This is a genomic window from Sphingobacterium sp. N143 (assembly GCF_030325625.1).
Lineage (GTDB): Bacteria > Bacteroidota > Bacteroidia > Sphingobacteriales > Sphingobacteriaceae > Sphingobacterium.
This window is the reverse complement of record NZ_JACAIS010000011.1, coordinates 57,672-173,014: the sequence shown is the minus strand read 5'-3', so window position 1 is coordinate 173,014 and position 115,343 is coordinate 57,672. Positions and strand designations below refer to the sequence as shown.

99 protein-coding genes (2 of these 99 cut by a window edge) are annotated in these 115,343 nt (G+C 44.7%); 39 read left to right on the top strand and 60 right to left on the bottom strand.

The annotated features are described in order from the left end of the window. Positions 1-114 carry the final stretch of a potassium channel family protein gene (locus HX021_RS19665; RefSeq protein WP_286592291.1) on the top strand. The gene continues 564 nt to the left of window position 1, outside the view, so the window shows 114 of its 678 coding nt (coding positions 565-678); its start codon lies beyond the left edge, outside the window; the stop codon is at positions 112-114. A 32-nt stretch (positions 115-146) separates the two neighbouring features. Here the strand turns inward: HX021_RS19665 and HX021_RS19660 are convergent, their stop codons facing one another. From HX021_RS19660 to HX021_RS19630, 7 genes are all read right to left on the bottom strand, one after another. Beyond that, positions 147-1,439: a TIGR00341 family protein gene (locus tag HX021_RS19660; protein ID WP_286592290.1), complete on the bottom strand. Its 1,293-nt coding sequence runs from the start codon at positions 1,437-1,439 to the stop codon at positions 147-149. Positions 1,440-1,580: 141 nt separating this feature from the next. Next, a complete protein-coding gene (locus HX021_RS19655) occupies positions 1,581-1,865 on the bottom strand; it encodes a DUF1330 domain-containing protein (protein ID WP_286592289.1) in 285 nt (94 codons plus the stop codon). Positions 1,866-1,882: 17 nt separating this feature from the next. After that, a complete protein-coding gene (locus HX021_RS19650; RefSeq protein WP_286592288.1) occupies positions 1,883-2,293 on the bottom strand; it encodes a DinB family protein in 411 nt (136 codons plus the stop codon). 84 nt (positions 2,294-2,377) lie between these two features. Beyond that, positions 2,378-3,097 (bottom strand): helix-turn-helix domain-containing protein, encoded by a 720-nt coding sequence (locus HX021_RS19645; protein WP_286592287.1) that lies wholly within the window; start codon positions 3,095-3,097, stop codon positions 2,378-2,380. 436 nt (positions 3,098-3,533) lie between these two features. Next, a complete protein-coding gene (locus HX021_RS19640) occupies positions 3,534-3,857 on the bottom strand; it encodes a hypothetical protein (protein ID WP_286592286.1) in 324 nt (107 codons plus the stop codon). Between the two features lie 70 nt (positions 3,858-3,927). Then, positions 3,928-4,365: a hypothetical protein gene (locus HX021_RS19635; protein WP_286592285.1), complete on the bottom strand. Its 438-nt coding sequence runs from the start codon at positions 4,363-4,365 to the stop codon at positions 3,928-3,930. A 276-nt stretch (positions 4,366-4,641) separates the two neighbouring features. Then, complete coding sequence (locus HX021_RS19630; RefSeq protein WP_286592284.1) at positions 4,642-4,773, bottom strand: hypothetical protein; 132 nt, start codon at positions 4,771-4,773, stop codon at positions 4,642-4,644. 103 nt (positions 4,774-4,876) lie between these two features. On the opposite strand from HX021_RS19630, the gene HX021_RS19625 reads away from it, so the two are divergent. The 5 genes from HX021_RS19625 to HX021_RS19605 all read left to right on the top strand — a co-directional run bounded on the left by HX021_RS19625 (position 4,877) and on the right by HX021_RS19605 (position 14,088). Continuing rightward, positions 4,877-6,325 (top strand): phytoene desaturase family protein, encoded by a 1,449-nt coding sequence (locus tag HX021_RS19625; protein ID WP_286592283.1) that lies wholly within the window; start codon positions 4,877-4,879, stop codon positions 6,323-6,325. Between the two features lie 374 nt (positions 6,326-6,699). Then, entirely contained in the window at positions 6,700-9,735 is a 3,036-nt protein-coding gene (locus HX021_RS19620) for a SusC/RagA family TonB-linked outer membrane protein (RefSeq protein ID WP_353621071.1), read from the top strand. A 7-nt stretch (positions 9,736-9,742) separates the two neighbouring features. Continuing rightward, on the top strand, positions 9,743-11,074 hold the full coding sequence (locus HX021_RS19615; RefSeq protein WP_286592282.1) for a RagB/SusD family nutrient uptake outer membrane protein: 1,332 nt from the start codon (positions 9,743-9,745) through the stop codon (positions 11,072-11,074). Positions 11,075-11,085: 11 nt separating this feature from the next. Beyond that, on the top strand, positions 11,086-12,417 hold the full coding sequence (locus HX021_RS19610) for a hypothetical protein (protein ID WP_286592281.1): 1,332 nt from the start codon (positions 11,086-11,088) through the stop codon (positions 12,415-12,417). A 27-nt stretch (positions 12,418-12,444) separates the two neighbouring features. Further along, positions 12,445-14,088: a hypothetical protein gene (locus HX021_RS19605; protein WP_286592280.1), complete on the top strand. Its 1,644-nt coding sequence runs from the start codon at positions 12,445-12,447 to the stop codon at positions 14,086-14,088. Between the two features lie 93 nt (positions 14,089-14,181). Here HX021_RS19605 and HX021_RS19600 read toward each other — a convergent pair whose 3' ends face one another. Further along, positions 14,182-15,507, bottom strand: coding sequence for a mechanosensitive ion channel family protein (locus HX021_RS19600; RefSeq protein WP_286592279.1), 1,326 nt, complete (start codon positions 15,505-15,507; stop codon positions 14,182-14,184). A gap of 142 nt (positions 15,508-15,649) precedes the next feature. Here HX021_RS19600 and HX021_RS19595 point away from each other — a divergent pair, with 142 nt between their 5' ends. The 10 genes from HX021_RS19595 to nagA all read left to right on the top strand — a co-directional run bounded on the left by HX021_RS19595 (position 15,650) and on the right by nagA (position 30,709). Next, positions 15,650-15,781: a hypothetical protein gene (locus HX021_RS19595; RefSeq protein WP_286592278.1), complete on the top strand. Its 132-nt coding sequence runs from the start codon at positions 15,650-15,652 to the stop codon at positions 15,779-15,781. Positions 15,782-15,952: 171 nt separating this feature from the next. Continuing rightward, on the top strand, positions 15,953-17,776 hold the full coding sequence (locus HX021_RS19590) for a glycoside hydrolase family 2 protein (RefSeq protein WP_286592277.1): 1,824 nt from the start codon (positions 15,953-15,955) through the stop codon (positions 17,774-17,776). A 67-nt stretch (positions 17,777-17,843) separates the two neighbouring features. After that, positions 17,844-18,899, top strand: a complete 1,056-nt coding sequence (locus HX021_RS19585) for an alpha/beta fold hydrolase (RefSeq protein ID WP_286592276.1) — start codon at positions 17,844-17,846, stop codon at positions 18,897-18,899. 419 nt (positions 18,900-19,318) lie between these two features. Continuing rightward, positions 19,319-22,396, top strand: a complete 3,078-nt coding sequence (locus HX021_RS19580; protein ID WP_286592275.1) for a SusC/RagA family TonB-linked outer membrane protein — start codon at positions 19,319-19,321, stop codon at positions 22,394-22,396. A 12-nt stretch (positions 22,397-22,408) separates the two neighbouring features. Continuing rightward, the gene (locus HX021_RS19575; RefSeq protein WP_286592274.1) at positions 22,409-23,956 is read left to right on the top strand and encodes a SusD/RagB family nutrient-binding outer membrane lipoprotein; all 1,548 of its coding nucleotides are present in this window, start codon (positions 22,409-22,411) and stop codon (positions 23,954-23,956) included. A gap of 15 nt (positions 23,957-23,971) precedes the next feature. After that, the gene (locus HX021_RS19570; RefSeq protein WP_286592273.1) at positions 23,972-25,981 is read left to right on the top strand and encodes an alpha/beta hydrolase family protein; all 2,010 of its coding nucleotides are present in this window, start codon (positions 23,972-23,974) and stop codon (positions 25,979-25,981) included. 5 nt (positions 25,982-25,986) lie between these two features. Beyond that, positions 25,987-27,420, top strand: coding sequence for a Gfo/Idh/MocA family protein (locus HX021_RS19565; RefSeq protein WP_286592271.1), 1,434 nt, complete (start codon positions 25,987-25,989; stop codon positions 27,418-27,420). Positions 27,421-27,442: 22 nt separating this feature from the next. Then, complete coding sequence (locus HX021_RS19560) at positions 27,443-28,177, top strand: glucosamine-6-phosphate deaminase (RefSeq protein WP_286592270.1); 735 nt, start codon at positions 27,443-27,445, stop codon at positions 28,175-28,177. 9 nt (positions 28,178-28,186) lie between these two features. Then, positions 28,187-29,500: a sugar MFS transporter gene (locus tag HX021_RS19555; RefSeq protein WP_502959017.1), complete on the top strand. Its 1,314-nt coding sequence runs from the start codon at positions 28,187-28,189 to the stop codon at positions 29,498-29,500. An 18-nt stretch (positions 29,501-29,518) separates the two neighbouring features. After that, positions 29,519-30,709 (top strand): N-acetylglucosamine-6-phosphate deacetylase, encoded by a 1,191-nt coding sequence (gene nagA, locus HX021_RS19550; protein WP_286592268.1) that lies wholly within the window; start codon positions 29,519-29,521, stop codon positions 30,707-30,709. On the opposite strand, the gene HX021_RS19545 is transcribed toward nagA, so the two are convergent. Next, positions 30,710-31,726: a LacI family DNA-binding transcriptional regulator gene (locus HX021_RS19545; RefSeq protein WP_286592267.1), complete on the bottom strand. Its 1,017-nt coding sequence runs from the start codon at positions 31,724-31,726 to the stop codon at positions 30,710-30,712. Positions 31,727-31,905: 179 nt separating this feature from the next. Between HX021_RS19545 and HX021_RS19540 the strand changes: the two genes are divergently transcribed. Continuing rightward, positions 31,906-33,039, top strand: a complete 1,134-nt coding sequence (locus tag HX021_RS19540; RefSeq protein ID WP_286592266.1) for a cysteine desulfurase family protein — start codon at positions 31,906-31,908, stop codon at positions 33,037-33,039. A 104-nt stretch (positions 33,040-33,143) separates the two neighbouring features. On the opposite strand, the gene moaCB is transcribed toward HX021_RS19540, so the two are convergent. The 9 genes from moaCB to HX021_RS21755 are packed head-to-tail and all read right to left on the bottom strand — an operon-like array spanning position 33,144 to position 41,046. Beyond that, entirely contained in the window at positions 33,144-34,055 is a 912-nt protein-coding gene (gene moaCB, locus HX021_RS19535) for a bifunctional molybdenum cofactor biosynthesis protein MoaC/MoaB (RefSeq protein ID WP_286592265.1), read from the bottom strand. Between the two features lies 1 nt (position 34,056). Then, complete coding sequence (locus HX021_RS19530) at positions 34,057-34,497, bottom strand: molybdenum cofactor biosynthesis protein MoaE (protein ID WP_286592264.1); 441 nt, start codon at positions 34,495-34,497, stop codon at positions 34,057-34,059. Positions 34,498-34,509: 12 nt separating this feature from the next. Beyond that, positions 34,510-35,613, bottom strand: a complete 1,104-nt coding sequence (locus tag HX021_RS19525; protein WP_286592263.1) for a HesA/MoeB/ThiF family protein — start codon at positions 35,611-35,613, stop codon at positions 34,510-34,512. Between the two features lie 3 nt (positions 35,614-35,616). Then, positions 35,617-35,844, bottom strand: a complete 228-nt coding sequence (locus HX021_RS19520) for a MoaD/ThiS family protein (RefSeq protein WP_286592262.1) — start codon at positions 35,842-35,844, stop codon at positions 35,617-35,619. Between the two features lie 19 nt (positions 35,845-35,863). Further along, the gene (locus HX021_RS19515) at positions 35,864-36,433 is read right to left on the bottom strand and encodes a molybdopterin-binding protein (RefSeq protein ID WP_286592261.1); all 570 of its coding nucleotides are present in this window, start codon (positions 36,431-36,433) and stop codon (positions 35,864-35,866) included. A gap of 22 nt (positions 36,434-36,455) precedes the next feature. Beyond that, complete coding sequence (locus HX021_RS19510; RefSeq protein ID WP_286592260.1) at positions 36,456-37,190, bottom strand: sulfite exporter TauE/SafE family protein; 735 nt, start codon at positions 37,188-37,190, stop codon at positions 36,456-36,458. 21 nt (positions 37,191-37,211) lie between these two features. Then, positions 37,212-38,981 (bottom strand): NTP transferase domain-containing protein, encoded by a 1,770-nt coding sequence (locus tag HX021_RS19505; protein ID WP_286592259.1) that lies wholly within the window; start codon positions 38,979-38,981, stop codon positions 37,212-37,214. Then, positions 38,978-39,958 carry a GTP 3',8-cyclase MoaA gene (gene moaA, locus HX021_RS19500; RefSeq protein WP_286592258.1) on the bottom strand — a complete coding sequence of 327 codons (981 nt, stop codon included), beginning with the start codon at positions 39,956-39,958 and terminating at the stop codon, positions 38,978-38,980. The genes HX021_RS19505 and moaA overlap by 4 nt, the downstream gene beginning before the upstream one ends. Positions 39,959-39,963: 5 nt before the next feature. Next, complete coding sequence (locus HX021_RS21755; RefSeq protein WP_353621073.1) at positions 39,964-41,046, bottom strand: XdhC family protein; 1,083 nt, start codon at positions 41,044-41,046, stop codon at positions 39,964-39,966. Positions 41,047-41,390: 344 nt separating this feature from the next. Here HX021_RS21755 and HX021_RS19480 point away from each other — a divergent pair, with 344 nt between their 5' ends. The 5 genes from HX021_RS19480 (at position 41,391) to HX021_RS19460 (ending at position 47,712) form a co-directional block, all read left to right on the top strand. Continuing rightward, a complete protein-coding gene (locus tag HX021_RS19480) occupies positions 41,391-41,861 on the top strand; it encodes a (2Fe-2S)-binding protein (protein WP_286592257.1) in 471 nt (156 codons plus the stop codon). A gap of 27 nt (positions 41,862-41,888) precedes the next feature. Then, entirely contained in the window at positions 41,889-44,177 is a 2,289-nt protein-coding gene (locus HX021_RS19475; RefSeq protein WP_286592256.1) for a xanthine dehydrogenase family protein molybdopterin-binding subunit, read from the top strand. A gap of 134 nt (positions 44,178-44,311) precedes the next feature. Beyond that, the gene (locus HX021_RS19470) at positions 44,312-44,779 is read left to right on the top strand and encodes a (2Fe-2S)-binding protein (RefSeq protein WP_286592255.1); all 468 of its coding nucleotides are present in this window, start codon (positions 44,312-44,314) and stop codon (positions 44,777-44,779) included. Between the two features lie 16 nt (positions 44,780-44,795). Beyond that, on the top strand, positions 44,796-45,455 hold the full coding sequence (locus tag HX021_RS19465; RefSeq protein ID WP_286592254.1) for a hypothetical protein: 660 nt from the start codon (positions 44,796-44,798) through the stop codon (positions 45,453-45,455). A gap of 28 nt (positions 45,456-45,483) precedes the next feature. Continuing rightward, positions 45,484-47,712 (top strand): xanthine dehydrogenase family protein molybdopterin-binding subunit, encoded by a 2,229-nt coding sequence (locus HX021_RS19460; protein WP_286592253.1) that lies wholly within the window; start codon positions 45,484-45,486, stop codon positions 47,710-47,712. A gap of 3 nt (positions 47,713-47,715) precedes the next feature. Here the strand turns inward: HX021_RS19460 and HX021_RS19455 are convergent, their stop codons facing one another. The 6 genes from HX021_RS19455 to HX021_RS19430 all read right to left on the bottom strand — a co-directional run bounded on the left by HX021_RS19455 (position 47,716) and on the right by HX021_RS19430 (position 53,581). Further along, positions 47,716-48,657, bottom strand: a complete 942-nt coding sequence (locus HX021_RS19455) for a Sec-independent protein translocase family protein (RefSeq protein WP_286592252.1) — start codon at positions 48,655-48,657, stop codon at positions 47,716-47,718. A gap of 11 nt (positions 48,658-48,668) precedes the next feature. Continuing rightward, the gene (locus HX021_RS19450) at positions 48,669-49,346 is read right to left on the bottom strand and encodes a hypothetical protein (RefSeq protein ID WP_286592251.1); all 678 of its coding nucleotides are present in this window, start codon (positions 49,344-49,346) and stop codon (positions 48,669-48,671) included. Positions 49,347-49,420: 74 nt separating this feature from the next. Then, the gene (locus tag HX021_RS19445; protein WP_286592250.1) at positions 49,421-50,545 is read right to left on the bottom strand and encodes a helix-turn-helix domain-containing protein; all 1,125 of its coding nucleotides are present in this window, start codon (positions 50,543-50,545) and stop codon (positions 49,421-49,423) included. Between the two features lie 71 nt (positions 50,546-50,616). Further along, on the bottom strand, positions 50,617-52,548 hold the full coding sequence (locus tag HX021_RS19440) for a serine hydrolase domain-containing protein (RefSeq protein ID WP_286592249.1): 1,932 nt from the start codon (positions 52,546-52,548) through the stop codon (positions 50,617-50,619). Positions 52,549-52,728: 180 nt separating this feature from the next. Further along, entirely contained in the window at positions 52,729-53,025 is a 297-nt protein-coding gene (locus tag HX021_RS19435) for a GNAT family N-acetyltransferase (RefSeq protein ID WP_286592248.1), read from the bottom strand. 109 nt (positions 53,026-53,134) lie between these two features. Continuing rightward, positions 53,135-53,581, bottom strand: a complete 447-nt coding sequence (locus tag HX021_RS19430) for a carboxymuconolactone decarboxylase family protein (protein ID WP_286592247.1) — start codon at positions 53,579-53,581, stop codon at positions 53,135-53,137. Positions 53,582-53,658: 77 nt separating this feature from the next. Between HX021_RS19430 and HX021_RS19425 the strand changes: the two genes are divergently transcribed. Further along, complete coding sequence (locus HX021_RS19425; protein WP_286592246.1) at positions 53,659-55,125, top strand: aminotransferase-like domain-containing protein; 1,467 nt, start codon at positions 53,659-53,661, stop codon at positions 55,123-55,125. Between the two features lie 24 nt (positions 55,126-55,149). Here the strand turns inward: HX021_RS19425 and HX021_RS19420 are convergent, their stop codons facing one another. Beyond that, positions 55,150-56,736, bottom strand: coding sequence for a discoidin domain-containing protein (locus HX021_RS19420; protein WP_286592244.1), 1,587 nt, complete (start codon positions 56,734-56,736; stop codon positions 55,150-55,152). Between the two features lie 457 nt (positions 56,737-57,193). Between HX021_RS19420 and HX021_RS19415 the strand changes: the two genes are divergently transcribed. Then, positions 57,194-57,778 (top strand): YdeI/OmpD-associated family protein, encoded by a 585-nt coding sequence (locus HX021_RS19415; RefSeq protein WP_286592243.1) that lies wholly within the window; start codon positions 57,194-57,196, stop codon positions 57,776-57,778. A gap of 164 nt (positions 57,779-57,942) precedes the next feature. After that, positions 57,943-58,392: a hypothetical protein gene (locus tag HX021_RS19410; protein WP_286592242.1), complete on the top strand. Its 450-nt coding sequence runs from the start codon at positions 57,943-57,945 to the stop codon at positions 58,390-58,392. A gap of 345 nt (positions 58,393-58,737) precedes the next feature. On the opposite strand, the gene HX021_RS19405 is transcribed toward HX021_RS19410, so the two are convergent. The 11 genes from HX021_RS19405 to mnmE all read right to left on the bottom strand — a co-directional run bounded on the left by HX021_RS19405 (position 58,738) and on the right by mnmE (position 77,143). Further along, a complete protein-coding gene (locus HX021_RS19405) occupies positions 58,738-60,285 on the bottom strand; it encodes a reverse transcriptase domain-containing protein (protein ID WP_286592240.1) in 1,548 nt (515 codons plus the stop codon). 347 nt (positions 60,286-60,632) lie between these two features. After that, the gene (locus tag HX021_RS19400; protein WP_286592239.1) at positions 60,633-63,824 is read right to left on the bottom strand and encodes a DEAD/DEAH box helicase family protein; all 3,192 of its coding nucleotides are present in this window, start codon (positions 63,822-63,824) and stop codon (positions 60,633-60,635) included. A gap of 11 nt (positions 63,825-63,835) precedes the next feature. Beyond that, positions 63,836-65,779 (bottom strand): GmrSD restriction endonuclease domain-containing protein, encoded by a 1,944-nt coding sequence (locus tag HX021_RS19395; protein WP_286592238.1) that lies wholly within the window; start codon positions 65,777-65,779, stop codon positions 63,836-63,838. Then, positions 65,779-67,128 carry a DUF262 domain-containing protein gene (locus HX021_RS19390; protein WP_286592237.1) on the bottom strand — a complete coding sequence of 450 codons (1,350 nt, stop codon included), beginning with the start codon at positions 67,126-67,128 and terminating at the stop codon, positions 65,779-65,781. The genes HX021_RS19395 and HX021_RS19390 overlap by 1 nt, the downstream gene beginning before the upstream one ends. Positions 67,129-67,142: 14 nt before the next feature. Continuing rightward, on the bottom strand, positions 67,143-70,097 hold the full coding sequence (locus HX021_RS19385; protein ID WP_286592236.1) for a DNA methyltransferase: 2,955 nt from the start codon (positions 70,095-70,097) through the stop codon (positions 67,143-67,145). Between the two features lie 46 nt (positions 70,098-70,143). Beyond that, entirely contained in the window at positions 70,144-71,154 is a 1,011-nt protein-coding gene (locus tag HX021_RS19380; protein WP_286592235.1) for a PDDEXK nuclease domain-containing protein, read from the bottom strand. Between the two features lie 3 nt (positions 71,155-71,157). Next, on the bottom strand, positions 71,158-74,007 hold the full coding sequence (locus HX021_RS19375; RefSeq protein WP_286592234.1) for an SNF2-related protein: 2,850 nt from the start codon (positions 74,005-74,007) through the stop codon (positions 71,158-71,160). Next, positions 73,991-74,212 (bottom strand): helix-turn-helix transcriptional regulator, encoded by a 222-nt coding sequence (locus tag HX021_RS19370; protein ID WP_286592233.1) that lies wholly within the window; start codon positions 74,210-74,212, stop codon positions 73,991-73,993. Before HX021_RS19370 ends, HX021_RS19375 begins: the two co-directional genes overlap by 17 nt. A 616-nt stretch (positions 74,213-74,828) precedes the next feature. Continuing rightward, positions 74,829-75,179 (bottom strand): DUF3024 domain-containing protein, encoded by a 351-nt coding sequence (locus HX021_RS19365; RefSeq protein WP_286592232.1) that lies wholly within the window; start codon positions 75,177-75,179, stop codon positions 74,829-74,831. Between the two features lie 2 nt (positions 75,180-75,181). After that, the gene (locus HX021_RS19360; RefSeq protein WP_286592231.1) at positions 75,182-75,655 is read right to left on the bottom strand and encodes a metallophosphoesterase family protein; all 474 of its coding nucleotides are present in this window, start codon (positions 75,653-75,655) and stop codon (positions 75,182-75,184) included. A gap of 108 nt (positions 75,656-75,763) precedes the next feature. Then, complete coding sequence (gene mnmE / locus HX021_RS19355) at positions 75,764-77,143, bottom strand: tRNA uridine-5-carboxymethylaminomethyl(34) synthesis GTPase MnmE (RefSeq protein WP_286592230.1); 1,380 nt, start codon at positions 77,141-77,143, stop codon at positions 75,764-75,766. Positions 77,144-77,320: 177 nt separating this feature from the next. Between mnmE and HX021_RS19350 the strand changes: the two genes are divergently transcribed. After that, the gene (locus tag HX021_RS19350) at positions 77,321-77,803 is read left to right on the top strand and encodes a hypothetical protein (RefSeq protein ID WP_286592229.1); all 483 of its coding nucleotides are present in this window, start codon (positions 77,321-77,323) and stop codon (positions 77,801-77,803) included. 145 nt (positions 77,804-77,948) lie between these two features. Here HX021_RS19350 and xpt read toward each other — a convergent pair whose 3' ends face one another. The 3 genes from xpt to HX021_RS19335 all read right to left on the bottom strand — a co-directional run bounded on the left by xpt (position 77,949) and on the right by HX021_RS19335 (position 81,792). After that, positions 77,949-78,527, bottom strand: a complete 579-nt coding sequence (xpt, locus tag HX021_RS19345) for a xanthine phosphoribosyltransferase (RefSeq protein WP_286592228.1) — start codon at positions 78,525-78,527, stop codon at positions 77,949-77,951. A 52-nt stretch (positions 78,528-78,579) separates the two neighbouring features. Beyond that, positions 78,580-80,358 (bottom strand): AMP-dependent synthetase/ligase, encoded by a 1,779-nt coding sequence (locus tag HX021_RS19340; protein WP_286592226.1) that lies wholly within the window; start codon positions 80,356-80,358, stop codon positions 78,580-78,582. 237 nt (positions 80,359-80,595) lie between these two features. Then, positions 80,596-81,792: a proline dehydrogenase family protein gene (locus HX021_RS19335; RefSeq protein ID WP_286592225.1), complete on the bottom strand. Its 1,197-nt coding sequence runs from the start codon at positions 81,790-81,792 to the stop codon at positions 80,596-80,598. Positions 81,793-81,886: 94 nt separating this feature from the next. Here HX021_RS19335 and HX021_RS19330 point away from each other — a divergent pair, with 94 nt between their 5' ends. From HX021_RS19330 to HX021_RS19320, 3 genes are all read left to right on the top strand, one after another. Beyond that, positions 81,887-82,093 carry an RNA-binding S4 domain-containing protein gene (locus HX021_RS19330; RefSeq protein WP_286592224.1) on the top strand — a complete coding sequence of 69 codons (207 nt, stop codon included), beginning with the start codon at positions 81,887-81,889 and terminating at the stop codon, positions 82,091-82,093. 50 nt (positions 82,094-82,143) lie between these two features. After that, the gene (gene aroB / locus HX021_RS19325; protein WP_286592223.1) at positions 82,144-83,211 is read left to right on the top strand and encodes a 3-dehydroquinate synthase; all 1,068 of its coding nucleotides are present in this window, start codon (positions 82,144-82,146) and stop codon (positions 83,209-83,211) included. Between the two features lie 123 nt (positions 83,212-83,334). After that, positions 83,335-84,048, top strand: coding sequence for a ThuA domain-containing protein (locus HX021_RS19320; RefSeq protein ID WP_286592222.1), 714 nt, complete (start codon positions 83,335-83,337; stop codon positions 84,046-84,048). Positions 84,049-84,190: 142 nt separating this feature from the next. On the opposite strand, the gene HX021_RS19315 is transcribed toward HX021_RS19320, so the two are convergent. Both HX021_RS19315 and HX021_RS19310 read right to left on the bottom strand, forming a co-directional pair. Further along, positions 84,191-86,077 carry a TonB-dependent receptor plug domain-containing protein gene (locus HX021_RS19315; protein WP_286592221.1) on the bottom strand — a complete coding sequence of 629 codons (1,887 nt, stop codon included), beginning with the start codon at positions 86,075-86,077 and terminating at the stop codon, positions 84,191-84,193. 220 nt (positions 86,078-86,297) lie between these two features. Then, positions 86,298-87,248, bottom strand: coding sequence for a zinc dependent phospholipase C family protein (locus HX021_RS19310; protein ID WP_286592220.1), 951 nt, complete (start codon positions 87,246-87,248; stop codon positions 86,298-86,300). Between the two features lie 178 nt (positions 87,249-87,426). On the opposite strand from HX021_RS19310, the gene HX021_RS19305 reads away from it, so the two are divergent. From HX021_RS19305 to HX021_RS19295, 3 genes are read left to right on the top strand one after another with little or no spacing between them, the layout of a single operon-like run. Further along, positions 87,427-88,413 (top strand): glycosyltransferase family protein, encoded by a 987-nt coding sequence (locus HX021_RS19305; RefSeq protein ID WP_286592219.1) that lies wholly within the window; start codon positions 87,427-87,429, stop codon positions 88,411-88,413. Between the two features lie 7 nt (positions 88,414-88,420). Further along, positions 88,421-89,155 carry an FKBP-type peptidyl-prolyl cis-trans isomerase gene (locus HX021_RS19300; protein WP_286592218.1) on the top strand — a complete coding sequence of 245 codons (735 nt, stop codon included), beginning with the start codon at positions 88,421-88,423 and terminating at the stop codon, positions 89,153-89,155. Next, positions 89,142-90,047, top strand: a complete 906-nt coding sequence (locus tag HX021_RS19295; RefSeq protein ID WP_286592217.1) for an aldo/keto reductase — start codon at positions 89,142-89,144, stop codon at positions 90,045-90,047. The genes HX021_RS19300 and HX021_RS19295 overlap by 14 nt, the downstream gene beginning before the upstream one ends. Positions 90,048-90,052: 5 nt before the next feature. On the opposite strand, the gene kdsB is transcribed toward HX021_RS19295, so the two are convergent. From kdsB to mazG, 4 genes are all read right to left on the bottom strand, one after another. Then, on the bottom strand, positions 90,053-90,799 hold the full coding sequence (kdsB, locus tag HX021_RS19290; protein ID WP_286592216.1) for a 3-deoxy-manno-octulosonate cytidylyltransferase: 747 nt from the start codon (positions 90,797-90,799) through the stop codon (positions 90,053-90,055). 76 nt (positions 90,800-90,875) lie between these two features. Then, entirely contained in the window at positions 90,876-91,493 is a 618-nt protein-coding gene (locus tag HX021_RS19285) for a deoxynucleoside kinase (protein ID WP_286592215.1), read from the bottom strand. Positions 91,494-91,507: 14 nt separating this feature from the next. Next, positions 91,508-92,506, bottom strand: coding sequence for a tryptophan--tRNA ligase (trpS, locus tag HX021_RS19280; protein ID WP_286592214.1), 999 nt, complete (start codon positions 92,504-92,506; stop codon positions 91,508-91,510). A 77-nt stretch (positions 92,507-92,583) separates the two neighbouring features. Beyond that, positions 92,584-93,396 (bottom strand): nucleoside triphosphate pyrophosphohydrolase, encoded by an 813-nt coding sequence (mazG, locus tag HX021_RS19275; protein ID WP_286592213.1) that lies wholly within the window; start codon positions 93,394-93,396, stop codon positions 92,584-92,586. Between the two features lie 139 nt (positions 93,397-93,535). Here mazG and HX021_RS19270 point away from each other — a divergent pair, with 139 nt between their 5' ends. From HX021_RS19270 to HX021_RS19260, 3 genes are all read left to right on the top strand, one after another. Next, positions 93,536-93,835 carry a hypothetical protein gene (locus HX021_RS19270; protein WP_286592212.1) on the top strand — a complete coding sequence of 100 codons (300 nt, stop codon included), beginning with the start codon at positions 93,536-93,538 and terminating at the stop codon, positions 93,833-93,835. 38 nt (positions 93,836-93,873) lie between these two features. After that, positions 93,874-94,398, top strand: coding sequence for a hypothetical protein (locus HX021_RS19265; protein WP_286592211.1), 525 nt, complete (start codon positions 93,874-93,876; stop codon positions 94,396-94,398). 127 nt (positions 94,399-94,525) lie between these two features. Next, a complete protein-coding gene (locus HX021_RS19260) occupies positions 94,526-95,275 on the top strand; it encodes an SDR family NAD(P)-dependent oxidoreductase (protein WP_286592210.1) in 750 nt (249 codons plus the stop codon). Positions 95,276-95,371: 96 nt separating this feature from the next. On the opposite strand, the gene HX021_RS19255 is transcribed toward HX021_RS19260, so the two are convergent. The 13 genes from HX021_RS19255 to HX021_RS19195 all read right to left on the bottom strand — a co-directional run bounded on the left by HX021_RS19255 (position 95,372) and on the right by HX021_RS19195 (position 108,842). Beyond that, a complete protein-coding gene (locus tag HX021_RS19255) occupies positions 95,372-96,841 on the bottom strand; it encodes a sulfatase family protein (protein WP_286592209.1) in 1,470 nt (489 codons plus the stop codon). 9 nt (positions 96,842-96,850) lie between these two features. Beyond that, on the bottom strand, positions 96,851-98,488 hold the full coding sequence (locus HX021_RS19250) for a sulfatase family protein (RefSeq protein ID WP_286592208.1): 1,638 nt from the start codon (positions 98,486-98,488) through the stop codon (positions 96,851-96,853). Between the two features lie 40 nt (positions 98,489-98,528). Next, positions 98,529-99,113, bottom strand: a complete 585-nt coding sequence (locus HX021_RS19245) for a YdeI/OmpD-associated family protein (RefSeq protein ID WP_286592207.1) — start codon at positions 99,111-99,113, stop codon at positions 98,529-98,531. Between the two features lie 9 nt (positions 99,114-99,122). Then, positions 99,123-99,587, bottom strand: a complete 465-nt coding sequence (locus tag HX021_RS19240) for an SRPBCC domain-containing protein (RefSeq protein WP_286592206.1) — start codon at positions 99,585-99,587, stop codon at positions 99,123-99,125. After that, a complete protein-coding gene (locus HX021_RS19235; RefSeq protein ID WP_286592205.1) occupies positions 99,559-99,801 on the bottom strand; it encodes a helix-turn-helix domain-containing protein in 243 nt (80 codons plus the stop codon). Before HX021_RS19235 ends, HX021_RS19240 begins: the two co-directional genes overlap by 29 nt. A gap of 734 nt (positions 99,802-100,535) precedes the next feature. Further along, positions 100,536-101,099 carry a biliverdin-producing heme oxygenase gene (locus HX021_RS19230; protein WP_286592204.1) on the bottom strand — a complete coding sequence of 188 codons (564 nt, stop codon included), beginning with the start codon at positions 101,097-101,099 and terminating at the stop codon, positions 100,536-100,538. Positions 101,100-101,204: 105 nt separating this feature from the next. Further along, entirely contained in the window at positions 101,205-102,215 is a 1,011-nt protein-coding gene (locus tag HX021_RS19225) for an SGBP N-terminal domain-containing protein (protein ID WP_286592203.1), read from the bottom strand. A gap of 83 nt (positions 102,216-102,298) precedes the next feature. Continuing rightward, positions 102,299-103,102: an SGBP N-terminal domain-containing protein gene (locus tag HX021_RS19220; protein WP_286592202.1), complete on the bottom strand. Its 804-nt coding sequence runs from the start codon at positions 103,100-103,102 to the stop codon at positions 102,299-102,301. 87 nt (positions 103,103-103,189) lie between these two features. Continuing rightward, positions 103,190-103,900, bottom strand: coding sequence for a hypothetical protein (locus tag HX021_RS19215; protein WP_286592201.1), 711 nt, complete (start codon positions 103,898-103,900; stop codon positions 103,190-103,192). A 123-nt stretch (positions 103,901-104,023) separates the two neighbouring features. Further along, on the bottom strand, positions 104,024-104,812 hold the full coding sequence (locus HX021_RS19210) for an HmuY family protein (protein ID WP_286592200.1): 789 nt from the start codon (positions 104,810-104,812) through the stop codon (positions 104,024-104,026). Between the two features lie 243 nt (positions 104,813-105,055). Beyond that, positions 105,056-105,643: a hypothetical protein gene (locus HX021_RS19205; protein ID WP_286592199.1), complete on the bottom strand. Its 588-nt coding sequence runs from the start codon at positions 105,641-105,643 to the stop codon at positions 105,056-105,058. A gap of 22 nt (positions 105,644-105,665) precedes the next feature. Further along, positions 105,666-106,427 (bottom strand): HmuY family protein, encoded by a 762-nt coding sequence (locus HX021_RS19200; protein WP_286592198.1) that lies wholly within the window; start codon positions 106,425-106,427, stop codon positions 105,666-105,668. Positions 106,428-106,463: 36 nt separating this feature from the next. Next, positions 106,464-108,842, bottom strand: a complete 2,379-nt coding sequence (locus tag HX021_RS19195; RefSeq protein ID WP_286592197.1) for a TonB-dependent receptor — start codon at positions 108,840-108,842, stop codon at positions 106,464-106,466. 310 nt (positions 108,843-109,152) lie between these two features. Here HX021_RS19195 and HX021_RS19190 point away from each other — a divergent pair, with 310 nt between their 5' ends. The 4 genes from HX021_RS19190 to HX021_RS19175 all read left to right on the top strand — a co-directional run bounded on the left by HX021_RS19190 (position 109,153) and on the right by HX021_RS19175 (position 112,952). Then, positions 109,153-110,010 carry a heme/hemin ABC transporter substrate-binding protein gene (locus HX021_RS19190; RefSeq protein ID WP_286592196.1) on the top strand — a complete coding sequence of 286 codons (858 nt, stop codon included), beginning with the start codon at positions 109,153-109,155 and terminating at the stop codon, positions 110,008-110,010. A gap of 5 nt (positions 110,011-110,015) precedes the next feature. Beyond that, positions 110,016-111,047, top strand: coding sequence for a FecCD family ABC transporter permease (locus tag HX021_RS19185; RefSeq protein WP_286592195.1), 1,032 nt, complete (start codon positions 110,016-110,018; stop codon positions 111,045-111,047). A gap of 33 nt (positions 111,048-111,080) precedes the next feature. Next, on the top strand, positions 111,081-111,872 hold the full coding sequence (locus HX021_RS19180; protein ID WP_286592194.1) for a heme ABC transporter ATP-binding protein: 792 nt from the start codon (positions 111,081-111,083) through the stop codon (positions 111,870-111,872). A gap of 117 nt (positions 111,873-111,989) precedes the next feature. Further along, positions 111,990-112,952 carry a helix-turn-helix transcriptional regulator gene (locus tag HX021_RS19175; protein ID WP_286592192.1) on the top strand — a complete coding sequence of 321 codons (963 nt, stop codon included), beginning with the start codon at positions 111,990-111,992 and terminating at the stop codon, positions 112,950-112,952. On the opposite strand, the gene pdeM is transcribed toward HX021_RS19175, so the two are convergent. Beyond that, positions 112,953-113,609, bottom strand: a complete 657-nt coding sequence (gene pdeM / locus HX021_RS19170) for a ligase-associated DNA damage response endonuclease PdeM (protein ID WP_286592191.1) — start codon at positions 113,607-113,609, stop codon at positions 112,953-112,955. Beyond that, positions 113,606-115,343 carry the 3' portion of a ligase-associated DNA damage response DEXH box helicase gene (locus tag HX021_RS19165; RefSeq protein ID WP_286592190.1) on the bottom strand. The gene runs 728 nt beyond the window's last position, so only the last 1,738 of its 2,466 coding nucleotides appear in the window; the start codon falls outside the window, past its right edge — the gene reads right to left on this strand; it ends in the stop codon at positions 113,606-113,608. Before HX021_RS19165 ends, pdeM begins: the two co-directional genes overlap by 4 nt.

Sequence of the window (115,343 nt, the reverse complement as noted above, 5' to 3'; positions counted from 1 at the left end):
CGAAGCGTCGTCACCACGGTACTGCACGGCGTACCCCGCCCGGATACCCGCCTGGAAGCAGGGGATATTTTGGTGATCTACGGGTATAACGACCACATCAAGGCCTTTCTGTGATGGCAGGGCCTGCTCCGGGGCAAAGGGAATGCCTACCGCTTGATCACCTCGACACTGTCTTTTGGAAAATGGTTTTTTAGCCAATTATGCAACTTGTCCTCCTGTGTCCGGGGCAGTGGGGCTGTGGCCGAATAGATAAAGGCAATGCGCTTGCTGAGGCTGTCCTTCTTGGCATACTGCTGCTGCACGCCGATGCTATAGGCGCTCAGCTCCGGAAATAGGACGGCAATGTCCTGGTCCAGTGATGGACTGGCCAGCTGGTATTTGGCCAGCTCATTGTTGAGGGCCCGGATGGTCAGGTCTTTTTCACTGACGGCAGCCGTACGTTTGTCGATCTCACTGAGGATGCTGGATTTGAGGTCCAGGCTGTCCTGATGGATCACCAGGTTGGTGTTGTCAATTCCAAAGCTTTCCATGGCCTGCTGCAGGGAAGCAATTTCCTGATTGCTGAATTTTTTGGCCAGGAATGCCAGCTCAAGCTTCTTGGGCTTACTGTTCATCTGCAGCTTTTCATAAATGACGGTATACCCCTTATTGCTGAGTTCCTGCTGCACAAACTGTTTCACTTTGTTGGTATATTTCTTTTCCTGAAGGAGATTGTAGGCAAAATAGATGCTGGGCAATACGAGTGCAAGGGTGATGATGGTAATGCTTTGGGTGATCCTTTTTTCCCGTTGCTGATCGACGTAGTGTGTTTTGGGATAACGCAGGTATTTGACAATAACGAAGGTGGAAATACAGATAAACACACAGTTGATGATGTACAGGAACAAGGCGCCGGCAAAGTAGCTGAGATTGCCGATGGCAAGTCCATATCCTGCCGTACACAGTGGGGGCATCAATGCCGTGGCAATGGCAACACCTGGAATCGGATTGCCCTTGTCGACCCTGGTGATGGCGATGACACCCACCAGCCCGCCAAAGATGGCAATGAGCACATCATAGATGTTGGGCGATGTCCGGGCCAGCAGCTCGGATTGGGCCTCCTTGAAGGGGCTCAACAGAAAATAGAGAAAAGACACCACCAGGCTGATCAGCGTGGCGATCAGCAGGTTTTTGATGGATTTTTTGAGCAGCGGAAAATCAAAGGTGCCCAGCGCAAAACCGGCCCCCACAATAGGTCCCATCAAGGGGGATATCAGCATGGCCCCGATAATCACAGCCGTAGAGTTGACATTGAGCCCAACAGAGGCGACCACAATCGCGCAGGCCAAGATCCAGGCATTGGATCCGCGGAAGGAAATGTTGCTCACGACATTTTCCAGTACGGTTTCCTTTTTCTCTTCTCCCTGATGCAGGTCAAAAAATCGCAGTATTTTGTTCATATGGCTTCACTTGTATATATGCGAATATAATGAACAAAATTAATTTTTGGGATTAAAAATGAGGACAGCCCAAATATTGTAGCTGGAATGCTATAAGTAAAGTAAAGGTAAAAGGAAAAAAATCCCTTTTACCTTTACTAATCAATCGGTAGCCAGTACAAATCGACTATTTTTCACAGATTTAATGCGTATCTTTTTGATCTCTTGATATTTAGATGATTGATAGCACTGTAATGCCGATTCGCGGGTTGGAAAAACGACAATAGCATTTACCTGACTAGCATCACCTTCAACGGTAAGTGCACTGTCGTCTGAAAACAGTACATAAGCACCATATTGCGGTAGCAACTGCGCTACCTCACTTGCATAATGCTCGTATCCCTGTTGGTCAACGATATCATAACTGATAATATAATAAGAAGACATAATATGATAGGATTTAATTAATAAATATATTCAGGAGGTGTTGTTCCTTGGCATCGCAGATAAAGGACAGCTTGCCCTCTATGATGAGTTACATGGTCCAATGTCGCATGAAAGCCTTCCAGTTCACTATTTCGATCAAATGACAGTTCCTGGCAGGTCTCTTCGAGCTGTTGAAAACTTTGTTCCAAATAAGTTTTCACAGCTGCTTTATTACTTTCAAAAAAGGGTTGATCCCAATCGGTCTGTTTTCCTAAAAGATAATTGTCCCTCCACCATTGAATACCATAACCAATATGGTTTAGCAGTTCAGCAAAATTCCAACCAGCTCCGTCTGGTTTAAATGTGAAATGGGATTCGGGCATTGCTTCTACGACAGCGAGCGTATAATTTTTTGCCTTTTTCAATGTTTCCAATAATTGTTTTTTCATGTTGTTTATTTTTGATATAGCCAAAGGTAGCCGTAACAAAAACAAACGATTTTAGAAATCTTGCTATTTTAGTTTTTCCAAAAATTATTGAAACTTCTCCCGGTACTTTACTGGAGAATACCCGAACCGTTCGTTAAAGGTAGCCGAAAAATGCGCCAAACTATTGAAACCAGAAACAAAGGCAATCTCAGTTACCGGCCGAGAAGAAGCTTTGAGCATGATCTCGGCATTTTTCAGGCGGACAGATAATAAAAATGCATGTGGAGAGACACCTACAAAGGTTTTAAAAATACGGCTGAAATGAAAAGTACTTACGAAACAATTACTGGCAATATCCATCAGCGAAATATCCTCAGAAAAATTTGTCATCATATACTGTTTAGCTTGTTCAACAGTGGTCAGATGATTTCTTTTGAAACGATCCGAAAGCGGATTCTGTTCCGTATACGATAAGAAGTCTAAAGTTTGCTCAACAATCTCTAAAATCAACAGGTCTATTTGCAACCGATCAGTCTGTTGAAAGAAAATATGTGACAACAATAAATGATGCAGGTATTCGGTTTCAGGAGTAGTATTGATCTGCAAGGAATGGATATCTTCATTTGAGAGAAATTGATCCCCTTTATATCTCGAATATAGCTCATGGTAGAACGCTCCCGTAAATTCTATGATTGTACACTCGTCTGGGATATCATGTACATGAGTAACCGTATGCTCGTAACCAGGTTTTGTAAGAAGAATACGCCCTGTGTGTGAGTCAAATGAATTCCTGAAAACATTAAAAATAAAATTTCCCTTTCTCACAAAGCTAATCGAGAAAGACTCTACGTACTCAGGCTTAGAGGTTTTACAATCCAAACACCGACATTTAAAATTAAGTACCTGATAAAAGTCTGATTTATATAACGTGGAAATATCTGCTTCCATAGGACTATAATTCTATTTGATTTTCAGTACAGTTTCCTTCTTTATTTTCCTTGGTGCCGGTCAAAAAATTGCAGTATTTTGTTTATAAAGCTTCGCTTGTATATGCGAATATAATGAACAAAATTAATTTTTGGGATTAAAAATGAGGACAGCTCAAATATTGTTGCTGGAATACGATGCTAAAATAAAACACCCGCGAGTATTGGGGACTCCGGGTGTTTCGCCATATTATTAACTTATTTTATGAACTCTAATTTAATGATTTTTTATAATCTTACTATTATGATTGATATTATTTTTGGTACTACTTAGGCTATGGAAGGTAATATTCAACTTCAATCTTGCCTTTTGTAGCTTTAAAATGCTTAAACCGAATGGAAAAGTCCGGATAGTACTCGTCCATCTGTAAAGAATCTACTTTTCCAGGATTTACCTTTGTTTTGACTTCATTGATCATAATTGTGTCATTCGTGGAGCCTTTAATATATAACCATAAAGTTGTAGGGGAACTACTTTTTGTTTTCACCTGAAATGTGGTGTCTTTACTAAAATCAGTTATTACAAATTTACCCCGGTTATTGTAGCTGCAAGATATAAACATCATGCTGATAAATAAAATAAAGAATAATGTTCTCATATTATCTATTGGTTACTTGGAATTAATTTTGTGTATGGCATTATTACATTATCCGTGCAGTAGTTATATTTTAAAAAAACACAATTGTGTTGTAGCTTGATGTTTGAAACAGAGATATCGAACTAATTTTGCCTGATTCTATAGCAAAATTTAGAGAGCGATCATTATCGATCTGAATACCATAATATTTGGCGTTAGATTGTACTGGTATAAAATCCAATGCATCAATATTTGGTTTTAAATACTTTTCCCTATTTGTCAAATAATTTGTTTTTATTTCGTTTAAGCTCCGCTTTATCTTGTTAACACTTTCCTGTTTCCTGTTGAAAATAACATACTTCTCTAGAAATGGAGCAGAAATTGTATCGGATCTTGTTAATTCAATGATAAAAGATTCAATCATTTTTTTTTCGGCAGACTGTTCTTGAGCAAACAGTGAATGCCATTGGCTTAAAAACGTTATTAAAAATAAAAAAAATCCTCTGATAACTGTATTTTTATAATTCATTTTATTTGATATCATCTATATAATATTCCCGCTTAGAAACAGAACTATCAGTATTGTAGCCCGAGAATGGAACATCTAAGTTATCCTCACTATAAGTAATTCCATCCAAAAGGATCATTTTGAATGGAATACTAAAATTTTTATTGGATATATCTAAGTATTTGCTCCATAGGAGAGTTTAGCAAATATTATACCTTAACAATCATCACCTCCCAATAAATCATCGAATATCAGAGTCAAATTGGAGATATCTGCATTTCTCAGCCTGGCCATATATCATCCCAAGAGTTTAAGTGTAATATTTATAGCCTCTGCAGTTGCTTTAGCAGCATCTGTTTGATCAATTTTTATACCACCACCGACCTGTGTGAATGTTACAGGATGTATATTTTTAATACGTGTTGCCATTCGATTATTTTTAGGAAAGCTAAAGTCTACTTGTTTTGTAGATTTTATTTAAGGTTTTGTTATATTTGTTCATCAACTGAAAAGAATGGCTTAATCCCAGTTTATGCAAAAATTCGATGCAATTATCATTGGCTCAGGGCCAAACGGCCTGGCGGCGGCAATTACCCTGCAGCAGCAGGGGCTACGTACGCTGCTGTTTGAGGGCGCCGACACCATAGGTGGGGGCATGCGCACAAAAGAGCTTACGCTGCCGGGCTTCAGGCACGATGTATGTTCGGCGATTCATCCTATGGCCCTGGCTTCGCCTTTTTTCAGGAGCCTGCCGCTGGCGGCATTTGGCCTCTCCTTTATCAAGCCCGACTATGCTGCGGCGCATCCGCTGCATAACGGGGAGACGGGACTGCTCTACCATAGCCTCGCCGAAACGGTGCGTGGGCTGGGGGCTGATGGTGAGGCTTACCGCAGGCTGGTCGAGCAGGTCATCGTCCACTGGGACGAGCTTGCCCCCGATATCATGGGGCCCTTGTCTTTGCCGAAGCATCCCTTGCGCTTGGCCAGGTTTGGCCTCGATGCACTGCAGCCGGCCAGCTGGACGGCAAAGCGCTTTACCACCGCAAAGGCCAAAGCATTGTGGGCCGGCATGGCTGCCCACGGTATTCAGCCCCTGAGCAACTGGACCACTTCTGCGATTGCGATCGTGCTGTCGGCCATTGGCAATAAATACGGCTGGCAGATCCCTGTCGGTGGCTCGCAGTCCATCGCCGATGCCTTGCTGCGCTATTACCAATCTTTGGGCGGCGAAGTGCAGACGGACTATTGGCTGCAGGATATCCGTGAGCTGCCCCCTCATCAGGTGCTGCTCTGTGATATCACGCCCCGGCAGTTGCTGCAGCTCAAGGGTACAGGCCTTACGGCTGGTTACCGCAGGCGGCTCCAGCGCTACAGACAGGGGATGGGGGTGTTTAAAGTCGATTGGGCATTGGCTGAAATGACCCCGTTTAAAGACCTGCGCTGCCAGCAGGCTGCTACCGTCCACCTGGGCAACACGTATGCCGAAATTGCGGAAGGCGAACGGCTGGGGCATCTCGGAAAACGGGTGGAACGGCCCTTTGTCCTGTTTTCACAGCAGTCGGCCTTTGATCCGGGCCGGGCACCCCAAGGCCGGCATACAGGATGGGCCTACTGCCATGTGCCACAGGGAAGTACCGTGGATTATACGGCATTGATCGAAGATCAGGTGGAACGGTTTGCGCCTGGATTTAAAGATACCATCCTGGCCAGACATACGTTCTCCCCGGCTCAGCTGGAACAGTACAACCCCAATTATGTCGGCGGTGATATCAATGGCGGCATCATGGATATCACGCAGTTGTACAGCCGGCCCATTCTGGCGCTGAACCCGTACCGGACTTCCGTGGAAAATATGTATATATGCTCTTCGTCCACGCCACCAGGGGGTGGGGTGCATGGCATGTGTGGCTACCAGGCCGCACGCAAGGCGCTAAAAGAGCATTTTGGCATTGTGGTCAACGGCTGGTCAGCAGGCCAGTGAGGAATAGCATGGCGGGCAGGCGGATGGTGGAAGGGGTTGCCTGAAAAAAAGTCTATAAGTTTAGTAGATTTTATTACAGACTTTACTATATTTACACAACCGTTGGATCAATTGGCGTTGGCAACGATAATAAACAGAGTTTCTCATTAAACAACTAACCGTATGAATACTTTCATTTACCCGTCGTATTCCCTGAAAAGACGAATTTTAATTGACACCTGCTTGAACCCGAAAGCGCGAATGTGTAGCTGAATATAATTTTCTGGTGGATCTTTAATGGGCAGGGGATGTCCTGCCTGAAAAAGAGGATAAAGAAATACAAGTGATCGATTGGCGTTGGCACTTATTCAGTACACGATTTAAACATTTTTTTCATGATAAAATTCAAGCATGCAAAACCGCTGTTGTTTTGTATCCTGCTGGCAATGGCTTTGGCCCCGGTGCAGCTATCGGCGCAGATTGTCAGCGAACCTATTATTAATGCAACCCTGCAGGGTAAAATTGTTGATTCTATTTCCGGTCTGCCCCTGGAGGGGGTTACCGTTCAGCTGGAGGCTGTGACGCACACGGTAAAAACAGATGAAAAGGGCAATTTTCATTTTGTGACCGGCCAGAAGCTGCCACTGACCCTGATGTTATCTTATGTGGGGTACCAGGCTCAGAAACTTGTGGTACAATCTTCCCCGGTCCTAATCCGCTTGCAGCCCTCGTCGGACAACCTGGAGGAGGTGGTCGTGGTCGGCTATACGACCGTGGGAAAGAAAAACCTGATCGGCTCGGTGGAAAAAGTGGCCTTAAAGGAGCTGAGCTCCATTCCGGCAGGGAGCTTTGATGCGCAACTGCAGGGCAAGGTGGCGGGGGTGCAGGTCAGCAGCAACACCGGGGTTCCCGGCGAAGCCTTAAATATCCGGCTGCGTGGCGCCACCTCCATCAATGCCAATAATAATCCGCTCTATGTGATTGATGGTGTGTTTGTAAATGCCGAAAGCTTGCAGACCTTAAATACCGGCGGTAAGGCAAGTTCGCCGATCGCCGACCTGAACCCCTCGGACATCGAATATATCGAGGTGCTCAAAGATGCTGAAGCAACGGCATTGTATGGCTCCCGGGGTGCCAATGGGGTCATATTGATCACGACCAGGCGCGGTAAAAACGGGCAGTCGGCCAAGGTTGATGTCAATATATATGCGGGCCGGGCAAAGGCTGCGAAGCTCTGGGACCTGACCTCGGGGCCGGAGCATGCCGAGCTGGTGAATGAATATAACCGTAATGTCGGCAAGCCCGAACCTTTTGTCCCTGCTGCCCAGGGTGGCCGCGGGCTGCCCGCCGAACAGCTGACTTACGACCGGCTTGCCGAAGCATTCCGCACGGCAGGACTGTATAATGCGGACCTGTCGCTCTATGGCGGTAGCGATAAAACGGCCTACTACTTGGCTGCAGCCTATAACAAACAGGAGTCTATCCTCCGGCCCATTGCCTTTGACCGGGCTAGTTTCAGGTTTAACCTGGACCAAACGGTCAACGAGCGCCTCAAGGTTGGGACCAGCAATGCCATCTCCCGGACCGGACGCAATCAGGGCCGGGCCGGAGATGGGCCCCAGGGTGGGATCCTGCAGGCTGCACTGCATACGCCGACTTACCTTTCGCCTTATAATGACGCCGGTGAGCTGGTCGGCAGGGCCGGGTTTGACAACCTGACCCTCTTATTGGACAATTACGATGTGGGCTCCGTCAGCCTCCGCTATATCGGCAATGTCTATGGCGAATACCAGATCACCCCAAACCTGAAATTTAGGTCTACCTTTAGTGTGGACTACAACCAGTATGACGAACATGAATATTGGAATAAATTCCTGATTGCGGGAAGCCCCAGTGGTTCGGCAACATCGGCAATAAGCCAGGCTACCACCTGGACCAATGAGCAGACATTGACCTACCGCCGGCGCCTTGGTTCCCGCCATTCCTTTGGCCTGCTCCTGGGGAATACCCTGCAGAGTAGCACCTTTTCCCTGACTTCCGCCACGGGCAAAGGATTTGCCTCCAATGATTTTAAAATCATCGGCTCCGCGGCCAATACCACCAGCTTTCAGGATTGGGACAAGTATAATTTGGCTTCTTTCTTTGGCCGTGTGGACTATGGTTTTGACGATAGGTACCTGATCGACTTCTCGCTGCGGGCTGATGGTTCCTCCAAGTTCAGCAAGGGCTACCAATGGGGGTATTTTCCAGCTGTGGGCCTGGCCTGGCGGCTGAGCAAGGAGCCTTTCCTCCAGGATATAGCCTTTATCAGCGACCTCAAGATCAGGAGCAGTTATGGGGTCACGGGCAACCAGAGCGGGATCAGCTCCTTTGCTTCCCGGCAGCTCTGGTCGGGCGTAAATGCGGCATACCGGGGCGTGGCAGGGATGTTCCCCGAGCAACTGGCTGATGAGCGCCTGAGCTGGGAGCAGACGGCGCAGTTCAATATCGGCCTGGATGCCGCACTCTTCAAGAATGCCCTGGCCTTTGGTTTCAATTACTATGATAAACGGACCAGGGATGGCCTGCTGACAGCGGTATTGCCCGGAACGACGGGCTACGACAGTTACCTGAACAATGCCGCTGAGATCAGTAACAAGGGGTTCGAACTGAGCCTCAACTCGACCAATATCCAGCGGGACCACTTTGCCTGGACCAGCTCCTTCAATATAGCCCGCAATGTCAACAACATTGAGCGACTGGGCAAACCCATGAATTTTGGCAGCCGCGACCTGATCCTGTTTAAGGAGGGGAGCCCGATGTATTCTTTCTGGGTGTACAAGCAGTTGTATGTGGACCCACAGACTGGCGACGCAGTCTACGAAGATGTCAATGGGGATGGCAAAATCACGACCGATGACCGCCAGATCCTGGGGAGCATATGGCCTGATTTTTTCGGTGGGCTCGCCAATAATTTTACCTACCGGAACTGGGACCTGAGTACCTTCCTCAGTTTTTCGGTCGGTAATGAAATCTATAACCACAACCGGTTTTTCGGTGAGGCCGGCGGTGCCCGTGATGCCGCCCGCGTTATCTTCAGCTCCAACCTGGACCGTTGGCAGCAGCCCGGCGACCGCACGGATATACCGCGCTCGGACGGTATCAACAACAATAATTACAAAGATGGCGGCGGCCGTTGGCTGGAAGATGGTTCTTACCTGCGGCTCCGCTCACTAAGCCTGGGCTATAACCTCCCGGCTGCGGCACTTGACAGGCTGTCGCTGACCAAACTGCGGGTGTATCTTCAGGCGACAAACCTGTTCACCTGGACCAAATACTCGGGCCTGGACCCCGAATCGGCGGCCAGCAGTTCGGCCAACGAACAGGGGATCGACCTGGGTACACCCCCACAGCCACGGAGTTTTCAATTGGGTGTCAATCTAACCTTGTAAACATAACATGAAAAAATATCTTTATCTTTTCCCTTTCGTTTTCTTGTCGGCCTGCTCCTCCTTTCTGGAGGTAGAGCCACGGACCTCCATATCCGGGGACCAGGTGATCAATGACGAAACGTCAGCCAAGGCAGCATTGAATGGCGTATATGCTGCCCTGCGTTCGTATTATAGCGTCAACTATCAGTCCATTGCCTACCTCTCGGGTGACAATGTCGAATGGACCGGATCGCAGTCGCAGATCCAGGAATTTATCAACCATAAGGTCAATGCTGAAAATGCAACCCTGGCCACGACCTGGAACGGCATCTATAAATCCATTGACCGGGCCAATAATGTGATCCAAGATCTCACGGACTACGACCAGGGCAACATCAGTGATGCGCTGAAGGAAAACCTCCGTGGCCAGGCCTACGCCATCCGGGCATTGAATTACTTTGACCTGCTGCGGGTCTGGGGTGGGGTGCCCATCGTTACTGCACCCACCACCAAGATCGGGGAGAACATGGGGATCCGGCGGAGCAGTGCGGATCAGGTATATGCCCGTGTGCTCGAAGACCTGGATACGGCAGAAGGGCTGCTCGACAACAGCACCGACCGTACGGCCTTGACAAAAAAGTCAGTCCTGGCACTTAAAGCCAGGTACTATCTCTACCGTCAGGATTGGCAGCGGGCCATTCAATATGCCGACCGCCTGCTGTCAGATCCGGATTATGAACTCCTGGATCCATATGATAGTTTTTTTAAAAATGATGTGACAGAAACCCGTGAGTCCATCTTTGAGCTGTTTTACAGTGCCAATGAACCCAATCCCCACCGGGGGCAATGGCAGCCGCAGACCAATGGTGGCACAAGGCAATGGGCGCCCAATGCAGCATTGGTGAAGCTGTTGAGCAGTCCGGAGACGGGCGGAGCACGGGCTGCCCTGATCGCCAGGGACAATCAGGGCCGCTGGTACGGCAACCTCTACTACCGCGATCCGGCGAAGGACCCGACTTACATCGTCCGCATCGCCGAAATTTTATTGATCCGGGCCGAGGCGAGCGCAGAGCTGGGCGATTATACGCAGGCCCTCACGGACCTCAACCGCATTCGTTCAAGGGCGGCATTAAAGGCAAGGCCTTCCTCAACAGATAAGGACCAGATCCTATCATGGATAGCGGATGAACGGCGGCTGGAATTTACATTTGAAGCGCACCGGTGGTTTGACCTGGTCCGCACTGGACGTGCCAAGCAGGTGCTGGGCATACAGGAAGATTTTAGGCTGCTACTGCCGATCCCCTATAGCCAGCTGTTGGCTGACCCGGCGCTGGAACAGAACCCTGGTTATTCACGCTAAAAATATCTCTTATGACAATTATAGAACAACATCCGATGATCCTCAGCTTGAAAAGATATGTACTGCGCCTGAGCATTGTTTTTATCCTTTTGCTGGGCATCCCACTGCAACTGGAATTCTATCGGCAGCTGGCTGCCCTCAGCTGGCCATATTTGCTGAGCGATCTCTTTAACCTGGTTATCTTTTTGCCTCATTTCTTTGGCGATATAAGCAGGTTTGGCGATTGGTTTCTGCTGCTGGCAGTTGCGGCTCCCATTGCAGGCCTGTGGACCTATAAGGACCATGTCGATCCTGAAAGGGAAGCTAGGCGCTATTATTTCCTCCGGGTATTTGCCCGGTTTCGGCTGGCTGCCATCCTGTCCGTGGCGGGATTGACCAAGCTATTTGCCATTTTTGCGCCGGCACTTTCATTGAGCCACCTGAATACGCCATATGGGTATTTTGAAGATTGGAAGCAGCTTTACCTCAGCCTGTCCGCGGCACCGGCCTATGTGGTCTTCTTGGGTGTGGTGGAGCTGCTGGCCAGCTTCCTGCTTGTGTTTAGGCGGACTTCTTTTCTGGGAGTTCTCCTGATCATTCCCTTTTATGGAAATGTGTTTCTGGCCGACCTGGCGTACGGTGGAAGCCATTATCCCGTTTCGGCGTTTGTGGTCCTGCTGACGCTGCCGATTTTCTTTTATGATGCGCGCCGTTTGGCTGATCTGGTGATCCATTTGGACCTCACCTTTCCGCAGCGATGGCGGTTTGACTGGGCCAAAGTGCGGCTGGGGCATTTCCGTTGGGTCTTTAAGCTGCTCTTTGTCCTGATCTTTTTCGTTGTTGCGGGCTTTAAATCCTATGAGGTCAGCAGGACATCTTCGCTGTATTATCCGGAGCAGCCCGGTCTGCCGGGCATTGCAGGCAAGTATATCGTGGACGAATTTGTGGTCAATGGGGATACCATCCCTTTTTCTCCGGACGACAAACGACGCTGGCGGGATGTCGTTTTTGAGCAGTGGAACACCCTGAGCGTGCGGGTAAATGATCAGATTAAGACGGCTGCTCCCGCCAGGTTCTTAGAAAATCACAATCGGGACTACGAGTATACACAGGTGGGTGGGCGATTATATTATCATTACACGACAGCTCCCGGCCAGGTCGTGCTGCTGAAAAATCCAAATCCGGCATATCCTAAGGATAGCCTGCGGCTCCAGCTCTTGCGTCCCGATAGCACGCATATCCGGCTCCATGGAACGAATGCGGCTGGCGATACGCTCGCCATAGCCCTGCAGAAAGTAAATAAAAAGTACCTGCTCCATGAGGTAGGTAAGCGTGGTCGTAACAGGTTGGGCTTTAAATTGTAATGTGGTGTTACCTAAATTGAAAATATCATGCATATAGCTGAAAAAATACAGCCCGGCAGCGTGGAAGCCACAGCTGCTCCGGCAACGAAATGGACGCTGCTTCAAAGGCTTGCCTTTCGCATCAGTTTTATCTTTTTTATCATTCTATCTTTCCCCAATAGTCCCTTGTGGTACAAGCATGTGTTTGCCATAGACTGGTTCAACCTGGATTACAGGGATCTTTATGATATCTGCCGTTTTGGTTCGGGGGTCAGCTGGTTTGGACGCAGCACCTTTGGCAGCCGCCTGGAAGGATACAGCATCTGGGTCAATACCTTCTTTTTCTCGGTCTTTCTCGGGCTCCTGTGGACAGGGCTGGCCAGCTTGCTGAAGAAAGAACAGGGCAATTACAACAGGTTATATTATTGGCTCAATGTCATTGTAAGGTATCGTGCTGGATTGGGGATCATTGGCTTTGGGTTTACCAAGCTGTTTCCGGTGCAGATGCCTTATCCCTCATATGGTATCCTCGATACGGACTATGGTGACCTGACGGCCCAAAAGATCTTTTGGCTATCGTTTGGTATCGTGCCCTGGTATCAGGTATTTGCGGGGGTCCTGGAGGTGTCGGCAGGTGCGCTGCTGCTCTTTAGGCGGACAGTGGCCATAGGAGCGGCTTTACTGGTCGGTGCCCTGGGGGCTATCGTGGTGGTCAACTTTGCCTACGACGGTGGGGTGCATGTGTACAGTTCTTATTTTGTCCTGTTGAGCCTGTTTCTGCTGGTTCCTTATTTTGGACCTTATTATCAGGTTTTTATCCGGGAGCATCCGGCGCGCGTAGCCCTGTTTTTTCCAGCGTTCAAGGGCTGGTTCAATCAGATTAGAATAGGGGTTAAGGCGCTGCTTGTGTTTGTCTTTCTGATCGTTTTTTTCTACCTGCAATATGTCGATTTCAGGTACGACCCCTATAAACAGCCTTCAACAGCTGGGCTACAGCAGCTCCGTGGCCATTATGATGTGACCGAATTTCGCCTCAATGGGCAGCTTAGGCCCTTTAATCCCTATGATAGCCTGCGCTGGCAATCGGCCACCTTCGAAAAATGGTCCACCCTTACCTTTAAGGTCAACCGGCCGCTGAAGCTGGACCTGTCCAACGGTGGCGGTGACCCCAAAAGGGATGTCAACCGCACATTTGAAATCGCCGGCGTTGCTGGCGGGCAGCGCGCCTTCCACTATTATGCGGATACGGTCAACCGGCAGCTATATCTGGAAGATAAATATAAGCTGATCCCCGATCAGCGTAATGTCACGGCAGGGGAAGGTGGCGACGGCGCTGTGCGCAACTATTTGAAGTCAGCAGCGGCAGCTCCGGCCCCATTGCCTGCGGTATCACTGGACGAATGGATGCCGGCACAGGTAAAAGCCTCTTTGGGCGATGAAGCCAATTACGTAGCAGGACCAGCACGGACAGCACGGCGCATCCGGGAGTTTGCCAGAGCGGATGAACTGGCGGCAAAAGAAAGCCGCCAAAGATTTGTGGTATCCTATCAGATTCTTGACGGTGGAAACCGGGTTATCTTAAAGGGTACTGACGAAAATAAGGATTCCATTGATGTGGTATTGGACCGTGTGCGCAGGGATCATAAGATTTCTCCCGGCAAGATTGAGGCCGGGAACTATGGGCAGCCTTGATGCTTTTGAGCATGATGGCCCTTGACCTAAAAATGTCCTATAGCACATAGACATCTAAAAAAAGCCGGAGTTTATTCTCCGGCTTTTAACGTATTATAGGCTTACGCCAGTTCGGATTTTGTCTTTTTCGGCGATAAGAAGGCGCAGGTCATCCGAAGCCGGCAGTTCGAATATCTCCAGGTCGAAGGATTTAATGGCGGCCAGTAAATGGTCGAAAATATCGGCCATGGTATTTTCGAAATAGGCCCACTGGGTGCCTTTGGTGAACATGTACAGTTCGAGGGGCAGCCCGTATTCATTGGGTGCCAGCTGGCGTACCAGCAGGGTCAGGCCCTGATGGATATTGGGGTTGTGCTTGGCATAGGCAAGTATATAGGCCCTGAATAACCCGATGTTGGTCATCCGTCTGCCGTTGACAGGGGATGAAGCATCTGTTGCCCACTGTTTGTTGTATTCGGCAATCTCCTTTTCGCGGGCGCTGATAAAGGGCTCCAGCAACCTGATCTTCTTCAATTCGTTGATTTCGGTTTCATTGAGGTAGCGCACAGAGGACATTTTGATGTTGAGGGCCCTTTTGATACGGCGGCCGCCCGTGTCCTGCATGCCGCGATAGTTTTTAAACGAATCACTGAGCAGGGTATAGGTCGGAATGGTGACAATGGTCTTGTCCCAGTTCTGGATGCTGACATTGTTGAGGTTGATCTGTAGGACATCCCCATCCACACCATATTTGGGCATTTCGATCCAGTCGCCCACACGCACGGAATCGTTGGCCGAGACCTGGATGCTGGCGACAAAACCCAGGATCGTATCTTTAAAGACCAGCATCAGGATGGCCGAGGCCGCACCCAGGGAAACCAAAAAGGACCAAGGTGAATTGCCCGTCAGCAGGGAGATGGCCAATGTGCCCACAACGAATATCAGGAAGATCTGCACGACCTGTAAATAACTGTCTATAGGCTTGTCTTTAAAGGCTTTCGTACTGCGCAGGATATCCCGGCAGGTTTTTAATATGCTGTTGAACAGGCCGTATAAGGTCAGCAGGATGCAGAGGTTGAGGATCTTGCCGACGGCTGATGTCAGTACGGGGAAGCCGATAAATATAAGCGGTAAAACTTGCTGTGCGATTAGCACGAGTATCGTCCGGCTTACCTGGACGTGTACCTTGTTGTGTAAAATAAAATCGTCCCATTCGCTGCTTGTTTTCTTTGCGATTTTACGGAGTGCGGTATAGAAAAATTTCCGCAGCAGATAGTCTACAACAAGAAGCAATAAAAAAGCGATGATTAATAGGCTTCCAGCGGTAAAGATATGGCTGTACTGTGCTGAAAGTCCGATCTTCTTAAAAAGGTCAAAAATGTACTCGTAAGTGGAACTGGAATGTTGTTCACTGAATTTTGGTAAATATAAATTTTTCATATGAACAAACAAATGTAAGAAAAAGAATAGGTTAACGAATGATTTATTTGTAACACATATGTTAATCAGCGGTTTGTGCCGTTTTATTACTTAATGATTAATTTGGGTGTGTCTCCATGCTGATGAGGCGAAAACCTGCCTGATGTCCATAAGGGAGGCTGCTGCCTCTCATGGACGTATTTGCGCCCCTGATGGAAAGGTCGGTCGGGCGATGCTGTCCAGGGCAGGTCGAGCGGCTTCGTTTTCTGTATTATTTGTGCTATGGTGTGCCTAGGTGACTGAAAATTGTTAAATTACAGCCTTAAATCTAAACCATTAAAACAACGATCATTTCAAGCTTTATGCTGCATGAGGCGTAAAGTGGCCCTGATCAAAACCAAACTAAACAATGAAGCTAACAAAATTCCCTTTGGCAACGATGGCAGCACTGGTCGTCGGACTATGGATGGGGCCGGCGAGGTCGCAGTCTACAGCAGATTTCACGCTCCCGACGCCATGGACACAGCAGGCCCTGACCGCCCAGGTACCGCTGCCCGAATACCCACGTCCGCAGATGAAACGCAAAGAATGGCAAAACCTCAATGGACAATGGGATTATATGGGCGGTGCGCAGCTGGCGGATCCACGGACGGCCCTGGTGCCACCTGCTTTTCCGGCATCGGCCGAAAAAATACGGGTGCCCTTTGCGCCCGAATCAGAGCTGTCGGGCATCGGCCGCAGTGGGGAGAAATTTTTATGGTACCGACGTAAACTGCTGATTCCGCAGGCATGGAAGGGTAGCCGCATCTTACTGCATTTTGGTGCCGTGGATCACGATGCCAGTGTATATGTGAACGGAAAAAAGGTCGGCAGCCATAGCGGTGGGTATACCGCGTTTAGCCTTGATATTTCGGATTTTGTGCAGCCAGGCGACAACAGCCTGGTCGTAGGCGCCCACGATCCCAACGATGGCCGAAGGCCTTCAGGAAAGAATGGCGACAAGGGCGATTATACCTTCAGCTCGGGTATTTGGCAGACGGTCTGGATGGAGCCGGTACAGCAAAAGCATGTTACCCAGCTTAAACTGATCCCGGACCTCAAAAACAAGCGGCTGCAGATAACCGCCCTGGCTCAGGGAGAAAATCTTAAGGTGGTCGCCACAGCCCATGATCAGCAAGTGCAGGTTGCCAAAGTGGAGGGAAGGGCAGATGAACCTTTTTTTCTTCCGGTCGACGATCCGCATCTGTGGAGCCCCGACGATCCTTTTTTGTATCAATTGAACCTGGAACTGAAAGACCGGCAGGGGCGTACGGTGGATCAGGTGGACTCTTACTTCGCCATGCGGTCCATCCGTATCGGGCAGGTCGATGGGGTCAACAGGACGCTGTTGAACGACAGGTTTGAGTTTCAGATCGGTGTCCTGGATCAGGGCTACTGGCCCGACGGGATCTTTACGGCACCCACCGAAGAGGCCTTGCTCTACGATATCCAGCTGGCCAAAAAGGCGGGGTTTAATGTCATCCGCAAGCATATCAAGGTGGAGCCGATGCGCTGGTATTATCATTGTGACCGGCTGGGCCTGATGGTCTGGCAGGATATGCCCAACCTATGGTACCCCGATGATGCGGATTCTGTCGCGGTACGCAAGCAGTTCAGGACTGAACTGAAGCAGATGATGGATCAGCTGGTCAGCGTGCCCTCCATCGTGACCTGGGTGCCTTTCAACGAGAACTGGGGGGCTTTTGAGGTGGCGGATATCACGGCATGGACCAAGCAATATGACCCTTCGCGGCTGGTCAATGGCAACTCTGGCTTTAATTATGCACCGGGCTACCGTCCGGCACAGGGGGATCCCGGTAATGGCGACTTTGTCGATATGCACCATTACGGAAAAATGGAGGATAAAGCTTTTCCAAAGCCGGACGCCCATCGGGCGGCATCCTTGGGAGAATTTGGCGGCAAGGGCCTTTTCGTACGGGACCACCTCTGGCCCGTACCCAACAATGCCTACGAAATACTGGTCAATAAGGATATCTTGACGGATACCTATGTGTACCTGCTCAATGAAGTTGAACAGCGGATGTTATACAGAGGCTTAAGTGCTGCTATTTATACCCAAACTTCAGATGTGGAGCATGAAATCAATGGCCTGGTGACCTATGACCGCCAGGTGGAAAAGATGGATCTCAGCAAGGTCAAATGGATAAACAGTGAAATCATCAACAGCAGCAAAAAAATCGGCAGGAAGAAAAAAATAAGCTCCATTTCCAGGGAATATCCGATGGAATAGGGATGATGTCATGGAGGGTTGGATAAAATGATTAATTTAGGTTGCGGATTTTCAATATCAGAATAGCATGAGTTCAATGGCTTCTATTTTCAGTGTGATTTTTGGCGCACTTTTCTTTTTTTCTTCGGCGTATGGCCAAAGTACGGAGATGGATCTCCATAAAAAATATGAGCGGGACAAAGCCAGGTTCCTGGCTTTTGAAAGCAAACATAGGGGCGTTGTTGAGGCGGTCAACCATCGTATTTCCTACCTGAAGTGGGGCGATAGCAAGGATAAGGTATTGATCTGGTTGCCTGGTAGTTTTTTGTCGGCTTATGATTTCTATCCTTTTGCCGAACAATTGGTCAAGGACGGATATACGGTATTGTCGGTGGACCATTACGGCCATGGTTTGACCCACATACCGGAGCGGGATCTGGATTTCTGGGATTTTGCGGATGATCTGGCTGCGGTCATGGACAGCTTACATATCCAAAAGGCTGTGCTCGGTGGATTTTCGAGAGGTGGCTACCTGGCGACGGCATTTTACGACAAGCATCCGCAGCGGGTTAGTGGCCTGGTGCTTGAAGATGGTGGTACAGTAGCTTTCCGGTCTTTATTTGACCAGATGGGGCCCGCTGGACGCCATGATTTCCTCCGGTCGGTAACACCGCCCCCTGAAGTTCAGAAATTGCTTTTTGATCGCTATGGATCCGAATTTGAGATCTATAAAAATATAGATCAGCTTGACGGCTCAGCGGGGCAGTGGCAGATCTTTGGCTTTATTAGGCATGTGGGTGACGACTGGTTGCTATACCATGGCCTGAATGAATATATGAATATGCAGGACAGCCTGCATTATGTGCAGGTGCTCAATAACGCTCCCGATATAAGCAAGTATGCTTCTTCCATGGTGCGGGTAGACCCGCTGAAGACCTACAGCAGCCTGCATGTGCCGATGCTGATCATGGATGCCGTGGGCAAGCAAGATACGTTTGGGTCTGAGGAAGGCAACCGCAAATTGAAAGCGATGCATCCTGACCTCATCCAGCATAAAATAATTGACTGTGCCGACCATAATATCCACTTCGCCTGCCCCCAGGATTTTATGGCCGAACTCCAGCGTTTCCTGGACTCACTTTGACCGGTGTAGGCTTAGTGAAAAGGAAGTGGGATTGCTTGTGTTTTTGTTGTTTAATATTTTGTTTACTAAGTTGTTGTGTTGCTTATATAAATGAAAAGTATATGGTTTGAAAAGTTGTGCTATAACCAATAGTTATGGGGTGTAGGGTGGCTGTTCAACAAGTGGTGGCTTATTTATACTCCAGGGCCACTGCTTGTGCTTTGGCGTAACTTTCAATTAGAGCCTGGTCATTTGGCATCACCAACGACAATACTTTAGAGCTGTTAGGCAGATTGAAATTGGATCCGTTGAGGTAAATTGTCGATAACGTTACCGCTACTTTATTCGTGGATTATGTTGGATTTATAAGGCTGATGGCCTTTCTTTGAGTATAACTCAATTGAAATAAACTAAAATCTAACTCTTTAAATGGATAAATTATGATAACGTATATCCACCGTAGACGATTTTTTTTCCTTACCGTAGTGTTTGCCTTGCTCTGTATGGGCACGGTCTGGGCGCAGGCGACGGATCGAAAAGGAAAAGTGGTCAATGCCGCGGACCAGACAGCTTTGGAAGGTGTCACGGTCACCAACCTAAGCACCCAATTAGCGGCCCGGACAGACCGCAGTGGGAATTTTACCATACAGGCCAAGGCCGGAGATAGGCTTAAATTTTCACTTGTTGGATTTAAGGCCGCCGAACTGACTGTCCCTGCTCAAGGCAACCTTGATGTATCTTTGGCCCAGGACAGCTACAACATTGATGAAGTGGTGGTGACCGCACTGGGAATCAAGCGGGAAACCCGGGGGCTGACCTACGCCACACAGCAGTTGGACGGTAGTGCCGTCAATGATGCCCGCGACAACAGCGGAAATGTGATGTCGAGCCTGACGGGGAAGGTCGCTGGGGCCGTGGTGACCACGGCGGCGACAGGCCCAGGGGCATCGGCAAGGGTCGTGCTGCGGGGAAACAAATCGATTTCGGGCAATAACAACGCCTTGATCGTGGTGGACGGCGTCCCCTACAATAACTCCAGTGCCCAACAGGCGACCGGAACGACTTACAACTACGGCACCAGTGATGGGGCCGCCAATATCAACCCCGACGATATCGAGTCCATCAATGTGCTGAAAGGTCCATCTGCCGCCGCACTCTATGGAAGCAGGGCCGCAAACGGCGCCATCCTCATTACCACCAAACAGGGCAAGGCCGGCCGCTACAGCATCGATTACAACGGGAGTGCCTCCCTGGACCAGGTGAATATGCTGAGCCGCTTCCAAAACAGCTACGGCCGGGGAAATGGTGGCATCACCGGAACAAATGTCGGTGAGAGCTGGGGCCCCCAGGGTCAGACCTATAAAAATAATGTAAAGGATTTCTTTGAGAACGCTGCTACCTTCAATAACAGCATCAGCACCTATGGGGGTACCGAAAAAGTACAGGGCTACGTCTCTTATTCGAACAATAAGATCGGCGGCATCATCCCCGGTAATGACCTGAAAAGAAACAGCTTGAACCTGCGGGTCAATACCGAGCTGATCCCCAAGCTGAAAACGGATGTAAAGCTGAACTATGTGAATCAGCAGATCGACAACCGCCCCAGGCTGGGGGATATGGGCATCCCAATTGAGGCCTATGTGATGCCCAGGGATATGGATAGGAGCGAACTGGAGGACTATGAAACCCTCGACCCAACGACGGGCCAGCCCCAACGTAAGTACTGGTCGGGCTCATCGATCTATGACAACCCCTATTGGAGTACCAACCGTACTTCGGTAAACGAGGTGCGCGACCGGATCACGGCCCTGGGATCGGTGACCTATCAGCTGACCGACTGGCTGAACATAATGGGACGCTATAGTTTTGACAAATACATCGATAAGACCGACGGTTCTTTTTATGCCGGAACGGTATCACTGGGCGACGTGCGCCCCGGAGGTAAATATTTTGAAACGCATGGCCGTTACCAGGAAAGCAATTTTGACTTTTTGCTGAACGGAAACAATCCATTGACCGACGATATCAAGATCAGCTATAATGTGGGTGCAAGTACCTTAAACCGGCAGTACAGCAGCTTTCAGAATATGGCCAATGGCCTGTCTGTACCCAACGAATTTAGCCTGACAATGGCCACCACACCGGAATTTCTATTGATCAATGGCTACAAACGGCGCCTGAATTCGCTGTATGCCAGCACACAGGTGTCCTTCTACAACAATATCTTTTTGGACATGACGGCCCGGAATGACTGGACTTCAACCTTAAAGTCCCCGCACAGTTACTTCTATCCTTCCATCGGGCTGTCGGCGGTATTCAACGAATGGCTGAAGTTGCCGGCATGGGTCGATTATGGAAAAATCAGGGCTTCTTATACGCAGGTGGGGAACGACGCGGACCCTTATCTGCTGCAACAGCTCTATTCCTTTGGGCTTGGAGCCGGAAAAGGATTTATCTCCCGCTCCTCGACCAAAGCGATCCCAGACCTAAAGCCTGAGCTGACCAAATCATTCGAGGCCGGACTGGATATGAAATTCTTCAATAACAGATTGGGCTTTGACCTCACCTTATACAAGAGCAATACCGTCAATCAGCTGCTGTTTCTGGGACTGCCCATGGCCAGTGGATACAGCCGCCAGTATATCAATGCCGGGAATATCGAAAACCGGGGTATCGAGGTTCAGCTGACGGCAACCCCGCTGAAACGGGAGAATTTTGAATGGCAGACGACAGTGAACTTTGCCGCCAATACCAACAAAATCATCGAACTGCATGAAAAGACCAAACGGGCAAATATTACGGAAAACACCAAATATGCAAGCGTAGTGGTCAACGAAGGTGAGAAATATGGTGACCTCTATGGCTACAAATGGAAGCGGGATGCGCAGAGTGGCCAGTTTGTGGTGGATGCGGAAGGGCTGCCGGTAGTGGAAGCCAATCAAAAATTAGGTAACTTTAATCCAAAGGCGCTCCTGGGCTGGTCCAATTCCCTGCGGTACAATAACTGGACACTCAATACGCTGATCGATAGCCGCATCGGTGGTGAGATCGTGTCGGGGACATCGGCATACCTGGCGGCTTTTGGTGTCGCCGACTATACTGAGGAATACCGGGACGGTGGCCTTATCCTGGACGCCGTGGATGCCAGTGGTGCCGCCAATACCAAAGCGATCACCGCACAGCAACTCTGGACGCGGGTGTCGCAGAACGGACGGGATGCCTGGGGGGAATTTTTTACCTACGACATGACCAACGTGCGCTTAAGGGAACTTTCAGTCAGTTACAAATTTAACCTGAAGAGCACGGCCATCATCAAGCATGCCCAGCTGTCACTGGTCGGACGGAACCTGTTGTTCTTCTACCGGGGCAAGTCCAAGCTGGACATCCCGGGCATAGGAAAGATAGACAACCCCATCGATCCCGAAGCAGCATTGGGCGCGGGCAACTTTCAGGGTGTGGAGGTCGGATTGCCTCCTGCTGTCCGCTCATTTGGTTTAAACGTAAAGCTAACCTTCTAATCAGTGAAAAAGATGAGAAAAAACATCCTCTATGGCACCATGCTCGGATTGAGTATGCTGTCTTGTACCAAAGACTTCAAGGATATCAATACCGATCCCAATAATATAACGGAGATCACCCAGCGCGAACTGCCTTTTATGTTTGCCAAGGCGCAGTCTTCGTCGGCAATGAACCGTTCATTTTACCAGACGGTGCAGAATCTGGGTGCCGATCTGTACGCGCAGTATTTTGCGCTGACGACCAACTCGTTCAGTACCGATAGGTACCAGCTGACACCAGACTGGCAGCGGCGTTTCTGGACCGTCATCTATGTGGATACTGCCCCGCAGCTCAAGAGCATCATGGAAAATACCGACCCCAAATCGGGGGAGGCAGCACTGGCCAATATCATGTGGGTATATGCCTTTCACCGCCTGACGGACCATTTTGGGCCAGTCCCTTACTTTGGTGCGGCAGAGGCACAGGATGTCATTCCCTACGATCCGATGGATAAGATCTACGCTGATTTTTTCAGCCGGCTGACCACGGCGGTCGAAAACCTGAAAGCACTGCCTTCGGGAACAGCGATATTTCAGGGCTATGACTTAGTCTATGATGGAAATACCGAAAAATGGATCCACTTTGCCAATGCCCTGCGTCTGCGCCTGGCCCTGCGCATCTCAAAGGTAGATCCCCAAATGGCGAAGACCGAAGCCGAGGCTGCCGTAGCGGCTGGCGTGATGACCGACAACAGTCAGAATGCCTCCATGCTCAAGTCCCTCTCGGGCAACGATACCAATGGCCTATCGCAGGTGGCTGTATGGAATGAATTTTCCATGAGCTCAACGATAGCCTCATACCTCAAAGGCTACGAAGACCCCCGGCTGGGGATCTATTTTCAGCCGAGCTTTACAGGAAAAGCATTCAACAGTGTGCGCAATGGTGCCACTTCGATTGATCTGGGCAATGTGCGGAACCAGTCGGCCTCTAATTCGAATGTGGGGACGTATTGGGTGCGGTATAATGGTGGGGCGATTGAGGGAAATTTTACGCAGAACTTCCATGTGATGTGCGCCGCGGAATCGTTCTTTTTACGTGCTGAAGGTGCATTGAATGGTTGGAATATGGGCGGTACGGCAAAGGAACTCTATGAACAGGGGATACAGACCAGCATGCAGCAATGGGGGGTAAGCGATGACGCTGCGATACGCAATTACATCGCCTCCTCCAAAATGCCTGTGGCTCCAGGTGATTATCATCAGTCTCCGGCAGTATCCAGCACAGCAATCAGATGGGGGACGAGCATGGCCGAACAACGGGAGCAGGTGGGCACCCAGAAATGGCTGGCGATCTATCCCAACGGGATGGAGGCCTGGGCCGAATACCGGCGCACGGGATATCCAAAAATGTATCCCATCATCCAGTCCGACAACTCGGATCTGCCAAAAGGTACTTTTATCAATAGGCTCCCTTATCCACTCACCGAAGCAACCGATAACCTGGACGAACTGACCAAGGGAAGGGCGCTGCTGGGTGGACCGGACAATGCGGCAACAAAACTGTGGTGGGATGCCGATTAAATCTGAGCAGGGAATATGAACTTAAAAAAATGGATAACAGGCTTGATGACGATCATGGGACTACATAACAGCGCACAACAGGGACAGCCAACGGTGCTGCCGATACCTCCGGAAATCGATCCGGTGAAAGTAATGCTGGAAAGCCAGGCCAATGCACTGGTATGTCAGCTGGACAGGGACAGTAAGGCCGATCCGGCAGCGCTCTTAAATTTGGTGCGTCAGGAGCTGAAACTGGACAGTTTCGCTACAGCGGAGCTGGATATGCAGATTGTCTCCTCGGTGGACCGGGGGACTTATACCATCCATAACCTGACCTTTCAGAGTATGCCAGGGCTTTATGTCCCGGCCAACCTCTACGTACCGAAGGGGAAAGGTCCTTTTCCAGCGATCCTCAATAGCCATGGGCATTGGCCACCGGGCAGAAGGAGTGAGGTCATTCAGCGCACGGCCCAGATATTGGCTTCCAATGGCTATGTATGCCTATGCATCGATGCCATGGGGTCCGGAGAGCGGGGCCGTGGTCATGAGCATGAATATCATGGTGCTAATCTCGGCTCGGCACTGCTCGACCTTGGAAAACCTCTGATGGGGGTTCAGCTGTTTGAAAACAGACGCGCCCTGGACCTGCTCTGCTCGCTACCCTATGTCGATAAGGAAAAAATCGGCGCCACAGGAGCCAGCGGTGGCGGCAACCAGACGATGTGGCTGGCGGCAGTGGACCCTCGGGTACGGGCAGCTGTACCCGTGGTGAGCGTGGGGACATTCCGGGCATATATCATGAACAGCAACTGTGTCTGCGAACTGCATCCCAATGGGCTTCTGCACTTTGAAGAGGGGCAGCTCCTGCAGGCCATGGCCCCAAAAGCGATTAAAATCATGACAGCATTAAAGGATGCCAACGCGGCCTTCAATGTGCAGCAGATGCTCAAGTCGTACCGTATCGCGAAGCTGGCCTACCAGCAACAGGGGATAGCCGACAGGATAGACTACGAGCTGTTTGATGAACCCCATAGTTACACGGCGGAAATGAATGCAAGTATGGTCCGCTGGTTTGACCGTGCTTTTGGACGCGATGCTCAGAAAAAAGTTGATGTAAATGTATTCAATCTGTTGGATACAAATCTGTTATCGGTATTCAAATATGGTGTCAAAAAAGAAAAAATACAGACGATACCCCAATTTATAGAACAAGAGTACCGGCAGGCTGAACAGCGGATTGCCTCCGACATGAAAACCAGGACTGATTATCAAAAGGAGCTCCAGCAGCTGCTGTCGGCAGTAGCACCCGACAGCCTGCTGGATATACGGTCGCTGGAACCGGCGGGCGGATGGCAGCGACTGTTATTGGAGACTTCGGCACAGCAGCTGATCCCGGTATTGTTCCGTGCTCCCCGGGAGAAAGGGAAGACCATCCATGTGCTCTTTCCTGCTGCTGGAAAGCAGCAGGTGCCGGAGGAAGAAATCAGCAGGCTGACCGCCAACGGGGCGGGGCTGGCCCTGGTCGATCTGTATGGACTGGGGGAACGAAGCTCGGCCAGTGGAGACCGGATCGATGCTGCACTGCCCCGCTTTCATACGGTATCGCGCTCGCTGATCTGGATCGGAAGGACAATGCTGGGGACCTGGGCCAATGAGATCAGCCTGGTGAATGGGTACCTGCATCAAGCTTATGGGGAAAGCCCCCTTAGGGTAATCGCTGACAGGGAGACCGCCCTTGCGGCACTGATCAGTGGTGGACTGTCCTCCACAGCGCAGGAGCTGGTACTCGAAGGGCTGCCCCTCAGTTACCTGCCACCAGAGGTGGGGGCGCTGGACAGCTACAATATGGCCATCCATGTACCGGGTATCTTGAGCTGGGGCGACATCCCCATGCTGCTGGCCCTAAACGAGGGGCCGGTAAGCTTGCATGCCCTCCGCAACCTCAGTGGTGAAAATTGTACGGCAAGCCAGTTAAGCGGGCTCCAAGATAAAGTAAATGCATATAAAAGAAAATTTAATAACGAAGGATCACTTCAAATCAACTGACCAATATGGGAACGAATAGAAGATCATTTTTAAAATTATCGGGATTGGCGGGCTTCGGCCTCATCACGGGCTGCCAGCAGCAGGGCGCAGACTCCGCCTCTAAGAGCACAGCGCTGGATCATATCCGTGCGGAAGCGGCAAAAAAATATACTTCGGTATTCAATATGTCGGGCTACGCGGCACCAAAAATCCCTACTGTCCGCATTGGATTTATTGGGGTGGGCAATCGGGGGGCTGCTGCAGTGGAGCGTGTGAGCCGCATTGAAGGTGTCGCCATCAATGGTATCTGTGATGTCAGGCCGGAGAAAGCGGCAGCAGCCAAGGAGCGGATCAAAACACCGGACCATGTGGCCAAAATCTATGCCGCGGGACCGGATGACTGGAAAAAGATGTGTGAACAGGAAGAGTATGACCTGATCTATATTGCAACACATTGGAAGCTGCATGCTGAAATGGCCATTTATGCCATGGAGCATGGCAAGCACGTCGCCATGGAGATCCCCGCGGCAACCACGGTAGCGGATTGCTGGCGGCTGGTGCAGACCTCCGAAAAAACAAAAAAACACTGCGTCATGCTGGAGAACTGCTGCTACGACTATTTTGAACTGCTGACACTCAATCTCGCGCGGCAGGGATTCTTTGGTGATATTGTGCATTGTGAGGGGGGCTATCTGCACGATATACTGGATAGCTTCTTTGATGAGACAAAGCGTTATGACTTTTGGCGCCTCAAGGAAAATGCCGCCCGCAACGGCAACCTGTACCCCACCCATGGGCTGGGACCGGTCTGCCAGATCCTCAATGTCAACAGGGGAAATAAGATGGAGTACATGAGTTCCATGGCCTCCAGAGACTTTATGCTCAACAAGAAAGCCAAAGAAATGGCCAAGACGGACCCCCGGTTTGAGGAGTATGTGGATAAACCTTTCCGCGGCAATATGAACATCTCCAATATCCTGACCAACAGCGGAAGTACGATCATGCTGCAGCATGATGTCAGCTCGCCACGGCCTTACTCACGTATCCATATGGTCAGTGGTACCCAGGCTTTTGCACAGAAATATCCGCTTCCCGGAAAGATCGCTGTCGGCCATGATGATTTTATGCCTGCTGATGAGCTGGCCAAGCTGGAAGAACGCTATACCCCGGGCATCGTCAAACGGATAGGGCAGCTGGCCAAGGAGATCGGTGGGCACGGGGGCATGGACTTTATGATGGACTGGCGGCTCATTGACTGCCTGCGCAACGGCCTGCCAATGGATATGGATGTCTATGATGCGGCAAGCTGGAGTGTGATAGGACCCTTGAGTGAATGGTCTGTCGCCAATGGCTCACAGCCTATTGAAATCCCCGACTTTACCTGTGACAACTGGAAAAACAATAAAGTACATGATATCAACCTGACAGCAGGGGGTACCACTGGTGTCTTAAAATCTTAAAAACCATTAAACCAAGTAGATAGTGAACGTAAGAAAATTTGAAACCCGAGAAGAATTAGGCCTTCATGCTGGAACAGCAGGAATAGAAGCCATCAAAGCATGCATTGCCAATCATGGTGAGGCGAATATTATTTTAGCCACCGGACAGAGCCAGTTTGAAACCCTTCAGACCCTGGTGGCGGCCAGTGGGATTGACTGGAGCAAGGTACGGATGTTTCACCTCGATGAATATATCGGTATGCCGATCACACATAAAGCCAGTTTCCGTAAATACCTGACGGAGCGCTTTGTCGATCTGGTGGGCCCTTTGAAGGAAGTGGTGCTGATCAATGGTGAGACAGACCCTCTCGCCGAATGTGAGCGCCTCCATCAGAAGATCGCGGCCCATCCGGTTGATGTCGCATTTGTGGGGATCGGCGAAAATGGACACCTGGCGTTTAACGACCCACCTGCGGACTTCGATGCCCAGCAGGCTTATCTGGTGGTCAACCTGGACCGGCAGTGCCGGCAGCAGCAGCTCGGCGAAGGCTGGTTTGGCTCGTTGGATGAGGTGCCACTTCAGGCGATCAGCATGTCGATACCGCAGATAATGCGGTCTAAAAAGATCATCTGTGCCGTACCCGACGAGCGTAAAGCACTGGCGGTAAAAAATTGCCTCACGCGGCCTGTATCCAACCAGTACCCGGCCAGTATATTACAGAACCATGCCGACTGCACCTGCTTCCTGGATGCGGGATCCGCGTCGCTTTTAACCTAAGAGGCTATGATGACAACTGCGGTACCAGACCGGAAGACTACTTGGGTATCCATCGGGATCATCGGAACGATGTTCTTTATTTTTGGATTTGTCTCCTGGATCAATGCCATTCTGATCCCTTATTTCAAGATAGCCTGTGAGTTGAGCAATTTTCAGTCCTACCTGGTGGCTTTTGCCTTTTACATTTCCTATCTGCTGATGTCCATGCCGTCTTCTTACCTGCTGAAGAAAGTGGGCTACAAAAACGGTATTATGGTGGGATTTTGGATCATGGCTGCCGGCGCTTTCCTCTTTGTGCCGGCAGCCTACAACCGGGCATACGTCATTTTTTTGGTCGGATTGTTCACCTTGGGAACTGGCCTGGCGGTACTCCAGACCGTGGCCAACCTGTATATCACCATGATCGGTGAGAAGGAGCGGGCGGCACAGCGGATCAGCATGATGGGCATATGCAATAAAGGAGCGGGGATCCTTGCCCCCCTGATCTTTTCGTATACGATCTTGCGGCCCCAGGACAATGAGCTCTTCCGGCAGCTGCCACTGATGGATGAAATGACACGTGCGGCGGCATTGGATGATCTGATCTTAAGGGTGGTCTGGCCCTATACCGTGGTGGGGATCCTGCTTTTCCTGATCGGGGGTGCCATTAAATTATCCATACTGCCCGAACTGCCGCAGGAGCAGGAATCAGCTGTCCCCGGACAGGGGAAGAGCAGGCAAAGTATCTGGCAGTTTCCGCACCTGATCCTGGGGGCGCTGGCTATATTCCTGCACGTGGGGACACAGGTCATTGCCATTGATACCATCATTAATTATGCTGGGTCAATGGGACTTTCGCTGCTGGAAGCGAAATCTCTTCCTTCCTATACCTTGACGGCGACCATCATCGGGTACCTGTCGGGAATCATGCTGATTCCGAAACTATGCAGCCAGCGTACCATGCTGAAAATATGTACGCTTCTTGGCTTGACTTTGGCTATATTCGTGTGTACAATGCATGGACAGGTCCACCTGTTTGGGATGGACCTGGATATATCCATCTGGTTTATTGTACTGATAGGCCTGCCAAATGCGCTGATCTGGGCCGGGATCTGGCCGCTGGCGCTCGATGGCCTGGGGCATTTGGCCAAGCAGGGCTCGGCACTGCTGATCATGGGCCTGTGCGGCAATGCCCTGCTGCCCCTGCTGTATGGTGTATTGGCGGATGCCTTTGACGTAAAATCTGCCTATTGGATATTGACTCCCTGCTTTCTGTATTTGGTGTTTTATGCCTTCAGGGGGCACAGACTGCGACAGTGGACCCCGGCACAAAAGAAAAAGTGATTTGCTAACAACAGAGATATGCTAACAATTACGAATGTCCGAATTATAACCCCTTATCGGATCATCGAACAGGGTACAATCGTGATAAACGAAGGAATCATTACCGCGCTTTTGGAGCGGTATGTTGCTGCCGAAGAAAATAGCGGTGAATGGCTCGATGCCCAGGGCCTCTACCTTGCGCCCGGATTTATCGATATCCATGTGCATGGCGGTGGTGGTGCCGATTTTATGGACAATACCACCGCGGCATTTTTGCAAGTGGCAGAGACACATGTCTGCTATGGAACGACGGCCATGTTGCCCACCACCCTGACCAGCGAGCCGGATGAACTGTTGGAGTTGTTTGCCGTCTATGAACAGGCCCTACAGCAGAATACCCGGGGTGCCCGATTTTTGGGATTGCACCTGGAGGGGCCTTACTTTGCCATGAACCAGCGGGGTGCACAGGACCCACGCTATATCCGCAATCCCGACCCCAGGGAGTATGAACCTATCCTCGAACAATATCATAAGCTCATTGCCCGATGGAGCGCGGCCCCGGAACTGCCCGGAGCACTGGACTTTGGCCGTAAGGTGCAGGAATACGGCATCCGGCTGGCCCTGGCACATACGGATGCCGTATATGATGAGGTCCTTCCCGCAGTAGAAAATGGGTACCGGCTGGCGACGCATTTTTATTCGGGCATGTCGGGCATGACCCGACGAAATGCACATCGCTATGCTGGTGTGATAGAAAGCTGCCTGCTGCTGGATCAGATCGAAGTGGAGATCATCGCCGACGGCGTGCATTTGCCGGAGCCTTTTTTAAAGCTGATCCATAAAGTCAAAGGGACTGACAGCATGATCCTGGTCACGGATGCGATGCGTGCTGCAGGGATGCCGGAAGGTAAAAGTATCCTCGGTAGCCTGAAACGTGGGGTGGCGGTCATCGTGGAAGGTGGGGTTGCTAAGCTGCCGGACCGTTCCTCCTTTGCCGGTAGTGTAGCCACGGCAGACAGACTGATCCGTACCATGGTCCAGCAGGGCGGGGTAAGCCTGCCCGAGGCTGTACAGATGATGACCATCAATCCAGCCAGATGGCTGGGGCTGGATCAGCGTATGGGAACAATAGCCGTTGGAATGCATGCCGACATTGTGCTGTTTGACGAAAACGTGGGGATCCACTACACGCTGATTGCCGGGAAGATCTGTTATCAAAAACAGGGATAACTACCTTACCCTGGTCGTGGAATGGCGTACGATCAATCGGCCTGGCAATACGATATCGTGGATTTCGAAATCTTGATTTTTGATGTGGCGGATCAGCAGGGCGCAGCTTCGCCGGCCAATATCCAGTGCCGGTTCTTCCAGGGTCGTGAGGTTGGGTTCTACCACGGTGGAAATGGGGTCGTTGGTAAATCCGATGACCCCGATGTCGTTGCCTACAGTCAATCCCGCATTTTTAATGGTCTGGATCGCCCCCACAGCCTTGCGGTCATTGACCGCAAAGATGGCGTCCGGAGGCTGGGGAAGTGCCAGTAACCTCTGGGTGTCCTCAGCTCCATGGGCCTGCGAAAAACCGGAATGAATGATCAACGATTCGTCGATGCCGATATGATTTGTTTTAAGCGCCTCAAGGTAACCCTGTAGACGCTGTTGGGTGAATTTGAGATTTTCGGGGCCTGCGATATGGGCTATACGGGTGTAGCCTTGCTGAAGCAGGTATTCGGTAGCCTGAAAAGAACCTGCAAAATCATCCTGGACGACTTTGGATGCCTGGATATCATTGGGTACCCGGTCAAAAAAGACGATCGGCAGCCCCCTGGCCATCAGCTGTTCGAAATGGTCGTTGGTATAAGAATCTGAGGAGATCGAGATCAGCAGACCATCCAGGCTACTCGTAGAAAGATTGTCCAATAAACTCTTCTCGCGCGCCAGGTTGTCGTTGGTAACATACAGAATAACATTGTAGTCCCGCTCATAGGCTTCCTGCTGGATACCGGAGATCACCATCGAAAAATAATAATTGGTGATGAAGGGAATGACGACACCGATATTTTTGGTGGATCCGGAGGCCAGGGCTGAAGCATTCTGGTTGGGTTTAAAATTAAGTTCCCTGGCCAGCGCCAATACTTTTTGCCGTGTTTCGGGGTTCACATCATGGGTGTCCCGAAATGCTCTTGAAACTGTGGATACCGAAATATTAAGCATCGCCGCAATATCCTTGATGCCGATCGCATTCTTCATTGTTTTTGATAGGTTTAATAAATACGCTACAAATTACTAAAAACAATTCATATACGGTTGATAGGATAATGCCTTTCTAAACGAATCTTTCATTAACCAACCATTTCCCTTTATTCTAAAATTTTAGAATGTACACCTGTTTTATTAGGTTGTTCCGTCTATAGTGGTTAGCTTTAGGGATGGATTCAAATTTTATCTATCTGGACTATAATGCGACGACACCTGTAGATGAACGTGTCTTGGAAACGATGTTGCCTTTCTTTTCGCAAAGCTACGCCAATCCGAGCGGTTCCCATCTCCAGAGCCTCAGCATAGCGGACAGCGTGGAGCAATATACGGAGGACATGGCCGATCTACTGGGGACCAGGGCCAGCAATATTGTATATACTTCGGGTGCGACGGAAGCGGTCAATTTAGCCATCAAAGGACTCCTGCCGGCAGCAAGGAAACATATCCTGACCGTTGCTAGCGAACATAAGGCGGTACTGCATACCTGTGAGGCGATTGCAGCACTTGGTTATCAGGTCAGTTTTTTGCCTGTAGGCGCTGATGGCATGATCGATCTGGAGCAATTGGCGGCAGCGATCACGAGCGAGACACTATTGGTCTGTGTGATGCTGGTAAATAATGAAACCGGAGTGATCCATCCGATCAGACAGATCGCTGCGGCGGCGCATCGACAGGGAGCTTTGCTGCTCTGCGATGCCACACAGGCCGTGGGTAAGGTCCGTATCGATGTCAGGGACTTGGATGTGGATATGATGGCTTTTTCGGCGCATAAATTCTATGGTCCTAAAGGGATAGGTGGCCTTTATTGTGCTGATGGAGTCCGGAAGAAGCTGTCACCGCTGATCCATGGGGGTGGGCAGCAGGGGAAAGCCCGGAGCGGGACACTCAATGTACCCGGTATTGTCGGGATGGGGAAAGCCCTCAGCCTGGCCATGGCACAGCTCCAGGCCGATGAAACCCGTATTGGTGGGCTCCGGGATCTTTTGGAGGACGGGCTGCTGCAAATCGTGGGCACATTCCGTAACGGTACTGCCCAGCATCGGCTTTATAATACCAGTAATATCTGTTTTCCAGGGGTACTGTCCGAACAGCTTATCCGTGATCTGGGCACAATTTCGGTTTCCAGCGGCTCGGCCTGTTCTGCTGTCACCTCAAGACCTTCACATGTGCTTCAGGCAATGGGGCTTTCAGACAGTGAGGCGCTCTCGTCGTTACGCTTCAGCCTGGGCCGCTCGACTACGGAAGCCGAGATCAGGTCAGTGATTGATCGGATAACTCAATCTGTTTCAAAATTAAGGTATTGAACCCTTAATGTTGTACTTTTACTTCATATAAGTGCAGGTGCTATTAGGTATGGTCCATTTCATCGAGCAGCCTGTATTTTGCTGCCGGATGAAATGGACTATGTTTAATCATGCCTTTTATTTTCACGTACCTGAAAGACATGTAGGACCTGTGGAAACAGAGCTGTGATACTTTCCCTGACAGCACCGGGAGATCCCGGAAGGGTGAGGATCAGTGTGCGGCCGGCAAAGCCTGAAATGCCTCGGGAAAGCATGGCGGTCTTGACCCGTTGTTGCCCATACTGCCGGGAGGTCTCCATAATACCGGGAATGTGTTTGGTAATATAGGGGGCTACGGTTTCGGGGGTGATATCCCGTTCGGAAAGCCCCGTGCCACCGGTAAAGACCAGGAGGTCAATCTCTGCCGAGAGGCATTGCTCCACAGCGCTAGCGATGGCCCGGGCTTCATCTGGGACCACTTCATAACGGATGTCTTTCAGTCCTTGCTTTTCAAGAAGCTCGACCAGCAGCCTGCCCGAAACATCGGATTTGATGCCCTGTGCCACGGAATCGCTGCATACCACCACAGCGGCCTGGAGCTGCTCGACCCAGGGGCGGGACTCACTGCTCTTGCCACCCTGTTTCTCCAGGAGCCGGATACCACCTATTTCAACCTGCTTATCCACAGGCTTCAGCATATCGTAGATCACCAGGGCTGCAACGGAGGCTCCATGCATGGCTTCAACTTCTACACCGGTCTTATAGATCGTGTGCACCTCGACTTCAATAAAAATCTGCAGATCCGATAGGCTATAGCGTACGTTGGCGTATTCTACGGGAAGAGGATGGCAGTCGGGGATCATATCACCTGTTTTCTTGATGGCCAGCAGCGCGGAGGCCCGCGCAAATTCAAACACATCACCCTTGGGGACCTGTCGCTGTTCGACCATCATGATGGTATTTTCATTTGAGACCTTGACTGTAGCCAGGGCAATTGCTTTACGTAATGTAGGGCTTTTAGCTGTTATATCAACCATGTTATCTGTTAATTTTCCATTGATGTGATTCGTCTTCAAATATTTCTTTTCCCCAGATAGGAAGTTCTTTTTTGATCCGCTCAACGAGCTCTTCGCAGGCAGCCATAGCTGCCTTGCGGTGGGCGGCAGAGGTAAATACAAAGAAGCATATTTCGCCAGCGGCAATATAACCTTCACTGTGGTAGACATGCATGCAGCTGAGTTCATATTTGTTAAATACCTCGGCCCTGATGTCGGCCATCTGCTGCAGGGCAATGTCCTGATTGCAGGTATATTCTATGGCCGCAACAGTCTTACCGTCCACTTGGTCGGCACGGATCTGCCCCAGAAAGATGCTATGGGCGCCAATGGCGGTTTTGGTACTGTGCTTGCTGATGGATTCGGCCACCAGACCAGGAGGGATGGGCCCCTGGATAAATATATTGTGTATTGCCTGAGTCATATCTGTGTTGTCTTAATTATGTAAATAGGGCTGCAAGGCGTCCATGCCACCAGCGAGATGAACGATTTGGTACCTGCCCGGGTATTGTTGCTGCAGAAACTGGGCTGCGGCCAGACTTCTTTTTCCCGTCTGGCAGATAAAGATGACGCGTGAGCGGTTTATCTTTTCGACCTGGGCAGCCAGTGTGGCCAGGGGAATAGGAAGATGGTCTACCGGAAGCCTGGGCATCTCTTCGGCATTCCGCAGGTCGATGAGCAGGTGGTCCGGATCCCGCCACTCCTGTATCAGCTGTTGTGGGCTGATCTCTTGTATAGCATTCGGCATGCCACAGAAACTGATATAATCGAAGTCTTTTAATGCTGCCAGGGAACTGGGATAGTTGCCTTCCAGCGGCATAGCTCGTGGGATATCCAGTGTCAAAGTGCTGTTGTCAAGGATATTGATGGTCATCAGGGTATTGCTAAGAAGGGTGCCGATACCTGCCAGCAACTTGATGGCTTCGGTGGCCTGCATGGTACCGATGATGCCGGGCAGCACACCCAGTACGCCTGCGGTATTGCAGTCGGGAGCCTCCAACGGACCCGGAGGATGTGGAAACAGATGCCTGTAAGTCGTTTTTTGTCCCTGGGCATCGGCGACATTGAATACGGCAAGCTGCCCTTCATATTGATAGATGGCCCCAAAAATAAGGGGCTTATCCAAGAGTTTACAAGCATCGCAAAGCAAATAGCGGGCAGCGAAATTGTCGGTGCAGTCCAGCACAAGATCATAGTCTTGTAGGTATTGGGCCGCATTTTTGGCATGGATTTGTTCGACATATGCCTGGATGCTTACCTCGGGATTGAGCCGCCGTAGTTTAGTGGCGGCCACCGTTGCTTTTGCCAAACCGATATCCTCACTGTCGTACAGCAGCTGACGCTGTAGATTGCTAAGCTCTATCCGGTCATGGTCGATGATGCCCAGGCTGCCCACTCCGGCAGCGGCAAGAAATTGCAGGGCCGGACAGCCCAGGCCTCCAGCACCCACGACAAGAACCCGGGCATCCTGTAGCTTTTGCTGACCAGACGCACCAAAACCTTTTAAGGCATAGTGTCTTGAATAACGCTCCGTTGCCATGACTTACCCTCCAGAATAAGGTGGCATCAGGGCAACCTGATCATTTTCCTTCAGCTCGACGGCCGTATGGACCACTGTATTGTTTACTGCGATCAGTAGGTTGCGATTGGCCAGTTCCTGATGCTGAGCTATCAGCACGGCCAATAGGTCTGCTGTGTCTGTGGCGCTGGTCTCAAATTCTTTTTCCAATATGTCGGTCAAAGAGCCGAATGTCTTTACATGAACTTTCATTTTTTGTGGCTTTCTGGTCTTATTTTCTATTTATTTCTGATCGAGTTTTTCCGGATCGTTTACGGGGCTCACCAATGTGCTGATTGTCTATGCGCCGGATTTGAATGCTTTCCAGGTCCTTGACATATCTTCGGCCTGTCGCGATATCTTTGGGCGACAGTAGGGCAAATCCATCTTTTTGCTTGCCCTGGCTCGCTTGGCTGATATTGGTGACAAGCAGCACTTTATCGCCCAGGGGGCTGTTGAATAGCTCATTCCAGGAAAACACCACTTTATAGCCGTCTTTTGCCTTGGCGATGAGGTAATATTCACTCAGTTCCTTGGGCGACCCTTCGCCAAAGCGTACCTCTTTTAATATGTCTTTGAGCAGGACACCTTTGATCTGCTGAAGAGTAGACCGATAGCTGCCGGCATGGTTATAGATACGCAGGCTGTCGAGCTGCTGCTGTGGTAGGTTACGGAGCTGCTCCAGGCCAATGCTGGCCTGTTTTTTTTGATGGACCCAAATGGAAATAGCTGTCTGCTGCTGACCATAAAGCAAGATGCTCAGCAGGGAGAACAATAGGGTGACAAGAGTTGTTTTCATCATGAGTTGTTTTTCATCATACACATTAAGCTGCGGTAAACAATAGCTTATAAGCTGCGACCAAAAGAACAGTTGCAAGTACATATTTCAATGCATCCTGCTTTAGTTTTTTTGATCCCAGGTAGGCGCCCAGCAATCCACCTAAAAATGCGACTATGACATACAGCCACATATGGGCATTGAATGTTATGCCCTGGGTGAGCATACCGCCCAATCCCGACAATGAATTTACGAAAATAAATGCAGCACTGATAGCGGCAGTTTGTTTTTGATCGGTCCACTTGAATAGGATGAGCAAAGGGGACAGGATAATGCCGCCGCCGATACCGATCATGCCGGAGAGCAGTCCGACCACAGCCCCGATGGCTATGGCGCCAGGGCTATTGTACGGCTTGAGCTCCGCCTCGGCAGGGCTTCGGAAAAAGAAGAACCTAAAGATGGGGAACAGCAGCAAAGCGCCCAGAATCCGCTTATAAAGATGATCATCGAGGGTGATGGTGCCCCCGATAAAGGCCATGGGTACCGAGGCTGCAGCAACAATAAGAAAAAGGTTTCTCTTGAAATAATGACCTCTGTAATACTGTATAAAAGAAGTTAATGAAACAAAAAGATTAAGTACTAAAGCGGTTGGTTTCATTTCCTGTGGGGCGATGCCATATAGGGCCATCAGGGCCAGGTAACCGCTTGCGCCACCATGCCCCACAGCGGAATAGAGAAAGGCAAGGATAAATAAAAAAACGTAAAAAAGCTCAAACTGCATGGTCTATTGGGTTAGGTCTGTTTAGGTGAAAAGGTGGATAAAAACTTCATCGCCCGGGGCGCAGCCGCTGGAATCTTCGTTCAGGATCAACAGGCAGTTGGCCTGTGCGTAGGACTGTAGTCGGTACGATTCCTGTGCGTGGAGGGGCGTGACAGCATGCCCATCATAGCTGGCTTTGAGGAAGTGCGTTAGTCCCGGTTTCTTGCTATAGGGGAAGGCGGCCACCGTCTTGATCAACCTGTTGCGTGGGGGAAGCTGCATGATCCGCTCCAGCGCCGGGACCACATATAGGTAAAAGCAGGTCAGGGCAGAAGATGGATTGCCGGGTAGGCCAAATACGAGCTTTTCGTCTTTGGTGCCGAAAAACAGCGGTTTTCCGGGTTTCTGCCGAATGCGGTGAAAGCGCTGGGTCACGCCGCAGCTTTTGGCGACATCCACGACATAATCGTAATCGCCCACACTGACACCACCCACCAGCAGTACAACATCGGTCTGGGCGAGCGCAGCTTCCATGGCCTGCTGCAACTGTGGCTTATCGTCGAGCACATGTTTGACATTGATCTCCCGGATACCCAACTGGCTGAGGGCAGCACGGAGCTGGTAGGAGTTGGACTCATAGACCTCACCAAAGCCGAGGGGGCTGCCCAGGGGGCGCAGTTCATCTCCAGTAAGGATGACCGTAACGCGGGGTGGGGCAAATACATGGACATGTGTACAGCCTACACCGGCAAGGTATCCGATAGCGGCCGGGCTCAGGTAGGTGCCTGGCATCATGGCCATGCTCCCGGCATCTGCTTCTGAACCCTTGGACCGTACATGGTCGCCCGTCCGAAGTTCGCTGTCTTTTATCTTGATGCTGCCATTTTCGGTCAGCTGCACTTTCTCCTGCATCACCACAGTATCGGCACCCAGGGGCAGTGGGGCTCCGGTATAGATGCGCATGGCCGTGCCGATGTCGAGCTGCTTCTGCTGCGTACTTCCGGCCGGGATCTTGTCGGTGACGGGAAGCTCAAGGTCGCGGTCATTGTAGCGGATGGCATAGCCGTCCATGGAGGACTGTGCAAAATTGGGGATCGCCTGTGCTGCAACGACAGCCTCGGACAGTGTGTAGCCCAGGGCCTCGGAAATGGGCAACTGGAGCATATTCGAGGCCGGTGAAAAATAGCTGATGATGCGTTGTGCCTGCTCCACGCTCACCAGCTGATGGGGCAGTCTGAAATATTCTGCTTCGCTGTCGATATCGTATGCCGCGGCCTCGAAAGGAAAGGCCGTACAGTCACTGGGGTATTGGGCGATGATGTTCTTGGCACCTTGGCTGCCTTGCAGTGCGCTAAGTGCGTTGAAATATTTTTTGTCGAATAGAACAGGAGCCCCCAGTGTATGGTCAAAACTGCAGGCAACGATGCCTTTTCCGGAGCTGTCGGCAAGCTGCTGCAGCTGCTGGAAAACCCCGCGGTCCACAAAGGGCTGGTCGCAGAGACAGATGATACAGCGCTCCAGGTCAGGATGCTTGGACAAGAGATCCTGCAGTCCAGTGCGGATGGACGAAGACATCCCGGTTTGCCAGTTGGGATTGATGCTCAACCCGATGTCCAGGTCCTGTACTGTAGCACCAATGGTCTCGTTATGACTGCCCAGAATCAGTTGCACAGGTCCGCCCGAAAAGGCGACTGCTTCGGTACTGATACGTCTAAGTAAGGTTTGGCCTTCAAATTCAAGGAGCTGCTTGGGCTGGCCGAGTCGCGAGGAACTGCCTGCGGCCAAAATGATTATACCTGTTTTTTTTGTCATCCGCCTATCGTTATCATACTTCGATTTTTTAGAAAATCGGTATCTATGTTTTCAAAATTTTCGTTCAGCTGTCCACCCAGGGCCTGGGCCTTGGACCGGATATTTTCATGGATCAGGGGCAGGACGTCGCCACCGGCCCGAAGGCTGGTCAGCAGGTCGGTCTCATGGGCCGAGAATAGGCAATTTTTTAATTTGCCATCTGCGGTGAGCCGTATGCGGTTGCATCCGGCGCAGAAAGGGGCGCTCATGGTACTGATCATGGCTATCCGTCCTTGATGCCCCACAATGCTGAAGGCCTTGGCAGTATCGTTGGGACCGGGCGACTGTGGCTGTACCGCATACTGTGTACGCACGCTGGCCAAAATATCGGCATAGGTAAGCACTTGGTTGCTGGTCCACCGGTTGCCACTAAAGGGCATGAATTCAATAAAACGGACCTCCAGGGGATTGTCTTTGGTGAGTGCCACAAAATCAAGGATCTCGTCGTCATTCACACCCTTCATGACGACCATATTGATTTTGGTAGGAATTGCATGCTGCAGGAGCAGATCAATATTGGCACGAACACGTGCATAGTAATTTCTTCGGGTAATCTGCAAGAAGCGCTCAGGGCGCAAGGTGTCCAGGCTGATATTGATGCTTTTAAATCCGGCGGCAACGATCTGTGGCAACATGTCGTCGATGCGGATACCATTGGTGGTCATATGCAGTTCGACGGGAAGCTGCGCAAGCTTTTCGATGATGGCGGGAGCGTCTTTGCGCACCAGCGGCTCACCACCTGTCAGGCGGATCTTGGTCACCCCCTGTTCGACGAACAGCTGTGCAAGTTGCCCGATTTCATCGGCCTGCATCAGTTGCTGCTGCGGTGTGAACGCATAGTCCTCCTCGGGCATACAATAGAAGCAGCGTAAGTTGCAGTTATCGGTAAGGGATATCCGTAGGTAGTTGTGTATGCGTCCAAATGTATCCTTGAGCATGGTGTTTAGATGATTAAAGGTGTCTGTGCATGTATTTTTGTGGTCAGGAACTTCAGCGGTCCACCGGCTCTTGCTCGTAGGACGGCATTGATCTCAGCAACGATGGAAATCGCAATTTCTTCGGAGGTCTCGGCGCCGATATCCAGGCCCACAGGTCCATGGATGATTTTCTGCTCCGCCTCGCTGAGGCTGATACCTGCCTGCTGCATATCCTCCAACAGACGGGTGAGCTTTGTCCTGGGCCCCAGGGAGCCGATATAAGGTGTGGGTGTACCGATCAGCTGTGTGAGCAGCGAGAGGTCATAGGCGTAATTGTGCGTCATGAGGACAAACACTGTCCATGGATCAATGCTGAGCTTTGTGGTCACTGCCGCCGCCGGACAGGTGATTACCTGATCGGCTTTTGGGAAACGTGTGGCAAGCGCATGGCTTGCCCGGCCGTCAACAACGCTGATCTCCCAGCCCAGTAGATGGGCGGCTTCAACCACGGGTCGGGCATCGTTGCCCGCTCCAGCAATGACGAGATGCGGGGCTGGCGCCAGGTACTCGATGAGGGCCTCTTCAGCAGCCTCCTGTGGTCCAAGAGGAACAAGCATCGACTGCCGCTTGGACCTGGCCTGCCTGATCGGTCCTTCCAGTGCCGATAGCATTGGATCTCCAGGATCCGATGCTGTGGATGATCCATCCGCTGCTACAGCGGTCAGCAGGATGCTGCCACGTTGTTCTTGTAGCCTCCGGGTCGAAAAACAAGTGACCAAAATAGCTTCACAGCGACTTTGAAGCAAGTGTTCCAGCAGGGCAATGGGCTGATCATTGCGCCGGAGATCTATATATTCAAAAAGGATATGGATGATGCCATTGCATCCGAGCTGTACGCCTATCGCCGATTCATCCACCGCATTGGTATCGTAAGTGACAAGGCGGTTTTTACGCTGATGTATCGCCAGCAGGGCTTTCTTGAGGGCATCTCCCTCGAGGCAGCCACCGCTGATAGCCCCTGTCATCTGGCCGTCGTCGGTCACGAGCATGCGCGCACCAGGGCGACGGTAGGAGGAGCCTTCGACCTTGACCACTGTCGCAAGTGCCATCCCTCTATTTTCGGTGGCAGCGACCCTTGCGGCTAAAATGATGTCTTTGATCTCTTTCATGCTGATCGTTGAAGCTGATGGATGAACGCGGATATAATGATTAAAAATGAATGGCTTTTATTACAATGCCGTTGATCAAATTTAATGATTTACCCGCTAAAAAACACGAAAACTGTAATAATGGTAAAAATTTCAGTAAAATGTATAAATAATTCTTTAATTTAAATTACAATTTTGTGGTTGTGAATAGACTGAAATTTAGATAGTAAGTAAATAACAGGGCGCAAAATTGATTTAACCGATGACTAAAATTGCTTGTCTGAGCAAAACTAAAAATAACAATTATGGCAAAATACTCAATTCTGGTAAATGGTAAAAAGCACGAGGTTGACGTGCTGGAGGATATGCCCCTATTATGGGTACTCCGGGATATCATTGGTCTGAGGGGGACCAAATTTGGATGTGGTCAGGCTTTATGCGGGGCATGTACCGTACATCTCAATGATACGGCGATACGCTCCTGTTCATTTCCCATCTCCGCTGTCGGTGAAGGTAAAATTACGACAATTGAGGGGCTTTCTGAGGCTGGGGACCACCCGGTGCAGGAAGCTTGGGAGAAGCATATCGTGCCGCAGTGCGGTTATTGCCAGACAGGGCAGATCATGAATGCCGTGGCGCTGCTGAAGAAAAATGCCAAACCTTCAGAACAGGAGATTGAAGCAGCAATGAAGGGTAACCTCTGCCGCTGTGGTACCTATAACAGAATTAAAGCCGCTATATTGGAAGCTGCCGGGACGCCGGTGACAACCGGTTAAGCGTTCACCTTTAAAAGCATGCAAATCATGAAGATATTAGCTCCTTTTCAGAAAAGAAAGACCGAAACCGTAAATTCCGAAATTTTCAGTGTCTCCAGGAGGGACTTTTTAAAAGTCGGTGGCCTACTGACCGGAGGTCTGGTGCTCGGTGTCAGCTTTTTCAGCTGCGACGACAAAAAGAAGAATGTCGTGACCGTGGCACCCAACATCTATCTGAGTATTGCTTCGGATGGGAAAGTGACCATTATTGCCCATCGGTCGGAAATGGGACAGGGCATCCGGACCTCCCTGCCACTGGTGGTGGCTGACGAGCTGGGTGCCGACTGGAAGAAGGTGGCCATCGTACAGGCTGAGGGCGACAAGAAATATGGCGACCAGAATACCGATGGCTCCTATTCGGTGCGCATGTTTTACAGGCCCATGCGGGAGGCTGGTGCCATCGCACGGCTGCTGCTCATCCGTGCTGCGGCCAAAGAATGGCAGCTTCCGGTGGAGGAGTGTGATACTGAAAATGGACAGGTCATCCATCGTGGATCCAACAAGAAGAAAGATTTTGGCGAGCTGGTGGAAACCGCACAGTCACTGCCCATCCCTAAAGTTGAAGAGATTAAACTCAAGGACCGCAAGCAGTTTAATATGATCGGAAAGGAAACAGCGATCATTGACCTGCACGATATCGTTACTGGAAAAGCCGTGTTTGGGATGGATGCCGTGGTGGAGGGGATGAAAATTGCCGTCGTCAAGCGCTGTCCCGTCGTGGGAGGCATGGTAAAATCCTTTGATGACAGCAAAGCCCGTGCTGTGCCCGGCGTGATCAAGGTACTGGCCATCAAAGGTGCAGGATTACCTGCAACACTGAGCAAGCCATTGAGCGGTGTTGCGGTGATTGCCGAAAATACCTGGGCAGCAATCAAAGGACGGGATCTCCTGGAAGTGGAGTGGGACCTGGGACCGAATGCGGCATACGATTCGGCCAAGCAGATCGAGCAACTCAAGCTGGAGGTGGCCAAGGAAGGGACCATACGGCGTAAACGGGGAGATTTCAATGCTGCCAAGACGAATGCCAAAAAAGTGATTGACCATACTTATGTGGCTCCTTATTTGGCCCATGCGACCATTGAACCTCCCTGCGCACTGGCGATTGTAAAGAATGGCAGCTGTGAAGTGTGGGCATGCACCCAGAACCCACAAGGGGCAAGGGATGTTGTGGCTGAAGCATTAGGCTTTGCAGTGGAGAAGGTAAAAATGAACGTCACCCTGCTGGGGGGTGGATTTGGACGTAAGTCGAAACCGGATTTTATCGTGGAGGCGGCTGTACTTGCCAAAGAAACAGGCCTGCCGGTCAAAGTCCTGTGGACGCGGGAAGATGATATCCGTCATGACTATTATCATGCCATGAGCGTGCAGCGTATTGTGGCGACCATTGATAGCCAGAATAAGCTTAGTGGATGGGCACATCATATTGCCTACCCTTCCATATCGGCAACTGAAGACCTTTCGGTACTGCAGGCCAGTGATGGGGAACTGATGCAGGGGGCTACGGACTTCCCGTACAATGTGCCGGCCATCAATGTAGAGACACATGATGCCCAAGCACATCTACGGATCGGTTGGCTGCGATCTGTGCGCAATATTCCACAGGTTTTTGCCGTGGCTACGATGCTGGACGAAATTGCCGAAGCAAGAGGGGTGGATGCTATTGCCCAGGCGCTGGAGCTGCTGGGAGAAGACCGCAGTATTACCTTCGAGCAGGAGCTGGTGAAGACAACATACCCCAATTATGGGGAAAAAATCGAAGACTATCCCTGGGACACTGGGCGCATGAAAAAAGTAATTGAACGTGTGGCCAAGGAGTCGGGCTGGGGCAAGACGATGCCACAGGGCTCCGGGTTGGGCTTTGCGGCCCATAAGAGCTTCTTGACCTATGTCGCCTGTGTGGTGGAGGTCAAGGTGGATCAGAACCAGCAGGTCAGTATTCCGAATGTATACTATGCGGTAGACTGTGGGCTGGCTGTAAATACAGACCGGATCAAATCACAGTTTGAGGGCGGGGCACAGTTTTCGGCCAGTCTGGCGCTGAAAAGTATGATCACGGTGAAGAATGGCCAGGTAGAACAGGGTAACTTTGATGGCTATCAGATTATCCGGATGCCGGAAGCACCACAGCAGATCCATGTGCATATCATGGACAGCGATACCAAACCTACAGGGGTAGGTGAACCTCCGGTGCCACCGTTTACACCGGCGCTATGTAACGCCATATATGCGGCTACAGGCAAACGGATTCATACGCTGCCGATTGATCTAAAGGCCTAAGGATTCTATGGATTGATCCAGTGCCCACATTGACCAGGTTAGCCTGGTCAATGTGGGCCAACGATAGACGACTCTCCTGGGCAGCAGTGGCTGGGAGAGCCATGATACCTCTAAACCAAGCATAAACAATACTAATGGATACCATTCGAATCAATAAAAAAGAGTATACTGTCGCTGTTGACAAAGAAATGCCTTTACTCTGGTTTTTACGGGACCACATCGGACTGACAGGGACCAAATATGGCTGTGGGGTAGCGCAATGTGGTGCCTGCGTGGTGCACTTGGATGGCGAGGCTGTGCGCTCTTGTGTGACAAAGATGAAGCGGGTGATCGGCAAGGAGGTGGTCACCATCGAGGGCCTGTCCGAGAAAGGGGATCACCCTTTGCAGCTGGCCTGGAAAGATGTTGACGTCCCCCAATGTGGGTATTGCCATGCCGGACAGATCATGTCCGCAGCGGTGCTCCTGCGGGAGCGACCCGATCCTACGGATGAGGATATTGACGATGCTATGACAGGAAATATCTGCCGTTGTGGTACTTATACGCGTATACGTGAAGCGATTCATCAGGCTTCAGCGATGCAAAAAAATGGGAGCCGTTAACAGAAAATCAGACGCAATGAAAAGATTCAGTACAAAGAACAGAGGCCGCTTGGGGCATTACGCCCAGCGGTACAGATTTTCCATCACGATGACCATACTGGCCATTTTGCTGATCGGTATTGTTTCCGCATTTTCCAATGACAGCACCCACAGGGTGGGGACAGCAGCAGCCATCGAAGTGAAAAAGGATAGCCTAAAATCGCTGGCGGCTTTCAAAACGGTATACGCGGTACTGCAGAGCCCCCGCTGCCTGAACTGCCACCCCAGTGGCGATATTCCTTTGCAGGGCGACGACAACAGGCTGCATGCCATGTTCCCGAAGCGTGGTCCCGAAGGGAAAGGCATGTTGACGATGAAGTGTGCCAACTGCCATCAGAGTGAAAATACTGCCGGCCTGAAGACACCGCCAGGAAGTGCGGACTGGCACCTGCCACCCGCCAATATGAAAATGGTGTTTGAGGGCCGTACTGCGCATGAGCTTGCCAAACAGCTGATCGACCCAAAGCAGAATGGAAATAAAGATCTCAAGGCACTCATTGCCCATGCGGATGACGGGTTGGTCAAATGGGGCTGGGATCCCGGTGAGGGGCGTACACTGCCACCGTTCACTCATGCCGAATTCAAGGAAGCCTGGATCACCTGGCTGACGACAGGGGCTTATGCACCAGGGAAATAGTCCGGTGCGGATATTAAAAAGATGACCGATGAATGCAGATAAAATAACACTAGACAGAAGATCTTTTCTCAAGGCCGCTTTATTGGCCGGGGGTGGGATGATGTTGCAATTTAACTGGCCAGAAGTAATGGCCATGGATCTGGAAAACAATGCCGCCGAGGATGCTGTGGCACTGAACAGCTATATCAAGATCCATCTGGACGGAAGGGTGACGCTGTTCAATCCCAATCCTGAGTTTGGACAGAATGTAAAGACCTCGCTGCCCATGATCCTGGCGGAAGAGCTGGATGTGGATTGGGAGCAGGTAGAGGTGGAGCAGGCCGATTTTTTTCCGGAGCGTTTTGAACGGCAGTTTACTGGTGGAAGCCAAGCCATACGGCGGGCCTGGCCGATACTGCGCAAGGCGGGAGCGACAGCACGTCAGATGCTGATACTGGCCGCAGCACAACAGTGGGCGGTTCCGGTAGCGGAAATCAGCACTTCGGAAGGAGTCCTGCATCATCAAAAGAGCAACAGAAAGCTCCGCTATGGGGAGGTTGCTTCGGCGGCGGCTTCGATTGCTGTGCCACAAGAGGTAAAGCTCAAAGATGTCGCAGACTTTAAGATCATTGGATCATCTAAACGTAATGTAGAGATGGATAATATAATCACTGGTAAGCCTTTGTTTACAAGTGATTATAAAAAAGAAGGGATGCTGATCGCAATGATCATCCATCCGCAGGCATTTGGGCAGGAGATTACCGCGATAACGGATACTGCAGTCAGGCAGATGCCCGGGATCAAGGATGTGTTTGTGATCGAAACATTGCCAAAAGATTATAAAAAAAATAGTTTCGATGTCATGAGTTTTGAAAAACTCGCCGTCATTGTTGGAAACTCTACCTGGGAGGTGATGCAGGCCAAGAAGAAACTTGTCCTGGAGCTGCATGCCAATAAGGGTGGTCCCCGAGCTGGGCTATTGGAGAGCACGGCAGGTCACCATGCGGAGATGGAACAGCAGGCGAAGTTGCCGGGACAGGTCAAGCGTCGGGATGGGGATCCGGAAACAGCATTTAAAAATGCGAGCCGCATCATTGAGCGTACTTATACGGCACCGTTTCTGGTGCATAATACCATGGAACCCGTTTCCTGCTTTGCCGATGTCACTGCGGATGCTGCTGAACTGTATGCCCCCATCCAGGCTCCGGAATTTATCACCCGGACCTTATCCGCACGGCTGGGGCTGCCTAAGGAAAAGATCAAGATCAACCTGGCACGAATGGGTGGGGGCTTCGGTCTGCGTGCCTATGGGCACCACCTTGTGGAGGCGGCGGTCATTTCGCAAAAAATCAAAGCGCCTGTCAAGCTGATCTACACCCGGGAGGACGAGGCGACCTATGGTATCTACCGGCCCACTTATAGTGCAACCTTTCGGGCAGCACTGGATGAAAATAACCAATTGACGGGATTTCATGCCAAGGTGGGCGGAATACCCGAATCTCCACTCCATGAAAATCGCTTTCCGGCAGGGGCGATAGACAATTATCTGGCTGAAAGCTGGTCGGTAGGTTCGGCCATTACCATCGGGGCCTTCCGTGCGCCGGGATCTAATTTTATCGCTGGTGCAGAACAGTCCTTTTTGGATGAACTGGCCCTGGAGATGAAAAAAGATCCCATTGACTTTAGGTTGGAACTACTGAAACGGGCCAAAGAGCGGCCTGTAGGTGATAAAAATGATTACGATGCGGACCGCTATGCCGGAGTTATCCGTTTGCTGCGCGATAAGGCACAGCTGGCAAAGAAGCCTGTAGGTACAGGGCGTGGTGTCGCGGCGTATTATTGTCACAATACATATGCAGCAGCACTGGTGGATATCGGTGTCAAGAATAATGAACCCTATGTGCGGCAGGCGATTGCAGCGATGGACTGTGGCATCGTTGTCAATAAAGATGCTGCAGTCAATATGGCTGAAGGGGCCATGGTCGATGGTATAGGAAATGCACTCTATGGGGAGCAGTTTTTTATCGATGGTATCCCCCAGAAGAATAATTTCAATAGCTATCGGATGATCCGGATGAATGAAGCGCCCGAACACCTGGAAGTATATTTTGTGGACAACGAGGAAAATCCTACCGGTATGGGGGAGCCATTGTTTCCGCCCATGTTTGGCGCAGTGGCCAATGCATTATACAGGCAAACTGGAAAACGCTATTACCATCAACCGTATCTGAAGCAATATTTGGCTGAAAATAAACCTGCGACGGGTAAGAGGGCCTAGGATTTAATACCGATCTGCAGGCCTATTGGGATCCAGCCAGTGGATTATGTTGCGCAGAAACTGAGCATTTTGGCCTGCTGAGGGATGATTCATCCCTCTTTTTTTGCTTTTGATCCCCTGGAGCTGTGCCGAGAAGGGGGCGCCATCACCAAAGATGACGATGCGGCCACGGCCGAATCGGAGGTAGGCGCCGTTAACGATACCGCGGCCCGATAGGCTGGGGACGGTTGCCGGCACCGGCCTTTTGATCTGGCTTACATCTGTCGGGAGAAAGATGCTGTAGCTGTCATCCAGTCTGGAAATCACCTGTGCTGCTGCGGGAACGATGAAACCGGTTCCGCCCCAGCAGTGGATACTGTCTATCCTGGCACCAGGCCAGTCGGTGATCTCATTGGGGAGCAGTGTCTTTTTCCGCCTGGAAAACAGTTCGGCCAAACCATCCTTCCGCAGGGCAAACCCATTGATCACGTTGATGTCAAATGCTGCGGCAAGTTCCTGTACCGCAGCACCGCAGGGCATATGGTCGGTGACAAGGAACAGGCTGCCGCCTTGGGATATCCAATGAGTTAGTGCCCTTATTTCAGCTTGTGAAAATGCGGATCGTGCAGGCAGGTTCCAGTCTTCCGGATCGTACATGGCATTGACTGTGATGTAAATGTCGATCTGTTTAAGTCTGTTTGAATCGATCGGACCATCACTGCTGCTGATCTGATAGCCATCATCGCGGAGCAATTTGCCAAAAGCAGCATAGGTGCCCCGTAGGGTGGATCCATTATGATGTGATTCATCAAACAGCAGGACGGAACCATTTCCGACCGGGTATGCCGGATCGGAAATGGCGTAATGAAACTGTTCGTCTGCAACCTGCTGGGCATATCCGTAGCCACAGGAAAGGGGCAACAGACAGCAGCTGTAAAGGAGGAGATGAATGATGTTGTACGGCATAGTTGTAGGGTTTAGTTGACCTTGGTCCACTGGTCATTTTCAAAACATACCAACTGGGCTACCTGTCCATTTTCCAGGGTAAATGTCAGCGGAAATGTGCCGTCTTCATTAAGGAAAAAGGTTTCCGAACGGGGATGAAACACGAAAGTCTTATTGTCCCAGATCTGGGTGAGTGTCAAACCTGCCTGAGTGGATTGGATGTTGATCTTAAAGTTGTCCCTGTCTTTCATTAGATAGGTTCCCTCAAGCCGCTGTAGCTGTGCCTTGGATAATGGAACAATGGTGTTGGGGTTGAAAGCAACACGGTTGGTGGTAATACGTCCCAGCAGCTTGGCCTGATTGAAATGGCCTGAGTTATCTTTCAGGAATTCGATGGGATAGCCTTCTTTTTGGGATTTGAAGTTTGTGGCATTGATGCGCACGAGCTCAAATACTTTTCCGTTCCACAATTGTGTGGCAACCAGGCTGGTATCTTTCTGCTCGAATGCAACAAAAGCAACTTTGTTTGGCATCTGATAGTAGCCCTGCAGCTGCTCCAAAGATGGACTGGATGTAGTTGCGGATGCGCTGTTCTGTTGAGCATACCCCGTACTGCCGTAGAACAGAGCGGCACCTAAAAAGAGGGGCTGTGCGAAGGTCCGGAGCTTGCGGGCCAGTGCCGATTGGGCTAATTGCATTGTCTTGATCATAATTTATTTTTTTGTTACGATACAAGTATAGCGCGTTTTCGGACAACGACGGTCCGGCTGGATACAGCCGGACATCATTGAGCAGAGGAAGCACGGGAATATCGGTCGATATAGGCTTTTGGTGTAATGCCGGTTGATTTTTTAAAGGTGGTATAGAAGGTGGTTTTGGAGTTGAAGCCAGCCCTAGTGGCTATGCCCAGCAGATCGAGATGCCTTGTGTCATCGGACAGTAACAGTACCTTGGCTTCTTCTGTACGCAATTCATTGATAAATTGGTAAAAGCTTTTGTGGAGACCGTTGTTGAGGATATAGGAAAGATCGTGGGAATTGATCCCCAGCTTGGTAGACAATATGGAAAGTGTCAGGCTGGGGTCGAGGTAGAATTTTTTGTCGTTCATTTCTCGCAGGATCACTTGTTTGAGTTCTTCCACTTGCGAGGGGGTAAGCCGCTCATGGGCTATTTTTTGTTGTGGACTTTCTGCAGCATCAATGAGCTGCGGGCTTTCAGTATTATAGATGGATTGCTGAGTCAGCGTAAAATAGGCCAAGAGGATAATCCCCAAAAAATAGCCTGCAGGAATATAGTAGGTTACATGTGGACTGAAGAGATCCAGCAGGCGGATGGCGATCAGGAGCAGGATGGCAATCAGGAGGTATTGTAACCATTGCAGGTTGATTTTTTCGGTAAAGGAGGCAACTTGCTGGATGTTTTTGCGGTGCCGCCGTAACAGCAGGTAGCAGGCTATCCAATAAAGCAGGGTCTGTGCAAAGAAAAAGTACCTGATGGAAAACTGGATCCATGGCGGCAGCTGTGGGGGCTGCTGATGTGGTACATTAAAAAAAATGGGCATCAGGTAGACCAAGGAGAACAGTAGGAAAGCAAAGAAAGGAAAAAAATGCATTGGCCAATCTTTGTTCTTTGCCTGGGGATCCACCAGATAGCGTACCGCCATGTAAAAGCAGGGAAATATTGCCCAGCTGGGTAGTTCTAGCACATGAAGTAAAATGCTGTGCTGGATACCCAAGCCCTCCAGGAAAAGCCGGGTGAATAGGGAGGCCATCAGGTAGAAGAATAGGCTGAGCCAGCGGTCGGCTTTGGTATTTGTCTGGTTGACGCCCAGCAATACCAGCGTGCCCAACAGCCATAAGGCCCCCGCTGAAAAGGCATGGAAAGTAGTAAAGATAGGTATGTTGCTCATCAGATGGTTTACTGCTACAGTGAATGTTGTACTGTCTCGGTTAATTTAAGTAATTTTTTTGAACTTCTTGCTTACATGATCCATATGGGGACGCCGATCCAGCCATGAATGGAAAATAATGCCACGAGGTAAGCCAAAAATAGGTAATTGAGTGCCAGTGGAATGCTGATCCATCGGCTGGGCAAGGCATACCAACGCCGGTATAAGAGGTAGGCTCCAGATGCCACGGTCAGGCCAAAGAGCAGCATACCCGCAAAAATACTAAAGCTTGTCGCATTGAAAGTGTTGAAAAGCTCTTTGGAGGCGGCATCGGTACTACCCAACAGACGAAAGGCATACCAAAAACTGAGCACCCCAACGATAGGGAGGAATGGAAGGCTGAGGTCAATCATTTTTATTTTCCGATATAAAACCAGTGGTATTCCAATGAGGGTATATAGAAAGGACAGGCACACGGCGATGAGACCCAGGTAAATAAAGAGTTTTTGGAGAAATACCGGGGTGTAGGCGGTACGATAGTAGAAGCTGCTTCCGGGGCCCTGTAGAAAGGGCTGTCCATCTTGGTCACGGGCAAGGATATAGGAGGGAAGAATATCATTTTTCTGACGGAAAATACCTTTGCCCATTGGAATCAGTGAGTCGATCTGCCCATCGCCTTTTTTGATCAGGAGTTTGCCCTGTTGGATGGATAGCAGGTGGATGCCACCAAATATCCGTCGGTGGAATTCCCAACGCTCATTTTTGGGATTCATGAATTGATAGTAGCCGAGCATGGGTTCAATTGTAGCCGGGTCAATGGTCACTGTTGGCAATATGGGGGGCTGGATGTCCTGAGTGAGGACATGTTCGATGGCCTCAGACACAGGCCATAGATTGGCGTTGCAGTTGGCTGCAATTGCATAGGCTAGACCTGCTTGCCGATTAAAGAATATCCAGGAAACAAAACCTTCACCCTTACCATTATGTCCCCGCAGGCTTATTTTTTTATTGTTCGGGAATAAATCGTTGCCTAGCGCATAGCCAGTCTGTAGTCCCCTGTGGCTGGCTAATGTGCTATGGATGGTTTCCATTTCGAGCAGTTGGGCCGGACCGGGCAGATCGGGGCTGGGATGGCCATTTAAAAGATAATGCAGGGCCTTGGCCATATCAGAGGCATTGGAGACCAAAGCACTGCCGGCACCATTTCCGCTGGGGATATAGAATGGGAGTGGTCGGTAGACACCATCTTTAAAATCATAACCTTTGGCAAAACCAGTCCTGTTTTGACCGTTTAGGTCGAACAGGCTGCTCTCCATCCCTAATGGTGTAAACAGGCTCTGCCGAATGTAGCTGTCCCAAGGCATACCTGCCGTTTTTTCGATGATATAGCCTAAGACATTATAGGTCGGATTGGAGTAAGACATCATCAGACCTGGCTTCCAACGGGCATGTAGCGCGCTACTTAAAGCTTTTACAGATGCCAGCCCTGTCAGGGGAGTTCCAGTGGTACTGACCATCTTATTCAATGGTACGTCTTCAAAGCCCGCCGTATGCTCTAAAAGATGAACGAGCCTAACGGGATCAGTTGCTTCCCACTGGTTGGTAAAGGGAATTTCGGGGGCTATATCCCGGATGCGGTCGTTGAGGTGCAACTTGCCCGCCATGATTAATTTTTGTACGCCCAAGGCCACAAAAAACTTGGTGACCGAAGCGAAGTGGAAAAGTGTCGTCGTATCGACCTTGATCTTCTGTTCACGATCTGCATAGCCCAGTCCACTGCTGAACAGGATGCTGTCTTGCTTGACCATGACGACCATAAGTCCGGGGATGTGATTTTCCTGTAGGATAGTGTCTAGCCGTTTGCGCAATTGGGGAATAGCTGGGTTGCTGTAAGATGAATGGGGGACAGGAACTTGTACCTGCGGGTTGGAATGCCCAGGTTGTTGGTCTGTTACAGCGTGGGCGAGGTTGCCGTACAGTGCCGCAAAAAAAAGGGCGATACAACATGTTTTTAGTCTGTTCATTTGCTTATCTGTTTTTATTGGTTGTTTTACCAAAGTACAGCATTGGCAGCTTTTGGAAGTTCTGCTCCATCCAAGCGAACTAACTGATCGGAGTGAAATGGAGGAGCTGTAGGTAAAATCCGGAAGATGGCAGGAGAATCAGTATGGATGGTATAGTTGCTATCTTCCGGATAAGGGTGGTTAAGTCTCCCTGTCCAGACCAAAAGCGTTCTGCAGATGCCTTAGCCCCAGTTTGGAGTAATAGGACAAGGCTGAAGGAGCGGAAAGCAACAGCAACATGCAGTCTTTCCCTGCTTCAGCTTTTGTATGCTCCAGAAGCTTGCGGCCTATGCCCTGATTTTGATAGTCGCTCGCGACGGCCAGGTCTGCCAGGTAACACCAATAACCATAGTCTGTCATTGACCTGGCAATGCCAATGAGGCGATTTTGGTGCCATGCGGTCACAATCAAATTGGAATGGATGAACATCTTTTTCATCCTGACTGTGTATCTGCTATGGGCCGCTTTAACTGGGCATCCTGATACAGCTGGCCGACGAGCTCAATATCCGGTAATATGTTTGTTCTATAGCTGATTCCTTCCATGATCATCGAATGAGTTGAGGTTCACGGCCCGTGGTAATGCCCACGCGGTTCCAGGCATTCATGGCAATGGCAGCCATCATGGTGGCTGTCGTATATTCCTGCCCCAGGATCTGTATGGCCCTGTCATAGACAGCATCAGAAACGCCATGTTTGTAGACCGTGGTAATCTCTTCCACCAGAGCCAATAACGCTCGTTCGGCATCAGAGAAAAATGGCGTGTCGTGCCATACTGCCAGAACAAAAATCCGGCGTGGATCTTCTCCAGCTTTGAGTGCCTCATCAATATGTTTGTCGATGCAGTAGGAACAGCCATTGAGCTGTGAGACACGGATTTTAATGAGATGGGCATGTTTGCGGTCCAGCGGACTTTTGGCCAGGTACCTTTCAAAACCAAGGAGTACATCAAATGCGGCGGGGTCGGCGTCTTTTAAAAATTGTCTTTTTTTCATTGTTTTGTTTTTCTTTCAAATTTATCAATAGTTTGGCCTATCTTTAGCTGCCAGATCTAAAAAGCTGTGTAGTCCAGATGCTTCCGTACCAAACACTGATAACAATCGACACTGAACAGAAAACCGCGATTTACGAACAGATTGCCATTCAACTGGTGAATCTGATTGTGTCGGGAAAAATCCCTGCGGGAAGTAAACTGCCAAGCTCACGTGTGCTTGCCGCGCTGTTGAATTTTCATCGGAAGACCATTGTCGCGGCCTATGAGGAGCTTCTGGTCCAGGGTTGGATCAGCTCAAAGAGCAAGAGCGGTTATTATGTAAATACCGACCTGGGCGCATTTTCTATTTCCAAGAAGCTGGTTGCCACATCCAATTATCCGGATAAATCCCCAGTTCAGCTAAAGGAGCAATTTCCGCCTCCGACCACCATATCCAATCGGCAGGCAACGCTTTTTATTGATGATGGGCTGCCCGATGCGAGGATAGCACCTTATAAGAGCCTTCTGAGAGAGCTTAAGACGGTGGCCGAGCGGGAATATCTCCTGAAAGGGACCAACTATGGAACGGTTTATCCATCCTCGCGGCTGAAAGATGCGCTGGTGCCGCATTTGGCCAATTCACGGTTTATCCATCATCGGCCTGCCAACCTGCTGATTACCAATGGTGCACAAATGGGAATTTATCTGATCGGAAAGGCGCTGATCAGCCCCGGGGATGTCTTCCTTGTCGGTTATCCGGGTTATAGCATCGCCAAGTTGTCGCTCGAATCTAATGGGGCCAGGACGATCGATGTACCCGTTGATGCGGAAGGGATCGACGTGGGCCGGATCGAAGAGCTCTGTAGGCAAGAAAAGGTAAAAGGGGTATATGTCATTCCACATCACCATTATCCGACGACAGCGATGCTCTCGCCCGAAAGGAGAAACAGGCTGCTGGATTTGTCCAACCGATATAATTTTGTGATCATTGAAGATGATTATGACTTTGATTTCCATTACAGTGCGGCACCTTACCTACCGATGGCAAGCTATAACCATGGGGGAAGGGTGATTTATGTGGGCAGTCTATCCAAGTGTTTTTCACCATCGGTACGGCTCGGTTTTGTGGTGGGACCAGAAGAGCTTATCCATGCCCTGGGTCACATCAGAAAGTCTATCGATATACGGGGTGATATGCTGATGGAACATGCACTGGCAGCCTTGTTTGAAAATGGTGACATGGATCGCCATCTGAGGAAATCCAATAAACTTTATTGGGAACGACGGGACTATATGTGTCGGCAACTGGACACCCATCTGAGCGAAGTATTGTCTTATCAGGTTCCATCAGGAGGTATGGCCATATGGCTGACCTTCAGCAGGGCATATGCCGTCCGTCAGATTGCACATTCGTTAAGGAAACAAGGAATTTTATTTAACAATATTGTATTTGATGAAGCTGGGCTGAACAGTATCAGGCTGGGGTTTGCCGCACTCAATTTTCAGGAGATCGACAGTTGTATCAAGGGAATACAGACTGCCATCATACAGTATGGCAGCCTGTAAATTTTTCTGCTGTTCAATTAAAAACTAGTTGGCATAGGCGCCAAAGTCTGCCAGATGCGAGTAGAAAAAATCGCCCCATGAGTTGACAGATTCTATTTTAAGGTAACGGGTACCTATGTTGTTATTAAGATCGACATTGATCCAGGATCCGGCAACCTTACTGAGCTGGGCAGACTGTAAGCGTGTCCAACTCGTGCCATCTGTACTGGTATAGATATTGATATCTTTCATCGCCCCATTTAGATTATCACGGTTGCGGAAAGCTAGGCCTTTTATTGTACGTACGGCCCCCATATCGACCGCAAAGAAATGAGGCTGTGGGGTCTGCGCCGATGACCATGGTGTATGCCAGACCGTGCTTCTGTTCATGTCAAGGACATTGCTCGCGGGTGAGTTGGGCTCGTTGCTGTCGCTTGCGATAGTGGACCAGCCGGTGGTTGGTAACAATTTATGGGTAACTACTTTGGACAAGTCGGGTACATTATTGACAAAATTATAGGCATAACCCAAGGTGGAACGGCTGCCATTGACATGCATAAATCCAATACGCATCTCATAATTGCCGCTGAGGTCATAAAAATCTGTCAGAGGACATTCGAACCGAAAGCTGTCCTGACCGATAATTTTTGTGGCCCACTGTACGGCATCATAATCATTGTTGCCGCCAAAAGGTTCTCTGTCGTGCCAGGCAACGATATCATTTACCGGTATGGTCGTGGTAAATCTTCCCGAGACAATGATGCTGTTATTGGTAAAGGTGGAGGATAATGAGCTGATTTCGGCTGTAGCCTTTGTATACCAATCGTTTCTTGTCACTGCACTGAATACCTGACTGTTGTTGAATGTGGCTGCTGTTGTTGCTGTCAGTGAGGTTGTTGAGATTCCATAGGTCGAATTGCCCGAGCCCATTAGGGCTGTGCCCAAGGTAGGTGCCAAGGTTTTATTCATCTTATTGTGGCTCGCATTGAGACCATGCCCCAGCTCGTGGATCATACCACCAATCCATACGGTGGCTTTCCAGCCAATATCTCCACCAATTCCTAGATTTTTTGCATCTAAATTGACATAATCCAGGGCATAGCAACTTGTGCCCGTACCATAGAATGGAGGACCTCCTGGATTGGCAGGGTCGGTATTGTAGGTCGGAATAATAATCAGGTTATGCTCACTCTTCTTTGCTGTAGGGTTTTGCCCAAAATAGGTGTCTACTTCCGCTTTAACAGCAGCACTTCCTCCGGAATAAGGATAGCTTGATTTTCCGAACTTGCCCGTAATATAGTGGATGTTGATCAAGGAGTCATTCGCTAGATCCAGGCCAAAGGATTTACGTCCAAAACCTTCCCGGTCCATATTGTCAGCAAACATTTCCTGGGCGTCAAGAAGAATTTTACTGATCCGTTTCCGAAAATTAGGTATGGAGTCAACATCCGTAGGAACAAAATAGATCACATTCAGTTTATACGGATTGCTGCGCCATTCATTGGTCAGATCACTAGCAGCAGCTTTTAATTTGACGGTTGGACTATTTTCGTCAAGCGAAACAACCGTCTTTTTACAGGAGGAGCCCCCTATAACTAGAGTAGCAAAAAGCAAGTTTAAAAGTTTTCTCATAATGGTTTATATTGTGTATAGTGAATATATAGTATTATTTTTTTTATTGTGTTAATTGTTTTAATCTTTTACCATAATTAGTTTAGTCAATCGATTGATCTGGTACCTTTTGAAAAAGTTTTGTAACATTTATTAATTGAACTGAGAATTGGTTAAATAAAAAATAGCCGAAAGATCGATAGATTGCAATGAAATAGGAAAGGGAATACTCACATAGCGCGAGAGTCGATCGGATGTATTGTATTGACATACAGTTGTCACTGAATTATTTTAACTTTGGTTTATTGTTAAATTATAAACGAAATTATATGGGAAGCCTACGGAGATTAACAACGGTCAGTTTTTATGCATCAGGTCTTGAAGTTGCAAAAATGAGGAACAGTAATTTTTTCACAATGGAGCTTTATTTTAGTGCTCCCGGTTATCTGGAAATTTGGGACGGGCAAAAATAACTCTGATGCAAACAGCTAAAGAAAGACAGGCTATCACTGTCAATATGTTAAGCGATTGGCGGCAATGGTTGGAGTCCAACCATCGATCGGCACAGTCGGTGTGGATTATCTGTCATACAAAAAAATCAAATCTGCCTTTTGTACACTGGAGTGAACTTGTGGATGAGGCGCTCTGTTTTGGCTGGATTGACAGTACGCGTAAAACGATTGATGACAGCTCCTTTAAACAGCTGTTCAGCAGGCGCAAGGCCCACAGTACCTGGTCGAAAATCAACAAAGAAAAAGTACAGCGGCTCATTGACAGCAAACGTATGACTCCGGCGGGGATTGAGACGATTGAGCTAGCGAAACAAAATGGCTATTGGTCAATACTGGACAGTGTGGAAGAACTGATCATTCCGCATGACCTAATGGAAGCTTTTGGACAGTATACGGGGGCAAAGGAGTATTTCTTGAACTTCAGTAAATCGGTCAGAAAGATGCTGCTACGATGGATTGTCCTCGCCAAACGGGTTGAAACTCGAAAAAAACGCATTGACGAGATCGCCAGACTGGCTGCCCAGCAAAAGAAACCTAAGCAGTTTGGATAAGCAAAAGGATCGGCTACGGGTTTGTATTTGCATTCTACAGACAATTGCTTGGCTAACTCCGACAGATCTGATTGACTGATTTATTATAGCAACACAATAATGTAGACTAAACAGGTCGAATGGAGTGGATCACTTTATATCCCAAGAAATTAATAAATTAGAATATGAAACAAAACGTAGGAAAATACGTAATCATTGACTATCATCTGGATTATAAAAATTGTAAGGGAGGCAGGTTTGTCATGGAATCGGAGACAGATATAGAGCTTATAAAAGTATCCGAATCTGTTGTGTGTCTACAATTTAAATGGTCGCGGCGAATTTTGAGGACAGATAATCATAATATTGTTACTTCTCTTGAATCACTCAGCCACATAGAGTTCGGTTTAACTATTAACGAGTTGTTAATCAGTGATATCTATAGCGTGTTGAAAAATCATGAAGAACGTAATCTGACATTTATCAAATCGAATAGTTTTGATATCTTTGACAATTTTCAGCATGTTTACTATTCGTCCTTCCTTGATGAAAATTCAATTCCTATAGAGGAAAGAAAACAAGACATGGCTACATGGTTGGAAACAAAAATTCAGGAATTGGACCTTAATAATTGACTATAGGGCATGAATAACTTCTTTCTCCATGTTGCTTTTGCCATAATACCTTAAGTGACATAATCTTTCTAGGGTTATAAAAAATAAAACTTTATTCGCCTGTTTTATTTACTTGCCGATACAAAATGTGTTATATATTGATTTATAGTTGATTAAATTTTCAAAAGTACAGATTGCATACAAACGATGTTACATGCAAATCTAGTAAAGCATAGATTTTAGAACATTTTGAATCATTTGATATCTTTGTGTGATTCTTTACCCTTGGTAGGGAACCTACAAAGGTCTTGAACGTTGAACCCGCTAATCAACGTTCCTTCTATCTGACGGTAATCAAAAATCGACCTATGCCTTTATCAGCTTATTTAGTACTTTCCAGTGCCTCTTCACTTGTGCCCTTATTTTCCCTTCTTTAAATACATTATCAGCTTTATAAACATAGGACAAAAAATTCCCCCAGTTATAGCGATCCGTAGGAATGAATTTCTCAGGATTATCCTTGTCACGAATATACAGTCTCTTCCGTTTTGCTCCCCAATGACTATAACGTTTATACAATCTATTCTTAAATAATTCTTGAGGTACACCATGGTACATTTTAGATGCATAGTATTTTCCTCTTCTCGTACCTCGTTTCATTTTTCGATAATAGTTCGAAAAACTGGCACTTTTTAAAAGTACGCTCTGGCCGTCAAACTCAAACCCTAAATAAGTCAGTTTCTTGTTATAGTTGATTCCGACAGGAAACTCCTGTCCTAGTATTATAATACCCTCTTTCTTTTGCAGGTGAAATGTTTGCGTCTTTTTTTGTTGGATTTCCAACTTTCGCTCAGAGATTGCATCGTATATACAAGTTCGGATATTGACATACCTCTCTTTAGAACAGACGACAATGATATCATCGCAATAGCGTCGATATAGACCATCTGCACCGATTATGTTCGAAATTCTTTCATCAAACGGTACCATATATATGTTCGACAATAAGGCACTTATAGGAGTACCTTGCGGGATGCCAAAATCTCGTGCGACCTTTTCCCCTTTTTCGTTTAATTTAAATTCACCATCGTCATTGACTTGATACCGCTTGCTTTTTATCAAGTCTTTACTGTTTTTTAAGAACTCATTGCTCGAGCAAAAGGAAACTGCATTTTGGTTTCGTAAGTATTTTATCGCAGACACACGTTTCGGTCTACGAACTATCGGTTTCCCGTCGTTATCTTTCCTTTCTGTAATTATTTGATCTTGGTATCGAGTAAACAAATCAATTAACTCCACATAATTAAAACGAGTTAGACTCTTGTATATATTAAAATGGTCACTATCCAACCTGTCAACCTTGAGAAGTTTGCACCACTCTTCAAGCAACAGCCTGTGATTTAGGTTATCAAAAAAGCTAGACACGTCAAATGTCATAACAACAAATTGATTTTGGTCGTACCTTGTAATATAGTCAAATACTTCTTTGGCGAAGTCAATGGTGCATTTGTTGCTTTTGGAATATTTCCTAGCAGGATCAATCGGTATTTGACGGTAAGCTAATACAGCATCTCGAAATGAAGCCGTCGAAAGGAACCTCTCATATTTATCATCTAATTTCTGTGTATAATAGCTGTAGATCGCCGCATCTAAGTGGCTGGCATAATATAACTCCCGTGGCTTGACGCTAGCAACACGTAATCCCCCATTGAGGACTGTACCTGTATTATCACAATACAGCTTACGAAACCTTCGGACCTTTGAAGTTCTATGGATGAAGGGTAAGAAAGAATGTGTAGATGTTTTAGTTTGAATATACTTTAAAACCCAAGTTCGGTCCGAAATAGTTAATGGAAAACCTATATGAGGATATTTCTTCAATTTAAACCAGTCTTTCTTCTTTTTATCTATCATACAGAAAAGCAATAAAAGTGGGCAGCCCCGGTGGAGCATTCTAACAGAGTTCCACATGCATTTATCGACTCTTCTAGGCAAGCCTAGCTTTGTCGCTCCTCTATCTGGGTAGCTCAATATTATACTTAAATTGCACCATGATAATCAATACCACTAAACAACATAAGCCTAGGATTCCTTCATGGATGTCGGTTCTAGTATTTGGATTAATCCTCCTAGCTAGTAACTTTATTCCAGGAATTCCTTTGATATTAGAAATTACCTAAACTGAAACGTTTTGGGTGCCCCCGCAATTCCAGCAAAAAACAGAAAACGTAGAACTCAACGATCGCTGCCCACTTATTTTTTTATAGCAATATACTGCTTATGTAACAGTTTGCATTCTCTTTTTGAAAAAATACATTCACATTATTAAAATCTTCAATCGACAAGTTATCCTTCCACTGCACCTCTAGGTAAGAAGTGTTGGAAATAATGTAGGAATCCAACTCTATACCACTTTCGATAACCTGTGGTTGTATCTTTTCCTTAATGACTTTATGAAACTGAATCTTTGGATCATTAATCCCTTTAGAATTACGAATACCTTTGGGATCAATAAATTTGATGTGTTGTTTCCCGCCTCTAATGATCCATAATATAAAATCCGGATAGAAATTATTTCCATCTGTAAAAAAACCTATGCCCTTCTTACTTTGGTTGCGCAGCACGTGCACTTCTATTTCCCTCAGTGATTCTTGATTTTTTAAAGTGTAATCTACCAAATCATCTAAAAACTGCTTTTCGGACACGTCTAAAGCTATTGGACTCACCTGTATTTGGTTTTGATAGTTTTTGCCCAGATAAACCAAAGGCTTATACAAATGCAATAGATTGTCGAAGGCACTAGCTTCTGATGCTATTTGAATATGTGAAAAGGCTGGTTCTAAAACCGTTGTTTTCAACTCTTCAATTTTGTTTTGAAACTGAACGACGTCTTCCTCAGTGTTTAACTTAAAGTCGTATTCCAGAACAAAATTCTCATCAGCACCATTTAAAATAATAGCTTCTACGTGATTGGAATGAAATTCATTTTTGTAAAATAGATAAAACTGCTCAATGTATTTTTTTAGTAATGTAACGGCCAATTCTTGCCAAATAGCTACATTTTCGTACCTTGAAAATTCTAAATGATGGGCAGGAATGTACAAATTATACCAAGATACATTTTGCAAGATGCTTTTCAAATCTTCTAACTGAATGCCTAAATTGTAATAACTTTTATCAGCCTTATGATTTTGAACTTCTAAATAAATCGCATTCCAATTGAGTAAAGAAATATGATGAGCATTTAAAAAGCCATTGTTTTTAACCATTGCCGCACCAGATGATTTTTTTTCCAGAACATCAATTTTTGGATACCAATCAAGTTCAACCAATCTGCCATCAAACACTTTCTCGTTGTAAACCAACGCAAGTATTATATTCCGTTTAAAGTTTTCGCTTTCCTTTACGGCAATGAGTTTGAGTTTGTTTTGCGCGACAATTTCTTTTTGAACCGTAGGAATGTTAATGGTAATCCAAGAAGAGTCATTTACCGGCAAACCTTCTTCTTCCAAGAACGATTTGAACTGCTCCATATAGTCGGCTTTTACACCAAAGATTTGTAGCGTCTCTAAATGGCGAAGCAAAGGCTTGATTTGTTTGATCGTTTCTGGTTTTTGATAATCATCTAACCCCGTAGACCGTTTCAGCGAAAATTGGTAACCTTTCAATCGCACGCCACGCCCAAATAGTTGTATAATTTGCGAACCTTCCGATTTCCCTACATTCATTAACCCCATAGACGATACTCGCCAAGAAGACCAACCTTCGGAGAATTTTTTGGAACCAATCAGTAAATTAATCGGAGAAGTGTCTTCATTGATTTTCTTAAATAAAGAGTCGGAAAAATCTTTTTCGCTACCTAAGACATTGTTATTGATGGCCAGCTGATACAAAGTTTTTTCATCGCCAACGTTAATCACACCAAAGTAATCGCTATCGCCTACACGCAAGCCCAGTTCGCCATCAGCACCTTTCAGATTGTCTAGGTACAAATTGGCGCCAAGCGTGGTATTATTGAAAACCAATTCGTTGATTTGCGTAAAAATTGTTTGCGCATCCAGATTTTGATCTAACAAATAGCTGAACGACGTTTCGAAAATTGAAAAGCCCTTTTTATCGACCAATCCGGCTTTGTTATGAACCACCTCATCTATCTGCTGAATAGACGCTGTTGGATTTTTCAAAAAATCAGTTAAGAAATAAATGATTTCCAACACGTCCGAAACTTCTTTGCCGCCTTCTTTTCGTACAGCATTTACTTTACCACCTACAAAAACCCACAAGGGTTTGTGCAAGAGAAAATCTCGTAACGCTGTTTTTTGCTCTTTAAACAATAACTGTTGCTGAAAAAATGAAACCAAATTGGCAGTGAGATACAGTTTTCGGTATCGGTCATCATCATTTTTTAAGTTGAGAATGCGGTAGTCTTTACCGTAACCATCTTCATAGAAATATTTATAAGAGTAGTCAAACAAAATACTCTTGGCATATTCTTGCGTAAACTCCGATTTTTTAGCACCTGAAGCAGCATTGATGGCCTGCCCGAAGGTAGCCGAGTATTCGAAAGCAAATCCGGTTTGGCTGAGTTTGTCGCGATATCTTTTCCAGCTGTCGCCGCTCATTCCACCGTGACCTTCATCGATCAAGACCAAATTGTCCGTCTCGAAACTATCTACAGCGACCGTTTTGTCGCCACTGTTTTCGGACAGCTTGGTAATTTCCAACACTTCTACTTCTCTACCCGAAAACATCTCGGGCGTATTTTTACTGAAACTGTTGGCCTGAATATTTGAGAGTTTAAACTCTGCCAAATGCTGTTTACTCAATCCTTCATTGGGGGTGATGAGCAACACTTTGTTTTGGTGATGCACATTGTAGTGGTTGGCATAATGCAGATACTGCTTAATGTTGATGTGCATCAGCAAGGTTTTGCCCGATCCGGTAGCATTCCAAAAGGCTAGTTTGTTTAAGCTTTCCAATCTAAATTTGGAAGCCGTAAAAGGATCCTTGTCTTTTTTCTTTCCTGTGCCAGTCAGAGTCAGTTTAGAATTAAATTTATCAACGAATTCATTCAGATCTACCAGCAATTTTACCTTATTCTGAAAATACTTGTCGAGATACACTTCCGTGAACAAAAGCGAGAGATACTGAAAATACTTCCAGGTGATGAGTTCTTCCCGGCTTTCGGAAATCTGCTTGGTGTAGCGTACAATATTTTCATCATAAGTCTGCAACATCGTGGGTGTAAGATGTTCAGAACCATACAAATGACCGAGGAGCCTTTGTAGATAAAAAGTATTGCCTTCTTCGGTATAGCCTTCGTTTACAGACAATTTGAGGTCGGTAAAAATTTCTACGCCTTTTTTGCCGATGATTTTTTTGCCAATACTGTCTATACCAAAAAGCGACAGCATATATTTATTGAGTACGAGTTTGTCGTGAAAGTTTGCCATTTAAGTACATTTTAATTTTGAATGAAATCATTTAGCTTATCAACCATTTTCTTATGATGGTCTTCAATACTCATTTCATCCCAAGTATCGGCATCATACTCATTCATCATTATATATTGTTTTATACTGTCATACGCTAATCCAGTTTTGCTGTTCAATTTAGAATAGTAATTCTTTTTTGCAGAAGGCAAATGATGATTCAGTTTTGAGTTCTTCTGATGGCTAATTAAACATAGGTTTCCAAAAGAATGTAATGCCTCTTTATTTTCTAAAGGTCTACCTCCAATAGGGTTTTGCGGAAAATAGTGTTCTACCGAACTGCGAAAAGTGAATTCAAAATCGACCCCCTCATCGCCTACATCCAATTCATTCCAAAGTACGTAATCCAGAAAGTTGAAAACTAAATTATTCTCAATAGATTTATAATTCAACAAAGGGTTGTTATAGTTAATTATGGGATAATCCTCCGTTAGTTCTTCAGATTGGTAAATTAGCTTATTGTATTCTAAATTACTTTCCTTTTCTGTATTCAAAAACCTAAAACAGATTAGTTGCTTGGCGATTTTTTCCAGATAAAGCTGATAATCCTCAAAATCTACTTCTTCGGTGTTCATTAAATGAAATAAAGCAGCATTTAACCAATGTTTATAGATCATAGTTGGTGTTGATACATGAAACATTGAAAGCAACATAACAATGTATTCATTATCCCAATTTTCATCCTTACCAAAAGTATTCACATAGTACCCTTTTTTACCGTCGTTAGATTTAAGTTTCAGTAAACTCCAGCCTTCTTTATCGGCTATAAATTGCCTTTTAATCACATACGAATCCATCAACCATTTTCCTCGTAGAAGATTAAACATAAAGTCTAATACAAATTGCTTAGCTTTTTCTTTGGTTTTGCTTCTGATTGTTTGCTTAAAGAAGTCTATCAACTTTTTGTCATCTAATGAAACGTTACTATTTTCAGTTTGAATTTTAAGGATATGCAACAGGAAATTTTGAAAATTAATAGGCGAAGTAAATCGTTCTGAAATTTCGATTGTATTTTCTTCATTTGAAAACACTTGGTTATTATCTAATATTTCAGCGATCTTCATCTTGAAATGTTCGCCACTAGTATCTTTTTGATCATTAAAATCTAAAAATGCCTCAATAAGCGTTTCGGAATCTTCAATAAGCAAGGTTGACCAATCTTTCCCAAACAGTGCTTTTCTTAGCGTCGGTTCAAAGCCAAACTGTACATAGCGTTCCATATTTTGAACAGCATCCCAAATGATATGAAACAAATCCTGAATTTGCTCATTATCTTCATCTTTTTCATCATACAACGTATCGAGCAACATTGATTTTACAACTTCGTGCTTTTCCAATTGTTCTCCTCTGTTATTCATTATTTCGAAATAATGATTTAAGTCGGTATCGTGAGGAACTTCAACGCGTAAAATGGTAACATAGTTTTCGAGAAATAAAGCAAATTGATTTATACTCAAACTACTCTCAGCAAGCTTTGTCTCCAGTTCTATTTCTATGCTATCATAAGCTTCTTTAATGGTAGAATGATATTCTTTGTGACCGTCAAAATAGCCAGCTTTAGCAAAACCCATTGCATTTTGAGATAATGGCCGGCTTTCAAAATTCAATATCTGCTTATCAAACCACTCAACCTCCTTAAATTTATTTTTTAAAACTGACAACATAATCGATAAAGTAGTAAGTCTCTGTTGGCCATCTATTGCATCATAAACAGTTTCTTCATTTATTTTCTGTGGATAAACCACCAATGTTCCAATATAATAATTTGTTTTTTCGGGTATATAATCAACGATATCCTGGATAAGTTGTAAAATTTCACTTCGTCCCCAGGCGTAGTTACGTTGATAGATAGGAATCCGGTATTTTCCTGAATTGAATAATTCCTTGATATTGAAAGTTTGTACTTGATGGGACATTAATTGATATAATAAAGCGATTTTAATATTTCTTCGAGTTCACTGATCGACCTTTGTCTTCTAAAATTATAATCAACCGGTCTTGCCAAAGCTTCCTGCGGAGAATAATTGTTTTTAAAATCTGCAAAAAGATTATTTTCCAAAACATAATTATCTAAGCTCACAAACTGTATTGCATAATATTCTAAACGCAATCGGTAAGCCCAAGCAAAGATTCTCTCAACAGCTTCATTGATTTGGTTAAATCCAAATTTATCTACGTAAAAAACCAATGCACACTCAAAAAGCGTTCTTACATAAGTATCGCCGGTACGTTCCCAACCACCATAGCTCGTTATTGTATGGAAAATATTCTTTGAGTTTTCATTGAGTTTTAGATGGTCTTGGATATTTTTAATAGACATATCAAAAATATCTTTGTAATATGTGATCATCTCAAAAAATCGTCTTCCGTTTATGATAGGCGCATCCAACTGAAATGGATAAGGCTTCTTGCCCAAATCTATTTGCCGGTGGTAACTTTTATTATATTCATCGGTGAAATGATGCAATATTCTCAAAGAATCGACATATTTAAAATCACCAATTTTTTCTATCGTTACACCTTTGAAAAGATATATCTTATTTTTATCAAATACCTGTGCAGAATCTCCTCGAGACCAAGACCGGATTTTGAATAAATATTCTGCAAATAACTTTGCAAGCTCGTTAGACTGATGCCTTTCCCATACCGTTACACTTTCCAATTTTAGTTTCTCGTCATTTTCAGCATATTCCCTCAAATGATAGGCTTTCAGCAAATCGTGAGGATCCAAATCTTTGCCTCTGGCATTCTGCGAATCGAAAAACTGAAATGCTTCACTGATATGTCCAATCTCAAAATAAATAAGTTCGCAATGATTAAGAAAAAACCTTACAAAGTCTTCATCACACTTTGCTACAGCCCGTTTAGCAACGGTATAATTTCGTTGAATATTATAAGCGGAGGTCTCATTGCTGAAATCAAAATCTACTAGGTTTTTACTAATTGCTTCTATTTCTTTCTTTAAATGTGGATCTTCAATTTTAATAGTTTCACAAATGGATCTGAATAGCAAAATACAACTGATGGTACGTTGCTGCCCATCCACAATATTCAACTCAGGCTTATTAGCATCTTTGTGTACAACCAATGTTCCCAATCTGTAAGCAGACTTTCCCTTAAAGAAATTAACATCTTCAATTAACTGCGAAATATGTTTCTCACTCCATTTGTAAGGACGTTGATACACAGGAATACTCAAATCCTGCATCTGCAACAGTTGGCTTATGGTAAGGGTGTCAATTTGAAGGTCTTTCTTCTTTTCCACAACTTGATTTGCCATTACAATCCAGAAATATTAAACATCTTCTTAAAGAAAGTTTCCTCTATCAGTTTCACTTTAAACGTATCTCCACTTATACGAATATTATCAAAATGATGATCGCCATTAATATAGATTTGATCAAACTCTGAAGAACGAACGCTATCGTAGATTTTACGGAAACGCTGTGCGGTTTCTTCGTTGGTGGTGGTTTCTAGATTTCGCCAGATAACCAAAGTTTTGATGCCTTCTCGGGTTTTGCCTTCTACAAACTTGATGTCGCTCACACGTTGCACACGGCTCACATACATCCCGATGAGGTAGTTAAAGGTTTCTACCAAATCTACCTTGGTTGGCACCAATTCATTGTTCTCGGTCACTTTTAACTGGTAATTGAACGGATTGCGGAACATCTCGATATTGAATAAATGATCCTGCGTTTCTACATCGAGCATATATTTGAGTAAATAGTCTTCTTGTGCCGCTTCGCTAAACTGGAACAAACCATCTTGACTGCTTTTGCCCAATTGGAGATTGTTAAGTGTATCTTCATAGCTTTCTAAAACCTGGTATTTAAACATTTGAGAAATGCCTACGGTATCTTGCGGTTTTCCGTTTTTCCAATTATCAGTATAAATTACTTTTTGGATGCGCGGTTTAGTAACGGTATTGAAATAAGTCCCCATTTCTATCAATATATATTTGCGTTTACCTCCATCTTCACGGTTGAGCTTGATGGTAGCGTGACCGGTGGTGCCGGAACCAGCGAAGTAGTCGAGGACCGTTGATTTCGAGGCATTCACTGTAGTTAGTTTAAGATTATTGATTAACAAGTTAATTGATTTAGGAAAATCAAACAGCTTAACGCCGAGTATATTTATAAGTAACGTATTACCGTAATTGCCTGCATCGTATTCACCAGCATTCCAAACTGTTTTTGAAACGTTTTGTTCGTGAGTAACGAATAAGTCAAGAAGTCCATCTTTTTCAATAATTGTTATTCTATCCAAATTGTCACTTATAGAATCTAATCCGAAATTCCATCGTCTTTCTATACCTTCTTGATCAATTGGATAAATTGCGACTCGACCATCATCCAGTTTTACATTTTTGCTTCCTGGATGAAAACTGTCTTCGGGGACAGAGCCAATTTCCACGATTTGATTGTTTTCTACGATAATAGGATAAAAAGACAATCTTCTTTCGGTTCTTAACGAATTTTCCCCCCATCTTCTCATCTTTCTCGGTTTTTCATTCTCTGTCAAAGTCCTTTGAATCACATTGCTTTCATTCTCTGGCGTCAAAAAGATTGCATATTCGTGAACTCGATTAAAATCCTTTGTAATCGAACCTTTCGGATTGTGAACTACGGTAATACGAGATTGTCTATAATCTGGATAAATCTTAGATGAAAGAATACTCAAATTTGAAACCTCTGTATCATCTATTGCTATTGTTTTTGCCGCTTGATGATGAAGAAGATTTTTGGAAATTTGCATTCTATCGTTTAGAAGTGACAGCCACGACGACTTTTTGTAGTCATTTTTATATAATATTGGTGCAGAATCTGTATTATACGGAGGATCTATATAATTATATGTAATTGCCTCCTTGTATTTTTCCTGCATCAAGTTCAGCGCCTGAAAGTTCTCGGAGTTTATCAATAAGCCATCAGTTTCATCATCTAGATTGTCAAACTCTGCCAAAAGGCGATCTTTGAAATCTTCGGAGAAAAATTTGGTATCAAGCACTAAAAACGGATGTTCAGAAAGATATCTCTTCGCTTCGCTCACAATGACAACGTCGTAGAGTATTTTCCATTCTGCCAATTGCGCTTGATTGGTAAAGATCTCTTCGTAATATTTTTCAGGAATACGATCGAGCGTAATGCAGTAATTGGTACTAATTACAAATTTCTTTTTGAGCCAAAGCTTCTTTTGAAAATCTTCTATCTGCGCCAAAAATGCAATAATCTTGCTAGCTACAGTTTTCAGCGCTTTTATTTTAGATAATTGTGCCGTGAAGTAAATCGGGTTTTCGGTATTGATGTCGTCGATGAACAGGACTTCGTTTTTGATGTAGAAATCAAGCTCGCGATGCAAAAATCCTCCCAAATCTTTGTGTATAAAATAGTCAAAACTGTTACGGCTGATGAAATCGTTGAGATGTTTTTCCAGCAGTGTCCGGTTTTTATTTTTCTCTGTGGGTGCTTTGTCAAAGGCCGAGGTAAATTCAGCCGGGATATTGTTTTGTATCCACTCCAAAGCCTGTTTGGCTAAGTCGTCTTGTTTTACGCTTTTTTTGTGTGTTTCGTAGGTGAAGTTGATATACAATTCACCATCAATCACTTCCAAAGACGATTCTTCGTAAATGGCGAAACGGCGTTCGGCATCGCCTTGCGTTTTGTTGTTATTTTGTTCAGTGCTGGCTTCCTTGAGCTGAAAATATATTTTTTTGCCATCACTGAGTTTGAATGCGTAATTCTTCAAATATTCAGATGTTTTGATGTAATATTGATCGGCATTTGCCCAATGCAGTTTCACCTCCTCACCTTCGTACGGAATGGCATAGACATCTTTTTTGTATCGGCGCAGTGAGATGAAATCGCCGTCTTTGTAATAGCGTTTAAAGAAATTGGCCAAATGCGAAAATACTTCCTGCTCCAGCGTATTGGTATCTATGGCATTGGTGACTTGCTGTTGCAAAGTCAAATATTTTTCTGATGACTCACGTGCTACACCAGCATCATCAAGGTTTTTGCCCATTTTATCCAATTCGGCTTGCAGGCTGATGCTATCTTTGGATTGTATTTGTGCCAGAATATCTTTGATTTCTTTAGGCAGTTTTTTATCGATAAAATCGTTAACCTGATCTCGTTTTTGGTTCATCACACGGTAGATCCCAAAATCGAGATCAGCCTTGTCCATTTCGAATATTTCTTTTAAAACTTCTTGAAGTTTATTATAGTTACTCATTTTTATGATTGTTGATGATTAACTGTTGATGACTTACCACCAATAACTAAGCATTATTTTGATTGTCTAATTTTTCTATTTCCTTCTTTACTTCATCAATCAACTGTTGTTCTGTTGGTAGATAGAGTTGATATTTGCTAGCTATGATAGTGCTATTATCGCTCGGTAAAGATATTTTCACAACAGCATCGTTTTTATCGGTGCAAAGCAAAATTCCGATGGTTGGATTTTCAAAATCTTGTTTCTCGTAACGGTCGTAATAGTTGACATACATTTGCAACTGCCCAAGGTTTTCGTGTGTCAGTTTTGTGGTTTTGATTTCGATCACTACGAAACACTGTAAAAGCCTGTTGTAAAAAACCAAATCAACGAAGAATTCATCACCATCAATGTGAATACGTTTTTGTCTGGCTACGAATGAAAATCCATTTCCTAATTCGAGAATGAATTCCTGCAGGTGTGTAATAATGGCCGTCTCCAAATCTCTTTCATAATAAGCTGTTTCTCTGCGTAAACCCAAAAACTCTAAAATCATCGGATCTTTGATGATTTCCTTTGCGTTCGTTGGTGCTTTTGCTTGTCGTGCTACTGCCAAAACCGATTGTACATCGTTACTCATCAGCAAACGCTCGAACAACTGGCTATTGATTTGCCTTTCTAACTGCCTGGCCGACCAATTATTTTTTTCGGCTTCCGCAATGTAAAAATCACGTTTGTCTGCATTGTCCACACTTAGCAATAATTTATAGTGCGTCCAACTGAATTGCGACCGCAGTGTGGACGCAATTGGGAACATTCTGTAAAATTGACGGTAACGTTCCAATTGACGTACGGAAAAGCCACTACCAAACTGGGGTTGGAACTCATCTGAAATTGATTTAATCAAAAAAGTACCGTAGGTAGCTCTTTCTTCTCCATGTTGTTCTTCTTCAAATATGAGTTTCCCAATTTGCCAATACATCAGCATACGCTCATTATCTACTTTGCGTACTGCATTGGTACGAGCCGTATTGACAATGGTAAGGATCTGTTGAAAAATGTCTTTCTTAATTTCCATTTTCTATATCAATTCAAAAGAAATGGTAAACAGTTCTTCTTCGGTTATGGTTCTGTTTAACTTTTGTTTGGCTTCGATAATCATTTGGTCACGTTCTTTTTCAATTTCTTCTTCGCGATCAAACATTTCTCTTTTTAGACGACTTACTTTCTTCTTGGCTTTCGCCAAAGTTTCCTGAAAGACCAATGCTTCTGCGGTAGATAAACCTTCCTGCATAGCTTGACGGTCTATTTCTTTTTCTGCTTTTTTGGCTTCTCGTAATTCTAATTCGGTAAAAGCAATTTTGTCGTCAGCCCAATTGTGGAATTTTTTGAATTCGCGTTGCATCAACAAAGCATCCGTATCTTCGAGATGATCCAGTTTTTGCTGCTTGTTTTTTTGATGCACCTGCTCTACATCTTCCGTTTTAAAATTACCTTTTTCTTCTTCTATGCACGGCAATCCGAGAATGAAACGACACATTTCATCATTTAAAATTTCACCGCTGGTAGTATTCCCTGTAAATAATAGAACAGAATGTGATTCGATTTCTGAGGAGACTTCTAAGTTGGTTATTTTAAGAATTCCCTGCTTTGATTTTAGTTTTTCAATATCAGAATACGTTGCCTTATGCTGAGAAAAATTGAATTTTAAATGCGCAGGAGGCGTTTGTTCCTTTTTGCCTTGTTGAATGATTTGTTGTGCGATAGCACTTTGTAAGCGAAAAGGCTTAGCGTCTTCTCGCTTTTTGTTTAGCGTGTATTTTTCACCAGTATTAAGAACAAAAGTAAAATCGTCGTATATAAACTGGGCTTTGTGTTTCATATAAAATCGTAGGAGCTCCCACAACCATTTTTCGTATTTCTCGATAAACACTCTGGTTTCGGAAAGTGTGATACGCAGTTTATCGATTACCGAAGCTTCGAAATGATCGAATAGTTTGGATTGGGTTTGTTTTACTTTTTCATCAATTTGATCCTCAAACTCTTTTTGTAATTTGGCGAAATAGGTTTCAATTTCTTCTTTGGTACGGCATTGTTTGTAGACTTCGATAATTCGTTTTTCGAAATCAACACCGTTTTCAATACTCCCCAACACTTCATCAGATGAGCCAAAAACGCCAGCAAAGAGTTGGAATTTGTTTTCCAGCAATTCAAAAACACGAGCTTCGACTGCATTAGCTGCATTTAAAAAATTGACTACCACTACATCATACTCCTGTCCGTATCTGTGACAACGCCCGATACGCTGCTCTACTCGTTGTGGATTCCAAGGTAAATCGTAGTTTACAATCATGCTACAGAACTGCAAGTTAATCCCTTCGGCAGCGGCTTCGGTAGCAATCATGATGTCGAATTTATCACTTCTAAAAGCATCTACCAACGCCTGGCGGATATCTACAGCTTTAGATCCCGTAATCTTTCCAGCATTTTTATCATCTGCTAACCAATCTTTATAAATTTGATTCGATAGCGGGTCGGCATTATTACCATTAAACAAGACAATTCTACCGTTATATTTTTCTTTGGAAAGACGCTCAAATAAATACTGTTGCGTGCGTGTAGATTCGGTAAAAATAAGTGCTTTTTGTTTTGCACCTAATTCATTTAATTTATCAAAACCTTTATCTAATGCCTGTAAAAGTTTTTCACCCTTTTCATTATGTTGGATGCTGTTGGCCAAGATTAGGAATTCTTCAAGCTGTTTTAATTCTTCTTCAATAGCAATTTTATCATCCAGAGAAATTTCTATTTGTTCGTCATCTTCTTGTGTATCCCCTTCGAATTCATCTAATTCATCATCAAGATTTTCATATTCCTCCAGAAACATTTTATACAAATCATCATCTACTACTTTAGCATTTTCTAATAAGTCTTTTAATCGTTTGATAAGTGCTTCTAAAGTTCTACTGATTGCAAAAGAAGACGATCCCAGCAACTTAAAAATTACTGATTGCATTAAATGCTTTTGAGCAGGTGGAAAAGCATAGGTTATTTCTTGACGTAAATAATCTAATACTTTTTCATATAAATCTTGTTCTTGTGCTGTGGGCGTAAATTGTTGGGTAATGGGAATGCGCTCACGATAATTAATGAATTCTTTCACATCACGACGCAATGTTCTATGAACGATACTATTCAATCTTTCCTTCAAACCTTCGATATCACGTGCTCCTGACTCCAATACATAATTCCGACGAAATGATTTAATGTCTCCAAAAATTTCCTGATCTATAAAAGAAACGAGGCCAAACAATTCGTCTAATCGGTTTTGTAGTGGAGTAGCCGTAAGCAATACTTTTTTATAATCACGTATTGCATTTTGGATGGTTTGGGCAGTAACATTACCGTACTTGTAGGCATTTCGTAGGTAATGTGCCTCATCTATAACCACTAAATCCCAAGATGTTAATTGAATTTCTTCTGCTTTTTTACGTGCAAATTGATAGGAACAAATTTTAATAGTTGCTTCCGCATCAAATGGATTTTTTACACCGTCACGGACTTTTTTATTATAGGAAATATTATCAAGTACTTCAGCCTTTAGATAAAATTTATCAGCTAATTCATTTACCCATTGCTTACGCAGCGATGATGGACATATGATTAAAATTTTTCGTTTACCTTCAGCCCATTTTTGACTCAATAATATGCCTGCTTCGATAGTTTTACCTAAGCCTACTTCGTCTGCTAAAATTGCTCCTTTTGAATAGGGTGATTTAAATGCAAATAATGCCGCTTCAATTTGATGCGGATTTAATTCCACCTTAGCATCCATCAAGGTCGTGCCAAATTTTTCTGGACTTTCTGCCGTAGCCTTTTTAGATAATTCGTAAGCGAAATATTTCGCTTGGTAATTATTGATTACACCCATTATTGCTAGAATTTAATAACTCTTTGATATCGATTTCTAGCAATGCAGAAATTTGCAATAAAGTATCCAAACTCGGTTGAACCTCATTAGTACACCAACGAGAAATTGTCGTTTCATTCTTTTCGAGCATTTGAGCAAGCCACTTGCTGGTCTTGCCCTGTTCTACAAGTACTACTTTCAATCTGTTTATTGGTCTTTTCGGCATAATAATCTGCATTTGGTGTAAAAATACGTACTTTATAGGATGTTTCCTATATGCAATATAAATATGTAATGATGGAATATGAATTGGAAAAATTATGTAGCTGTAAAACTCTTGAAGCAGCGAAAGAGTAAGTCGCCAAAAGACAGTTTTAGATTTATTTCTTCTGCCTTATTTCTAGGTGTTTACGGAACTTATATATACGTCTCGCTGTAACAGATCTTGCAAAAATTTGTTACAACACGAACTGCTTTACAAATTAAGTGTGTAGGAAGGAATTATTTCATGAGCTCGTTACTCTCGGTTTGAATAGTCATCAGACACACTTATCTTTATAACCTCAAAATTATACAAATCAAAACTTAAAAACTCCGATGTCTCGATCAGTAAGAAAAACTAAAATATTCGGCATCACTACAGCTGAAACAGAAAAACAAGACAAAAGGCGATGGAATAGAACATTCAGGAAAGTTTGTAAAAAATTAATCCGTCTAGAGAAAGACCCTCCAATCAAAATCCAAGGCGTTACAGACGTTTGGGATGGTGCGAAAGATGGTAAACGATACTACCGTCAGGCCACAAAAAAGGATATGCGGAGGTAGCTTTTTTATAACGTCTATTATCCGAAAAAGCATCCGTAGGCATCATGATCGATTTCATCCAGCAATAGTTGGAGATTTGCACTTTCCGGATTCGGTTCATAGGCTTCCCATTTACCAGATCCACGCATCCAGTAGAGTTTCCATATTTTAGAAGATTTAACAAAGCGAATTTTCGCAAACGGTAACTCTAAAATATTTGTTGGTTCATTCCATTGCGGTCTGATCTCAAATAGTAAGGCAATTTGTCCATCCCAAGAATAACCAAAATCCAATTGCTTACGCACTTCTTCATCTTTCGGTCGCTTAGCATCTACAAAGCTCTTAAACTGAACCTCGACCATAGAAATAGGTTCTTTTTTATCTATCATCCTTACAAATTTAAAATTATTGGTTTATTCTTCATCTCATACCAGTCGTCCAATACGCTAGCATTGATAAAAGATGTTTCTCCCTTCGTAAAACTACCGTAATCCTCGTGTATATGACCAAAAATATGATATTGGGGTTTTACTTGATAGACTCTCAAAAGCAATTCCTCACATCCAGTCCTTTTTCCGTAAACAGTTTCATCCAAAATACCAAAAGGTGGACCGTGTGTAATCAAAACATCTGTATCAACAGGAATCAAATCCCAATGCTTTTTAATTTCCGCTCCACGATTACGGTTAAAAGCCCAATTGTTAAACCACGGTGTAATGGGAGATCCCCAAAATTTGATGCCATTTATCGCTATGCCGGAATCATTTAGATAAATGATTTCTTTAGGAATTATTCTTCTGATTTTGTTTGAATCGGTCTCTTCAAAATAGAAATCATGATTTCCTGCAACAAATACTTTGTACATGCATCGTTTCAAAACTAATGCATTACAAACAATAAAGCATTGAAAATAATTCATCTTCAATGCTTTATAATTATTTACTAATATCTAGTTATATCCAGTAATATGCAACTACTTCCCGATACAGAATTTGGAGAAGATGTTATCCAACAGGTCATCGGTAGAGACAGAGCCCGTAATTTCTCCCAGGTGGTACAAGGCTTGACGGATGTCCATGGCCAAGAAGTCCGAAGTGATGGGATTGTCAATACCGTATAATACACGCTCCAGCGAATCCAATGTTTTCTGAAGGGCTTCTACATGCCGGATATTGGTGACCATCACATCATCAGTATTGAGGTTGCCCAGCTGTACCCGGTGAATCAGCTCTTCTTTCAATTCTTCTACACCAATCTGTTGTTTTGCTGAAATATATAATGGATTTAAGGCGCTGTATGCTGCTTTTTGTGGCTCTGACAGTAGATCAGCTTTGTTGATAATGGTCACAAATGGAATCTGAAGATGTTGGATCTCCAGTAATTGAGACTGCACGTCGTCAACATTGTCCTGTATCGGATCAAATAGATAGATAATCAGGCGGGCCTGTTTCATTTTTTCACGGGTACGCTCTACACCTTTTGCTTCAATGATGTCTGCGGTCTCCCGAATGCCGGCTGTATCAATAAAGCGGAATGTCACACCATGTATATTGATTTCATCCTCAATCGTATCCCGTGTCGTCCCGGCAATATCCGAAACAATGGCACGTTCTTCATTTAAAAATGCGTTCAACAAGGTCGATTTCCCTACATTTGGCTTGCCTGCAATAACGACTGGAACTCCGTTTTTCAGTACATTGCCCTGCTCAAACGACTGAATTAATTTTTGAACGATAGCCTGTATTTTGAGGATCAAAGATTTTAATTGATCACGGTTGGCGAATTCTACATCTTCTTCTGAAAAATCCAGTTCAAGCTCGATGAGTGAAGCAAAATGGATGAGATCCTCCCGAAGGGATTTGAGTTGATTGGAAAAGCCACCACGCATCTGCTGCATCGCTACCTGATGGGATGCTGCGGAATTGGATGCAATCAAATCTGCCACTGCCTCAGCCTGCGAAAGGTCCATGCCGCCGTTGAGAAAAGCCCGCAAAGTGAATTCACCCGGACGGGCAGCACGTGCCCCCCCTTGGATCAATAAATTAATGACTCGCTCAATGATGTATTTGGAATTGTGGGTGGAAATTTCTACAGAATTTTCTCGCGTATACGAATTGGGGGCCACGAATAGGGATACCAACACCTCGTCAATAATCTCTTCACCGTCACGTATGGTTCCGAAATGTATGGTATGAGAAGCCTGCTGGAGTAGATCCTTACCTTTAAATATGGCATTGGTAATGGAAATGGCCTGTTGCCCGGAAACCCGGATAACAGCAATGGCGCCGTTTGATCCGGAGGATGTAGCCAAAGCAACAATCGTATCTTCAGTAATGTAACCTGTATTGGACATGGTGCAAAGATACGTTAAATTGATGGAATGAAAGGGGAAAATAACCGGACAAAAAAATTACGGTTTCGGATTAAACCTTTGTTCAGACATCAATGTCATACCAATAGAAATGCTTGTAAAAAATAAACAAGACATATAGTGTAAAATAGTTGAATTGTAAATTTAAATGATGTGGTTATGAAAAAGATGATATACTTTGTATTAGCAATCGGAAGCCTTGCTCTGATGGCTCCGAAAGAATCTTTGGCTCAACATCGCGGATATGACAGATGGGAGCATAGCAAAGAACGCCGTAAATACGAGGAAAAAAGGGCTAAGGAATATCGGAAGTATGTAGAGAAACGTGAAAAGGAAGACCGGAAGTATCATAAAGAAGTAGCCAAGTTGTATCGAAAAGGCCACCGACATGGTCCACCATCATGGGCTAGGGCACATAGATATGATAGTAGGCATCATGTTTACTTCAGGGATTACAACACCTTCTATGATCCATATAGAAATGGCTACGTGTATAGGAGAGACGGAAGATGGAGTTTTTCTGCCAGTGTGCCTTCATTTATGTTGAATGTCAATTTAGGTGCTGCTAATATCCGTGTGGTCAAGGATGTACCGATCAGTAGACATCCGGAAGATTTTTACAACGATTATCGTTGGGATTAAAGATACTTTATCTTGTTGTTTGAACGTAAAAGCCCCAGTCAGCATGACGGGGCTTTTACATTTTGGGGCCTCAGCCCGAGATGAGCTGACCCTTAACTATAAGTTCGATGTAGAGGACAAGTTATCCATGCTTTGCATCCTCTGTTTACACATTGTCTTCGAAGCTTACTTTGTCAACCTCCAGCGATTTTATGCGGGCAAGAGATTCTATCCGCATGGCTGGTAGTGCTCTTAGCCTTTTACCTCCTTCTTGAAAAGACTTTTCAATAATAAATCCCATACCCATCAGGGACGCTCCTGACTGTCTGACCAGGTCCAAAATGCCGAAAGCAGCATTTCCATTGGCCAAGAAATCATCAATAAAGAGAATGTTGTCATCAGGAGATAGAAATTCTTTGCTGACACAAATATCGTAGGTCCTGTTTTTTGTAAAGGAATGAACTTCACTGACATACATGTCTCCCATGGTTTTGGGTTTGGCTTTTTTAACAAATACCACAGGTAGTTCTAATAGGTATCCCAGCATAATGGCAGGGGCGATGCCGCTCGCTTCAATGGTAATAATTTTGTTGATCGGTAGATCTGCAAAACGGCGGACGAACTCCACAGCAATGGATTTCATTAAGACGGGATCCATCTGGTGATTGATGAAGTTGTCTACTTTGAGTATCCCGCCAGCAAGACTTTTGCCGTCATGAAGGATTCTATCCTTTAATAATTTCATGTGTTAATTTATAATAATTACGATATACATTTCAATTTACTCCGTATGAACTTTAATCATTCTCCATATGATAAAGTGCATTGAATTCCTCTTGATGATGTTCAAGGATCACCTTACGTTTCATCTTGAGTGTGGGGGTCAGCTCACCATTTTCAATGGTAAATTCATTGTTCAGGATAATAGGTTTTTTGATCTGTTCCCAGTTGCCAAAGTGCTGGTTGGCCTGTCGCACTTCCTGATTTACTTTTTTAATGATAACCGGGGTGTTAAGGAAGTCTTCCTTGCTCATACGGGCAAGTTCGGGGGCATCGTTTTTGGCCCAATCCAATAAATGGGCATAATTAGGGACGATGAATGCTGACGCGAATTTCATACCGTCACCAATGACCATAGCCTGCTCGATAAATTTAGATTCGACAAGTTTGGTCTCTATGGGTTGCGGAATAACGTATTTTCCACCTGAAATCTTAAACATTTCTTTTTTACGGTCGATAATTTTGAGGAATTTCTCATCTTCCCATTTACCGATGTCACCAGTATGTAGCCAACCGTCTATAATTGTTTTGTCGGTTTCAGCTTTATTTTTGTAATAGCCCATCATGACATTTGGTCCTTTGACCAATATTTCACCATCATCGGCAAGCTTAATTTCGACAAAACGGACTGGGAGTCCAACTGTGCCGACCCGTATACCTTTGATGTAATGATTGACAGCAATAAGGGGAGACGCTTCTGTCATGCCATAACCTTCATACAACGGAATTCCAGCTGCCAAGAATGCCCGGGTCAATTTACTGTGCAAAGAAGCAGAACCTGAGGCTACTGTCAATAATTTGCCGCCTAGTGCTTCATACCATTTGTCGAGCACAAGCTTCTTCGCTAGCTTTAGCCGCATAGTATAAGCAAAACTTCTTTTTGCAGGATTTGGATCATATTCTTCTGCTACGGCTACGGCCCAATCAAAGACTTTTCTTTTGTATCCTTTAAGATCATGGCCTGTCTTCATGATTTTTTCATAAACTTTTTCAAGGATCCGGGGCACGACCGTCATAATGTGAGGTTGGACTTCTTTGAGATTGTCTCCGATCTTATCAAATGATTCGGCAATATGAATCGTAAAGCCCAAATACATATAAGTATAGAGAACCATGCGTTCGTAGGCGTGACAAGGAGGGAGGAAGGTCAAACCCCGGTCGTAAGCTTTACAGGGAGTAATTTCGGCAGCACCCAATACATTCGAAAAAATATTATCATGGGAGAGCATGACTCCCTTTGGTTTTCCAGTTGTACCCGATGTATAAATTAAGGTGGCAAGATCATTGGATTGGACCTGATCACGTAACTGGCTTAGGGTACCCTCTGGACAGTTGGTTCCCAGCTCTTTGAGTTCGTTCCAGCTTCGTGTTGCCTCCTGGTCTGCCATACAGAAAATGTATTTTAAAGTATAGATTGATTCGGTCAGATGCATCAATCGCTCATAAAGGCTTTTATTGCTTACGATACATACCCTGATCTCGGCATCATTGAAGATATACTGGTAGTCTGCGTCTGTAATATTAGGATAAATAGCGACAACAACAGCACCAATCTGCTGAATGGCAAAATCAACAATATGCCATTCTACACTGCTCCCTGCGATGAGGCCAACTTTTTCATTGGGCTTTACGCCGAGTTCGACCAATCCTTTGGAAAGGTCATCTACTTGTTTGAGAAAATCTGCTGTTTTGATATAATTCCACTTGCCGTCTATCTTATGTGCAAAAATGTCGAGATTGGGATATTTGCTGACCTGATGACGAGCAAGGTCAAATAATCTAAGTTTGTCTTCCATTTCAAATAATAGTTTTAGTTCCATTGGAACCCCCTTTCCTATGAACTGCATTTTAAGGGGAAAAGTTTGCAAACATAAATAATTGTTTCAAGAATCTGGAATGATTTTGCAATTAGCTTATTGCAATTGAATATAAGGTAGCACGATCGTGCCAACCCATTGCTTAGGGAAGGTCTCCCTTGTGGAAGGCTTCAAGGAGGAACGTTTCTTGAGGGGCAGATGGAAAAAAGCTAGTCGTTATCGACGACTAGCTTTTCTTCTTTGTTTTTCTTTGATCAAGAGGCCTAACTCTCGACCTGTTGCTCCGGCAACAGAGGTATTTTCCTGTGCTCTTCTGAACAGGTAAGGCATAACCGCTTTAACAGGTCCATAAGGCATGTATTTAGCTACATTATAACCATGTGCCGCCAAGTTGAAGCTCAAATTGTCAGACATGCCCAATAACTGTGCGAAAAAGATACGATCTGTGGATCTGTCGATACCGCGTTTGTCAATCTCTTTAGCCAATAACATGCTGCTATCTTCATTGTGTGTACCTGCCATTAATCCGAAGTGGTCCAGGTGATCCAATATAAACTCGATGGCTTCATTGTAATCTCTGTCTGAGGCAGCTTTGTTGGGCTGGATCGGATCTGCATAACCTTTCTGTTCGGCACGGGCCCGCTCGATCTCCATATAGGCACCGCGAACAATCTTAGCACCCATATAAAACCCTCTTACTTTGGCATATTCGAAATCTGCTTTTAATGATGCCAATTTATCGCTGCGGTATAACTGATAGGTATTATAGACAATAAGTTTTTCCATATTGTATTTTTCCATCATTTCGCGCGCAATGTCGTCTATAGCATCTTGGATCCAGGAATGTTCGGCATCAACCAATACTTTTACACCAGCCTGATGGCAGGCTTTACAGATACGGTCTGTACGGTCCAACATGCGCTGATATTCTGCCTGCTCCGCTTCTGTCAAGCTTTCTTTGGCATTGACTTTTTCAAACAATTCAAAACGGCCTAGTCCTGTAGGTTTAAATACAGAAAAAGGGATGTACTTGTTTTTACTGGCAGCAATGACAGTACGCAACACCTCTTCACAGCAAGCATCAAATGCTTTTTCGGTCTCTTCACCCTCTACTGAATAGTCTAAAATAGTTCCAACGCCATTTTCTCCTAACTCATTGATCGCTGTTTCACAGCCTTCGATGGTCTCTCCGCCACAAAAATGTTTGAAGATTGTCTTACGGATGATACCTTGGATCGGTAGTCCAATGTTCAGCGCAAAGTTGGTCATGGATGGACCTACTTTTGTCAAAAAGTTATTCGCTATTATTTTGAATAACCAATACGCTCTTTCCAAATCCTTATCACTTTTACTTTTAAAAGCGATCTCTGTATTATCAAAGGATAATGTTCTGGGCTCAGAATTCTCAATCATAATCTTTATTTGCAATAGGCAAATGTAGCAATTTAGTAAGCATTAAAACGATGATTATTCTTGTATTCCCCAGTTAAACCACTATTTTTGTGAAATGCAAGAATTTAAAATAGAGGGCGAGTATATACAGCTTATCCAGTTACTTAAAGCTTTAAATTGGGTTGAGCATGGTGCTATGGCTCAATGGGTTGTGGAAGAAGGGTATGTGAAGTATAATGGGCAGGTGGATTATCGGAAAAGATTGAAATTGAGACCTGGTGATGTGGTTGAATTTGATGGTATGGAAATAAAATTGGTGTAATATTAAACAATATTGGTAAATAGAAAACTTAAACCTTAAAGAATCGTAGAATGGAAGTCATAGAAAGTTTGGGCTATCGGGTATATTTTGATGATACATTGGCCTCGTTAGAGACATTTTTAGCAGAACGGCATTACTCAAAAATCATTGTGCTGGTAGATACCAATACCTTAGACAATTGCTTGCCATTGTTTCAACAAGCCCTGCCCAATTTATCCAATTATGATATTATAGAAGTTGATCCTGGTGAGGAGAATAAAAATATAGATTTTTGTATCGGTGTATGGCAAAATATGCTCGATTTTGGAGCTGACCGCCACTCCCTGCTCATTAACCTGGGGGGAGGTGTCGTTACCGATATGGGGGGATTTGCAGCGTCCACCTTTAAACGAGGGATGGATTTTATCCAGATCCCGACAACATTGCTTTCACAGGTGGATGCTTCTGTCGGTGGGAAGACGGGGATAGATATGGGCAGTGTCAAGAATATCATCGGAACATTTGCCCAGCCGCAGGCGGTATTTATTTCGAGCCAGTTTTTAAAGACCCTGGAGCCCCGCCAGCTTGCATCGGGATTTGCGGAAGTTATTAAACATGGACTGATTTTCGACCGTGCATATTACGATCAGGTAAAGGCCCTGTCAATTGATCAGATTGATAATAGCTTGGTTAAGCATTCAGTTTCGATCAAAAACAGCGTTATTCTCGAAGACCCTAAAGAAAAAGGCCTGCGGAAGATCTTGAATTTTGGACATACTATCGGGCATGCCATTGAAGGCTACTCACTCTTAAATGACCGTAATTCTTTATTGCATGGTGAAGCCATTGCTATTGGAATGATCTGCGAGGGCTATCTCTCGCACAAATTGAACGGACTTTCGTTGGAGGAGCTAGAAGATCTGATCCATACTTTTAGACAGCATTTTGGTGATTATAGGTTCGATTCGGCTATCGATACGACCCTGTTGGACCTGATGCGAAATGATAAGAAAAATCTATCCAATCAGATCGGTTTTGCCTTACTGAATAAAATCGGTAGCTGCCAATATGATATTTTTGTATCTGAAGAGGATATTATCGAGAGCCTCGATTTCTATCGAGAGCTGATTGGATCATAAAATTTTCAGGAATGGGCCGTATATGGGGAGAATATACGGCCCATTCCTGATCAGAGGAGTTTTGCCTGTAGTTGCAATTGATTTTGCTCCTCAACTTAAACTGAAATTATAACCATTTATATCATGAATAGAATCTTCATTTTTTTATTTTTCCTTTTTGGAACCGTTGTCCATGCACATGCGCAAAGGCAAGTATTGATCTTTAGTAAGACACAAGGATTTAGGCATAAAAGTATCGAAAAAGGGGTGCAGGTGCTTACGCAACTGTTGGACAAGGTGAAAATCAAGGCTGACCATTCGGAAGACGCTACATTATTTACCGATCAGGGCCTAAAAAAATATGATGCGATTATATTCTTAAGTACCACGGGGGATATTTTGGATTCTGCGCAAGAAGGTGCCTTTATGCGCTATATCCAATCAGGGAAAGGTTTTGCCGGTATTCATGCTGCAACGGATACGGAGTTTGACTGGCCTTGGTACAATGGTCTGGTGGGTGCTTATTTTACTTCACATCCCGCTGTGCAAAAAGCTAAAATCGATGTATTAGACCGGGAGCATCCAGCAACAAAACATCTGGACCCGATCTGGTGGCATAAGGATGAATGGTATAATTTCAAAGATGTGAAAGATGGATTGCATGTGCTGATGAATTTGGATGAAAAGAGCTATAAAGGCGGAAAAATGGGCGACAAGCACCCCATATCATGGGTACAGAACTATGATGGTGGTAAAGTCTTTTACACTGGACTTGGACATACTGAAGAGTCTTATGATGAGCCTGAATTTCAAAAACACCTGATCGAAGGTATACTATCTGTGATCCCCCAAAAATAAAAACTGTAATCCAAGTCATACTTCCCCAAAAGACTTGATCCTTTGGGGAAGTATATATGGCATGATAAGATCAACCGCACTAGAGTTTCGTCCGAATTTCTTATTATTGAACCGACAAACCCTGATGGCAGCTATGAGCTCCCTAATATTTTATACGGTATTTCGCACCTAGGTTAAACCATCTTCCGGGCATCGGCACGGCAGCAGCTTCAATATAGCTCTTGTCAAAGAGGTTTTGTACATCGGCAAATATATTGAAATCGTTCAGCTGATAAGATGCTCTTAGATCGGCAATGAAATAAGATTTGTAACTGATGCGTTCGTTGAAACGATTGGCCGTGGTGAACATCCAGTTTTTGTGTTGAACGGTAAAATTAAGGATGACCTGATGTCTTAGGCTTTCGATAGCATATTTGGACAGCATACCATTTTCAATTTTTACCGTTGGATGAAGATAATTGTAACTTAGTGTCGTATAATACTTAGTGTCGGCATCTGAATCGCTGAGGTTGTAACGGAAGGAAACGTTTAAGCCATCCATCGTATTTTTCCCAATATTGGACGGCTGCCAAGGAATCACTGTTCCGGTATCTGCCGCGTCCGTTGTTTTTTGCCAATCGATAAAATTATTTATTTTGCGATGAAAGTAACCTGCCTGTGCGATAATGCGGCTGGAGAGATATTTGATGCCACCTTCGATCTGATATGCATTTTCTGAGGTCAGATCTGGATTTCCGATATTGGCAGTCTGGTTGTTGTATAGATCGGTAAAGGAGGGTACCCGTTGGCTCGATCCAGCATTGAAAACAAGTTTCCAATGTTCAGTAATATCATAACCAAGGTCCAAGCCAGGGAATATCTGCCAGCCAAATTTGGAATTGTAGTTGATATATGCACCTGCATTGAGCATTAATTTGTCTATCGATTCGGTTTTAAATTCTAGATAACCACCGTAATTTTCACGATTGTGAAGACCGATACTTGTGCTATTGATCCGTTCGAATCTGCTTTCTAACCCCAAACCAAAAGTACCATAGGTTTGTTCCAGTGCAGCATTGATCTCTGCCCCAAAAACATTGCTATAATGTTTTGCCCGGCCCTTGGTGGTCTCCCTGCCCAAATACCAATATTCGTCCTCATTGTACCGGTTGCTAAGGCGGGGGCTGATCGAAAAACTGGGTGTTACCTGATGCTTGGACTGTAAAGAGGAAAACACTGTTTTGACTTGCTCATAGGCTTCCTTATCTGTGGGAGCAGCGTAATAACCATTTGCGCCGAACTGATTGTTGATATAACCAAAATTTGCCTTTATCTGATTGGCATCATTGGGTTGGTAGCTGCCATCGTAATAGATTTTGTTGTTGTTAGCGGTGGTATTGTAGCGCTGTCCATTGGTATCTTCGTGACCTAAATAGAGGCCATGACTGGTTTTTCCTGCAAGAAACTGCCCTCCAAACTGTAGGCCTTTTCCATAATATTTACCTGAATTTGTCTGTTCGTTATCTTTAAAAGAGGAACCAGCATATACCTGGGTGCTTAGCTGATTGGAATCGACCTTCTTGGTGACGATATTGATTGCTCCTGTCAATGCATTGATGCCAAAAATACGGGATGCTGGCCCCCTAATAATTTCGATCCGTTCAATAGCTTCTAAGGGTACCGGGAGGTTCATATTATGATGTGCACTCTGAGGGTCTGTAATCTTGACACCATTTAATAAGATCGCCGTCTGCTCAAATGATCCCCCGTCGATGCTAATATCAGCTTGAGAGCCGAAAGGTCCTCTTTGCCGGATGTCCACTCCAGGTATATTGGTCAATAACTCATTTATAGAACGATTAGGTAAACGCTGTATGTCTTCTTGTGTCAGAATTTGTATATTCTTGCTCTGTTTTGAAAATGGGATCTGAAGCCTGTTTTGATTAATGATGACTTCATTGAGTGCCGTTGTATCCTTTATTTGGCCATTTGCTCCACCGATAGCAAGAACAATAGCAAGTTTTGTTAGGGTAATCTTCTTGTTCAGCATGATTGTATTCAATTCGTTTGTTTATTCATTGCATGTCTTTTGCCTGGGGTATCCATAGACCTTTGGCTATCCATAGTCGATGAGACAGTAGCAACTGGCAATGATTCGTATGCCAGGATTATACAATGCTGCAGTTTCATAGATTTTGTGTCGCAAAACTAATGGAGTTGACTAGAAATGAAAATAGTCCGGTCATAATAATATATATGGTCCGGTTTGATTACATCCATTCTTCCCGCCCAATGGGTTTCTTGTCCCGGATTTGAATACTATCTTGTTTGGATATGCTTTTGATTTTGGGGCTATGGGTCAGGTCAGGCTGGCCGGCCTCCAGCCAAGCGGAATACCAATAGGACGCTACACGTAGGATCGTTTTACGCATCCTTCTTTCGACCATGCCCTGCATGGCGTCGTGATAGGCCTGGGCGTATCGATCAGAATAGGTCCATATCAATTGATTGTTCCGTTCGATAAATGAATTTTTTTGTGTTGCTTTAAACCGCTTATTGAGGTCAGCCTCGACGGTTAAAACTGAATCGACAAGAAAATTGCTTTCCCGGATAATATGCCATGCTTCCAGCAAGGGGTCTTTAATATAGGTGGCTTTGCCTACATAGAGATTATATGTGTCGGCAAACATCTCAGGGAGCCGGCTTTCCCAGAAAGCGTGTATGCCCAACTGACCCGTCAATTGTCCATTGTAGTTTTTTGTTGTGTGTAAAGGTACATGGGCATCGGCTATATAATGCCCCAGATCTGCAGAATAGCTAATAATACGATTGTAATCTTTAGATTGGAATGCTTTGACAAGCTTTAAATACGTGAAGTTGATCTGCCATGGGATAATGCCATTTTTTAGCAGCTGCTGTTCCCGAAACTTTTCTTTGACCTGTGACCAATGTACAGGGATAGAATCGACCTGCCGGTCTTGCCGGTAGTCTTCGATGTCAATAAAATGCCGGGGACCCTCTGCACTATCAATAAAACAACGCTTGTCGGGATCGACTGCTTTCTCTGTAATCAGATCGATATTCGATTTGTAAAACCTGGCTAAGGAAGATGGGAGCGCAAAAACAGCATAATGATTGATCTTTTTGTGCGCAAAAAATCCCCATGAGCAGCAGATGAATACGGTCATGGCAATAAGTGGTAAAAGGAGCGGGCGCTTCATGATAGTAAATTGGTTATTAATAAATTATTGATAATAAATATACGTAAAAGGAAATTAAAAAGGGGCAGACCATCGATCTTCGGGGTGTTAATTTATATTCTGTTAACATAACTAAACAATAAAATAATATTGATATTCGTTAAAATTCATTAATTTGCCAACGCAAAATGCGATCATTATGAAGATATTGTATGCCGTACAAGGGACAGGTAATGGACATCTTAGTCGTGCCATGGACATTGTGCCCTGTCTGAAAGCTTTGGGAGAAGTGGATGTATTGGTAAGTGGGATTCAGGCAGATCTTTCTCTGCCCTTTGAAGTAAAATATCGTTTTCATGGTTTAAGTTTTATCTTCGGTAAATCGGGTGGGGTAGATCTATGGAAGACGTTTATGAGTTCGACGATCCGCAAATTTACCAATGAGATAAAAAGCCTGCCTATTGAGGGATATGATCTGGTTATCAATGATTTTGAGCCTATCTCGGCCTGGGCCTGTCATTCCAAGGACTTGGAATGTATTGGGTTGAGCCATCAGATCGGTGCTCTGGATCCTGCGAGTCCAAAACCCGAAGAAAGTGATATGTTGGGTAAGTTTATCATGAAAAATTACGCTCCTTCAACACATTCCTACGGTTTTCATTTCAAAAGGTATGCAAAAAATATTTTTCCTCCTGTGATCCGGAATGCTGTTCGTGAGTTGACAGTCACGGACCAAGGACATTATACGGTGTATCTTCCGGCTTACGATGATGCACATTTATTAAAGCACCTGATGAAATTTCCTGATGTCCGTTGGGATGTCTTCAGCAAGCATAATTCCAAGGCTTTTGAGATGAAGAATGTGACCATTCGGCCTATCAACAACCAGGCTTTTATCGACAGTATGGCTTCTTCATCTGGAGTTTTGTGCGGTGCAGGTTTTGAAACCCCGGCAGAAGCGTTATATTTGAAAAAGAAACTGTTGGTCATTCCGATGAAGAATCAATACGAGCAGCATCTAAATGCGGCTTCTTTAGAGGAAATGGGTGTTCCTGTCATTTCAAGTCTGAAACAAAAGAACATGTTGGCCATTGAGGCTTGGCTCAACAGTAAATCGAGGGTTGAAGTTGATTACCCGAATATCACGCAGGAAATTATAAATGAAATCGTGCAAAAGCACCGTTAAAGAAAAAATGAAGTATATTGCATTAGCCCTACTAACATTAACAACCGTATCTGGCATTGCCCAGCAAAAGAAAAAGTCGACCGCTGTCAAGAAAAAAACGATAACAGGCAGCAAGTCCAATACAACTAATTTATTGATCAATAAGGCCGATTCGGTGTCCTATGCCTTTGGTATGGATATCGGAAATTCTTTAAAATCAACCGAAATCGATTATCTGAAAACAGACGTAATCGCAAAGGCCATTGCTGCTGCCATGAAAGGAGAGAAAACGTTGCTGGCTGAGGATCAGACCAGGGAGGTTATCCAAAAGGCAATCATGGATATGCGTGCGGAAAAAGCTGCTGCAAGACGCGCGGAGGAAGACAAGTTTTTTGCTGAAAATGCAAAAGTAACCGGGATGCACACGACCCCGGAAGGGATCCAATATTTGATATTGACCCCGGCTGAAGGTGCCAAGCCCACAGTGAACGATGAGGTGACCGTACATTACCGGGGAGCACTGTTAAATGGAAAACAATTTGATAGCTCATACGACCGTAAGGAACCGTTAAAAATGTCATTGGCTGGCGTGATCAAAGGCTGGCAAATTGGAATTCCCCTGATGTCAAAGGGCGCTAAATACAAGTTTTTCATACCTAGCCATCTAGCTTATGGAGATCGCAATACAGGTGAAATCCCTGCCAATAGTACATTGGTGTTTGAAGTAGAATTGCTTGATATCAATGCGAATGAAACAACGTAGACTGGGACATAGCGGGATCATGGTTTCGGAAATCGGTTTGGGCTGTATGTCTTTGAAAAGCAACCAGCCCAAGCAAGCAAAAGATATTATCCAGAAAGCTTTCGACAAGGGGATTACCTTTTTCGATACTGCGGACCTGTATGACAAAGGCCAGAATGAAATGGTTGTGGGAGAGAGCCTGCAAGCTTTTCGGAAACAAATTGTACTGGCGACCAAAGTCGGTAACCTCTGGCGTGCGGATGGTTCTGGATGGGACTGGAAAGCTTCCAAAGAGTATATCCTGAAAGCTATTGAAGGATCATTGTCGCGTCTGAAAACGGATTATATTGATCTTTATCAACTCCATGGTGGTACGATTGATGATCCGATAGATGAAATTATTGAAGCCTTCGAGCTGTTGAAGCAACAAGGAAAAATTCGGGCATACGGATTATCCTCCATCCGGCCAAATGTCATTAAGACCTTTCTGTCGAAAGCAGCTATTTCAACGGTCATGATGCAGTATAGCCTTTTGGATAGAAGACTTGAGGAAGACGTAGATGCCTTATTAATGAAACATGAGGTAAGCATCCTGATCCGGGGAGCACTGGCCAAAGGTGTTTTATTGAATAAGCCTATAGAACCGTATCTACAATATAGTTCAGGGGAAGTGGCGCATGTACTGCGTAATCTGGATAATTTTGTGAAACGTATGGGGAAAAGCCGCGCTGAAGGAGCATTATCTTATGTACTTTCGAATCCTGCGACAGCAACCGCAGTAGTAGGTATTAGTACCAAATTGCAATTAGATGAACTGATTGCGACCAAAGAACAGATTATACAACTGGACAGTACGGCGAAGAAAGAATTATTGGATGGTGTCCGGTCATTTTATTATACCGAACACCGATAATTCATTTATTTTTTGTTAAAAAACAATGCTAATATTTTTGTGAGATCTGCCGGTGTATCTACTGCCACCGTTTCATGGACGGTAACAGCTGTCTGGATGGTATGACCGTTTTCAACCCAACGTAACTGTTCAAGGGCTTCCGCCTCTTCGAGAGTAGACACCGGTAGCTGGGTCAGTGCTTTCAGCGTCTCTACTTGATAGGCATAGATGCCAATATGCTTATAGAACTGGTGCTTTTGAAGCCATTGCTCTTGAGGAATACCCCGTAGAAAAGGAATCGTCTGCCGGCTGAAATAAATAGCTTCACCTGCATGATTTCTGACAACTTTAGGGATATTTGTATTGAATAATTCTTCGTTCTCTTTTATTTCTTTTACTAAGGTCGCAATCGTAGTCTGAGGATTGTCAAAGCAGCTTGCCAGTAGGTCAATCTGTTCAGGGGCAATAAAAGGTTCGTCTCCCTGAATATTGATGGCGATGTCATACCCCGGTAGCTGCGCTATCACTTCGGCACAACGGTCAGTTCCTGATTGATGGTGTTCGGAGGTCATAACAACCTTGCCGCCGAAGGAAAGGACTTCCTGTTCAATACGGGGATCATCAGTAGCAACGACCACAGCGGCCAATCTGCTTGACTTGCTCACTTGCTCATAGACACGTTGGATCATTGTCTTCCCTTCGATAACAATGAGCGGTTTGCCAGGAAACCTGCTGGAAGCATATCGTGCGGGTATAATACCTAAAAACTTCATGATATTTTGCAAATTTACTTTATTAAAAAGCCTGTAAAACATATATTTACAGGCCTTTTAGGGGTATGCACTGTCATTATTCGAACAATCCGAATAACTCGGCCTCTATTTTTTGAATAATTCCACCAAGATCTTCAGGGTTTGTTGTAAAGTCAAGGTTGTCCTTGTCCAGAATCATTACTTTACCTTCTTTGTAGTTATTGATCCATTTGTCATATTTATCATTCAACTTAGACAAATAATCCAATCGGATTGCGGACTCATAGTCGCGTCCCCTTTTTTGAATATTGTTGACCAGGGTGGGGACGGAAGCTTTTAGATAGATCAATAGATCCGGTGGTTTGATATAGTGTATGATGCTCTGGAAAATATTGCTATAATTTTCAAAATCGCGTGCACTCATCAAACCCATATCATATAGGTTTTCAGCAAAGATATAAGCATCTTCATAGATGGTACGATCCTGGATCATATCAATGCCTGTTTCTTGTAGTTTGACGATATGTCTAAAACGACTGTTCAAGAAGAAGATCTGCAGATTGAACGCCCAACGCTTCATATCGGAATAAAAGTCTTCCAGATAAGGGTTATTGTCCACAGCCTCAAACTGAGGTTCAAATTTGAAGTGGCTTGCCAAGAGTTCTGTCAATGTTGTTTTTCCGGCACCAATATTTCCTACGATAGCTATATGCATGTTATTTTCCTTGCTTAATAAAACCTTTTAATACCAATGATGTCTCGAACTTCTTTCAATGTCTTACGTGCGGATTCGCCAGCTTTCTCAGCGCCTAATTTAGCGACTTTGGCAATATAAGCATCGTCACCAGATATTTCTTCGATACGCGCACGTACATCACTTGTGGCCAATACCATATCTTCTGCCAATTGTTTCTTGAAGTCACCGTAGCGGATTTCGCATTTATTATAAAGCTCATCAAAATGTTGTAAGGTGTCGGCTGTGGAAACAACTTTCATTAGGTCAAACAGATTTTGGATGGCTTCAGGTTTGGCCTGATTCATTTCTGTTGGCCCTGAATCAGATACGGCACGCATGACTTTTTTGCGGATCACAGCTTCACTATCTGAAAGATAAATGCAGTCCGCATCCCCATTGGATTTACCCATTTTTCCCTGTCCAGCCAATCCGGGCACTTTAACAAGTTTGTCCGAATAAGAGAAAGCAAAAGCCTCTTTGAAATAGTCTACATTATATAAACGATTAAAGCGATTGCCGAAAGTACGGGTCATCTCCAGATGTTGTTCCTGATCTTTTCCTACAGGTACTTTAGTGCCATGGTGAATCAAGATGTCACAGGCCATCAGGACCGGGTAGGTCAATAGACCAGCATTGACATTGTCTGGATTACTGCGAACCTTATCTTTAAATGCGGTAGCACGTTCAAGCTCACCAAGGTAAGCATTCATATTCATATAGAGATAAAGCTCGGCAACTTCAGGAACATCGGACTGTACATAGATTGTTGATTTTTCCGGATCAATACCTGCTGCGAGATATTCTACGATCACTTGACGGACTGTGCCCTGAAGACCATGGGGTGTTGGGTGTGTGGTTAATGAATGTAAATCTGCAATGAAAAAAAAGCAATTATATTCGTTTTGCATTTTCACAAAATTGCTCAATGCACCATAGTAATTTCCTAAATGTAATTTTCCGGTACTTCTGATACCGCTAACAACTGTTTCCATATTTCTGCGAATTTACGGATAAATTTGACAAAGTGGAACTAAATTCACGTGGTGAGCGGTGTTTTAATGAAGTAGATTTATTTTTTTATTTTTTTCGCTTCATTCCAATATATATCCATCTCTTCCAAAGTCATGTCTTGCAATTGTCGTTGGTTTTCTGCAGCTTTTTGTTCTAAATAGGTAAAACGCTGTATAAATTTTTTATTGGTGCGTTCCAGTGCATTTTCAGGGTTGATGCCGATATGTCTAGCGTAATTGATGAGAGAGAATAAGAGATCACCAAATTCGGCTTCGGCTTTTTCCTGATCGATGGGTAGGGTAGTTTCGATGTTGAATTCATTTTTAAACTCGGCGAGTTCTTCTTCCACCTTTTCCCAGACTTGTCTTTTATCTTCCCAGTCAAAACCAACTCCTCTGACTTTGTCCTGAATACGGTAGGCTTTGACCAATGCTGGCAAGCCTTTAGGAACACCTGAAAGTACGGATTTGTTACCTTCCTTTAATTTGATCGTCTCCCAATTGGATTTGACCTGCTCTTCGGTACTGGCATGCGTATCTGCATAAATATGCGGATGGCGGGTAATCAGTTTATCACAAATGGCATTCAGTACATCCACGATGGTGAACTGATTTTCTTCTTCTGCAATTCGGGCATAAAAAATGAGGTGCATCAGTACATCACCCAGTTCTTTTTTTATTTCGGGATAATCCTGTTCCAAGATGGCATCGGTCAATTCGTACATTTCCTCCATAGTCAAGTGGCGCAAAGACTCCATCGTTTGTTTTTTATCCCATGGGCATTCAACCCGCAAGGTATATAATACATCGAGTAAACGCTGGAAAGCGAGCTGAGGTGTATGCTGATAGGCTGGAGCAGTTAGATTTGCCATATGCTTTTGATTTTTCGTTCTACAAAAATAGAAATATGATCTTGAATAAACTATTTTGAAATTGACGAAAACAAAAGAAGCTGATTAACCGTTTTATAATAAAAATAAGATTATTTAATCAAATATAGAGGAATTGGCTATGGAAAGAATGCATGGATACTCGTCGGCTAGCGTCGCACTGGAGAAGTTAAATGATTTGGGATATACTATTGATTACAATATTGAGTTTGATGATCTGCTGGATCATGCGGACAAGTTCAAAATTGATTATTTGTTTCGGTATGAAGGGGCTTCAGATCCAGATGATGAGTCCACGGTATATGGAATCAGTAAGAACTCCGGTGAAAAAGGGGTGTTTGTCGCGGGAAATTTGTCGTTGATCGAGGGGAAGAAACGGGATATATTATTACAACTTGAGCTCAAGGAAAGGGAACATTAAGAAGTTGGAACTCTTAATATCCAGAAATTTAAAATAAGATGGAAGAAAACAAACTTGCCGAGCCACAAAGACTTACAGAACTTAAAGCTTGGGCGCTACGTCGGGATGGGAAACCTCTGGACGGAAATTATGTAGGGACAGCTGCAGATCGCTTTTTGCAGGTGTACCGCAATGAAGCTTTGAATTTGATGAAAGAGGGCTTTTATAATAAAGGCACTGCATTATTTGAGACTTATGTGGGCAGTCATTATCCACAGGATTTGGAAAAACTGATGGGTAAATTGGAAAGAAGTTATGATAGCCTGGAACGGTTTACCCCAGATCTGGTTGAGGAGGGTTTCTACAACCTGGTATTAGGAGATCTTCCGCTGCATATGAAGGGCACAATTGTGGTTCTATTACGAGCGAAGGAGGCAGAATTTCCTTCTATTTATAATAACGATCAAGATGCCGACATGCGTAGTTCTCCCGAATGGCTGTTGGGTCAACCTTATCAAGATATTTGGGTCGATATGCATCAAACGGCTTTAAATAATATGCATTATCCGGACCAGATCCTTTAACTTGATACGAATGCGAAATACCTTGTATTGTCATTTTAGTCTCTTTTTTGGATAGAAATAAATGCCTTTCAGACTGAAGTATGTAGGAATATTGGTAAATTGAATAGATCATAAAATTTTATACAATATGAATATGTTAGCAGATAAAGTTGCCTTGGTAACAGGTGCTGGTTCAGGAATTGGGCTTGCAGTTGCTTTGGCATATGCCAAAGCAGGAGCGAAGGTGATTGTATCAGATATTAATGAACAGGCTGGTCAAGAAGCTGTTCAACAGATCAGGGGAGCAGGAGGACAGGCGGACTTCTTTAAGGCAGACAGTTCGTTGGCATCCGATAATGAGGCATTGGTCCAATTTGCGGTAGATACCTTTGGCAAATTGGACATCGCCTGTAACAATGCCGGAATTGGAGGCGAGGCCGCACTTACCGGTGACTATAGCTTAGACGGCTGGAAGAAAGTGATCGACATTAACTTTAACGGTGTATTTTATGGTTGTAAGTATCAGCTTGAAGCCATGGAAAAGAATGGCGGCGGTGTCATTGTCAATATGGCCTCCATCCATGGTGCAGTAGCAGCTCCGCTGTCCAGTGCTTATACGGCTGCTAAACATGCTGTGGTAGGACTGACGAAAAACATCGGTGCGGAGTATGGTCAAAAAAATATCCGGTGCAATGCCGTTGGTCCGGGGTATATTGATACACCTTTGCTGGCGCATCTGGATGAGGAGCATGTGCAGACCTTGATCAGTAAACATCCTATTGGCCGGCTTGGTAAAGCTGAAGAGGTCGCGGAGCTGGTCTTGTTTCTAAGTTCAGATAAATCCTCCTTTATGACTGGTGGATATTATCTTGTTGATGGTGGCTACACGGCTGTTTAAACAGGCTATATTTGTTGGGTGATCTATAAGAGAACGAGGCGGGTATATCCATGTAGGAAGTATACCCGCCTCGTTGTTGCTGGATCTTTTTTACCACTATAATTGTGCTGCAGGGCGAATTTCTGTACCTTCCATCTGATGTAGGCCATCACCTAATGTATGGCGATATTTGTCTGCAACTTGTTGAAGCTGCTTTACAACTTCGGGATATTGATCCTTTACATCTCTATCCTCACCCGGGTCAATCGCTAGATTGTATAATGCAAGTGGTACTGTGATAGTGGCATATTTCCCGGGGTAGCGGTCGCTACCTATTGTAGCCGGAGATTCATAGGTTTCGGTTTCGGCCGGAAAAACCAGCTTCCATTTGCCTTTTCGAATTGCTTTGAGATTGTTTTTATTGTGATAATAGGCAAGCTCGTCCCGCGGTGTGCTTTGCGTGTCACCCAGAAGAAGTTTGCTGAAATCCACTCCATCTATTTTTTTCTCTGGCAGCTTTGCTTGGGCAATGTTGACCAGCGTAGGAAGAAGATCCATGTTAGTCAATAGTTTATTGCTCACCGTAGCAGGTTTGACATGGCCAGGCCAGCTGATGATACAGGGGACTTTCAGTCCACCATCAAAGATTGTCGCCTTGCCTTCGCGAAGACCACCTGTGTTTCCCGCATGGTTCCCAAATGTAAGCCAGGGACCATTGTCACTGGTAAAGATGACGATGGTGTTGTCAAGTAGATTATTCTGTTTCAAAGCTTTCATAACCTGACCAACAGACCAATCTACTTCTTCCATAACGTCCCCAAATAACCCGGCGCCACTTTTACCTTTAAACTTTTCTGAGACACCGAGTGGTACATGGACCATGGCATGTGCCAAATAAAGAAAGAATGGCCTGTCCTTGTTACGATTGATAAATGATACGGCGCGATTGGTGTAATCGCTGGTCAGCTGATCTTGTCCATCAAAAGAAGAAATGATTTTTACGGTCTTATTTCCTTCGATGATCGGGAGAGGTGGGTACTGTGCACGCCAGAATGTTGAATCTTGCCATTTATGTCCTTCGTAATCATAAGCCCACATATCGTTGGAATATGGAAGCCCATAGAATTCATCAAATCCATGTTGTAATGGAAGGTAGGGTTCTTTATGTCCCAGGTGCCACTTACCCACCATGCCTGTTTTATAACCTTTACTTTTCAATAGCTCAGCAATGGTCTGCTCTTCAGGATTCAAGGCAAATTTGGCATTATGGTCTATGGCACCACTGATTCCAATCCGGGTAGGATAGCAGCCAGTCAACAGGGCACTCCGGGAAGCTGTACAAATTGGTTGTGCGACATAAAAATCAGTAAAGCGTAACCCCTGGGAAGCTAATTGATCAATATTGGGTGTCTGATAAGGACCCCCGCCATAGCAGACGGGATCACCGTATCCCATGTCGTCCATTAAAATAATAATAATGTTGGGGGAGTCTGTAGGTTGATGTTGGGTTGAAAAAGGTGTTTGTTTTGCTGATGCGGTCAGCATACAAAACGACAATATACCTATGGAAATGGATTTAAAATTCATGCTGTGGTTTTAGTGCGTGTCTATTAAGTTTTCTTGGGCCAGCAATTGTTGAAAAGCGGGCCTTGTTTCATCGGTATCTTCGGCTTCGGCTTTAAGCTGGATCAATCTCTTCTTCAAACGGGCAATCTGTTTGATATATTGTTTATCATGAATCGCATTGTGTGTCTCCTGGGGATCTTTTTGTAAATCATAAAACTCCCAAGCTGGTAAAGTCGCCTTTTTGTCACTACCAGTCATGTCTAAAGGCTGACCGTAAAAATAGATCAGCTTGTAACGTTGATCCCGTACGCCAAGGTGAGCGGGACGTGCGGGAGCATGCTGCCAATAACGATAGTACATAGATGAGCGCCAATCATTGGTGGTATGCCCCATTAGGTTGTTCCGGAAGCTTCTCCCTTGAATATAAGCTGGTTTTTTTATACCGGCATAATCCGCAAATAAGGCAGCGAAATCGATGTTTAATATCATATCCTGGAGTATGCTGCCTCCTTTGATCTCTTTTGGATAGCTAATCACAAATGGCATGCGAAGCGATTCTTCGTACATTAGGCGTTTGTCCATGAAATTATGCTCCCCTAGAAAATACCCTTGGTCGGATGCTAAAATAACCACCGTATTGTCGTCTAAATTGGCAGTTTTCAAGTACTGCATGATCTTTCCAAGGTTATCATCTACACCGGCCACACAACGTAAGTAATCCTTGATAAATTTTTGATAGATTTTTTTTCGGGCCTCCATGGGGTTCATCCCCTTTGTTGAAAAGGGTAATTCCGGATAGGAAGTCCAGAATGGTCCAGTGGAGGCTTGTTCGTAGCGATGGCCCAGCTCTTCTAGGGGCTGCCCTTCAAAAGAACGTCCAGTAGTGGTTGATCCTGAATCCAAAAAGGTGGCCGGATAAGGAAATTCAATATCTTTATATAGATCTTTGAACCTTTCAGCGAAATCAAAAGGTTCGTGCGTTGCCTTGAAGTGGCAGAGCAAGAAGAAAGGTTTGCTTGGATTTCGTTGCGTCAACCAATCGAGGCTCATCTGAGTGGTAATGTCGTCTACATAGCCTTGGTAGGGGGTGCCTGCTTCTTCACTGTCGTTCCAATTGTCTTTGGAAAGATAGGTTGGATTATGGTAGACACCATGGCCAGGCAACACCTTAAACTTATCGAAACCCGAAGGCATCTTTTTCAGGTGCCACTTCCCAAAAACGGCCGTTTGATACCCCGCATTTTGTAAATCCTTGGCGATATTTTCTTTGCTGGGGTCCAGCGCATCATCGAGGGTATATACCAAATTTTTATGACTGTACTGTCCGGTAAGGATTGCCGCGCGACTAGGTGTACAAATAGAATTGGTACAAAATACATTGGTGAGCAATGCCCCCTGTTGCGTTAAATGCTCAATATTTGGATTCTTGACAATATCTTTAAATATTCCACCATAAGTACCCCATGCCTGAGCTGTAAAATCGTCTGTCAGAATAAAAATGATGTTCGGACGTAATGTGGTGTCAGCTTGCTGTTGTGCCTGCGAGATAAATGGCATTATGCCACAAACCAGCAGTAGTAATTTTTTCTTCATGTATATTCCGCTTGTAATGTATGTCTTATCCAGATAGGCAAGATGAAATTCGTGATGTCCTTCTTGCTTGCTCATTTATAGCTTATGTGGATATGATAGACAATTTACACTTTATTTAATCATCGATACCTTTTCCATCGAGAATCTGTTGATAATATTTTTCGATGCGCGACTCACGTGTTTTTGATTGTTTTGCTTGGTTGAAGTAAAATAAATATCCTTTTTGACGCCCTGGTGTCAAGGACTGAAACGCAGTTTGTAGCAGATTGTCCTCTGCTAAAGCCCTTTTGAATTCTTCTGGAACCGGGTAATCTGCAACCTTACGCATTTCGATCTTTTTACCTGATTTTTCTATTTCCACGGCTTCAGTGATATATTTTTTAATTATGTCTCTTAGATCTATGATCTGTGAGATGCTGGTAAATCGAAGTTGTCTGGCAGACTGAACATGAGCTGTTTGTTGGATTAATAACTGTTCGGGGTCTTGCATTAAAGCCCCTTTATGAAACAGTAGCGCACAGTACTCTTTAAATCCATGGATCAATACCACATTCTTTCCGGAATAGGTATAACATGGATGCATCCATTTATAGTCTTCTTCAAGGGATTGGTTTTCACGGACAATCTCTCGCAATAAATTAAATTCTTCGTTCCACTGTTTGCTGTTTTCAAAGAAATGTTCTGTTTTTAGGTTCATCATGAAGTTTTTTTAATGAAGTTTACTTACTATTTCCTGAAGCCTATTGTGCGCCATATTGATTCCCTGCGCAAAAGGCAGCTGTAAGAGTTGATTGCGGTATGCAACAGATTGAAAGATGATCTGTATGAGCAGCCGGCTGCTATTTTGGTTCACATTTTCAAAGTTTAGGTACTCGAGCTGGACAGGGAATGGCGTGTTTTCCATTTCAAAAGTACGTATGATCTGTTGGTTGGGGATAAATTCGTGGATCGTTCCACTGGCTTTGAAAACGACATTGTTTTGATGAGAGGTTTCGAAAGCATAGGAACCATGTCTTTGATTATCCCATTTTAATACTTTTGTTCCCATCCACTGTTCAAAAATTTCGGATTCTTGGTAGGCTTTGAAGAGCATTTCTACTGGTAGATCAAAATCTCTGGTAATGATGATTTCTTGCTTGTTCTCTTCAGCTTGGATTTTTGTCTTTGCTTCCATGTGTTTGATCGGTATAATTTTTCATAATTGATTCCAGTTTATTAAATCTATCATCCCACATGTTCTGTAGGTGTTTGGAGACTGTAGGCCTTGCCGTATTAAAATTGGCCGCGATAGCACCTGCAGTCATGGATTGTGAGGCCACAAGCAGCAGTATTGCCCTTCTAGTAGGATCCGCAATAGCTTGAAAAACATCTCGTCTTAAGTTCATCATGAAGTTATTTGACTACAAATATAAGTGTAGTTATTTAGCTACGCAAATTTTTTTATATTTTTCGCCACTGCTTATGAGAAGTATTTATCAAAGTTGATCTATGTAGAGAAATGTATGCGTTAGAAGATTTTATGCTGTCCCTATTGATAATGAAAGATTAGTGACTGTTTTATTTGTTTCAGGAGGAGAAAGGGAAAAAACGATTTTTAAACTGAATGACATGCATAAAAAAAGGTTTTCAAACGGGGAGAATGAAAACCTTAAATAACCAATTATAAACCTAAATTATGATGGTACAAATATAGTGTTTTATTTACACTTATCAAAGAAACGATGCAATATTATTTTATTTTAACGTTTTTTAATAATTGTCTCAGATAAGGATAAGGTATGTACAGATGCTTACCTGTGTGAAAGCGTTAAGGGAAAGGCGCAAATGTTTTTTTAAGCTGGAAAAATGTTGTGGACTTATTCAATTGATTGGGAAAGAAAATGAAGTGAATGGGTTAGTAGTGTATTGGATTGTAGTTTAACATAAAAACAGCCTTTGTGGATGAACAAAGGCTGTTTTTTACAGTGACCAATTACAAGACTTGGCTGCAAAAAAGAATACGGCAAGCCATACTAATCCTTTCACCAAAAAGAAAAGGAATGCGCCGATTCCGGCGCGCTTTAACCATTTTGATTTATTGTCGTTTTGCTCCATTTAAAGGATTAAACATTCTTATTGTGATTTAGTTTGCACTGGCGATAGGGGTGAATACGTCACCGAAATTATAGAATGTCTGATTTGCAATTGCTACCGCACGATCATAAGTTGTTGAGTCTTCACCATATTTGTTTAAGACAGCTGTAAATTTGGCCCACATCTCGCGACTATTGTCGCCATAGCCTTCAAAGAAAGAAGTCCCGCTATTGATGCCATATTTGTTGAGCATCTGTACGATATAGGGGCCGCCCATAATAGAACCTTCCAATACATAGAGTGAAGCAAGTGCTTCCAAAATATTGTTCACTTGAGGGGCATTGGCTTCTGGAAGGTTATCCACTGTGCTGCCCAATACTTCAATATCTTTTTTGATATATGTTGAATTGCGACGGTCGTTCAGGTCTGGTAAAACTTCTGTTGTGATGAAAGGCGCAATATTATCTTCCACGGCACGAAAATAGGCATAAAAACCTTTTAACACTTCGGCATAATCTGTTTCCGAACGGATATTTTTCAATTGACGCACAATCGTTCCTTCTACGTTTTGATGGGCAGCGTGTGTCTGCTCTTTGATATGTTGATGTAACATGTTCTTAGTTTTATTTATAACGATTCTATACAAAGATTCGTATTTATTTTCAAAATTTTATGCTGTTTTCTGATTTATCATCTATGAAAAACGATAGGAATTGGATTATTCTACCACTTTTATTGGATATGGATAATAAGGGGATATCAATGTGGTGCTCCAATCATTATTCATGGTAAAAATTATCCCACCACTGGGTGAGGACGATATTCCTGTCGGTGCGTCCATGGGAATTTTAACCTGTATTGACCGAAGATCCTTAGACAGTGCTAAAAATTCCAATGAAAAGAGATCCGGATACCCATCCGCATTGACAAAACTGAAATAAATATTTGAGAAACTTGATTCTTTTACGAGATGACGTGTGGGGATATCGATTACATCTCCCCGTTTGACCGCCCAGGTTCCATTATGATTAAAATAGGGGTAGGGGGACTGCTTATTTGAAGTAACGCTAATTAGCTTTTTGTTACTTCTAACGGGAATTTGATATTTATTACTGACTTGAAGATAGTAATCACCGATCGGGATTCCGGAACCGTCATATTGGTCTGCTATAAATTGAAAACCACCTATTTGTGTTTGTGAGACGGTGATCAGTTTAAACAATTTATTCTGATCATTAACAAGAAAAAGACTATCACTGCCATCTGCTGCGAGATTTCGCAGTTGGAGCGCATAGGTGCCACCGATAGTTATGTTGAGAGGTGTTTCTTCGTCGACGAACGAAGGGAGTATAGCCCCATTGGACAGTTTAATGGTATATGTTTTGATGGTTCCGTCTTGTGCCTTTACCCGATATTGCAAACCATCTTTTAATGTAACTGCTGTCCCCGAAGCAGGACTGACGCTCGCATTTTTAGCAACACTGATAATGGGAGAGACCGTCTCTGGAATAGGCCATTCAGATGAGCCAGGCCAGGATACATAAATTATTCCCTCAGCTACTGCGGCCACGATGGTGTCGCTACCTGAATGATATGGAATTTTAAAAGAGGTGATTTCTGTGAATGGGGTAGGCTCAATCTCATATTCTTTTTGGCAGGATGAGAACAGTGTAATTCCAGAGATGAGCAATGGTACCAGTAATTTATATGTTGTAGATAGTGATTTCATAAGGATGACAACTTTTAATGGTCATATAGAATATTCGTAAACCAGTTTACAGGCCGATGGGCTTCATAGAACTGTGTTGTAAATTAATTGTTGTAAAAAATCCGAATCGGATTTTTCAAAGTGACCTCACGGCTGTAATACCTGAGCTTGATATAGTAGTCGCCTGCTTCGGGGATTTGATTATATTTTGTGGAGCTTCCAGTGCCTGTTACCCGTCCTTCAATATCATTTAGCAATAATGAAATATAGGCGTTTTCTATTCCAGGGGGGACTTGAGATATGGCACGTTCAAAAGGGTATTCTTTACCGTTTTTATCGACCAGACTTGCTCTGGCTATGGTGAGGTCGGTTTCATAAATACCCATAAAAGGATAGTTTGGTTGGACGGTGTTGATGGTTATAAAATTTGAAGTAAAACCATAGGTTTGATCGTAGGATACTGGGCTGTTGGGATCTGTGGTAACTTCTTGTACATCGAGGATGGGCTGGTCACTTTTTATAGTTAAAGTATAGGTTGCTGTACTACCATCTGTTGCAGTGACAGGATACTGAATGTTGCGCCCATTGGTGAAATAATCCAGCAAATTGGTGATTAACGTGTCGGTTCCTGGTTTTAATTCTGCCCCAGATGCTACCTTTATTTCAGGTTCCAGACTACTCATATATAGGCCTGCAGGAAGGGTCACTGTGATGGTCTTGTCGTCATTGTTGATCGCACCGATTATTTCTGTAGTGGTATTGACGATTTTGAAACTGCTGATCCTGGCCAGATGCTGTTTTTCGTAGGGTTGGATTTCGGTCTTTGTACAGGATAATATAAATAAACTATTTAGCAGACAGACAGAAGCCCATCCTAATTTTTTTGTGGTCAATAAATGATTTTTCATGATCGGTTGGAAAGTAACCGGTATCAGTCGTTCTGATACCGGAGTTTAATGTTTACAATTCTTATCAAAAAAACTAAATCGAAGTCATTAGTTCAACTTTTTATAATCGAAGCTCATGAACGGGAAATTGGTGGCCGCGACGGAAGCATTCGGGGTTTCGTCTTTATAGACACTATTTAGACGTAATTTCCATTTCGTCTTTGTCGTTTTATTTTCAACGATATAAGTCCGTGGACTATAACTGCTCATGATATGATTGCTCAGATTGTAAATGTACCAGCCCGCACTAGTCGGGTTACCGGTTCCATTGAGGCTATTGGATCCTGCTGTACCTGTCGAAATTAGGGTACCAACAGTCACGGCCGTTACGGCATCAAATGCTGTATTTACGTAGTATAAATTGTATTTTGCCGTATTGACTGTCAAGCTAGCATTTGCGGTTCCACTAAATTGAAAATCATAGCTGCTGGATGTACCGCCATCGTTATTGATCAAGTCGTAATAATAGGTACTCGCTGGATTTTTCCATTGTGTGGTATCCACTTGATCGGCTACAGTACCCTGATGGAAATTGCGGGCTCCATATGTGCCTGTGGCAATTGTTTTTAAATATCCTTTCGTACCGGCGGCAGTAAAATTTACTGTACCTCCAATAGTACTAGGTGGTGTAACAGCTCTTTTGCTAAATGACTGCTCCTCTAGGTTAGGTGCTAATGCATTATCCTTTTTGCAGGATGCGGTCATGCCAATAGTGGCAATACTTAAGGCAATGGATAAAGTTGTGAATTTGATTTTCATTTCTTTTTCGTAATTTTGCCACTTCTACAGTGGGCTAGTTAATAAATTATTTGTTAATTAGTCAATGTACCGGATGTACCTCGACCGTATATCCGGTTTTTTTTGAATAAGAATTGTGCTTAATTAGGGCTTTATTTCAAAAGTCGTACTTCCTTTTGGTGCAAGGACATAGTCAAAAGAAATAAATACATGTGGTGAATCTTTAAACCATTTGTCAGCAGTAAGGAGGTCTTTATACATGGACAGCGGTCTAATCTTTGCATAATTACCTTTTGCGGTACGTATAATTAAGGTCCGGGGTTTAATAACTTTTCCATTTTGTAAGGTCAGGCCATTTCCTAATGCATAGGCAACATGTTCATTCTGAACGGCGTGCTCACGAACCAATCGGCCGTAAAAGTCATATAGCAACCAGCCTATTCCATTTCCCTCATCACCATTCTGATCCATACCAATTGCGTCACCTATCACTTTGAACTCTGAATCAGCGGGGATTTCAATCACTTCGTCGAATGCTTTCTCAACGATCAGGATGCCTCCAGTTGCATTGTTGCCATAACCAAAATTAGTGTTATTGGAGCCGTTATTTCCTGATACATGGCTATTGAAGATGTTACTAAAGGCAATATCCCAATTACGTGTTTGTCTGTGGGTTTCTGGGATACCTTTGTTGGTTTCTAAACTGTAATAAACGGTTGGAGCTGCACTGTTGCCATCATTTTTATCAGTGGCAGCAAAATTGCGGACTTGAACCAATCTATTGAAAAGATCTGCATTGCTCTCTTCCTCTTTCGGTGGTTCAACAACCGGTTCGGTAGGAGAGTCGGATTTGCTACAGGAGGCAGACGTCGCTAGGCTTATGCCCAGTAATGCGATATATGTTAATCGGTTGCACTTTCGTTTTATATTCATGGTGTTTGATACTTGTGTTATTTAAAATCATTCTAAATAATGGTAAAGGTAGGGAGTTTGACCTATTACTTATGTATGAAAAATGATATTTTATGTATGTTTTTTGGTTTTAAAGACCGTTGTTTTTCAATTTTTATGGCCGTATAATTGAAAAATATCGACATTGAATAATGAATTATTTTTGATTCTTTATTCAATATCGATTTCTATGCTTTTTCTTCTAAGCGATGGAGGTAAAAAAGTTTATTTTATGAACTTTTTGAAATTGATATTATACGTGGCATCACCTCTTAGGGCAGTAACCTCAGCTGCTTGAATGACATAGAGTTCATCACTCTTATCGCTCAATTTTTCTCCTTTGTAGATAACGATGTAACGATTAGGAGTCGGGTAAACGGCGTGGTTATTTTTATAGTCATAGATGATCCATGTAGGTCCTTTTACTGGAGCTCCTGCACTGGAGGCATCAATACCAAGTTTATCTGTTAATTCTATTTTAGCCTCCAGAATTGACGATAATGTCAATTTTTCGACAGAAGTGTTTTCCTGATCAAAATAACCCATTTTATAGTGTTCAGGAGAGCTATTCTGTAATGTTGAACCGTATGTTTCTGAAAGATTTATCATGCTCTGAGCTTCTTCTTGGGTGGAATTAGTCTTGAAATCATAAAAAACTTTTGCTCCTGCAGGAACTTCAATCGTTGCTACTGCAGTTGTTGCCGTTGCATCATTGAGTTTTCTTTCTTCCACTCGATCATCATCTTTACTACAAGAAGTAAATCCTAGACTTAATGTGCACAATAGTGCCGCCGTTGTAAATAATTTATTCATTTTTAATTTATTTATGTAAATTTTATTGTTGTAATGTATTTGTAGTTAAGTCTTTACTGCCGTCTTCCTGTACATAGTATTTAAAAGTGTAGTAGGGGGCAGGCCAGTTCATATTGGTCACTGCACTGGGATTGCCCTTATAAGCGTTGATCAGTTGCAGCTTGGCGTATTTTCCATCTGGAAGCCGAATTGCGTAAGTGCGGTTGGGAAGAGCTTGCATGATATGGGTATTCAAACTATACTGAAACCATCCCAATGACTCGGAATTTGAAGCCCAGCCTATTTTTCCGCTCCTGCTTTCTGCAAATTCTTGATCTGAAGGGGCGACAGTAACACTTTGGTAAGATTGTTTCAGTAGAACCACAGCAGTCTGCCTCGCTTCTCCCTGATAGCCAGGGTTGAATTCATCACTGGCGTTGTTGACAAACACTTCCGAATTATAAGGTCCAGTAAAGGCAAGATCCCAATCTTTAGTTTTTAACCATTGTGCAGAATCGGCTTTGGTTTTGATCCAGATTTGTTTTTGGTCATTAAGGCGAAACAGGAACATGTTGAAAGGACGCTTTTCTTTACCTTCCACTCCTTCACCCATCGCGGCATCGGTATCACCTGCAAGATCTTTGATAACAATACTTTTACCATCTTCTAGTCCTATACTGTAATCCTTGTCTTTACCACAGGAAACAAGTGTTAATGCTAGAATCCCGGCAAATATGCCTCGACCAATTTTTTGAAATGAAAGCCAGATACTGCATTCAGCTATAATCATGTGAAGTGTTCTCATAGTTTTGTCCAATAATTTCTGTGTACTACTCTTTATTTAATCCTTGATCCAGCGATAACTGATACCTCCCATGATTACCCTTCCGGGTTGTCCCAGTAAATAGCGGCTGGTAAAGTTGAATACATTGTCTCCAATCAGACGAAAAGTCAATCTACGGTCCATTAAACTCTTTTCAAGAGTTACGTTAACCAAGGTATGATAGGGTATAAAGATGTCATACTTGTCCATAAATTGATTACCATTATATTCCTGAAAAGGTGTATTCCCTCTGAAATTTATGCGAGTATTGACATGAACTCCCCAAGGTTTGTACTCATATTGGGCTTTAAAGTTGATCATGTGGCGGGAGCGGTCTTCAATGCCCCAATAGTCTGACTTTTTGCTTGCTCTATACTCGCCTGTGCTGGGATCGTTGATCTGGTTGTAGGGATAATTGCTTGCTGCTATGCTATCCAATACACTTAAATCTTTAGCGATGAGGTATTGATATCCCATAGAAAATTGTAAATTTTTGCGGGCCTGATAGTTCAATGAAACTTCAAAGCCTTTATTCATGGCTTTTGGAAGATTTCGGTAACTGTAGATTTGCGCGACACTGGTACCATTACCTACACTAATGGTATTGATCTGGTTGTTGATGCGGTGGTAAAATAAGGAAAAATCGGCTTGGATTTTATTGGATGGACTCCAAGTTAACCCAATATTATTGGAAATACTGGTCTCAGCCTTCAGGTTGCCTGCAACCAAATTCAACATATAAGTATTCTTATAACTCAGTTCTCCGGCCTGATCCATTGCTGCAATCACATCAGCAACCCGTTCAGTACCTAAAACAAGATAATTAGCAGCAGGGTTGAAAAATACTTGATAACGCATTTTATAGTCCGGGGCTTTGAAACCGGCTCCAACACCACCTTTGAGCAATAACTTCGGACTGATATGATACTGTAAACCTAGGCTAGGGCTTAGATGCCCGTTATATACGTTGGTCTGATCGTAGCGTAATCCTAAGGTCGTGAGCAGATGGTCCATAGGTTTCCATTCGGTTTGTAAATATGCAAAAGCACTGTTGAGGGAGCGTTTGGCATCTAAGTCCTGGTTGTCCATCAACTCTAAACTACCTCCAATGCCTGCCGTTAATTTGACTTGCTGGACAGGACTATAGGCAAGCTGTTGTTCGAGACGATGTACATTTTGTCCAAATTCTTCTGCATTGGCAACTACGCCCTGTTGTAACCATTGTGCTGTTATCTGTGAATGGAACCTGGAGAAATAGTAACGTGTCATACTACGTAATCCGGATGTGAAATGATGGTCGTAGCTAGCTGATAGGTTGATGTCCTGGTCATTTTGTTTGTCCTGGAGTGTTCTTTCTTCAGTCCAGGCATTGATCATTTCCGATTCTCTTGCGGCAAACCTACTTGAGAGACCAAATGTTCCGTTTTTACTGCTGCGATACCGCAAACGCCCTTGAACACTGTAATTAACATAAGGAGGAAAGGTGGTACTTTTCGAATCGAGGTATTGTTTGTCTGTATTAAATCCGTCTGTACGGTAGTAGTTGCCAGAAAAAACAGCACTGCCCCGTTGATTGGCAAAAGGTGTTTCAGCTTCAAGCGTGGCATCGACGGTATTTAATGTGCCATAGAGCAGGGAAGCTTGGGCTTGTGGTGTGAGGGCCCCATGACGTGTGATGATATTGATGGCGCCACCTAGCGCATCACTGCCATATAAACAGGAGGAGGCACCTTTGATAATTTCTATGCGTTCAATATTAGTAACCGAAATCCGGGAAAGGTCAAAATTGCCGTTATTACGGCCGAGCATGGGTTGACCATCAACTAATACCATCACATAACTACTGCTAAAACCCTGGATCTGTACACCTACGGCCCGAGCTCCACCAGCAATATCATTGACTATAGCAATACCCGTCTGTTCCTTCAAAACTTCATCCAGCCTTCGGCTTCCCATAAGTTCAATCTCGCGTTTTGTAATGACTTTGACCGGCATAGCTGCGTTTTCAGCTTTTACTAGGTTGTCAACAGCTTCTAATTTACGATCGACTTGAACTTCATCTATCTTCTGATTGTCGGCCTTAAGTGTTAGTGTCAATTGTTGATTATGATCTTCTAGGTCTATCATCTGGTGGAATTGCTGGTACCCTAATGCATGGACGACAAGCTCATAACGGCCGGGATAAAGTTGATTGAATTGAAAAGCCCCAGCTGGATCAGTCTTAAGCGCATGCTTGTCTGGATAAAGATAAACGGTTGCATTGGATATCGCTTTGTTGGCCTCATTTTTTAGTACTCCGGTTATCTTCCATTTTTCTTGGGCCCGCACAAGAAAAAATGGGCTGACACAAAAGGCAATCAATATACATGTCCGTATGGAAGAGGGGATGTTTAGCACTATTCTTATTTTTAATAAATCTAAATAATGTTGCAAAAGAAGGGAATCCTATTGAATTTTGTCGTATGCAAACTGTCATAAATTCTATTTAAATCGGTTTTTGTCCCTTTCTATTTTTGTTTTTTTTATATTCAAATATTTGTATTTCAGGTTCTTTAGTCTTTTTTGGAGTTGTGTGCATTCATGATAATGACGTGAAAATAATTTGTATTTAGACTGATTATTGATTTGTTTTGTGTACAAATTTCAGGTACAGAGCCTGGGCGGTATGTCTATATGTTTTGTGCTATTAATGGTGTTAAAGAAAAAGATGAGTAGATTTTATGTAATCATAGTATGTTATTTTTTGCAGCTAGGGGGGTGGGCAAGTGCACAACAGCGGATCATTACACTGAATAGTTCGTTGACTGAAACGATATATGGTCTAGGAATCGGTGACCGGGTGATTGCGACGGATGTGACCAGTATATCGCCTAAGGCTGCGGCAGCCTTGCCCAAGGTAAGCAAAAACCGGTCGGTATCAGCTGAAGGACTGTTGTCCTTTAAGCCAACGATTGTACTTGCAAATGATGGGGAAGTGCCCAATACCGTTATTCAACAGATCCGTTCAGCTGGAGTGAAATATGTTGGAATAAAACCTCATTATTCTGCTCCAGGGGCATTACGTTATATACAAGATGTAGCCAACAGTGTTGGGGAGCCTGAATTAGGCAAAGCCTTGGTATCACGCACAAAAATAAGCTTGAATCGGATCATGGAATTGGTCAATCAGGATAAGAATGGAAGCAAGGCCCCAAAAGTACTTTTCTTGTATGCCCGGGGTACAGGTACAATGAGTGTGGCTGGAAAGGGAAGTAGTTTAGATGCCATGATCAAGCTTGCTGGTGGAAAAAATGCCGTACAAGAATTCTCGGATTTTAAACCTTATACCACAGAGGCATTGGTTCAAGCTAATCCGGATATCATATTGATGTTTGATTTTGGTGCAAATAGCTTAGGTGGAAAAGAAGCCATTCTTAAGTTACCCGGTATGCGGATCACCCAGGCTGGTAAGCATGAACGTATATTGGTTATGAATGCTTCACTTCTGGTCAATTTTAGTAATCGATTGCCTGATGCAATTTTGGAATTGCACCGTGGTTTTGAACGATTGATGAACTCAAAATAAGGGCAGTGCAGAAGAAACAGAAGTTAATATTGGTGGCTTTGAGCCTAATATTGGTGGTTATTTGTATTATCGCATTGGGAATGGGCGCTTATTATATTCCTGCTAGTGATATTTTTTGGATGCTCATGCAGAAGTTGCACCTATTTGATGCTAGTGTTCATGCGGGTCTACCGGAAGATGTTCTTTTTGAGATTCGAATGCCACGTTTATTTTTGGGGTTTTTAGTGGGGGCGGCGTTGGGGATTTCTGGAACCGCTATTCAAGGCATATTTCGTAACCCACTTGCTGAACCCGGATTAATCGGAATCTCATCTGGGGCCTCTCTTTTTGCGGTATTGATCATTGCTTTTGAAACTTTTTTGTTTACATCCCTTTCAGCATGGATTGGACACTACCTTTTAGCATTCGGTGCTTTTGCCGGTGCAGGTTTGACCGCTTTTTTGGTCTATCGTATTGCAAGCAAAAATGGGCGCCCTAATGTGACAACAATGCTTTTGGCGGGAATTGCCATTAATGCTTTTGCAGGCGCACTAACAGGATTGATGACGTATATGTCAACGGAACAGCAGTTGCGTACCATCACTTTTTGGATGCTGGGGAGCTTGGGTGGGGGCACTTGGGATACCTTGTTGGCTGTCGTACCTTTTATATTGGTGCCGATATTGATACTGCCATTTTTTGGTAAACCACTAAATGCTTTGGCATTAGGGGAAACCCAGGCAGAGCTATTGGGGGTGCGGACAGATCGGACGAAAAGATGGGTAGTCGTTCTTTCTACCCTTGCCGTAGGCTCTTCGGTCGCAGTATCAGGTATCATTGGCTTTGTTGGTTTGATTGTCCCGCATATTGTCCGGCTGATGGGGGGGCCAGATCATCGATTTGTTCTGCCCGGATCCTTATTAATGGGCTCCTTGGTGCTGATTCTGGCCGATGTCATTGCTCGTACTTTGGTTGCACCTATTGAACTTCCAATAGGAGTGATTACGGCATTACTGGGTACTCCGGTATTTTTGTATATTTTAATCAGGGACAGATAACAATTGGTAGATGCCTAAAAAATAAAATCTAGTATGTTGCGTGTAGAAAAGATTAGCTATGAGCTGAAAGGTCGAAAGCTACTAAAAGATATCACCTTTCAAGTGCGGAAAGGAGAAATCTTAGCCGTGCTCGGCGCAAATGGCGCGGGAAAATCTACCCTGCTGGGTGTACTCTGTGGCGAGAAAAAGCCAAATTCGGGAATGATTCATTTCAATGGAAAGCCATTAGCGTCTTATGATGCAGTTACTCTATCAAAATGCCGGGCGATGCTGTGCCAACAGCAACAGATGACCTTGAATTTTACAGTACAGGAAATCGTATTAATGGGACGATATCCGCATTACAAGGGCGCTCCAAAATTGCATGATCATCAAGTGGTTGCTGAGACAATGGAACTATGTGGGGTAAGAGCATTTGCAGACCGGGAGTTTCTGAGCTTATCGGGTGGGGAACAACAACGAGTACATCTTGCGCGTATATTAGCGCAGATTTGGGATAATCCTGACTCATTATTGCTATTAGATGAACCTATATCGGCCTTGGATCTGCATTATCAACAGAAAGTACTAGCGATTGCCAGAGCCCTTGCACGTAAAGGATTTATGGTTGTCTTAATTGTCCATGATGTCAATTTTGCCGCCATGTATGCCGATCGGATCTTGATGCTCAAAAACGGGCGTAAACTTTTTCACGGTACCCCAATAGAGGTGCTGGCGCAAAAGGAGATTTATACTATTTTTTCAGTGGAATCTAATGTCATAATAAATCCCCGAACGTTAAAACCATATGTTCAGTTGGAAGAAATGGAAATAGATCTTGAATAATGACTCAATTTTTGTTTCTGTTTTTTATTCTTTTATTTAGAAAGATTATAAATAATTTTTAGATGCAATCTTAATTGATTAAATTTAACCACTTCGGGCTTATTTTGGATTGTAATCATGTTGGTGAAAAGTAAAATAGTAGAGTTGGCAGATTGGCTTTTTGAAGAAGAAATTCCAGATAGCTATGTACCTGACAAACCATTAGTCGAGCATAAAGTTTCTATTCAGATGGGACCTGTTCATATGGAAAATTTCCAACTTTCCACATCAGGCTTATTTGTATTGCACTCGAAAATGGTGTTCGATAGACCTGTAGAAGTCCTGACTGAAATAGAAGGTGAAACGATTACGAGTCAATTTATTTTTTTTAAACCCGCGGATAGTAAGCTTCCCTTTGGAATGAGTCGGCATAATATTCGGTATATTCCCTCAGCAAAATGGAAACATGAAGTTGAACCCGGAATAGAATACAGTTATTTCATCGCTGTCATATCGAAAGAATATTACCTTAATCTGATTAAACGGGATTCGTTGTTGCATCAACAATTTGTCAATGAAATTGAAAAAGGGGAATATGTTTCCTTTTCAGAAGAGGATCTTATGGCGACTTACGAAATGCAACATACCATAGCTGAATTGACGGAGTCTAAAAAGAAAGGTGAAATACGTCGACTTCATACAGAATCTCGCATAGTTGAGCTCTTAATGTATCAATTTGAACAATACAACGATAAACATGATCAAGCTGATTCCTTGTTTCATGAAGATGATATCCAACGTTTGGAACTAGCTCGTCAGATTCTAGAGCAACGTATTGCAAATCCACCTACCCAAAAGGAGCTGGCTGCCGAGGTGTTGACAAGCGAGAGCAAATTAAGAAAAGACTTTAAAGAGTATTTTTCAGTGACCATTCATGACTATCTGACCAGAATAAGAATGGAAAGAGCCAAAAGCTATTTGTTGGAAGATAAAATGACGGTATATGAAGTTGCACTGCTCACAGGGTATGGACATCAAAATAATTTTAGCAGCGCCTTTAAAAAGTATTATGGCATATCACCTGGTGAGCTTAAAATGTAATCATCTGTTAGTTATTGGTAGAAGTAAATCATCCTGTATTGCATAACAGCAATATGTCGCAGGCATCTCCCTGCTATCCAGACCTGTAAACTTACTGAATGCAGGAAGTATAATCTGCTTCTCCGATACCCAAAAACAAGGCAAACGCAATTGTTTTTTAGGTGGGAGCAGTATACTTATACCCGGATGAATGTGCCCGCTGATATTAAAAAATGTATTGTCACTGGAAGGTTGATGTTGAAAGTGAATCTGCATCAGCTCAAATTGATCTGAATGATAGATTAGTCCCAATTGATCCACTAATTTTTTCACCTGTTTGTCATGGTTACCGGCAATAAGATGGACGATGAGTTGAGGGTATGCCTGTGTAAACTTTTTCAAAAGCTCTACCTCTAAGTTGATGCCGGCATGAATGAGGTCACCCACAACCAATAAGTTGGTCACTTGGTAATGGTCTATCAGATCGGCGAGCCTTTGCAAATCAGAGGTGGAGGTTTCTGTTGGAATAGGAATTCCGTGTTTCCTAAAATGTGCAGCTTTACCAAGATGTAAATCAGAGAGAATTAAGGCATTCTCCGCTGGCCAATATATGGTACGTTGATTATTGAGCAGTAATTCCTGATTATTAAACGTAATTTTATGTTCCTTTATATTCATTTTTTTCCTTTTCTTTTTTTTCGAATATTGCCGTTTTCCATTCGTTTGATACGTTCTGCTAGCGCTTCACTTGATAATGACTGACGCAAGCTGTCCACCTTGATGGGAAAACTTAATGGAGTATACTCTTCGACAAAGGTATAACAGATCTCGCTATTATTGATTCTTTCAAAAGCTTGTATGAGTCGGTATTCTTCCAATTGCTGATTGAAAACTTCTGTAAAGGCTTGTTTTAACAGGAGATTGTTTGGGTCATGGTCCATTAGCACACGAAATATGATCCCTGAAGAAGCTTGTAGTGACTTGTTGTTTTGCCGTGTTCCGGGATAATTTTGAATGACCAGTCCTGCGATGACTGCAATGTCACGAAATTTGCGACTGGCGATTTCAGCTGAATTGATGCTACTGATTACATCTGGTAAAAGATTTTCTCTACTTAGGATCTCTTTTAAAAGATGTTGATCTAAATGAATCGCCTGATCCGAATAAAGCTCAAACCCATAATCATTCATGGCCATAGAAAAACTGATAGGGTAATACCTGCTGATCCTATAAGCGACCAATGCCGCCATTACTTCATGGATCAACCTACCTTCCAGGGGATAGAAAAAAAGATGATGTCCCTCTGGTGTTTTGATATGTTCAATCAGAAATTGTGATTCGTCGGGTACAATAGAAAGTGTCTGTTGTTTTTGGATCAAAGGTTTCAGAAAATGCAATTCTTGCTCTGTGGCTTTTTGACTTTTTGTTGCGGCAAGCTTTTTCCGCAAAAAATAACTTAAGTTTGAAGATAAAGGAAGCCTTCCTCCCAACCAGCTTGGAGTAATCGCTTTACCGGAGGCATTTTTTACAAATACGGTCATGTCCTTTACCATGATGAGTTCAAGTATTCGACCCGCCAGAATAAATCGTTCACCTTTTTTTATTTTACTGATAAAATACTCCTCAATCATACCAATGTATCCACCGGATAAAAATTTTACGCGCATCATAGCGTCTCCCACAATGGTACCTATATTTAAACGGTGGAGTAAACCGATGCGCTTATTTTTTACAACCCAGCAACCGTCTTCTTCCTGAATTACTTTGTGAAATTCTTCGTAGCGTTTTCCAATTTTTCCTCCGCTGGTGATAAAATACATGCACCATTGCCACTCTTCTAGCTCCATAAACTGAAAAGCATGTGTTGTTTTGATGATTTTGTGAAGGTCTTCTTCCCAAAAGCCACCTCCGAGTGCAATTGTTACCATGAATTGTACAAGGACATCAAATGTCTGAACCATAGGTTCGCGATTTTCTACGGTTTGCGTTCTGACGGCTTCCTTTAAGGCTGCGACTTCGATTAACTCCAATGAATGGGTAGGTACAAAATAGATCGTGGAAGTTTCGAAAGGGCTATGCCCACTTCGTCCTGCGCGTTGCATGAATCGGGCCACCCCTTTGCTTGATCCGATTTGAATAACCGTATCTACGGGTTTGAAATCTACGCCAAGATCAAGAGAAGAGGTGGAAACCACGGCTTTAAGCCTGCCGGTACTCAAACTGTCCTCAATCCATTCACGAATACGCGCATCGATTGAACTATGGTGCAAAGCAATTTGACCCGCAAAATCGGGGTGTGCTTGTAGCAATAATTGATACCACATTTCACTTTGGCTGCGCGTATTCGTGAAAAGTATCGTGCTTTTACTTTTCAATATAACAGGAACAACTTGCTCAACTAAATTACCACCG

Bases quoted from the DNA above. Each gene is read 5' to 3' on its own strand.
- kdsB (WP_286592216.1), bottom strand. From the start codon at position 90,799: ATGAAGTTTTTAGGTATTATACCCGCACGATATGCTTCCAGCAGGTTT.
- HX021_RS19530 (WP_286592264.1), bottom strand. From the start codon at position 34,497: ATGACTCAGGCAATACACAATATATTTATCCAGGGGCCCATCCCTCCT.
- HX021_RS19525 (WP_286592263.1), bottom strand. From the start codon at position 35,613: ATGGCAACGGAGCGTTATTCAAGACACTATGCCTTAAAAGGTTTTGGT.
- HX021_RS19205 (WP_286592199.1), bottom strand. From the start codon at position 105,643: ATGAATAAATTATTTACAACGGCGGCACTATTGTGCACATTAAGTCTA.
- HX021_RS19585 (WP_286592276.1), top strand. From the start codon at position 17,844: ATGAGTTCAATGGCTTCTATTTTCAGTGTGATTTTTGGCGCACTTTTC.
- HX021_RS19340 (WP_286592226.1), bottom strand. From the start codon at position 80,358: ATGGAAGACAAACTTAGATTATTTGACCTTGCTCGTCATCAGGTCAGC.
- HX021_RS19270 (WP_286592212.1), top strand. From the start codon at position 93,536: ATGGAAAGAATGCATGGATACTCGTCGGCTAGCGTCGCACTGGAGAAG.
- moaCB (WP_286592265.1), bottom strand. From the start codon at position 34,055: ATGGTTGATATAACAGCTAAAAGCCCTACATTACGTAAAGCAATTGCC.
- HX021_RS19175 (WP_286592192.1), top strand. From the start codon at position 111,990: ATGTTGGTGAAAAGTAAAATAGTAGAGTTGGCAGATTGGCTTTTTGAA.
- HX021_RS19400 (WP_286592239.1), bottom strand. From the start codon at position 63,824: ATGGCAAACTTTCACGACAAACTCGTACTCAATAAATATATGCTGTCG.
- HX021_RS19505 (WP_286592259.1), bottom strand. From the start codon at position 38,981: ATGACAAAAAAAACAGGTATAATCATTTTGGCCGCAGGCAGTTCCTCG.
- HX021_RS19310 (WP_286592220.1), bottom strand. From the start codon at position 87,248: ATGAAGCGCCCGCTCCTTTTACCACTTATTGCCATGACCGTATTCATC.
- HX021_RS19370 (WP_286592233.1), bottom strand. From the start codon at position 74,212: ATGCCGAAAAGACCAATAAACAGATTGAAAGTAGTACTTGTAGAACAG.
- aroB (WP_286592223.1), top strand. From the start codon at position 82,144: ATGGAAGTCATAGAAAGTTTGGGCTATCGGGTATATTTTGATGATACA.
- pdeM (WP_286592191.1), bottom strand. From the start codon at position 113,609: ATGAATATAAAGGAACATAAAATTACGTTTAATAATCAGGAATTACTG.
- HX021_RS21755 (WP_353621073.1), bottom strand. From the start codon at position 41,046: ATGGCACTTGCGACAGTGGTCAAGGTCGAAGGCTCCTCCTACCGTCGC.
- HX021_RS19300 (WP_286592218.1), top strand. From the start codon at position 88,421: ATGAAGTATATTGCATTAGCCCTACTAACATTAACAACCGTATCTGGC.
- HX021_RS19580 (WP_286592275.1), top strand. From the start codon at position 19,319: ATGATAACGTATATCCACCGTAGACGATTTTTTTTCCTTACCGTAGTG.
- HX021_RS19630 (WP_286592284.1), bottom strand. From the start codon at position 4,773: ATGGCAACACGTATTAAAAATATACATCCTGTAACATTCACACAGGTC.
- HX021_RS19190 (WP_286592196.1), top strand. From the start codon at position 109,153: ATGAGTAGATTTTATGTAATCATAGTATGTTATTTTTTGCAGCTAGGG.
- HX021_RS19440 (WP_286592249.1), bottom strand. From the start codon at position 52,548: ATGAACAGACTAAAAACATGTTGTATCGCCCTTTTTTTTGCGGCACTG.
- HX021_RS19200 (WP_286592198.1), bottom strand. From the start codon at position 106,427: ATGAGAACACTTCACATGATTATAGCTGAATGCAGTATCTGGCTTTCA.
- HX021_RS19650 (WP_286592288.1), bottom strand. From the start codon at position 2,293: ATGAAAAAACAATTATTGGAAACATTGAAAAAGGCAAAAAATTATACG.
- HX021_RS19360 (WP_286592231.1), bottom strand. From the start codon at position 75,655: ATGTACAAAGTATTTGTTGCAGGAAATCATGATTTCTATTTTGAAGAG.
- HX021_RS19220 (WP_286592202.1), bottom strand. From the start codon at position 103,102: ATGAAAAATCATTTATTGACCACAAAAAAATTAGGATGGGCTTCTGTC.
- HX021_RS19415 (WP_286592243.1), top strand. From the start codon at position 57,194: ATGCAAACAGCTAAAGAAAGACAGGCTATCACTGTCAATATGTTAAGC.
- HX021_RS19615 (WP_286592282.1), top strand. From the start codon at position 9,743: ATGAAAAAATATCTTTATCTTTTCCCTTTCGTTTTCTTGTCGGCCTGC.
- HX021_RS19235 (WP_286592205.1), bottom strand. From the start codon at position 99,801: ATGATGAACTTAAGACGAGATGTTTTTCAAGCTATTGCGGATCCTACT.
- HX021_RS19335 (WP_286592225.1), bottom strand. From the start codon at position 81,792: ATGATTGAGAATTCTGAGCCCAGAACATTATCCTTTGATAATACAGAG.
- HX021_RS19480 (WP_286592257.1), top strand. From the start codon at position 41,391: ATGGCAAAATACTCAATTCTGGTAAATGGTAAAAAGCACGAGGTTGAC.
- HX021_RS19575 (WP_286592274.1), top strand. From the start codon at position 22,409: ATGAGAAAAAACATCCTCTATGGCACCATGCTCGGATTGAGTATGCTG.
- HX021_RS19305 (WP_286592219.1), top strand. From the start codon at position 87,427: ATGAAGATATTGTATGCCGTACAAGGGACAGGTAATGGACATCTTAGT.
- HX021_RS19520 (WP_286592262.1), bottom strand. From the start codon at position 35,844: ATGAAAGTTCATGTAAAGACATTCGGCTCTTTGACCGACATATTGGAA.
- HX021_RS19555 (WP_502959017.1), top strand. From the start codon at position 28,187: ATGACAACTGCGGTACCAGACCGGAAGACTACTTGGGTATCCATCGGG.
- HX021_RS19245 (WP_286592207.1), bottom strand. From the start codon at position 99,113: ATGATGAACCTAAAAACAGAACATTTCTTTGAAAACAGCAAACAGTGG.
- xpt (WP_286592228.1), bottom strand. From the start codon at position 78,527: ATGAAATTATTAAAGGATAGAATCCTTCATGACGGCAAAAGTCTTGCT.
- HX021_RS19320 (WP_286592222.1), top strand. From the start codon at position 83,335: ATGAATAGAATCTTCATTTTTTTATTTTTCCTTTTTGGAACCGTTGTC.
- HX021_RS19380 (WP_286592235.1), bottom strand. From the start codon at position 71,154: ATGGAAATTAAGAAAGACATTTTTCAACAGATCCTTACCATTGTCAAT.
- HX021_RS19265 (WP_286592211.1), top strand. From the start codon at position 93,874: ATGGAAGAAAACAAACTTGCCGAGCCACAAAGACTTACAGAACTTAAA.
- HX021_RS19430 (WP_286592247.1), bottom strand. From the start codon at position 53,581: ATGAAAAAAAGACAATTTTTAAAAGACGCCGACCCCGCCGCATTTGAT.
- HX021_RS19610 (WP_286592281.1), top strand. From the start codon at position 11,086: ATGACAATTATAGAACAACATCCGATGATCCTCAGCTTGAAAAGATAT.
- HX021_RS19510 (WP_286592260.1), bottom strand. From the start codon at position 37,190: ATGCAGTTTGAGCTTTTTTACGTTTTTTTATTTATCCTTGCCTTTCTC.
- HX021_RS19260 (WP_286592210.1), top strand. From the start codon at position 94,526: ATGAATATGTTAGCAGATAAAGTTGCCTTGGTAACAGGTGCTGGTTCA.
- HX021_RS19385 (WP_286592236.1), bottom strand. From the start codon at position 70,097: ATGAGTAACTATAATAAACTTCAAGAAGTTTTAAAAGAAATATTCGAA.
- HX021_RS19620 (WP_353621071.1), top strand. From the start codon at position 6,700: ATGATAAAATTCAAGCATGCAAAACCGCTGTTGTTTTGTATCCTGCTG.
- HX021_RS19470 (WP_286592255.1), top strand. From the start codon at position 44,312: ATGGATACCATTCGAATCAATAAAAAAGAGTATACTGTCGCTGTTGAC.
- HX021_RS19180 (WP_286592194.1), top strand. From the start codon at position 111,081: ATGTTGCGTGTAGAAAAGATTAGCTATGAGCTGAAAGGTCGAAAGCTA.
- HX021_RS19595 (WP_286592278.1), top strand. From the start codon at position 15,650: ATGTCCATAAGGGAGGCTGCTGCCTCTCATGGACGTATTTGCGCCCCT.
- HX021_RS19435 (WP_286592248.1), bottom strand. From the start codon at position 53,025: ATGAAAAAGATGTTCATCCATTCCAATTTGATTGTGACCGCATGGCAC.
- HX021_RS19565 (WP_286592271.1), top strand. From the start codon at position 25,987: ATGGGAACGAATAGAAGATCATTTTTAAAATTATCGGGATTGGCGGGC.
- trpS (WP_286592214.1), bottom strand. From the start codon at position 92,506: ATGGAAACAGTTGTTAGCGGTATCAGAAGTACCGGAAAATTACATTTA.
- HX021_RS19420 (WP_286592244.1), bottom strand. From the start codon at position 56,736: ATGAGAAAACTTTTAAACTTGCTTTTTGCTACTCTAGTTATAGGGGGC.
- HX021_RS19330 (WP_286592224.1), top strand. From the start codon at position 81,887: ATGCAAGAATTTAAAATAGAGGGCGAGTATATACAGCTTATCCAGTTA.
- HX021_RS19545 (WP_286592267.1), bottom strand. From the start codon at position 31,726: ATGAAGAATGCGATCGGCATCAAGGATATTGCGGCGATGCTTAATATT.
- HX021_RS19240 (WP_286592206.1), bottom strand. From the start codon at position 99,587: ATGGAAGCAAAGACAAAAATCCAAGCTGAAGAGAACAAGCAAGAAATC.
- HX021_RS19460 (WP_286592253.1), top strand. From the start codon at position 45,484: ATGAATGCAGATAAAATAACACTAGACAGAAGATCTTTTCTCAAGGCC.
- HX021_RS19285 (WP_286592215.1), bottom strand. From the start codon at position 91,493: ATGCATATAGCTATCGTAGGAAATATTGGTGCCGGAAAAACAACATTG.
- mazG (WP_286592213.1), bottom strand. From the start codon at position 93,396: ATGGCAAATCTAACTGCTCCAGCCTATCAGCATACACCTCAGCTCGCT.
- HX021_RS19625 (WP_286592283.1), top strand. From the start codon at position 4,877: ATGCAAAAATTCGATGCAATTATCATTGGCTCAGGGCCAAACGGCCTG.
- nagA (WP_286592268.1), top strand. From the start codon at position 29,519: ATGCTAACAATTACGAATGTCCGAATTATAACCCCTTATCGGATCATC.
- HX021_RS19450 (WP_286592251.1), bottom strand. From the start codon at position 49,346: ATGATCAAGACAATGCAATTAGCCCAATCGGCACTGGCCCGCAAGCTC.
- HX021_RS19375 (WP_286592234.1), bottom strand. From the start codon at position 74,007: ATGGGTGTAATCAATAATTACCAAGCGAAATATTTCGCTTACGAATTA.
- HX021_RS19230 (WP_286592204.1), bottom strand. From the start codon at position 101,099: ATGTTACATCAACATATCAAAGAGCAGACACACGCTGCCCATCAAAAC.
- HX021_RS19590 (WP_286592277.1), top strand. From the start codon at position 15,953: ATGGGGCCGGCGAGGTCGCAGTCTACAGCAGATTTCACGCTCCCGACG.
- HX021_RS19640 (WP_286592286.1), bottom strand. From the start codon at position 3,857: ATGAGAACATTATTCTTTATTTTATTTATCAGCATGATGTTTATATCT.
- HX021_RS19465 (WP_286592254.1), top strand. From the start codon at position 44,796: ATGAAAAGATTCAGTACAAAGAACAGAGGCCGCTTGGGGCATTACGCC.
- HX021_RS19655 (WP_286592289.1), bottom strand. From the start codon at position 1,865: ATGTCTTCTTATTATATTATCAGTTATGATATCGTTGACCAACAGGGA.
- HX021_RS19540 (WP_286592266.1), top strand. From the start codon at position 31,906: ATGGATTCAAATTTTATCTATCTGGACTATAATGCGACGACACCTGTA.
- HX021_RS19445 (WP_286592250.1), bottom strand. From the start codon at position 50,545: ATGAGCAACATACCTATCTTTACTACTTTCCATGCCTTTTCAGCGGGG.
- HX021_RS19250 (WP_286592208.1), bottom strand. From the start codon at position 98,488: ATGAGCAAGCAAGAAGGACATCACGAATTTCATCTTGCCTATCTGGAT.
- HX021_RS19425 (WP_286592246.1), top strand. From the start codon at position 53,659: ATGCTTCCGTACCAAACACTGATAACAATCGACACTGAACAGAAAACC.
- HX021_RS19350 (WP_286592229.1), top strand. From the start codon at position 77,321: ATGAAAAAGATGATATACTTTGTATTAGCAATCGGAAGCCTTGCTCTG.
- HX021_RS19210 (WP_286592200.1), bottom strand. From the start codon at position 104,812: ATGAATATAAAACGAAAGTGCAACCGATTAACATATATCGCATTACTG.
- HX021_RS19600 (WP_286592279.1), bottom strand. From the start codon at position 15,507: ATGAAAAATTTATATTTACCAAAATTCAGTGAACAACATTCCAGTTCC.
- HX021_RS19410 (WP_286592242.1), top strand. From the start codon at position 57,943: ATGAAACAAAACGTAGGAAAATACGTAATCATTGACTATCATCTGGAT.
- HX021_RS19515 (WP_286592261.1), bottom strand. From the start codon at position 36,433: ATGATGAAAACAACTCTTGTCACCCTATTGTTCTCCCTGCTGAGCATC.
- moaA (WP_286592258.1), bottom strand. From the start codon at position 39,958: ATGCTCAAGGATACATTTGGACGCATACACAACTACCTACGGATATCC.
- HX021_RS19660 (WP_286592290.1), bottom strand. From the start codon at position 1,439: ATGAACAAAATACTGCGATTTTTTGACCTGCATCAGGGAGAAGAGAAA.
- mnmE (WP_286592230.1), bottom strand. From the start codon at position 77,143: ATGTCCAATACAGGTTACATTACTGAAGATACGATTGTTGCTTTGGCT.
- HX021_RS19315 (WP_286592221.1), bottom strand. From the start codon at position 86,077: ATGCTGAACAAGAAGATTACCCTAACAAAACTTGCTATTGTTCTTGCT.
- HX021_RS19570 (WP_286592273.1), top strand. From the start codon at position 23,972: ATGAACTTAAAAAAATGGATAACAGGCTTGATGACGATCATGGGACTA.
- HX021_RS19395 (WP_286592238.1), bottom strand. From the start codon at position 65,779: ATGTCCCATCAAGTACAAACTTTCAATATCAAGGAATTATTCAATTCA.
- HX021_RS19635 (WP_286592285.1), bottom strand. From the start codon at position 4,365: ATGAATTATAAAAATACAGTTATCAGAGGATTTTTTTTATTTTTAATA.
- HX021_RS19365 (WP_286592232.1), bottom strand. From the start codon at position 75,179: ATGATAGATAAAAAAGAACCTATTTCTATGGTCGAGGTTCAGTTTAAG.
- HX021_RS19295 (WP_286592217.1), top strand. From the start codon at position 89,142: ATGAAACAACGTAGACTGGGACATAGCGGGATCATGGTTTCGGAAATC.
- HX021_RS19215 (WP_286592201.1), bottom strand. From the start codon at position 103,900: ATGAAAATCAAATTCACAACTTTATCCATTGCCTTAAGTATTGCCACT.
- HX021_RS19455 (WP_286592252.1), bottom strand. From the start codon at position 48,657: ATGCCGTACAACATCATTCATCTCCTCCTTTACAGCTGCTGTCTGTTG.
- HX021_RS19225 (WP_286592203.1), bottom strand. From the start codon at position 102,215: ATGAAATCACTATCTACAACATATAAATTACTGGTACCATTGCTCATC.
- HX021_RS19605 (WP_286592280.1), top strand. From the start codon at position 12,445: ATGCATATAGCTGAAAAAATACAGCCCGGCAGCGTGGAAGCCACAGCT.
- HX021_RS19255 (WP_286592209.1), bottom strand. From the start codon at position 96,841: ATGAATTTTAAATCCATTTCCATAGGTATATTGTCGTTTTGTATGCTG.
- HX021_RS19405 (WP_286592240.1), bottom strand. From the start codon at position 60,285: ATGATAGATAAAAAGAAGAAAGACTGGTTTAAATTGAAGAAATATCCT.
- HX021_RS19475 (WP_286592256.1), top strand. From the start codon at position 41,889: ATGAAGATATTAGCTCCTTTTCAGAAAAGAAAGACCGAAACCGTAAAT.